Origin of the sequence: Novosphingobium sediminicola (assembly GCF_014196525.1) — a bacterium.
In the GTDB taxonomy this organism is placed as follows: Bacteria; Pseudomonadota; Alphaproteobacteria; order Sphingomonadales; family Sphingomonadaceae; genus Novosphingobium; species Novosphingobium sediminicola.
The window spans coordinates 1-115,343 of record NZ_JACIDX010000003.1 but is presented as its reverse complement, the minus strand read 5'-3'; the positions used below and the strand labels follow the sequence as shown (position 1 = coordinate 115,343).

Below are 115,343 nucleotides of genomic sequence, written 5' to 3'. Positions count from 1 at the left end.
CGCCGGGCCAACCGGCATTAGCCTTGCTCCATGGTCCATCTTCCGCTGTTTCTCGCCTTTGTCGCCGCCGCTGCCTTGCTGACCATCACGCCGGGTCTGGATACGGTAATGGTTCTGCGCACTGCCAGCGTCGAGGGGCGCAGACCGGCGGCAATGGCGGGGGCCGGAATCGCGGTGGGCTGCCTGATCTGGGGCGGGGCGGTGTCTCTGGGGCTGGGCGCGCTGCTTCAGGCTTCGCAAATGGCCTATACGGCGGTGAAGATGGCCGGGGCCGCCTATCTGCTCTGGCTGGGGGTCAAATTGCTGATCCATCCGCGCAAAGCCTTGGAAATGAACGCGGATGGCCCCCCGCAAAGCGAACAGGACGCCTTTCGCCGGGGCTTCCTGACCAATCTGCTCAATCCCAAGATGGGCGTGTTCTACATCACCTTCCTGCCGCAATTCGTGCCTGCGGGCGTGTCGGTGGCGGCCTATACTTTCTTTCTGGCCGGGGTGCATGTGCTGCTGGCCTTTATCTGGTTTGCGCTGCTGATCGCGGCGACAGTGCCGCTTTCGGGCTTTTTGCGTCGCCCCGGCGCGGTGCCGGTGCTCGACAGGCTGACGGGTGGCCTCTTCGTCGCCTTTGGCCTCAGACTGGCGACATCCACAAGCCGCTGAACCGGAAATTCCGCGCACCATCTTGTTCACCGCGCCAACATCCTGCACATAATGGCCGCCTATGTCCCGGCCCACCATCATCGACATCGCCAATCGCGCGGGCGTCTCATTCAAAACCGTTTCGCGGGTGCTCAACAAACACCCCAAGGTGGGCGAGGAATATCGCGTCAAAGTCGAACAGGCGATGGCCGAGCTGAACTTCAAGCCCAACCGTGCTGCGCAGCAATTGCGCGGTGGGCGCTCCTCGATTCTAGGCCTGATGGTCAGCAGCGGCGCGGAAATCCTCACGCTGGATGAAGGTAACCGCCTGCCCAGCTATATTGCTGATATCATCACCGGCATGTTGCAATCCTGCCAGGCGGCCGGTTTTCACCTCGTCACCGAGAATATCGACAACAGCAATGAGGCGGCGGGCAAGGCATGGCTGGCCGATTGCTTCGATGCGGTCAGTTTCGACGGGCTGCTGCTGATGCCTCCTCTGTGCGATACGGGGTGGTTACTCGATGAACTCGACGCGCGGCAGGTGCGCTACGCGCGGATGAACCCCGGCACGCAGTTGGGGCGCGGGCTGTGTCTGGTGATCGACAACCATTCGGCCGGGCGCGAAATCGGCGCCTATCTGCTGGATCAGGGACATCGGCGGTTGGGCTATATCACCGGGCCTTCATCGCATTTCGCGCATACCGGGCGGCTCGACGGATTGCGCGAGGCGATGGCGCAGGCGCCCGACGCGCAGTTGCAGGTCTGTCAGGGCGCCTTCACCTTCGCTTCGGGCCAGCGCGCCGGGGGCGAATTGCTCGATGGCCCCTCGCCTCCCAGTGCGATCTTTGCCGCCAATGACGAAATGGCCGCAGGCGTGCTGGCTGCTGCTTTCGAGCGGGGGCTCAATGTGCCGGGGCAATTGTCGATCTTCGGCTTTGGCGGCTTGCTGATCTCTCAATCAACATGGCCGCGCATTTCCACGGTCAGCCAGCCCACCATCACCATGGCGCGCATGGCCGCCGACACGCTGATCGCGGCGACGATGGAGGACCGGGAATTGGAGGGGCGGACCATTCCCATCGCCTATGAATTGAAGATTCGCCAGTCTGTGGCCCCGCTCGCCGCGCAATAATTCTGTTTCATCATCATCATATTTAGAATTTTCTCACCTCTCTTGACAGGCGAGCCTCGTTTGAGACAAGGTTGTCTCATTCAAGACAACCTTGTCATAACAGATTGTCGGGCCAAGGATGGCCACACATGAGGAGAGGGAAATGACGATAAGACCCCAGCTTTTGCTGGCCGGCGCCGTGTGCGCGATGGCCACGATGACGCAGGCTCATGCTCAAAGCGCCGAGCCCGCCCCCGGCGAAATCATCGTGACCGCGCAAAAGCGCGAACAGAATCTGCAAAACGTGCCCGTCTCGATCTCGGTGCTGAGCGGGGCCGCGCTGACCACCAACCGCGTGGCAGGGATCGAACAGCTCGCCCAGATCGCCCCTTCGGTCAATTTCACCAACAGCGCCAACACCCGCGGTCAGGGCGTTTCGGTGCGCGGCATCGGCACGCTCAATTTCTCGGACGGGGTGGAGCCTTCGGTTTCGACCGTGATCGACGGCGTGGTGATTGGCCGCTCGGCCGCCTCCTTCTTTGATTTCAGCGACATCAGCCGGGTCGAAGTGCTGCGCGGGCCGCAGGGCACTTTGTTCGGCAAAAACGCCAGCGCGGGCGCGATCAACCTCGTTACCGAAAAGCCCAGCCTGACGCACAACAGTGTGGATGGCACGATCAGCTATGGCACTTTCAACGATTTCCGCCTGAAGGGTTCGACCTCGCTGGTGCTCAAGGATGGCACGCTGGGTCTGCGCCTGTCGGGTTTCCGTTCGACCGCTGATGGCGTCATCACCAATCTGTATAACGGCCAAAACCTCAACAATATCAACACATGGGGCCTGCGCGGCAAGCTGCTGTGGGACATTGGCGAGAACACTTCGCTCTATATTATCGGCGATTATTCGGCCAATAACCGCCGATGCTGTGTTTCAACGATCCGCTCTATCCTCCCCGGCACCACCTATTACAACGGCCAGACCCGCGCCCAATTGACCGCCAATCAACAGCTCGGCCCGCTGAACCGCACGGTCAATGTCGATGGCGACACGTTCGGCAATCAGAGCGCAGGAGGCGTTTCGGCCGAATTCAACACCGAAATTCTCGGCCAGACGCTGACCAGCGTGACGGCCTATCGCGCCTTCAAGACCTTTGACAACAATGATGCCGATGGTGTGCAGGTCGATGTTTACAACGTCAACAATGCGCTCCAGCATCAAAAGCAATTCACGCAGGAAATCCGCATCACCTCGCCCGCCAAGCAGCGGCTTGAATATGTCTTGGGACTTTTCTATTTTTATCAAAATCTTGACACGGTAACTCAGGTCAAAGGCACCGGCTTTACCGCCCTCCCCGCTGGCCAATATCTGGGCAATCAGGTCGATCGTTCGATCCGCAACAACAATGGCGCCGCCTTTGGCCAGTTCACCTATCACCCCACCGATGCGCTCTCGCTGATCGGCGGTTTCCGCTATACGGCCGAAAACGCCACCGCCAATTTCGCGCGCAGCGTTCTGGCGGGCGCCAATGGTCCGGCCACCGGTCTTGGCGGGCCGGTCTATACCTCGCCCACGCTGCATTTCTCGAACACGGATTTCAGCTACAAGCTGGGCGCGGATTACAAAATCTCGCGCGATGTGATGGCCTATGCCACCTATACGCGCGGCTATAAGGGGCCGGCGGTCAATCTGCTCAACAATCTGACCTCGTCGATTGTGGATGCCGGGCAGGCGATCCTGAAACCGGAAATCGCGCGCAATCTGGAATTCGGCCTGCGCACCCAGATGCTGGACCGTAAGCTGACACTCAACGTCACCGGCTTCCACGAAACTTTCACCAATTTTCAGGCCCAGACCTTCAACGCCGCGCTCAGCACCTTCACGCTGGCCAATGCGGGCAAGTTGACCGCCAATGGCGTCGAGGTGGAAGCCATCGCGCGGGCAGCACCGGGGCTGAACCTGTCGGCCAACGTCGCCTATACCGACACCAAGGTCGAAGGTTTTGTGATCGCCTGCTATCCCGGCCAGACGCTGGCGCTGGGCTGCGCGGCCAACAGTACGCAGGACGTTTCGGGCCAGCCTTTGGCCAATGCGCCGAAATGGGCCTATACGCTTTCCGGCGACTATACCCATGAAATCAATGATAAAATGCGCGCCAAGGTCACGCTGTCCTATACCTATCGCTCCAATGTCTTTTTCGCCTATTCCGATCCGAACACCGTGCAGAAAGGCTATGGCCTGCTCAACGGATCGCTTGGTCTTGAGAGCGCCGACAAGCGCTATCGCCTGACGCTTTGGGCCAAGAACCTGACCAATCAGCATTTCGCCACCAGCATCGGCACCGGCTTTCGCGACACCTCCGCCACGGGCGCGGGCTATACGCAACTGCTGACTTCCGATGCCTTCCGCACTGTGGGCGTAGAGGCCGGTTTCCGCTTCTGACGCCTCCCCTCCTCCGGCGGGAAGGCCCCCTCTTCAAGCCTTCCCGTCGGAACCCCTGCTCCAAGGATGCCTTCATGCATATTTCCCGCAGACATTTCGTGGGGGGGCTGATGGCCGCCTCCGCGCTCAGTCAGGTTGCCGCAGCCAAAACCGGCAAACCGGTCCACCGCCCCAATATCATCACCATCGTTCTGGACGATGTGGGCTATTCCGATCTGGGCTGTTTCGGATCGGAAATCCGCACGCCGGCCATGGATTCCATCGCCCGGAGCGGTCTACGCTATGTCCGTTTCGACACCAAGGCAGTCTGCGCCGCCACCCGCGCCGCGCTTATGACCGGGCGCAACAGCCACAGCGTCAACATGCCCGATGTGCCCGATGTGGCGGGCGTGATGCGCGGCGATCCCGAGGCCGAGCGCCTCTATCGTATGCCGCAAAACGCCCAAACCGTGGCGCAGGCGCTGCACGATGGCGGCTATGCGACCTGGGCGATCGGCAAATGGCATCTGATCCCGATGGGCGATCTGCCCCCCGGCGCCTCGCGAGAACATTGGCCTTTGCAGCGCGGCTTTGACTATTTCTACGGCTTCCCGCGCGGCTGGACCGATCAATACAAGCCCGAACTGGTCGAAAATGACGGATATATCCATCCAGACCTGCCACAGGACTATCACCTCTCCGCAGATCTGGCCAATCGCGCCATTTCGCTGATCGAGCATCAGCCGCAAGGCAAACCCTTCTATCTCAACCTCGCCTTTGGCACAGCCCATGCCCCGCTTCAGGTGCCGCGCGAATGGTCGCGCCCTTATGACGCGCTCTACACCCAAGGCTGGGACGCGATCCGCAAGGCGCGCTATGAGCGGATGAAGAAAATGGGCATCATCCCGCAGGAAACCCTGCTTCCCCCGCGTGAGGCGCAGGATCGCGCATGGTCCAGCCTGTCGGATGACGAGCGTGAGGTTTTTGCCCGCTATATGGCGGTCTATGCCGGTTTCATCGAACATTGCGATCACCAGATCGGCCGGGTGCTGGATTCCCTGCGCCGCCTTGGGCAACTTGACAATACGCTGATCGTGCTGATTTCCGACAATGGCGCGGCGGCCGAAGCTGGACAGGAGGGCGAGTTCGACGGGCTCTATAAGCCCAATATGCTCACCCCCGCCCAGCAAAAGACGCGGATCGACGAACTGGGCACCGGCAAGACGCAGGCCGAATATCCACGTCCATGGGCCTATGCCGGAACCACCCCGCTGCGCCGCTACAAACTCTGGCCGTTTTCGGGCGGCACACGCACGCCGCTGATCGTGCATTGGCCCGCCATGGTGCGCGATCCGGGCCATATTCGGCGGCAATTCGTCGATGTGGTCGATATTGCCCCCACCCTGCTGGAGGCCGCAGGCGTCAGCTTTGCACCGCGCGTGGGCAATGTCGTGCAAATGCCGGTGGCGGGGCGCTCTTTCCTTGCCACGCTGGGCAATCCCGGAGCACCAGGGCGGCAGGTGCAATATTTCGAATTACGCGGCAATCGGGCGATCACCAACGGGCCATGGCGGGCGCTGGCGATCCACAATTGCGGCGCGCCCTACACTCAGGACAAGTGGCAGCTCTACAATATCGATCAGGACTTTTCCGAAAGCACCGATCTGGCCGCCCGCCATCCCGATATTGTGCGCAAAATGGCCACGCTATGGGACAGCGAATGGCAACGCCATGTCGGGCGTCCCCTGTCCCAGCCTGTACCCTTTACCTGCGCGCCGCACGATCAGTTCGACCGCGCCCATTAGCATACGTGGCGCCGGCATGTTTGAAGCATGTCGGCGCTGCTTCTGTGCCGGCTTTGGCATCATCGCCGCGCCCTGACTGCTCTTTTCGCTGTCCTTCGGCGTAGCTTCCGGCCGCCCCCAAGCGGTCAGGATAGCGCCCCTCTTGCCCAAAACAGACATAGACATTGCCTTTTACCACGGAGCGAAACAGGCGCCGGGGTTTGTCAGCGTGTGCGTCACACTTGGGCCAGTCCTCTTCGTTGAAGATATAGAAGATATATAAGCCGCAGATCAACGATGGCGATTATTCAAGCGCGCCGATGCCTGATCCTGTCGCCGGAGCGCCGGGTCATCTTTCATGCGAGACATGTCGCGCTTTCTTCTCCCCTCGGCCTGCCGCGCACCCGAAAGTGTTGCGACAGGACCGGGCAAAAGTTGGCAAGAAACCGTCGATCGATGAGGCTGCCCTGTTCATGGCACCAATCACGCGGTGGCTCACGCGAAAGCACAGATGCCCCTGAACCGACATCTTCTGGTGAACTGACGCAGGGCGATCTGGATATTGGTGCGGGCCAACGAAGATGTGAAGAGCCAAAGCTGGCTTTCCTTCCGATCGCGCCCCTCTGCCCGTTAAGCCGTGTAGCAGCATCGCAAGCGGAGCATGAAATTTTGCCAGCTTTGCGCTTCCGCCCACGCGCATAGGCCTGCGCAGCAGTGGAGCCCCTGTTCGAGCTGGTTCAAATCGATCTGGAAGTTTCTCGGTCCTGCAGGCGCCGGTAGCGCGCGGTCCGATATGTAGGCCCTTTTTAAAAAGGACGAGTCACACGCGGGGGCGTCAAGCGCAGGGGAGCCGCAGCCCCCCTGCGCTCTCAGAGTCTTTAGCCGTTCAGCTTGTCCTTGACCGCCTTGGCAGCGGTGAAGCCCAGCTTCTTGGAAGCGGCGATCTGAATGGTATCGCCGGTGGCCGGATTGCGGCCTTCGCGGGCCGGGCTTTCCTTGACCTTGAACTTGCCAAAGCCGTTGAGCGAAACTTCTTCGCCTTCCGCAGCAGCATCGGCGATGGCGGCGAAAACAGCATCCACATACTTGCGCGCGTCAGCTTTGGTGATGCCCTGCGAGGCAGCCAGCTTGTCGGCGAGATCGCTATTGTTCATGGTTTCAGTCCTTCAAGTGAAATGGATGGCCTCTGCTAATGCGTGTTGCCGCCGGGATCTATCGGAGATTTGGGGTTTTTGGGGCTATTTGCCCGATGCATCCACAGTTTTGCGCTCATTTGAAGCGAAATCGGGTCTTTGCGACAGGCTATCAGGTCGGGGCTCTTTGCTCCTAAGGTTGAAGTATCCAGCACCTGCGGCGTTCCGTCCGAAATTGCAGCCCTGCAATTTTTCCGTAAATTTCCGCCATTCTATTGAAAATAAACATTTTTACTAACGCACGGCGCCGCTTTTGCGGTGGCGTGATGATTCCAGATTCTAAAGATTCTAGATTCAGATCAGTTTCGTAACGTATTTTCAATAGGTTAGGCTATCATTCCTGACCGCTTGGGGGCGTTATCCTGTCTTTATGGGGGCCGATACCTGTCCTCTTGGGGGTGTTTGGCTGACCTCTTGGGGTATCCTGTCTTCTTGGGGGTATAAGGTCAAATTGGTGATCCGGATGATGGAAAGTCACATTTTCGGTTGTGTTTGTCTCATTCTTTGTTCTCGAATGCGAATCGGACAAGGCCTTTGTGAGCAGCATTTGCGGTCCTGAAACTCTATCCTGTCCTTTTGGGGGCTAAACTGACCTGACTTGACCCGACTGGTCAGGTCAGGCATCAATCGGTGAAACAAGGGCGCCGATTCATGGCTGAGGAAATGCAACTGGACATTGTCGAGGATCATCGCGTCGACGATCACCGTGCCGTGAATCGTGGTGCCGGGGATCAGGGCGTGGAGGACAATGGCGCGGCCGGGACCGCGCGGGCCATGCGCGTGGCTGCTACGCTGGCGCGCAAGGGCGGCGATGAATTCGCCAAGCCTGGCAAGCTGGTGGAGGTCCGCTTCGTCAAAGGCCAGTCGCTCAGCCTGACCGCCTCTCGCCTGCTGGCGCTGATGATCCTGACGGCCGGGGGAGACGCATGGCGCGACACATCGCACAAATTGCGCAAGGCTGACATCCGCCGCGGCCATAAGGGCAATGAGCGTATCGTTGATATGCTTGAGGAATTGCATCGGACCCTGTTTGCCGAGGATGACACATCATGGCGCGGGCGCAAGGCGACCAAGCGCTTCAGCCTGATCGAATCCTCGTGGGAAGAGGTCGAGGAGGGCGATAAGGAGACCGGCTGGATCGAGTGGCGCTTTACGCCCGATGCCCGCCGCCTCATTCAGGAATCGCAGACTTATTCGGTGATGAACCGTCAGGCGGTCTTGGGTTTCCGTTCGGCCTATGCGCTTAAACTCTATGAGGAAGGGGCCTTGCGGCTTCACCGGCGACAGCCGATCTGGCGTGTTGATATGCTGGGCCTGCGCGCGGCGCTGGGCATTGATCCTGATAAGTATGGCGATTTTGCCCAGTTGCGCCGCAAGGTGCTGACGGTTGCGCAATCCGAGATCGACCAGTTGGCGCATTACAATCTGGAATGGAAAGAGATCCGCCGGGGCAGGGCGGTGGCCGAGATCGAGTTCCGCTTCGTCCCCAAGGACGCGCCGGCCCAGATCCAGACCGTTGATGAGTTGGAGCGCCATTCCTCGGGCCGCAAGGCGCGGCGCGAGGGCGAAGTGGAAATGATCTCCGCCCCTGCGGCGATCCCCGCGCCTGCCCCGGCCCCTGCCCGGCCCAGGCGCGCTGCCGCTGCGCCTTCCTCCCCTTGGGAGAAATTTCCCGAAGGATCGCTGCGTTACGGCACGGCTGAGGGCGCCTTTCGCGATGTCGCGCTGCGCTATGGCGGCGGTTGGGACATGGATGTGATTGCCGACGCCTATCGTCAGCAGATGGGTGATCGTTTGGGCTCGCTGCGCGGGGCCAAGCTGGAAAAATCGTGGCGCGGGTTTTGCGAGGCCTTTTTCTCGCGCCGGGGCCGACCCTGAAATCGTAATTGCAGGGCTGCAATTGTCGCCCAAAGACGCCAAATCCGCCCCCACGAGGTCAGGATAGACCTCGCCACTTTCGCTTCACAAGCCGCAGATTTCCGCCTTTGCGAATTATGCAGGATGCTTGACGAAAAAGTGAAAATCGGGCAGGTGGCATTTAACTTTCGAAAGGAGCACACATGGCTTCCGCGCTTGACGAAGTTCGCATGGAAGAAGCGCTCGATGTTGCCTCATTGGCGGATCGCTCTTCCTCAGTTCTGGAAAAACTACGTTCCTCTGCGCGTGATATGCGGGCCGAGGAAAGGCGTGAGCCGTCCTTTCCTATCGGCAAGGCGGCCGAGTTGGTCGGACGCACCACGGCCGCGATTCGCGAGGCGGAAAGCGATGGCCGCCTTGAAGCACCTCCGCGCGGCGAAAACAACCGCCGTCTGGGCTATACGCTGGCCCAGCTTAACGACATGCGTGGCACTTTTGGCACTCGCCCCTGGCGAGCTCCTGAGGACCCATGCTCGATTCTGGCCGTCCAGAATTTCAAGGGCGGGGTAGGCAAATCGACGCTCTCGGTTCACCTGGCGCAATATCTGGCGATCCATGGCTACCGGGTTCTGCTGATCGACTGCGACAGCCAGGCCTCGGCCACCACGCTGTTTGGCTATGTACCCGATCTCGATCTGGGCGAGGAGGATACGCTCTATCCCTTCCTGCGCGAGGGCGAGCGCACGACGCTGGAATATGCGATCCGCAAGACGCATTTCGACGGGCTCGACCTGATCCCGGCCAACCTGCGCCTGTTCCAGTCCGAATATGAACTGGCGGCCCGTATGGCGCGCGGGCAGGGGGCATTGCTCAATCGCCTGTCGCAGGGCATTCAGTCGGTGCAGGATCTCTATGATGTGGTGATCCTTGATCCGCCGCCGGCGCTGGGCGCGATCTCGCTCTCGGTGCTGCGCGCGGCCAATGCGCTGGTGGTGCCGGTGCCGCCCACGGTCATGGACTTTTCCTCGACGGCGGCGTTTCTGGCGATGCTGGATGAAACGATCCAGGATCTTCAGCAGTATGATCTGGCGCCGCAACTGGCTTTCCTGCGTTTCGTCGCCTCCAAGGTGGATGAAAACAAATCGATGCAGCGCGGCCTGCTCGAACTGATGCGCCAGCTTTACGGCAATGCGATGATCCGCACGCCGCTCAAGGATTCGGCCGAAATCGATAATGCCACGGCGCGTCTGATGACGGTTTATGAGCTCTCGGGCCCCATGACCAGCAAGCAGGTGCGCGACCGCTGCCTGACCTATCTGGACGGGGTTTGCGGGGAAATCGAGGTGGATATTCGCCGCACATGGCCCAGCCATTTGGCCCGTTTGCGCAAGGAAGGACTGGCGTAATGCGCCAAAATTGCAGCCCTGCAATTTGTGAAGGGAAGGTATAAGATGAGCTCGAAAAACAAGAGCTTCATGGCCGATCTGGTCTCGGTTGTCGAACCGGCCGCTGATGCAAACAGCCGCCCCTCGCGCCTTGGCGTGGGCGTGCTTTCGGGGCGCAACAACCGGCTTGCCGAACTGGCCTCGGGCTCGGTGGTCAACAATCCGCAGGAGCTGGTCGATCCCGATCGGTGCCGGATCTGGATTCGACACAATCGCGATTATGCCGCGCTCAATGAAACGCGCTGCTCGGATCTGATCGAGAGCATTCTGGCGCAGGGCAAGCAGGAAGTGCCCGCTATTGTGCGCCGCGTCCATAATGACCCGAATTACGATTATGAGGTCATTTGCGGAGCGCGGCGGCATTGGTGCGTCAAATGGCTGCGGGCCAATAATCACCCGGAAATCCGCTATCTGGTGGAAATCCGTGATCTGACTGATGAGCAGGCTTTCCGTGTTTCGGATCTGGAAAACCGCGCGCGTGAGGATCTGAGCGATATCGAGCGCGCGCGCGATTATCTTCAGGCGCTGGGCCTCTATTATAACGGCCGCCAGAAGGACATGGCCAAGCGCCTGAACCAGTCCGAGGCGTGGCTGAGCCGCTATCTCGATCTGGCGCGCCTGCCGACCGACATTCTGGGCTCTTTTGCCGATCCGTTTGAGCTGAAAATCTCGCATATTGGCGCGATCAAGCCGCTGCTCAAGGAAGATGACTGTCGGGCAGCGGTGCTTTCCGAGGCGCGGCGCATCCGTGAAGGGCGTCGCATGGGCGAAGAGGACCTGCCCGCGACCGTGCCAGACATCATCCGCGCCTTTGGCGTTGTGGCCAATAAAGAGGCCGAAGCGCGCAAGAAAACCGCGCTGGTCAAGGCCCCCAAGAAGTCAGGATCGGATCAGATCGTCCTGCGCAACGGGTCTGGCGTGCCTTTGCTGCGCATTGAGGGCAAGGATCGCAAGAGTATCAGCCTGACGCTGTTTCCCAAGGATGGCGGCAGCAAGGAAGAGGTTGAAACGGCGCTGCGCGATCTGCTCGACCGTTACTGGGAAGATTAAGCGGTAGAACCCCGGAATGGCCGAAGGGCAGGGCATTCCGGGGAAAAACCTTGAAATTATAGCCCCGACGCGCTGGCCAACCCCACCATCCGCGCCGTTTCGATCAGGGCAGGGGCGATATTCGAGCGTAAATGCTCGACACTATGCTCCATCGCATTGACGCCGACATTGAGCGCTGCGATCACCTGATCCTTGGCATTGCGCACCGGCACCGCGACCGAGCGCAGCCCGACCTCAAGCTCCTGATCAACAATGGCCAGCCCATCACGGGCGATCCCGTCCAGAATTGCGCGCATATCCTCCAGAGAAGCCACCGTATGGGGTGTACGCAAGGGCAGGGGGGCAGGGGGAAGCAGGGCCTCGCGCTGCTCTAAAGGCAGGTTGGCGAGCAAAATGCGGCCCATGGACGTGCACCATGCCGGAAGACGGCTGCCGACATGCAGGCCGATCGCCATGATCCGGCTGCGCGAGGCGCGGGCGACATAAAGCACATCAGTCCCGTCCAGCACGCCAAGAGAACAGGATTCGCCCAGCCGGTCGCGCAGATTTTCCAGCAAAGGCTGGGCAATGGCCGAAAGCGAGCGGTCCGAAAGATAGGCCCGCGCAAGCCCCAAAACCTTGGGCCGCACCGAAAAAGAACGTTCATCCTGAGCCACATAGCCGGTTACCACCAGCGTATGCAGACAGCGCGCCACCACTCCGCGCGGCAGGCCGGTGTGGCGGGCAAGGCTGGCGATGGATTGATCTGGCCCCAGTTCGACAAAGGCCTCCATGACTATCAGGCCGCGGGCCAGAGATTGCATGAAATCGGGGTCTGACTGGCTCATGCGTCCATCTCCTTTAGGCGGGGGCCTATGACAGCCCCCGCCCAACCTGTCGAGGTCAGTCCCTGTCTCGGTTCAGACCCGCTCGACAATCGCGGCAATCCCTTGGCCCACACCCACGCACATGAAGGCAAGGGCATAGCGTCCGCCGATGCGCTGCAATTCCTCGACCGCAGAGAGCGTGATGCGCGCGCCCGACATGCCCAAAGGATGGCCCAGCGCAATCGCCCCGCCATTGGGATTGACGCGCGGATCACCCATATCGACGCCCAGATCGCGCAAAGTGGCGATGCCCTGCGCGGCAAAGGCTTCGTTCAGCTCGATCACGTCCATATCGGCCATGCTCAGGCCGGTGCGGGCGAACAGACGCCGCGCCGCCTCGATCGGGCCGATGCCCATGACGCGGGGGGCCACGCCCGCGCTGGCCATCGCCACCACCCGCGCTCGCGGGGTCAGGCCATGGGCCTTAGCGGCCTGTTCGTTGGCGATAATCATCGCCGCGGCGCCGTCGTTCAGCCCGCTGGCATTGCCCGCCGTGATCGTGCCATCGGCGCGCACCACTGGTTTCAACTTGGCCAAAGCCTCCAATGTGGTCGCGCGCGGGTGTTCATCCTGAGCAAAAACAAGGGGTTCTCCCTTTTTCTGCGGGATTTCGACCGGCACGATTTCCGCCGCCAGACGCCCATTGGCCTGCGCCGCCGCGCATTTCTGCTGGCTGAGCAGGGCGAAGGCGTCCTGATCTTCGCGCGAAATGCCCCATTCGGCGGCAACATTCTCCGCCGTCTGCGGCATCGTATCGACGCCCCAAGTGGCCCTCATCGCCGGGTTGATGAAGCGCCAGCCCAGAGTCGTGTCCTCGATCTTCTGATCGCGACCAAAGGCGCTGCCCGCCTTGCCCAATACATAGGGCGCACGGGTCATGCTTTCCGCGCCGCCTGCTATAATAAGGTCCGCATCGCCGCTGCGGATCGCCTGTGCGGCCATGCCCACCGCATTCAGCCCCGATCCGCACAGGCGGTTGACCGTCGTTCCCGGCACTTCCTTGGGCAGGCCCGAGAGCAACCCGGCCATGCGCGCCAGATTGCGATTGTCCTCGCCCGCCTGATTGGCGCAGCCCAGGATGATGTCATCCACCGCGCCCCAATCCACGCCCATGTTGCGCAGCATAAGCGCGCGCAATGGGATGGCGGCAAGGTCATCGGCGCGGATGGTGGAAAGCGAACCGTTCAGCCGCCCGATGGGCGTGCGGATCGCGTCACAGATAAAAGCCTGATTCATGATACGCTTACCTTCAAGGGCGCGCCGGTCTTGGCCACTACATCATCGACCGAGACCCCCGGCGCGCATTCGACCAGCGTCAGCCCGCCCGCCTTCTTATCTACCGCGATCACCGCCAGATCGGTGATGATCAGATCAACCACACCCCGCCCGGTCAGCGGCAACGTGCATTGCGGCAGGATCTTGGGGCTGCCGTTTTTCGCGCAGTGGTCCATCACCACCACGATGCGCTTGACCCCGGCGACAAGGTCCATCGCCCCGCCCATGCCCTTCACCATCTTGCCCGGAATGGTCCAGTTGGCCAGATCGCCATTGGCGGCCACTTCCATCGCGCCCAGCACGGCCATGTCGATATGCCCGCCCCGGATCATCGCGAAACTGTCGGCGCTTGAAAAAAAGCTGCTGGTGGGAAGCGCCGTCACGGTCTGCTTGCCCGCATTGATAAGGTCGGGGTCCGCCTCGCCCTCATAGGGGAAGGGGCCGATGCCCAGCATCCCGTTTTCCGATTGCAGCGTGACGGTGATGCCCTCGGGCACATAATTGGCCACCAGCGTCGGGATGCCGATGCCAAGGTTCACATAATAGCCATCGCGCAGTTCCTTTGCCGCGCGCGCGGCCATTTCATCGCGGGTCCAGCTCATTGCGTGATCTCCTTCGGGCGGGTGGTCAGTTTTTCGATGCGCTTTTCATTGATGGTGGACAGCACGATGCGGTCGACGAAGATGCCCGGCGTGTGGATGCAATCGGGGTCGAAGGTGCCCTCGGGCACGATCTCCTCTACCTCGACCACGGTGACGCGACCGGCGGTGGCCATGTTCGGGTTGAAATTGCGGGCGGTCTTGTTAAACATCAGATTGCCCGCCGGATCGGCCCGCCATGCCTTGATGATCGCAACGTCGGCGCGCAGCCATGTTTCGCGGACATATTCTTCGCCTTCGAAGAATTCGGTCGCCTTGCCCTCGGCCACCACAGTGCCGACACCGGTCTTGGTGTAGAAGGCCGGGATGCCCGCGCCGCCCGCCCGGATGCGTTCGGCCAGCGTGCCCTGCGGGGTCAGTTCCAGTTCCAGCTCACCGCTCAGATACTGCTGCTCGAACAATTTGTTCTCGCCGACATAGGAGGAGATCATTTTGCGGATCTGGCGGCTTTCCAGCAGCATCCATAGGCCAAAGCCATCGGCCCCGGCATTGTTCGAAATCACGGTCAGATCGCGCACGCCGCTGGCGCGGATCTGCGGGATCAGGCTCTCTGGATTGCCCGAGAGGCCAAAGCCCCCCGACATGATGGTCATCCCGTCAAACAGCAGGCCCTCCAGAGCCGCTGCGGGGGTGGGGAATATCTTTCCGGACACCTTGCTACCTTTCCCTTATGAACGATAATCGGACGATAAGAACAATAATCGTTTCATAATCGATTCGAGGCAGGCGGTCAAACCCCGCAACAAAGATGCGAGGCAGGCCGAAAGCCCCCCTGATGCGCTCAGGAGGCCGCAGAGGAGCAAAAATGGAGAGTGGGAGGGTTTACCTGCCCTCAGGAGGCAGGGGGCTCAACGGGCCCTTCAGGCGCTGTTTTGGCGCGCTCCACCGGCGGCGGGAAAGGAACTGGCTGCGCGCGAACTCTTGCCCGCATGCACTTCGACCAGCGGCATGGGTGCGCTGATCGGCCCGCTGGCGGCATGCTGGATTAACAGGCGGGCGGTTTCGGACCGATCGACGGCGGGAGAAAACAGATAGCCCTGACCAAAGGGACAGCCCATTTCGCTCAGTCTTGCGGCCTGTTGGGCATGTTCGATGCCTTCGGCCGTGACGGTTGCACCGCGCTTGTCGGCAATCGCCAACAGGGCGGCGATGATTGTGCTGCTCAGATCATCGATGATCAGCCGGTCGATGAAGGATTTGTCGATCTTGAGGCTGTCGAATGGAAAATCGAGCAGATGGGTCAGCGAAGCATAGCCGGTGCCGAAATCGTCAAGCGCGATGCCGATACCCTGTTCGCGCAGGGTCTCGATGGTCGCCGCCATATTGCGGTCGTGGCGGTCGAAATAGACGCTTTCGTTGACCTCCAGCACCAGTTGGCCGATCAGATCGCGATCGCCCGCAAAGGCTTGTGTGATAACCTGCAACAACCGCGATCCGCGCAGATCGGTCGCCGTGACATTGACCGCCATCGAAATGGGCGGAATGCCCGCGTCGCGCCACATGCGCAGATCGGCGGCCACGATTTCCAGCATGACGCGGGTCAATTGGCTGGCGATGCCAGGGGCGATGGTGGCTTCGGCAAAGGCGCCTGCGGGAATGATCGCGCCTTCGGGCGTGACCATGCGGCACAGCGCCTCCAGCCCGACGATGCGCCGGTCGCTCAGCCGCACAATGGGTTGATACCATGCGCGCAGGCGACCCTCGGCCATCGCGGCCTGCACCGTCGAGATTGAGGACAGGCGGGCGGCCACAGGATCGCTCATTTCGGGCGTAAAGCGCAGAAACGAGCCGCGATGGGCCGATTTTGCATGATAAAGCGCATGGTCAGCATTGCGCAGTGTATCGACCGAATTGCCATCCTGATCGCTTAACGCGGCAAAGCCGATGGTGGCCTCGGGCAGGATCGAGAAGGTTGCGAAATCGATTGTTCCGCCCATATGCGCCAGTATATGATCGGCAAAAGCCTCAAGCGCGCTCAACCTTTCGGGTGCCACGATCAGGATGGCGAATTCATCCCCGCCGATGCGAAAAGCGCGGTCGGGCGCGGCCAGATGCGCCAGTCGCCCGGCGGTTTCCTGAAGCAGCCTATCACCCGCCTCATGGCCGAATGTGTCATTGGTGGTCTTCAGATTGTCCAGATCGACCAGCATCAACGCCCATGATCCGGGCTGATCGCAATCGAGATGGGCCAGTGTCTGTTCAAAACTGCGCCGATTGGGCAGATTGGTCAGCGCATCCATATTCGCGCTGCGCTCGCGCTCGGTAACGCGCAAATGGCGCGCCATGGCCAGTTCACACAGATGGATGCAGATTTCGACCAATTGCCGCTCGCCCGGTGTCGGCCCCCGGCTTTGGCGGAAATAGAGCGCGAAAGTGGCCAGCACGAGGCCCGAAGGATCGAGAATGGGCGAGGACCAGCACGCCCGCAGCCCCAGCGGCAGCGCGGCATCGCGGAAATTGGCCCAGCGCGGATCGCTCGTAATATCGCGCACCTCGACCGGCGCGCGGATATAGGCGGCCGTGCCGCAAGAGCCGACATTGGGCCCGATGGCCAGATTGTCGAGCGCCGCGCTATAGGCATCAGGCAGGCTGGGCGCGGCCAGCGGATGAAGCATTCCGCCTCGGTCCACCATCAGCACCGAGCAGATCACCTCGGGAAAATTGGCCTCAAACGCCCGGCACAAATGGCCCATCACGCGTTCGAGCGAGTCGCCGCGGGCAATGTGTTCCAGCGTAGTAACCCTGAGATCGATCACTCGGGCATCCCCCGCAACAGTTCTTATTCTCTGGTGTTACCATATCGCCGGTAGGATTAATCAATCCCTTCCCGGCGGCGATGGATTCGACGGATTTGCCCCTCTATTAAGACTATCTTAGCCAAAATGGGGTTTTAGCCAATAGGGGTCGCTGGGAAAAACCCGGAGGGTTTCGGGGCCGGAACATTGTTGGAAGCTTCCGAAGTCAGTCGTTTATATCAGGCGCGGGGATTTGCGCTTGCGCTTCGAGAGGGTGATCATGGTCAAGTTTAATATTCGCACCCTGATTTTGGCGGGATTTACAGGGATTGTGGCGACGATCCTGATCGTTGGCATCTTTGCCCATTCACGCTTGGCGATGACCGAGGACCACGCCGTTGCGCTGAACAACGATGCTGTGGCCGGGCTTTATCAGAGCGCTCTGCTCAAGGATGCTCTGGTGGCCGATTTCCTTAAGGCGCGTGAGGCTGTCGGCCAAGGGAAAGGCGCCAACCGCGCGGACAGCCCGCCATCCTCGGTCGAACCGATGATCGCGGCCTATGAGCCGACGATCTTCACCGAAACCGACCGCGAAGCCTTTGCCCGCTTTAAGCGCGATTACGCCGCCTATCGCAGCGCCGAACAGAACGTTTATGCTGGCACAGGGCAGGCCGATGTCCTGCTCTCGCGCTATAAAATCGCTTATGACGATACTGGCACCCTGGCGCAGGGCAACCAGAAGCGCGCGGTGGAAAGAATCGGTGAGATCGGCGGGCAGATCGTGTCCTTGCAGAATTCGATGACGGTCGGCTTCCTGATTGCGCTGGCTGTGGCTTTGCTGGCCGGTTATATGCTGCTTTCCGCGATCATTCCGCCGCTCAAGCGCCTGACGGGCCTGATGGATACGATGCGTCAGGGCGATTTCACCCAGCGCATGCCGATCATGCGCGAGGATGAGCTGGGTGACCTGAGCGAAGGCTTTAACCGCATGGCCGAAGAGGTGATGGAGCTGGTCGGGCAGGTGCAGCGTTCGGGCATCCGCGTCAGCACCTCGATGACCGAGATTGCCGCCACATCGAAGCAGCAGCAGGCCACCGCCGCCGAAGTGGCCGCAACCACCACCCAGATCGGCGCGACATCGCGCGAAATCGCCGTTACCTCCAAGGAACTGGTGCGCACGATGACCGATGTGGCCGCCGTTTCGGAGGCCGCCGCCGCCCTTGCCTCGGGCGGGCGCAGCGGTCTGGCCGAGATGGAGGACACGATGGCACAGGTGATGGAAGCGGCCAATTCGATCAATGCCAAGCTGGCCGTTCTCAATGAAAAAGCTGGCGATATCAATCAGGTGGTGACCACGATCACCAAGGTTGCCGACCAGACCAACCTGCTCTCTCTCAATGCCGCGATCGAGGCGGAAAAGGCGGGCGAATATGGGCGCGGCTTTGCGGTCGTCTCCTCTGAAATCCGCCGTCTGGCCGATCAGACCGCCGTGGCCACCTATGACATCGAACAGATGGTCAAGGATATCCAGTCCGCCGTTTCGGCCAGCGTGATGGGCATGGACAAATTCTCCGAGGAAGTGCGCCGGGGGATGCATGACGTGCATGCCATCGGCGACAAGTTCTCCGACATCATCATGCAGGTTCAGGCGCTGGCCCCGCGTTTTGAAAGCGTGAACGAGGGGATGCAGACCCAGGCCACCGGCGCCGAGCAGATCAGCGAAGCGCTGGTGCAATTGAGCGAGGCGACCCAGCAGACGGTGGAATCCCTGCGTCAGTCGACCTCGGCCATCGAAGAACTCAACCATGTTTCGACCAATCTGCACGGCAGTATCGCTCGTTTCAAGCTGACATCGGCCTGATGAGGGGCGCGTAACGACAGGATTTGCGGCTCATGCTCTTTCTTCATTTCCGCATCGGTGAAGGCAGCTTCGCGCTGGCGGCTGAGCGGATTGTCGAGATCGTGCCGCTGGCGCCCCTGCGGACGATTCGTCAGGGGCCTGATACGGCCGACCTGCCCACGGATCAGACCTTTGAATATCGAGGACAATTTGTGCCGGTGGTCGATCTGTGCCAGCTCGATCTGGGGCGCCCTGCGCGGCGGAGGCTGTCCACGCGGATCATCGTGGTGCGCCATCACAATGCCCTGCTGGGCCTGATTGCGGAAAATGCCACGACGATGCTGCGGCTTGAACCGGAGGATTTTGCCCCCTTTGCCACTGGTCCCGACGGGTTGATCCAGCGGGTCGATCTGCCCGATCTGCTGCCGCCTGAAATGCTGGATGGGGCCTTGCGCATCGAGGCCTATCCATGACCGACACCCGCTTTGCCGACCTGCTCGAACGGGTGATGGGTCTGAGCGCGGCCACCATCGGGCCGGGCGCGATTGAGCGCGCGGTCGAGACGCGCCGCCGCGAGACCGCAAGCCGCGATACCGAAGCCTATTGGGCGCTGTTGCAGGCTTCCTCTGCCGAGGTTCAGCAACTGGTCGAGGCCGTTGTCGTCCCCGAAACATGGTTTTTCCGCAATCCTCAGGCCTTTCGCGCGATGGAGGGTGATGTGCTGGGCCCGCGCCTGCGCGCTGATCCGCTGGCCAGTGCGCGCCTGCTCAGCCTGCCCTGCTCGACGGGCGAAGAAGCCTATACGATGGCCATGGCGCTGATGGAGAGCGGCATTGCCCCGCATCGCTTCAGCATCGAGGCGGTCGATATCAGCCAACCTGCCATCGATATGGCGCGCGCGGGCGTCTATGGCCGCAATTCCTTTCGCGGCCACGAGCTGGGCTTTCGCGACCGCTATTTCGATCCTGTCCCTCATGGTTGGGCGCTGCGTGAAGAGGTTCGCGCCCCGGTCCGCTTCAGTCAGGGCAATATTTTCGCCCCTGGCTTTATGGCGCAGGCGGGGAGTTTCGATGTCATTTTTTGCCGCAATATGCTGATTTACTTCGATATACCTCGCCAGAAACAAGCGATTGCCGTGCTGCGGCGCCTGTTGGCCCCCGATGGCACCCTGTTTGTCGGCCATTCCGAGGCGGGATTGATGCGCGAGGAAGGCTTCGTCTCGGCGGGCATGGCCATGTCCTTTGCCTTTCGCCGCGCGCCGGAGGCGGCGATCGCTGCGCCAATCATCGCAGTCCCGGCCCGCGCCGCCATACGCCCCGTCGCGCCCAAACGAGCAGCCCCTGCGCGGATGATGGAGCGCGACAGGCCGGTTCGGCAAGCCATCGCCTATCCCGCCGCTGCCAAGGTGCCCGATCTGGCCACTTTGCGCCGGATGGCCGACGATGGCCGCGTTGAGGAAGCCGAACGCGGCGCGCAGGCCCATATCCGCGACAATGGCGCTTCGCCCGATGCGCTGCTGCTGCTGGGTCTGATCAGCGATGCGGGCGGGCAGGGCAAGGCGGCCGCCCATTATTACCGCAAGGTGCTCTATCTCGATCCGGGCAATGTCGAGGCGTTGGGCCATCTTGCGCTCCTGCTGCGCCGCGAGGGCGATCATGCCGGGGCGCGGCTGCTCGACGAGCGGATGCGCCGCCGCGATGAACGGAGTAGCTGATGGGACAGCATCGTTCCGCGACCGGGCCGCAGATCGACGCCTGCTGGAAAGTCATAGGGATTCAAGGGGATAAGTCATGTCCCGAATTGCCGCGCCATTCCCATTGCCGCAATTGCCCCCGCTTTTCGCAGGCGGCGGCCATGCTGCTCGACCGCGATCTGCCGGTGGATCACGATGCCTCGCCCGTCGCAAAGGCGGAGGGGCATGCCGACCACGGCGGCGGGGAATCGGTGATGGTCTTTCGGCTGGGCGCCGAATGGTTTGCCCTGCCGACGCTGGTGTTGGATGAGATTTTGCGCCTGCGCCCGGTTCATACTTTGCCGCATCGGGGGCATCCGGGCCTGATGGGACTGGTCAATGTGCGCGGCGAACTGGTGATCTGCGTCTCGATCGCCCAACTTCTGATCGGGCCGATGGCGGTGGGCGAACATGGGCGGCTGGTGGTGGTGCGCCATGATGGCCGCCGTCTGGCCTTTCCGGTCGATGAGGTGCAGCATTTACGCAACCATGACACGCGCCGGTTGCGCGCCGTTCCGGCCACTCTGGCCCGTTCGGCCTCGGCCTATACGCGCGGCCTGCTGAACTGGCAGGGGATGCAGGTGGGACGGCTGGACGAGGATCTGGTCTTTGCCGCTATGGAGCGTTTTCTGGCATGAAGCATCTGGACCCTTCATCGCTCTCGCTGCGCGATCTGTTCCGGATCGAGGCCGAGGAGCAGACCAAGGCTCTGACCGACGCCTTGCTGGCGCTGGAAAAGGACCCTTGCCAGGGCGATATGCTGGAATGCTGCATGCGCGCGGCCCATTCGCTGAAGGGCGCGGCGCGGATCGTGGGCGTTCATCCGGCGGTCACGGTGGCCCATGCGATGGAGGATCTCTTCGTTCTGGCGCAGGGTGGGCGGGTGCGTCTGGCTCCGGCCCAGATCGACCTGCTGCTCAGCGGGGTCGATCTGCTCTCGGCGCTGGCCGCGCAAGGCGAAGGCGAGAACGGGTTTGACGAGGATATCTGGCAGACTGATGCGGATCGCTTTGCCGCCGCACTGACGGCGACTCCTGCGGCCCCGGTCGATGAGGATCGTGTGCCGGAAGAGGTATCGGTGCCAGGCCAGGTCGCAATCGTGCCCGCCGTGCCTGAAATCCTGCCCGAAACGCCTGCTGCGGTTTCGCCCGAAAGGCTGCTGCCCGAAAGGGCGGGCGAGGCGGGGGACCGCGCTTTGCGGGTCAGCGCGGAAAATCTCAACCGCCTGCTTGATATGGCCGGGGAATCTCTGGTCGAAACCCGGCGTCTGGCCCCGCTCGAACAATCGCTCTTGCGGCTCAAACGGATGCATCATCAGGCCGCCGCTGCGCTGGACGCCTTGCAGGCGGCGCTGCCGGTCAACATGTTGGACGAACGCGCCGCATCGGCTCTGGAAGAAGCGCGGCGCAGGCTGTTCGATTGCCGGCGGCAATTGTCGGGCGGGCTCGACGAACTCGAAGCCTCGAACCATCGCACGACCAATCTGGCCCATCGCCTGTATAATCAGGCGCTTATGGTGCGGATGCGGCCCTTTGGCGATGGGATGGGCGCTTTTCCCCGCATGGTGCGCGATATTGCGCGCGAATTGGGCAAACAGGTCCGATTCGAAATTCTGGGCGAACGCACCCAGGTGGACCGCGACATTCTGGAAAAGCTGGACGCGCCGCTGGGCCATTTGCTGCGCAATGCGCTGGATCATGGCATGGAAAGCCCCGAGGAGCGCCGCGCCGCAGGAAAGCCTGCCGAAGGCTTCATCCGCGTCGAGGCCAGCCATCAGGCGGGCGCCTTGCAGATCAACGTGTCGGACGATGGGCGCGGCATCGATCTGGACGCGATCCGCCGCACGATCATCGCGCGCGGTCTGGCCGCACAGGACACCGTGGCCCGCCTGAGCGAGGCCGAATTGCTCGAATTCCTGTTCCTGCCCGGTTTTACCATGAAAAGCGATGTCACCGAGATTTCGGGGCGCGGCGTGGGGCTGGACATTGTTCAGGACATGATCCGTCAGGTGCGCGGGCGCGTGCGGATCATCTCGCGCCATGGCGAGGGTACGCGATTCCGGCTGGAATTGCCGCTGACGCTCTCGGTGGTGCGCGCGCTGCTGGTCGATATTGGCGGCGAGCCTTATGCCTTTCCCTTTGCGCATATTGCAGGCGCGATGAAAGTGCCTGCCAATCAGGTCCGCACGCTCGAAGGGCGTCAGCATATCCTGATAGATGGCGCTGCTGTAGGGCTGGTGGGCGCGCATCAGGTGCTGGGCTGCGCCGCGCCTGAAGGTGTGCCGGAGGAGCTTTGCGTGGTCCTGCTGGGGGCAGGGGAGCATATGTTCGCGCTGGTGGTTGATGGTTTTACCGGCGGGCGCGAACTGGTGGTGCAACCGCTCGATCCGCGTCTGGGCAAAATCAAGGATATCAGCGCAGCCTCGCTGACGGAGGATGGCGCGCCTTTGCTGATCATCGATGTCGAGGATATGCTGCGCTCGCTGGAAAAGCTGGCGGCGACGGACCGTCTGGCCCCGGTCGGGCGCGAGATTGGCGCCCAGAGCGGCGCGCGGCGCAAGCGGGTGCTGGTGGTCGACGATTCCTTCACCGTGCGCGAATTGCAGCGTAAACTGCTCGATCATCACGGTTATGATGTCGAAGTCGCGGTCGATGGCATGGATGGCTGGAACGCGCTGCGTCAGGGTGGTTTCGATCTGGTGGTCAGCGACATCGACATGCCGCGCATGGACGGGATCGAACTGGTGCGCCGCATCCGCCACGACCCCGTGCTCAAGGCCCTGCCGGTGATGATCCTGTCCTATAAGGATCGCGAGGAGGACCGGTTGCGCGGGCTGGAAGTGGGGGCAGATTATTACCTGACCAAAGGTAGTTTCCAGAATGATGCTCTGATTGATGCCGTGATAGACCTGATCGGGGAAGGTGCGGCATGAGAATAGGTATCGTCAATGACTTGCCGCTGGCGATTGAGGCATTGCGCCGGGTTTTGGCGCAGGCACCCCAGCATCAGGTGGCATGGACCGCCGCCGATGGGGTCGAGGCGGTAGAAATGGCGCTGCGCGACCGGCCCGACATCATCCTGATGGATCTGGTGATGCCCCGCATGAACGGGGTGGAGGCCACGCGCCGCATCATGGCCGAGGCGCCCTGCGCGATTCTGGTGGTGACATCCGATATCGAAAGCAATGCCGCGCAGGTCTTTGCCGCGATGGGCAAGGGCGCGCTCGATGCGGTGGATACGCCCTTGCTGCATGGCGCGCCGATGGCGGGCAAACATCCGCTGCTGACCAAGATCGAGGCGGTGGGCAGGTTGATTGATGCCGGAAGCAGCGCTCCTGCGCCCAAAGGCATCGAGCGCGGCGCCACCAGCCAATTGATCGCCATTGGCGCATCGGCGGGCGGCCCGGCGGCGCTGGCCGCGATCCTCAAAGCGCTGCCTGCCGGATTTCCCGCCGGGATCGTCATTGTCCAGCATGTCGACGCGCGTTTTGCCGAAGGGCTCGCCCGGTGGCTGGACGATCAATGTGCGCTGTCGGTGCGTCTGGCGCAGGAAGGCGACCGGGTGCGGCCCGGCGAGGTGCTGGTGGCGGGCACCGACGATCATCTGGTGTTCAAGTCACCGGAAAGGCTGGGCTATTCCAGAGAACCATCCGATCACACCTATCGCCCCTCCATCGACGTTTTCTTTCGCAGCGCGGGTCAGTTCTGGCCCGGCGCGCTGACCGGCCTGCTCCTCACCGGCATGGGCGCGGATGGGGCACGTGGATTGAAGGAGTTGCGCGACAAGGGGCATTTAACCATTGCGCAGGATAAGGCTTCCAGCGCGGTGTATGGTATGCCAAAGGCCGCGCTCCAGCTTGATGCGGCGCGCGAAGTGCTTCCCCTCGAACAGATCGCGCGCCGGTTGACCGACCTTCCCGGCCTGCGGCTTTCGACGAAAGGATTGTCAGAATGAACCCCCAGGTTTCGGTCGATCCCGATATGAGCGATCCCGAAGAACCGATACCCAATCAGTCGATCATGGTCCTGTTGGTCGATGATCAGATCATGGTGGGCGAGGCGGTGCGCCGCGCGCTGCTGGACGAGGCGGGGATCGAGTTTCACTATTGTTCGAATCCGCTCGATGCGATGGCTATTGCCCGCACGGTGCAGCCCACGGTGATCCTTCAGGATCTGGTGATGCCCTCGGTCAACGGGCTGGATCTGGTGCGTCAATATCGCGCCGATCCGTACACGCGCAACATTCCGATCATCGTTTTGTCCACCAAGGAAGAAGCCAGCGTCAAGAGCGATGCCTTTCGCGCAGGGGCCAATGATTATCTGGTCAAATTGCCCGACCGGATCGAGCTGATCGCGCGCATCCGCTATCATTCGGCGGCCTATCTCTCGCAGATTCAGCGCGATGAGGCCTATCGCGCGCTGCGCAAGAGCCAGCAGGAGCTGATGCAGGCCAATTTCGCGCTGCAAAGGTTAACCAATGTCGACGGACTGACGGGGCTGAGCAACCGGCGCTATTTCGACGAATATTTCGAGACCGAATGGCGTCAGGCCGCGCGCGAACGCCAGCCTTTGTCGCTGCTCATCATCGACATCGACCACTTCAAGCAGTTCAACGACACCTATGGCCATTTGGCCGGGGATGAGGTGCTGCGCAAGGTGGCGCAGTCCGTTCAGGCCGCATTCCGCCGCCCCAAGGATCTGGTGGTGCGGCTGGGCGGTGAGGAATTTGTCGTCGTGCTGCCCGCCACGCCGATGAGCCATCTGGCCATGCTGGGCCAGCGCGTCGTCGATGCGGTTGAGGCGCTGGATCTGGCCCATTCCACCTCGCCGGTGTCCGACCGGGTGACGATCAGCGTGGGGGGCGCGGGATGCCAGCCCGACCGCGAGGACCGCCGCCTCGCGCTGATGGAGGCGGCGGACAAGGCGCTTTATGAGGCCAAACGCTCCGGGCGCAACCGGGCGGTGATTGATCGCGGCCTATAGGCTGTCATCCGCGCCGATGGCGCCATACAAGGCCAGACGATTCGACAGATCGGTGGTCAGCGTGGCGATCCGGCTTTGCTGCGCCGCGTAATAGGTCCGCTGGGCGGTCAGGGCGGTTTGATAGGTGCCGATCCCGGCCTTGAACTGATCCTGCGCCAGCAGCCATGCCTTGCGGGCGGCGGCAACATAGCGCTCCTGCGCGGCGCGCTGGTCGCGGATGGTGCCGCGCTGGGCAAGGCCATTGGCGACATCACGGAACGCGGTCTGAACGACCTTTTCATAGGCGGCCAGATAGTAATCCTTGGTCGCCCGTGCATAAGCCAGATTGCCGCGATTGCTGCCGCCCAGCAAAGGCACGCTGGCGCTGGGGGCGAGGTTCCAGCTTGCCGCGCCGCCGGTGAACAGGCTGGAAAGTGCGGTGCTGGCAACGCCGATGGTTGAGGTCAGCGAGATGGTCGGGAAAAACGCCGCCCGCGCCGCGCCCACCGAGGCGTTCGCCCCGATCAACTGATGCTCGGCCTCGACCACATCGGGGCGGCGCAGCAACACGGCCGAGGACAGGCCCGCCGGCACATTGGCAATCGCGGGATCGAGATCCTCCAGCGCCTTGGGCAGCAGCGTATCGTCCACCTGTTTGCCCACCAGCAGGTCGAGCGCATTGCGATCCTGCGCCGTAGCGGTGGTATAGCTGGCGACATCGGATTTGGCGCTTTCCACCACGGTGCGTGCGCTTTCCACATCCGTTCCATTGGCAAGGCCGGATTGGAACAAAGATTGCGTCAGGGCCAATGTCCGCTCGCCGCTGCTCACCGTTTCGCGTGCGAGGGCGAGCAGATTGCTGTCCGAGGCATAGGTGACATAGGCGGTGGCGACCTCCTCCACCAAGGTCAGCCGGGCCGAGCGCAGGCCCGATTGCGAGGCGAGATAGGATTCAAAATCCGCCTTGCTCTGATTGCGCAGCCGTCCGAACAGGTCGATGGTAAAGGAACTCATCCCGGCGCTGGCGTCATAGCTGTTGCTGTTCAGGCCCTTGTTCGACAGACCCCGCGACAGGCTGGCGTCGGCGCCCGCGCTGATCGTAGGCAATTGGGCGGAACGTGCGATGCGATAGGTTGCCCGCGCCTGCGCAACGGCGGCCACCTGTTCGCGCAGGGAGCGGCTGTTTGACAGCGCCATTTCGACCACCTGCGTCAGCTTGGGGTCGGAAATGACTTTGCGCCATGGCATTCCGGCCTCGCCGTCCTGCGCGGGGGCATAGGCGGCGCCTTGGGGCCATTGCGGGGCCACTGGGGCGGCGGGGCGGACATAGGCGGGGGCCATGTTGCAGCCCCCCAGCGCCAGCGCCAGCAGGCTGGCCGCGACAAATTTACGCATGGTTTTCGCCCTTCTTGTGGGTCGCGCGTTCGGTCAGCCGTGTGACCGCGATGAAGAACATCGGCACATAGAAAATGGCCAGCACCGTGGCGGTGATCATCCCGCCCAGCACCGCCGTGCCGATGGCGATGCGGCTGTTGGCCCCGGCCCCGCTGGCGATGGCCAGCGGCACCACGCCCGCGATAAAGGCAAAGGAGGTCATCAGGATCGGGCGCAGGCGCAGGCGCGCGGCCTCGATCGCGGCGTCAAAGGCCGATGCGCCCTTGCGATAGGCGCCTTCGGCAAATTCGACGATCAGGATCGCATTTTTGGCCGAAAGGCCGATGGTTGTGAGCAGGCCGACCTGAAAATAGATATTGTTTTCAAGGCCCCGCAGCGACACCGCCAGCACCGCCCCGATCACCCCCAACGGCACCACCAGCAGCACCGCAAACGGCACGGACCAGCTTTCATACAGCGCGGCAAGGCTGAGGAAGACCACCAGCATCGAGATGGCATAGAGATAGACCGCCTGCCCGCTGGTCTTGTTTTCCTGATAGGACAGGCCCGACCAGGCATAGGTGGTGCCGGGCGCAAGCGTTTGCTGCAGCTTGACGATTTGCGCCATAGCATCGCCCGATGAATAGCCGTCACTGGCCTCGCCGCTGATTTCATAGGAGGACAGGCCGTTGAAACGTGCCAGCGAATTGGCGCCCTTTTCCCAGCCGATCGAGGTGAAGGCCGAGAAGGGGACCATGCCCGCAATCGTGCTGCTGCCAACGGCCGTGGTGCCGGTGCTGTTCTTCACGAACCATTTGGACAGGTCTTCGGGCTGCATGCGATAGGGCGCATCGCCCTGCATATAGACGCGCTTGACGCGGCCGCGATCGACGAAATCATTCACATAGGCGCCGCCCCACGCCTTGCTCAGCGTATCGGTGGCATCGCTCTCGCTCAGCCCCAGCATGGCCAGTTTGGCATCGTCAAAGGTGATCCGCATCTGCGGCGCATCGGGCAGGGCGGTGGCGCGCACGCGGGTCAGTACCTTGCTCTGCGCGGCGGCTTTGAGCAGCTTGTCGCGCTCGGCCTTGAACTGCTCGGCGCTCAGGTGGCCGCTGTTGAGCAATTCGAAGGTGAAGCCGTTCGATTGGCCCAGACCCGAAATGGCGGGCGGGTTCATCGGGATGATAGTGGCATCACGAAGCCCTGCAAAGAACTTGCCCGCGCGGTTGATGATCCCGGTCGAACTGTTTTCGCTGCCCTTGCGGTCATCCCACGGTTGCAGGCCGACAAAGGCCATGCCGGTGTTCTGGCCCGAACCGGAGAAGGAGAAGCCTGAGATGGCCATCACCAGCCGCGTGTTCTTCTGCTCCTGATTGAGGAAATATTTGCCGATCTGCGCGCGCACCGCGCTGGAACGCTCATCCGTGGCGCCGGCGGGCATGGTGAACATCACCATCGCCTGCCCCTGATCCTCCAGCGGCAGAAAGCCGGTGGGCAGGCGCATGAACAGCAGGCCCATGACCGCCACAATCCCGCCATAGACCAGGAAATGCAGCCCCCGGCGTCCCACTACCTTTCGCGTCATATCGACATAGCGGCCCGTGGCGCGATCAAACCATGCGTTGAATTTGCCCGCCCAGCCGGTCGTGTGGCTGTGCGGATCATCGCCCGCGCGCAGCAGCGTGGCACAAAGCGCGGGCGACAGCACCAGCGCGACGATCACCGAGAGCACCATGGCCGAAACGATGGTGATCGAGAACTGGCGATAGATCACCCCGCTCGACCCGCCGAAAAAGGCCATGGGCAGCAGCACTGCCGAGAGCACCAGCGCGATACCGATCAGCGCGGAGCCGATCTCGTCCATCGACTTGATCGTCGCCTCTTTGGGCGCCAGCCCTTCGTCCGACATCAGGCGTTCGACATTTTCCACCACGACGATGGCGTCATCGACCAGCAGGCCAATGGCCAGCACCATACCGAACAAAGTCAACGTGTTGATCGAATAGCCAAACAGCGCCAGCACGCCAAATGTGCCGAGCAGCACCACCGGCACCGCAATCGCGGGCACCAGCGTCGCGCGCCAGCTTTGCAGGAAAACATACATCACGATCACCACCAGCACGATGGCGATCAGCAGCGTTTCGACCACTTCCTTGATCGAGAGTTTGACGAAATCGGTGGTGTCGCGCGGATAGTCGATGGAATAGCCCTTGGGCATCGACTGGCTGAGTTCGGCCACCTTGGCCTTGACGGCGGCGGCGGTTTTCAGCGCATCGGCGCCCGGCGCCAATTGCAGCGCAAGCCCTGCGGCCGGATGGCCATTGAGGCGCGAGGTGGTGGTATAGCTTTCCTGACCCAGTTCCACCCGCGCCACATCCGACAGACGCACCACCGAGCCGTCGGTCGAGGATTTGATCACGATATTGGCGAATTGCTCGGGCGTTTGCAGCCGCGATTTGGCCAGCACCACCGCATTGAGCATCTGCCCCGGCACGGAAGGGCGCGCGCCCAATTGGCCTGCCGAGAGATCGACATTCTGCGATGTCAGCGCACTGGTCACATCCGAAGGCATCAATTGGCGCGAGGCCAGTTTGACCGGATCGAGCCAGACGCGCATCGCATATTGCGTGCCGAACACCGAGATCTGGCCCACGCCGTTCACGCGGGCGATGGCGTCCTGCATATTCGAGACAAGATAGTCGGCAATGTCGGAATCGCTGGCCCGGTTGGTCTTGTCATACAGAGCCACCAGCATCAGGAAATCGGCATTGGACTTGGTTACGGTCAGCCCCGCCTGCTGCACCGCGCTGGGCAGGCGCGTCAGGCCCTGATTGACCTTGTTCTGCACCTGCACCTGAGCAATGTCGGGGTCTGTGCCCTTCTCAAAGGTCACGGTGACGCGCGCGCTGCCCGAACTGTCCGAGGTGGAGGAGAAATAGCTCAGGTTGTCGATGCCGGTCAGTTGCTGCTCGATGATCTGTGTTACCGAGGATTCGAGCGTCTGCGCGTTCGCCCCCGGATAGGTGGCCGAGACGGAGACGGAAGGCGGCGCCACATCGGGATATTGCGCAATGGGCAGCGACATGACCGAACCGATCCCCGCCAGCATGATGACGATGGCGATCACCCAGGCAAAGACCGGGCGCTCGACGAAAAACTTGCTGATCCCCATGGCTTAGCCCTCGACCTTGACCGCAACGGGGTGGACGCTGGCGCCTTCCTGCGCCTTGTCCGTCCCCTCCACGATCAGACGATCCCCGGCCTTCAGTCCCTTGGTCACCAGCCAGCTATGGCCGACCGCTTGCGCCACGGTGACGTTGCGCAATTCGACCTTGTTCTGGCCATTGACCACCAGCGCGGTGGCATTGCCGCGCGCGTCGCGCGTGATGCCCTGCTGCGGGGCAAGGATGCCATTGGGCAGCGTGCCTTGCGGCGTGATGACTTTGACAAACATGCCAGGCAGCAACAGGTTCTGCGGATTGGGAAAACGCGCGCGTAGGGTCACGCTGCCGGTGGTGGCGTCGACATTGACCTCGCTGAATTCCACCGTGCCGGGCAGGGGATAGGCGGTGCCGTCCTCCAGTTGCAGCTTGACCTGCGCCTGTGTGGGCAAAACATCCTTCTTGGCCAGCGCCATGCGCAGGCGCAGCAGGTCGGTCGAGCTTTGCGTGATATCGACATAGATCGGATCAAGTTGCTGGATCGTGGCCAGAGCGGTGGTCTGCGCGGCGGAGACCAGCGCGCCCTTGGTCACGCTGGAGCGGCCTATGCGCCCTGAAATCGGCGCATAGACCTGCGTAAAGCCCATATTGACCCGCGCCGTGGCCAGCGTGGCGGCATAGAGATGGACATTGGCCCGCGCGGTGCGCGCGGCGGCCAGCGTGTCGTCCAGATCCTGACGGCTGACGGCGGTGGGATCGCTGAGCGATTGATAGCGTTTTGCCTTTGCCTCGGCATTGGCCAGCGTGGCCTGCGCGCTTTCCAATTGCGCGCCCGCCGAATTGACCGAGGCGCGATAGAGGCGGGCGTCGATCTGATACAAAGGCTGTCCGGCTTTCACCATCGAGCCTTCGGCAAACAGGCGGTTCTTGATGATGCCATCGACCTGTGGGCGCACGTCCGCCGTGGTGGTGGCGGCGGTCCGCCCGGTCAGTTGCGTTTCGATGGTCACAGGTTGAGTCGCCAGCGTCACCACCCCCACATCGACCACCGGCGGCGCCTTGTTCTTGTCCTGCGCCCCGCATGCCCCCAGCGCGAGGGAAAGCGAAAGCAAGGGAAAGACCAGGTTTTTTGCGCGGAAGGGCACAGGCACGGGGGCAACTCCTGAAGGCAATTGACGTAGGGGGCAATGCTCCAGATGGTAGATTGTGCTGCGGCGCACAAATTTTTTAAGGTCGCAAAATGCTGTCAAATGTAACAATTTGTGCGATGCAGCACCTAACGTCGGATTTCCCGTCTGATGGTTTCGACCAGCTCGCCCGCAGGCATGGCGCGGGCCAGCGGTGCGCCTTGCCCCGCCCATTGCGCGCCAAAGCCATGCTCGCCTTTCTGCTTGGCCGCCGCGTTCAGCGCTTTGCCCGCATCATAGGCGATGGGGTAGGCCGCCGGGCGCGCGTCGCCATCCAGCGTGGAAAAGCGATTGGCCAGACAGCGCGCCGGACGCCCTGAAATTGCCGAGGTAAAGCGCGTATGATGCGCCGCATCGCTCATCAACGCGGCGCGATAGGCAGCGTCAGCGCCGGATTCGGGACAGGCGATAAAGGCGGTGCCCAATTGCGCCGCCGCCGCGCCCAGTTCAAGCGCCGCGCGCACCCCCGCGCCATCCATGATACCGCCCGCTGCGATCACCGGCAGGCGGGTTTGCCTGACCAGCAGGCGGGTGAGGGCGAAGGTGCCCAGCGCGTCATCGGGCGCATCGGGGTCGAACATGCCGCGATGGCCGCCCGCCTCGATCCCCTGCGCGACGATCACATCGATCCCGGCGCGCTCGATGATCGCGGCTTCGGCAGGGCTGGTTGCGCTGGCCATCAGCAAACATCCCGCCCCGCGCAGCGCCGCCAGCATATCGGGCGCGGGCAGGCCGAAATGAAAGCTGACCACCGGGGGCCGCTCGGCCAGCAGCGTCGCGAGCATATCGGGATCGTCGGCAAAGCTGCGATAGATGATGCGCAGGCCGGAGGGCACCGGCGCGTCAAATTCGGCAAACAGCGGGGCCAGCGTATCGAGCCATGCCGCCTCACGCACGGGATCGGGCCGGGGCGTGGCATGGACGAAGAGATTGACGTTAAATGCTGCCTCGGTCTGCGCCCGCAAGGCATGGATCATCGCGCGTGCGCCCGCCGCATCGGTGGCCCCCACCCCAATCGAGCCCAACGCCCCGGCATTACACACCGCCGCCGCCATTTCCGGCGTGGAAACTCCCGCCATGGGCGCCTGAACAAGCGGGATCGACAGGCCAAGGCGAGAGAGCAGGTCCATGGCGCGATTATGGCCCTGTGGGGGGCGGGGGTAAAGGGGCGGTTGAGGGCGTCAAATATAAATAACAAATAAAATCATATTTCTATTAATCGACCCGGTTTAGCAATCCTCGTTAATGTAAATCATGGGTCTGGGTTACCCGCCATCACACGAAATACTGAAATTTTCGGAGTTGATATGGCGTTTCCTCGATTGACTGCCCATGCCCTGCTGCCCCTTGGCGGTATTATCGCTATGGCGCTTGCCTGCCCTGCATGGGCCGCCGAAACCGCCAATGAGGCCGATGGCGGCGGGGTAGGCGATATTGTCGTGACCGCGCAAAAACGCGCCGAGCCTTTGCAGCGCACACCGATTGCCGTGACCGCGATTGGCGGCGATTCCATTGAGCAGTTGAAAATCTCGACCTTCCGCGACCTGTCGGGCGGGCGCGTGCCGGGCCTTTTGGCGCCCAAGCGTTCGACCGCGCAGACCACCCAGCAATATTCGATCCGCGGCATTGGCGAGACCGACACTTATCCCGAACCGGCCGTGGCGGTCTATATTGACGATGTCTATCTGGCGCGCACGGTCGGTTCGCTTTACGATACGCCCGATCTGGAGCGGGTTGAGGTGCTGCGCGGGCCGCAGGGCACGCTCTATGGCCGCAATTCCAGCGCTGGCGCGATCCGCTTCATCACCAAAGACCCCACCGCCAAGCCCTCGGCCAGTTTCAGCGCCACGCTGGGCTCGTTCCGTAATGTCGATCTGAAAGCGCGGATCAATGGCGCGATCCTTGACGATGATAAGCTGAACGGCGCGCTGACCGTGATCCGCCATACGCGCCGTGGGTGGCAGCATTCGGTGCCGCTCAACCGCGATGTCAATGACACGGACCTGACCGTGCTGCGCGGCAAATTGCAGAGCAAACCCGCGCCGGGCCTGACGATCACGCTGGCGGGCGATGCGATGTTCGACCGCGCCACGCAGAGCTATTACACCCCGGTCAACCAGCCCGACGGCATCCCGAACACGGGCAATCCCATCAACCCGGACCTGACATGGTCCTCCACTCTGCCCTATAACCGCACCACCAGCTATGGTGGATCGGCCACGGTGCAGTGGGAGATCAACCAGCAGTTTACGGTCAAATCGGTGACCGCCTATCGCGGCCTGCACGGGCCGATCTATTATGACAATGACGGCGTGACCGCGATCAAGGGCGACAGTCTGGCCCAGTTCTGGCAGCACCAGTTCACGCAGGAATTGAACCTCAACGGCGAATTCGACCACTGGAATTTCGTCGCGGGCCTCTATTATTTCTCCGAAGAGTTTCACAACCACCGCCTCAGCCAATCGGCAGGCGCGGCGGTCGACAATGTCGGCACCGTTACCCACACCAACAACTGGCTTAACACCACCGCATGGGCCTTGTTCGGACAGGCCAACATCCATCTGACCGATCGGCTGACCGCGACCGTGGGCGGGCGCTGGACCACCGAATTGCGCAAATTCCGCAATATCGGCCAGACCGGGCGCAGTTGGGGCCTGCATGATCCGCAGGAGTGGAATTACGATCCCGACTATTTCTTCCTCAAATATCCCACCGGAACCAGCGCCGCCTCCTCGCTCACCTCCTTTGACGTGACGGCGACGCCTAAGCGTTTCAGTCGCTTCACCCCCAAGCTGGGGCTGCAATATGACTGGAATAAGGCGATCTTTCAGTATGTTTCATGGTCGCAGGGCTTCAAGAGCGGGGGCTATGACCTGCGCTCGGTGACGGCCATCGGGTCGGTCACGCCCTATTTGCCTCAGATCACCACGACCTATGAAACGGGCCTGAAAACCCGCCTGTTTGGCGGCAAGGCGACTTTCAATCTGGCCGCCTATTACAATGATATCTCCGATTTTCAGGTCCGCGCCACCAGCACGGCGGCGCTGGGCGTGGTGACCAACCAGCTTATCAACGCGGGCAAGGCGGCCAGTTGGGGCGGCGAGGCGGAATTGACGCTGGCCCCCACCGACAATCTGACCATCACCGGCAGCGCGGCCTATCTGAAAACAAAATACCGCACCTTTACCGCCACCTTGCCCGCCAATGTTGCGGGGCGGACCACGCTGGTCGGTCTGGACTTTCCCTATGCGCCGCGCTGGCAATTCGGGGCCTCGGTCAATTACCGTGTGCCGGTCGACCTGCCCGGCGCGCTGCGGATCGGGGGCGATGTGCAATATGAAAGCAGCCGCTATGCCGACCTCTATAACACCCCGCAATTGCAGGTCCGTTCGCAGACCTATGTGAACGGCACGATCAATTTCGCCGCGGATAAGGGCAATTGGAGCATAGGCGCCAATGTGCGCAACCTGTTCAACCTGCGCCGCGCGCAATTCGGCGGCTATTCGCCCACCAATGCCGGGCAATATCCCTATTACTATCTGGCCTATAACGAGCCGCGCACCTTCAACATCACTTTGAGCAAGAATTTCTGAAGCCAGCCCGCTCTGGCTTGAGAAATCCCCATTGGACGCCGCCTTGTTTGCGCGGCTTCCTTTGATCCCGATATCCAAGGAGTCCGTCACGATGAGCAGGAAACAACCCGCCCTCTGGTTGCTGGCGCTTTTGCTGCTGATCGGCGGCGGTTGGTGGTGGGGGCAGCATAGGGCGGGCGGCGCGCGGAACGCCACGCTGATCGTGGGGGATCAACGCGGCGGGAGAGCTGGATAATGTGCCCTATCGGATCGAATGGGCGCTGTTCCCCGCCGCCGCGCCCTTGCTGGAGGCGCTCAATTCAAGGGCGGTGGATCTGGGCGGCATCGGGGGGCAACCTTTCGCCTTTGCCTATGCCTCTGGCGCAAAGATTAAGGTGGTTTATGCCGGGCGGTCGATCACGGGGCGCAGTTCGCATGCCTCAGCCATTGTGGTAGCCGCCAATTCGCCGCTGCACCGGGTCGAGGATCTGAAAGGCCGCCGTTTGGCGACGATCCGGGGTTCGGCGGGGCATGATCTGGCGCTGCAATTGCTGGAAAGCCACGGATTGAGCGCCGGGGATGTCCAATGGGTCTTCCTCAACAATGCCGAGGCCAAGGCGGCGCTGGCCCATGGTTCGATCGATGCATGGTCCACATGGGGGGCCTATACCGGCTATGCTTTGTTGAAAGACCATCAGCGCGCGCTGGCCGATGGTTCGCAACTGCCCGCCGGGGCCGGTTTCTTTGCCGCCACCGATCATGCGATTGCCGACAAGCACGCCCAGATCGAGGATTTCACCCGGCGTCTGGCGCGCGCGCGGCTGTGGGTGGCGGGGCATCAGGATCAATATGCCGCCGTGCTGGCCAAGGAAACGGGGCTGCCGGGCGATGTAGCGAAATTCTCGATCGGCGATCTTATCACCGCGCCTGTGCCGGTGGATGACCGGTTGAAGGAGGAGCAATTAGCCATCCTCGGGCGTTACCAGCGCGCCGGGATCATCAAGACCCTGCCCGATCTGAACGGAGCCTTTGACAGCTCCTTCCCCGTGGATGGCAAGTGAGCGAACCACGGCTCCTGCTGCTGCGCGGCGATGATGATCGCTTTGCGCGGCGCTGGCTGCGCGACTGGCAATGGCGCTATCCTCAGGCGGAGCCTGTCGAACTGGGCCTATGGCACAGGCCCCATCGCAACACCTGGATCAACCGACTCAACCACGCGCTCAACGGCGGGCAGGGGCCTGCGGTGGTGGTGGCCGAAGGGCTGGCCTGTCTCGCGCTGGCATGGTGGGCAGCCTATGAGCCGGAGGCGGCGGGCGGCGCGGTCAAGGGCGCCTTGCTGATCGACCCGCCCGATATTGAGCAGCCCGAAAACGACCGCCGCCTTTTGTCCCTCATGCCGGTGCCGCGCGGGCCTTTGCCCTTTGCCGCGATCCTGCTGGCCACCCGCGCGCGTGATGAGCAGGAGTTGCGCACGCTCTGGCTGCTGGCGCGCGACTGGCGGTGCAATTTCGATACGGTGGGCGGGCCTGATGTGCTGCGCGTGCCATCGCCCAGCCCGGTGCAATCGCTGGGCCAGCATTTCCTGACGCGGTTTTTGCACGGCGATGGTTGAGCATTGCCAATAAGCAGATTGAGAAATCTAAATATCTGATTTCATCAATGAAAATTCCAAATCCTTGTTAAACACCGCCGCGCCTTCCCGCTATCGCTGAACCCCACAATCATTGGGGGTTTCCATGCGTAATATTTCTTGGCTGTCGGGCTTGCTGGCCGGCGCTTCTCTGGCCCTTCCGCTAGCCGCCCATGCTGAAGAGGCCGCCGATGCTCCTGAGGGCGCGCCGATCATCGTGACAGGCACACGCAGCGCCCCGCGCCGCACCGTGGCTGACAGCCCGGTGCCCATCGACGTGATCGGCCCGCAGGAGCTGAAGGCCACCGGCCGCACAGGCCTTAAGGAAATTCTGGGCAATCTCATCCCCTCGCTGACCATGCCCGCGCTGGGCGGGGGCGGCACGTCGGCCAGCGTGCGCCCGATCTCGATCCGGGGCCTGTCGGGCGATTATCTGCTGGTGCTGGTCAATGGCAAGCGCCGCCACACGACTTCGCTGATCAACAATCTCTCGCGCGTATCGGGCGGTTCGACGCCGGTCGATATTGACCTGATCTCCACCGCAGGCGTGGGCCGGATCGAGGTTTTGCGCGATGGCGCGGCGGCGCAATATGGCTCCGACGCGATTTCGGGCGTGATCAACATCATTCTGGACAGCAGCAAGCAGGGCGGCGAATTCACCCAGACCGCCGGGCAGCTTTATGAAAAGGGCGGCGCGCTGTTGCAGCAGACGCTCTCATGGGGCGCTGGGCTGGGCGATGGCGGCTTTGTCCACCTGTCCGCCGAGGGCAAATATCATGATGCGGCCAAAAGCTCGGCCTTGCCCGTTCCGTCCATCTATCCGCTGGTCAATGGCGCGCCCGATGCGCGTGAGGCCAGCGCCAACCATCTGATCGCGGGCGGCTATGGCCGGTCGAACCGCGACAAGATCATCAACACCTCGCTCAACGCCGAACTGCCGCTGGGGCGTGTCACGGCCTATACGTTCTCGACCCTGTCCTATCGCGACATCAAGGATGCGCGCGGATCGCTCTATCCCGCCGCCACCGGCTATGGCGGACAGACCAACACGCTTGGCCTTTCCTCGCTGCCCCAGATCTATCCTTCGGGTTTTCAGGCCTATCGCCGGATCTGGGAATGGGATTATCAGGCCACGCTGGGCGTAAAGGGCGAGTTGGCCGGATGGGCGGCGGATCTTTCGACCAGCTATGGCACTGACAATGTCCGGCTGGGCGCGGAAAACACGCTCAACCCCTCGCTGGGGCCGAGCAGCAAGACCAGCTTCTTCATGGGCCGCCAGAAACAGACGCTGTGGGTCAGCAACCTTGATCTCAGCCGCGATTTCGCCGTCGGTCTGGCCGCGCCTTTGTCGGTGGCGGTGGGCGTCGAACAGCGCTGGGAACGCTTCCAGAATCAGGCGGGCGAGCCGGACTCCTATCGCGATGGCGGCTATATCATCCCGGCCGACAGCACGCCTTTCGGCACGCTCTATGGTGGCCGTTCGCCCTCGCCGGGGCTGGTGTCCTTTAGCGGCACCTCGCCGGCGGACGCGCGCTCCATCAGCCGGGGCAATGTTGCGGCCTATGTCGATCTGTCCACCAATGTGGTCAAGGCATGGTATGTCGGTGTTGCGGGCCGGTTTGAACATTATACGGACAGCGCCGGGGATACGGTTTCGGGCAAATTCTCCACCCGTTACGAGATCCTGCCCGGCCTTGCTCTGCGCGGCGGGGTGAATTCCGGTTTCCGCGCCCCCTCGTTGGCCCAGACCGCCTTTTCCACCACGCAGATTACATCCACGGTCAGCGGAGGGCAGGTTTTGACCACCACCTCGAAATTCCTGCCCGTGGACAGCGCGGCGGCGATTGCCCTTGGCGCCACGCCTTTGAAGCCGGAAAAGTCGCTGAATTTTACCGCAGGCCTGACTTTTGAGCGGGGCGGGGCACGGTTGACGGTCGATGCCTATCAGATCGATGTCGACAATCGCATCGTCAAAACCGAATTCCTCGGCACGGCGGCCAATGGCGGCAGCGCGATCAAGGCGATCCTGGTTGCCAATGGCATCACCGGCGTGGACAGCGCGCAATTCTTCACCAACGCCATCGACACGCGCACGCGCGGGGTGGACGTGGTGGGCGAATATAACTGGCGCACCGCGGCCATCGGCAATTTCCGTCTGAGCGCGGCCTATAGCTATAACGAAACGCAGATCCGCCGCATTGCGGGCCAATCCCGCCGCGCTGTCGGGCCTGTCGGTCACGCTGTTCGGGCGTCAGGCCCAGCGCGATCTGCTGGTCGCCACCCCGCGCAGCAAAGTGGTGCTGACCGGCGACTGGAGTTTCTCGCGGCTTCATACGCTGCTGCGTCTGACGCGCTATGGTCAATATACCGAAAGCAGCAATGTCGCCTCGGGCGACCGCACTTTCGGCGCCAAGGTCATCACCGATCTGGAGGCCTCTTATGACCTCTCACGCCGCGTTTCGCTGGCGGTCGGGGCCAACAACCTGTTCGATGTCTATCCGGACAAGAACGGCATCGTCGCCTCGGATGGTTCGGGCCTTTACGGCAATTTCGCCCCCTTTGGCCTCAGCGGCGGCTTTTACTACGCCCGCCTCGGCGTCAAATTCTAAAAGGATCCGGCATGTCTCTTCTCGTCGATTTCGCCGCATGGCTGGGCACTACCTCGCTCTCGGCGCTGGTCATCGGCCATGACTGGCTGGTTCCGGCCATTCAGGTGGTGCATATTCTGGCCGTGGCGGGGGTGCTGATCGCCTCGCTGCATATCCATCTGCGCGCGCTGAACCTGCTGGAGCGCGATGTGGCGCAGGAGCAGGTGGCGGCGCGCTTCCTGCCGATCCTTTGGGGCGCGCTGGGCGTGCTGGCCATCACCGGCCTGCTGCTGATCGCCAGCGAGCCGACCCGCGCGATGTTCCGCACCATCTTCTGGGTCAAGCTGGTGCTGGCCTCGGCGGCTTCGCTGGGCACATGGGCGCAGGGGCCGCTGGCACTGCGGTTCAACACGGGCGGCGTGGCGGCTGCGCCTGCGCAAAGGGCGCTGGCGGTGGCCACGCTGCTGGTCTGGCTGGCGGTGATCTATGCGGGGCGCTGGATTGCCTATGCCGATGCCTGGGCCGGGGCGCCTGCCTGAAAATTCTGTTTTCGAAAGGTTATCCTGATGTCTCTTCAATCTGTGGCCCTGTGGCTTTCGGAAACCCCGCTGGCGCTGGAACTGGCGGATTCAAACTGGCTGTTCGGCACGGTCGAGGCGCTGCATGTCGCGGCGCTGACGCTGGTGATCGGCTCGATCGCGCTGGTCGATCTGCGGCTGATCGGGGTTGGCCCGGCGCGCGGTACGGCGCAGGAGGTGCTCGAACGGCTGGTGCCTTTCACGCTGGTCGGCTTCGGCTTTGCGTTGGCCAGCGGCAGCGTGCTGCTTTTCGCCAATCCGATTGGTTACTCGGAAAACTTCTGGTTCGCGGCCAAGTTCAGCCTGCTGGCGCTGGCCGGGATCAATGCGCTGGTGTTCCATCTGTTCGCCCAGCGCAAACTGGCCGAGCCGGGTTCGGTGATCCCGCGTATTTCGGGCGCGATCTCGCTGAGCCTGTGGCTGGGCATTGTGATCGCCGGCCGCTGGATCGGCTATACGCTGTGACGCAAAAAAGGGGCGGATGCCGGAGTGGCATCCGCCCCAAGCGGGACGCGGCGCGGGAAAGAGAAGAACCGCGCCGCGTGAGGGATTGCGTGTTTCAGCCTCCCGGCTTCTCGATCTCGACCAATCGCGCCTGCAGGACCTGCCCGGTGGACAGGATCGTCGCTTTACGAAAACCCCCGCCCAGCGCGCCATCGCGCAGCGGGTTGACCTCGATATCCACCTTGTCACCCACTTTCAGCGACTGGCGGCTCCAGCCCAGACGGGTCAGATTGCCCGGACTGGTCAGCTCCACTGCCCAGACGCCATGCTTGACCGGCCCCTCCTGCACCTCGACAAACAGCGAGACATGCGGGTTGACCCAACGATAGCTGCTGATCGTGCCGCGCAGATTGACCACTTTGGTCTGGTCAAACATGGCAAAGCTGTGATGCGCCAGCGAGGGGGCCGCGATTGCCAGCGTGGCGGCCAGCGCGCCTGGGGAGAGGATCTTCTTCAACATCGCCATTGCTCCTATTTCGTGGGGGCCACCACATTGCCGTCGGTCGATTGCGCCACCGGGCGCCATGCCGGATTGCCCCATTTGTCCGTGGTTTCTTCAAAATCGCCCTGACGGCACACGCCCTCGACGATCTCGAAACTGCGCGCGCGTTTGCGGGTGAACAGGCGGCGGGTCTGCCATGGCCGCGTCAACACGGCGGGCGCGGTGATGGTCAGATCGACCGCCAGCGTATCCGGCCCGATCAGATGGAATTTCTGATCGACATGTGCGCCCTCGCCAATCGCGATGCCCACCGCTTCGGACACGGCCAGCCATGTCTGGGGCAGGATCGCGGTGGTGGAGACCGCCAGCGTATCGCCCTGCCAGACGCCGATATTATAGCCGTGAAAACTGGGGTCGGGGTCGGTGGGAGCCTTGCGCCCGTCGGTCCAGATCCGCACCAGCCGGTTGCCGTCACTCTCGCCCAGAATGGTCACGCGGCCCGGCGTTTGCAGGATCTCGATGGAATTATGGGTGATGAGATAGAAGGTCGGCACGCCATGAGGCAGGCAATCGAGCAGCAGCCCGCGCGGGCGGCCCGCCTTTTCCTCGGCGTCCCAATGGTCGATCTGCTTTTGCACCTCGGGCTTCCACGGCGGCGGATTGGTGTTCACCTGCGCGAACTGATCCGAGATCACCGGGAACCACGAACCGCTCCAGTCCGGGCGATGGGCCAGCTCCAGCCAGTCGCGGGCCGTGGGGGCGGGCGTGATCGGATCATTATCCGGAGCGGCCAAAGCGGGTGCGCCCAGCGTCAGCGCCAGCGCAAAGAGGGGCGCGCGGATCATTTGGGCGGCTGCTGCGAGGCGCCGGGGATGTTGAGCGCTTCAAGCACCTGCCCCGTGGCGGCGATGGTCAGCTTTTTGAACTGGCCCGCGCGGCGCCCGTCGCGGATCGGGTTGATCGAAACGATCACTTTGTCTCCCGGCTTCACCACATTGCGGCTCCAGCCCATCTTGGCCAGATTGGCCGGGCTGGTCGGCAATTCGAGCGACCACAGGCCCGGAGCATAGGCGCCCACCTGTCCTGCCTGAACCCACAGCACGGCATGGGGCGCGGTCCATTGGAATGTTTGGACGGTGGCCTCGAATTGCATCGGCTTGGAAGGATCGAACATCGAAAAACTGTGATGCGCGATGGCCGGTGTCAATCCGGCGCCCAGCGCAAGACCAAGCGCGGCGATGCAGCCCAGAAGGCGGCGAGAACTCATCATTTCTTCTCCTTGGGGGCCGCCGGATTTGACGCCACCGGCGGGGCGGCCTGATCGGGCGGCAGCGTGGCCCCGCCTTCGTCCTTGGGCAGCGGGGCAAAGATGGCGAGGCCGTCCTTGTCGGTGCTTTCGATAAAATCGCCCTGGCGGCACGAGCTTTCGACCAGATCGAATTTGCGCTCACGATGTCGGTTGAGCAGGCGGGTGGCATGCCAGGGCTGGGCCAGCACATGGGGCGCATCGACCACCAGATCGACCCGCGCCGTTTCCGGCCCGGTCAGTGTGATGCGCTCGACCACATGCATGTCGCCATTGTTGGGTATGCCCACGCCTTGCCCGGTGGAAATGAATACCTGCGGCAGAAAGCCCACCGTGTCGATCACCAGCGTCCGCCCCTCCCAATGGCCGATCGAATGGCCCGAAAAGGTGGGGTCGGGATCGGCGGGATGGGGGCGGCCATCGGTCCACACCCGGCGCAGGCGGTTGCCGTCCAGCTCGCCCAGAATGGTGATGCGGCCGGGCGTTTGCAGGAATTCGACCGAATTGAGCGTCTGGGTCCAGCTAGAGGGCAGACCTTCGGGCAGGCAATTGACCCAGATGTTCTGGGGCGTGCCATCGGCATCGAGCTGTTTGAGCCGGGCATAGATGGGGGCGATTTCGGCTCGCCATTGCGGCTCGGTGCTGTTGCCCGGCGCGTATTTGTCCAGCGGCCCCGGCGTCCACACGCCTGACAGATCGGGCTGGTCGGCAATGGCGGCCAGAGCGGCGCGGGTTGGCGCCGGGTTGACCGGTTCGGGCGGCGCGGCGGCGGCCAAGGTCGCGGACAGCAGCGTGGGAAGAAGAGGGAGCATGGGCGGGCCTAAACTCTATCGTAATTATTGAGAATATGGCTTTAGCGATCTCACGCCCAAGGGGAATTCAGATTTTCATCGAAGCTAATGAGGAAAACTTGGTGGACGCGCCGGTCCAGCGCCCTAGCGTTCGGGGCAAAATTTCCAAAGCGATGAAAGAATTTGCGATGATGCGTTCTACCCGATCCCTGCTTGCCCTCGCCAGCCTTGCGGCTTTGGCCGCCTGCGGTGCGGATCGGCCCAGCGCGGCGCTGGAGGCGGCCTCGGCCAATGCGATCTGGGATAATCCGAAGCTGCGCGCCGAGGCGATCAGGCTGGCCCCGCCGCTGTTTGCCCTGCATTGCGCGTCATGCCACGGCGCGGATCTGAAAGGGGCGCCCGGCGCTCATGCGCCCGATCTGACCGATGATCGCTGGCTGTTTGGCGGCGAGGACATTGACACGTTCAACATGAAGGCCAGCGATGTCGAGCAGACCATCCTGCACGGCATCCGCGCGCCCGATCCGAACACGCGCAACTGGCCCACGATGCCTGCACGCGGCGTGGGGCAAAGCCTGGAGCCGGACGAGATCGCGGCCGTCACCGAATATGTCCTGAAGCTGTCGGGCCAGCCTTTTGACGCCAAACAGATCCCGCTCGGCAAGGAGACGTTCGAGGTCGAGGGCGGGTGCTATGATTGCCACACGTTGCAGGGCTGGGGCGATCCGGCGACCGGGGCGGCGGATCTGACACGGCCGCGCACATGGCTGTTCGGGCGGGACCGCGCCTCGGTGGCGCAGACTGTGCGTGAGGGTAGGGTCAATTCGTCGCCCGCCTTTGCCGGCAAGATCAGCGCGACGGATGCCAAGATTCTCTCAGCCTATGTGCTGTCGCGGGCCAAAACGCTGCATTACAATTGAAAAGGGGCGCGACATGGAATCGCGCCCCTTTTGTAATCAGGCCGCGTTGGCCGCCTGCGTTTCGGGCAGATGTTCGAGGATCGCCTCACTCTCGGGGCGGTCCAGCCAGTCGGGGCTGACGATCAGGCGGCGCACCGTGGCATCGCTGTTCAGGATCAGCACGGCGGGCTGGTCGATCTCATAGCTGTTGGTGCCAAGAGTCGCGCCGATCCAATTGTCGCCCGGCTTCACCGCCGGTTGATCGTCGGGCAGGAAGGTGATGCCCAGCGCCCGACCCAGCGCATAATCGGGATCGGCGGCCACCGGGAAACTCAGGCCATGACGGTTGATGATGCCGCGATCGACCGGGTTTTGCGCGCTGACCGCGATCAACGGAATGCCGGCGGCCTTGAGCGCGGGCCACAGCGTGCGGTTGTAGTGCGGCAGCGCCAGATTGCAGGCCGGACAGCCCGCAAAACGGAAGAACACCAGCACCGCCGGACCATGGGCGATCAGCTCGTCGCGGGTCAGTGGGTTGCCGTCCTGATCGATCAGCGTGAAGGGCGCCACCATATCGCCGGGCTGGGGATAGGCGGCGGGATCGAAACGCGCGACCAGCGAGCGGCGCTGCCCGGCGTTGCGCTCAAGCTGCTGCGGCGCCCATGTACGTTCGCGTTCGGCCTGAAGCTCGGCATAGAGTTGGTGAAGGGTGGGTTGGGCCATGCTGATCTGCCTCTTTTTGCGGGTTCGAGGCGCTCAGCGATAATCCCGCCCCGGCCCCTGCGGACAGTGAGAAGCGGGGCGCGAGGGTTTAAGATTTGTCATAAGCGGTTAGAGCGCGACGACGATCTCGCGGGCCAGTTGCGCGAGGCGCGCGGTGGCCGGGTCGAGGCTGGCGGCGGTCTGCAACACGCAGGAGACGCGGGGCAGGGGGGCCAGATGCTCGATCTGCAAGGGTTCCTCGCTCAGGAACAGATGCGTGCGGCAGGTGATGCCAAGGCCCGCATCCACCGCCGCGCGCAAGGTGGTGAGATTGGGCGTTTCGACCGTGATGCGATAGGGCACGCCCGCATCCTCCAGCGTGCGGATTGCCGCCTCGCGAAAGCGGCAGGGCGGTTCAAGGACCGCGAGGGGCAGCACGTTCTGGCGCAGCAGGTCGGATTTGCCGTACCATTCCATCGCGGCATAGGCGATGGCGTTGGGATCATTGGCGGCCGCAAAGCCCAGCACGATATCAAGCTGGCGGCGTTCAAGCTGGGCCAGCAATTCGGCGGTTCCGGCGATGCGTGAATAGATCTGGGCGTCGGGATGCAGTTCGGCAAATTGCGCCAGCAGGCCGGACAGGAGTGTTTCGGCAAAATCCTGCACCATACCGATGCGCGCGGGGCCGGAAAAATGGCCCGCCGTGATGGCCGAAACCGCCTCATCATGCAGGATCAACACCTTGCGCGCATAATCGAGCATCAGATCGCCCGCCTGCGTCAGGGACAGGCGGCGGCCTTCGCGGTGGAACAGATTTTGCTGCAGCAATTCCTCCAGCCGCTTGATCTGGAGCGAGAGCGCGCTTTGCGTGACGAACACCTTTTCCGAGGCGTTGAGCATCGAGCCCGTGTCCACAATGGCGACGAAGCTGCGCAGCAGGTTTGTGGGCAAATTGACGGGCATGGATGTCCTCGAAAAGATTGCGGGCGGGCGGGCCGCCGGGGGGAATTGAGGGATCTTATGCCTGATGGCTTATTGTCAATCAAAATAGTAGAGATAAGTCGTGTAAAAGCAAATCTATTTCACCCTTTGGACCGATTCAAAACATTGAAAAACAGTCATTAAATCCGAATGATTTGCGTCCGAAACGTCTCATATGAGCCATGCTTATAGGTCGCGCCAATAACTCAATTGATCGAGTAGAGTTTTAGGGTTCTGGTGAAGCTCTTCCCGCCACGACGAGCTTTATCATGCCCCAATCCACCCAGCTTCACAGGCGCCTTGCCTCTTTGTTTTCAGGCCATTGGGTCTCGCCCGTGGTCTTTCTCATCCTGTGGGAGGCCGGTTCGCGCCTTGGCCTGATTCCCAAGAGCACGCTGGCCGCGCCCTCGGCGGTGATTGGCACTCTGGTCGAGATGCTGACCACTGGAGAATTGCCGGATAATCTTTGGGTGTCCTTCCTGCGCGTGGCGGCGGGGCTGGTGATCGGCCTGTCCATCGGCATCGCGCTGGCGCTGGCCGCCGGGCTGTCGCGTCAGGGCGAGGCCGCCATCGACCCCATCATGCAGATCAAGCGCACGATCCCCACATTGGCGCTCACGCCTTTGTTCATCGTGTGGTTCGGCATTGGCGAGACGCCCAAAGTGGCGCTGATCGCCTTTGCATCGATCTTTCCGGTCTATCTCAACCTCTATTCGGGCATTCGCGGCGTCGATGTGCGCCTGATCGAAGGCGCGCGCAGCTTTGGCCTGAGCAAGGCTGAGGTGATCTGGCACGTGATCCTGCCCGGCGCCTTGCCCTCGCTGCTGGTGGGGCTGCGTTATTCGCTTTCGGTGTCGATTCTGGTGCTGGTTGTCGCCGAACAGATCAATGCCTCGGCTGGCCTTGGCTATCTGGTCAACAATGCCCGCGACTTCATGCGCACCGACATCATCGTGGTCTGCCTGCTGGTCTATGCGGCGCTGGGTCTTGGCGCGGACGGGCTGGTGCGGCTGATCGAACGCCGGGCTCTGGCCTGGCGCCCCTCTCTTGCGGAAGGCTGAAATCATGCTGGCCGAAACCAATTTTACCGCCGCTTTCCCGGTGGCCGAACCTGTCGTCCGCCTGCGCGATTTTACCCGTAGCTTTGGCGCCAACACGGTCATCGACGGGCTGAACCTGTCGATCGCGCCGGGCGAATTCGTCGCCCTGCTGGGCCGGTCGGGCGGGGGCAAGACGACCTTGCTGCGCACGCTGGCCGGGCTGGACAGCGTGGGCGGACAGGATGTGCGGATCCCCACCAGCCGCGCCGTGGTGTTTCAGGATTCGCGCCTGCTGCCGTGGAAGAAGGTGTGGCGCAATGTCGCGCTGGGCCTGAAAGGGCCGGGGGTGCGCGAGCGCGCCGAGGCAGCCCTGAACGAGGTCGGCCTTGGCCACCGCATCGACGCCTGGCCCCTGACGCTTTCGGGCGGCGAGGCCCAGCGAGTCGCCCTGGCCCGCGCGCTGGTGCGTGAGCCTAAGCTCCTGTTGCTCGACGAGCCGTTTGCCGCGCTCGATGCGCTGACGCGGATCAAGATGCATGCGCTGGTGCTGGAATTGTGGCGGGTGCATCGCCCGGCGATCCTGATGGTCACGCATGATGTGGACGAGGCCGTTGCTCTGGCCGACCGCATCCTTGTGCTGGACGCAGGACGCATCGTGGCCGAGGAGCATATCACGGTCCAACGCGGCGAACGCGGCGATGTGGGCCGCGTGCTGCGTCAGCGCCTGCTGGGCCATCTGGGCTGCGAAGTCACCTCCGAGCATGTCGTCTCGGCGGTCGATGTCGGCGCCAGCATCGTGCCTTTCCCGCAAGGGGCATCGGCATGAGCGCGGCGGTTCTGGACCACCCGGTCAACACGTCAGCCAACATTGGCCGCCTGCGCGATTTCGTAACCGCGCTGGCCGCTCTGCTCGACCGTACCTCGGATGAGGCCGAAATCCTCGACAAGGGCGGCGCGCTGCTGGGCGATCTGGTCGCCCATGACGACTGGCTGCCCGATGCTTTCGCCGCGCCTTCGCCCGAGCGTTATCAGCAATATCTGCTTCATTGCGACAGCGCCGAGCGCTTTTCGGTTGTCTCCTTCGTCTGGGGTCCGGGTCAAGGCACGCCGATCCACGATCACACTGTCTGGGGCCTTGTCGGCGTATTGCGCGGGCGTGAGGAATCCCAAGGTTTCCGCCGCCAGAGTGATGGCACGGTGGCCCCGGAGGGGCCTCCGCTCTCGTTAAATCCCGGCGAGGTGGAGGCCCTTAACCCGGCCCATGGCGACATCCATCAGGTGCGCAACGCTCTGGCCGATACGCCCTCGATTTCGATCCATGTTTACGGCGCCAATATCGGCGCGGTCCGCCGCTCGACCTTTGCGCCCGGTGGCGAGGCCAAATTGTTCATCTCGGGCTATGCCAATGCGCTGGTGCCCAATCTGTGGGACCGATCCAAATGAGTGTTACCGCGAAAGACATCCGCAAGGCCTTGATCGCGCGCGAGGAAATCGCGCTGATCGACCTGCGCGAAGAGGCCGAATTCGCGCTGGGCCATCCTTTGTTCGCCGCGCAAATCCCATTGCGCCGGATCGCCACAGAGGCGCCATGGCGCATCCCGCGCAAGGACACGCGCATCGTCGTCTATGACAATGGCGAGGATCTGACAGAGGCCGCGCTGGTCCATCTGCGCGCGCTGGGCTTTACTCATGTCGAAAAGCTGGCGGGGGGCCTCTCGGGCTGGAAAAGCGCCGGCTATGAGCTGTTCGAGGATGTGAACAGCTACTCCAAGGCCTTTGGCGAATTGGTCGAACACCGTCGGCACACGCCCTCGCTGCCCGCGCAGGATGTGCAGGCGCTGATCGAGGAAAAGGCCGATATTGCCATCCTCGACGCGCGCCGGTTCGATGAATATGCGACGATGAGCATTCCTGGCGGCATTTCCAGCCCCGGCGCCGAACTGGTGCTGCGCGCCCGCGCCGCCGCGCCCGATCCCGACACCACGATCATCGTCAATTGCGCGGGCCGCACGCGCAGCATTATCGGCGCGCAATCGCTGGTGAACGCTGGCCTGCCCAACCGGATCTATGCCTTGCGCAATGGCACGATCGGCTGGACGCTGGCTGGACAGGATCTGGAAACCGGGCAGCAGCGCCGCGCCCCCCTGCCCGATGCGCCGTTGTTGGACGAGGCCCGCCAGAAGGCGCGCGAGGTGGCCTATCGCGCGGGCGTCAAGCGGATCACGCCGGAGGAACTGGACCACCTGCGCGCCGACAAAACCCGCACGCTCTATCAATATGACGTGCGCCTGCCCGAGGATTATGCGGCGGGCCACATCCCCGGCTTTCGCAATGCGCAGGGCGGGCAGTTGGTGCAGGAAACCGACCATTTCGCGCCCGTGCGGGGTGCGCGCATCGTGCTGGCCGACGATCTAGGCCCCCGCGCCGACATGACCGCCAGTTGGCTCGCCCAGTTGGGCTGGGAGGTCTACGTGCTGGAAGGCGGCGCGCACACCGAAACCGGCCCCGACGCCGCCCCCGCCCCGCGCGGAGCAGAGGGTCGCTACAAGCGCCCCTATGAAGGCACCGACAACGCGGCCGCCGCCATGCAGGCCTATCTCGACTGGGAATACGGCCTTGTCGCCCAATTGGAGCGCGACGGCACCCACGGCTTTTTCGTCATTTGATTTTGCGGAGACACTCCATGTCCGAAAACCCTTCTGATGCCGTCAAGTTCATCGGCTATATCGGCTTTAACAATGCCTCGGAAATCCACGGGCCCGTGCAGAGCCGCGCGCTCGACCGCGCTTATGTCGATGCCGCCGCGCGGGGCCAGGAAGAGGTCGGCTTTGATCGCGTGCTGATCCCCTTCGGCTCGAACAGCCCGGAGAGCCAGATCGTGGCCGCCCATGCCGCCGCGATCACGAACAAGCTCGGTTTCCTTGTTGCCCATCGCCCCGGTTTTACCCAGCCCACGCTGGCCGCGCGGCAATTGGCGACGCTCGATCAATTGTCGGGCGGGCGCATCGCGGTGCATATCATCACCGGCGGGGCCGATGAGGAAATGGCCCGCGACGGCGATGTGAACTCGATCAAATCCGAACGTTACGCGCGCAGCGACGAATATATCGACATCCTGCGCCGCGAATGGACTGCCACCCAGCCCTTTGACCACAAGGGTCGCTTTTATGAGGCGCGCGGGGCCTTTTCCTCGATCAAGCCCGACAATCTGCCGGTCTTCTTCGGCGGCTCCTCGCCCGAGGCGATTGAGGTGGCCGGGCGTCATGCCGATGTCTATGCGCTGTGGGGCGAAACGCTGGAGCAGGTGCGCGAGAATGTGCTGGCCGTGCGCCATGCGGCTGCGAAACACGGGCGGCGTCCGGGCTTCTCGCTCTCGCTGCGCCCGGTCATCGCCGATACCGAGGAAGCGGCATGGAAGCGCGCCGCGGAGATCGAGGATCAGGTCCGCGCCCATCGCGAGGCCGCCGGTCTGCCCACCGCCGGCCACCGCCCGCCCAATGAAGGCTCGCTGCGCCTGCTGCAAACCGCGCAGGGCAACCGCCGCGATGGCCGTTTGTGGACGGGTGTCGCCGCGCTGACCGGGGCGCAGGGCAATTCGACCGGCCTTGTCGGCACGCCCGAACAGGTGGCCGACGCCATGCTCGACTATTTCGACATCGGCATCGACCATTTCCTCATTCGCGGCTTTGAACCGCTCGACGATGCGCTGCTCTATGGCCGCGAATTGCTGCCGCTGGTGCGCGCCAAGGTGGCGCAGCGCGTGGCAGAGCTCAAGGGCCAAACCGCCGCGTTGGCCGGCTGAAACCAATCCCCCGCATTCCCAAAGGAACCATCCTCATGTCAAAACGTCAACTTCGCCTTGGCTTCATCCTGCACGGCGTCGGCCCCGGCTGGGACGACTGGCGCCACCCCGATGCGCAGGTCGATGCCTCCACCAGCCTGTCCTTCTACAAGCGTCAGGCGCAGGCCGCCGAGCGCGGCAAGTTCGACTATCTCTTCGTGGCCGACAGCGTTTCGATCAACGCGCGTTCCTCGCCGCATTACCTCAACCGTTTTGAACCGCTGACCATCCTGTCGGCCATGGCGGTGGTGACCGAGCATATCGGTCTGGTCGGCACGGCGACCGTCACCTATACCGAGGCCTTCAATCTGGCCCGCCAGTTCGCTTCGCTGGACCATATCAGCGGCGGGCGCGCGGGCTGGAATGTCGTCACCTCCTGGCTGGAGGGCAGCGCCGCCAATTACGGCAAGTCCGAGCATCTGGCCCATGACACGCGCTATCGTCTGGCGGCCGAATATCTCGATGTGGTCAAGGGTCTGTGGGACAGTTGGGAAGACGATGCGCTGGTGCGCGACAAGGAGAGCGGCCAGTTCCTCGATCCCGACAAGCTGCATGAGCTGAACCACAAGGGCGAGTTCCTCTCGGTCAAAGGCCCGCTCAATATCTCGCGCAGCCCGCAGGGACAGCCGGTGATCTTTCAGGCCGGATCGTCCGAGGACGGGCGCAATTTTGCCGCCAAATCCGCCGAGGCGATTTTTACCCATCAGGAAAATATCGAGGAAGCCCAGAGCTTTTACGCCGACGTCAAGGCACGCGCGCGCGGCTTTGGCCGCGATCCCGATCAGCTCTTCATCGTACCCGGCGCCCGCGTGATCGTGGGCAGCACCGAAGAGGAGGCCCAGCGCCTGCATCAGGAACTGGCTGGTCTGGTCAGCCTTGAAAACGCCCTGCGCGCACTGGGCCGATCCTTCAATGACCATAATTTCAGCGTCTATGATCCCGATGGCGCTTTCCCGGTCGAGGTGGCGGTCGAAGGTTATAAATCGAACCAGTCGGCCTCCGAGCGCATTCTGGAACTGGCCAGGCAGGGCTTGACTCTGCGCGAGATCGCCCTGCGCGCGGCCACCCCGCGCAGCCAATTCACCGGCACGCCTGAACAGATCGCGGACCGTTTCCAGCAATGGCTGGAAACACGCGCCTCGGACGGGTTCAACCTGTTTGAATCTTTGCCGGGCCAATTGGACGTCTTTGTCGATCAGGTCGTGCCGATCCTGCAGGAGCGCGGGATTTATAAGACCGACTACACCGGCGCCACCTTCCGCGAGGGGCTGGGGCTGGACAAGCCGGTCAACCGCTACACCGCCGCGCGAGCCGAGCGCAGCGCGGCATGATCGAGGCGACATTGTGGAACCGGCGCGGCGCTCTGGCCGCGTTGGGATTTGGGGCGGGCGCTTTGGCGCTCGCCGGTTGTCGCGGTGGGGGCGAAAAGGTGCTGCGCGTCGGCTCGCAAAAGGGCGGGACCAAGGCGCTGGTGCTGGCCTCGGGCGTGCTGGAAGGCGCGCCCTATCGCGTCGAATGGTCCGAATTTCCCGCCGCCCAGCATTTGCTGGAGGCTTTGGGGTCGGATGCGGTCGATATCGGGCTGATTGGCGATGCGCCTTTCCTGTTTGCCTATCAAACCGGCAAGCCCTTGAAGGCTGTGGCCGCGCGGGTTTCGCATCCGCGCCCGGCGGGCATTCTCTCGATTCTGGTGCCGGGCGCATCGCCGGTGTACAAACCGGCTGATCTAAAGGGGCGCAAGATCGTGACGGGGCGGGGCAGCATCGGCCATTTCCTCGCGCTCAAAGTGTTTGAGAATGCCGGGATCAAGCCGGGCGAGGCTGAGCTGATCTTTATGACGCCATCGGATGCGGCGGCGGCCCTGCGCTCGGGCGCGGTGGATGCGTGGAGCACATGGGGTCCCTATGTGCCCACCGGACAGGCCGCGGGCGACCGAATTCTGGCCGATGGCAGCGATCTGTTCGACGCCTGCTCGTTCGATGTGGTCCATGAAAATGTACTGCGCGACAAGCCCGACCTGCTCGTCGATTTTCTGGCCCGCGAGGCGCGCGCGATGGAATGGCGCAAGGCTCATGTGGCCGATTATGCCAAGGTGCTGGCCAAGGAAACCGGCCTGCCTTTGCCGATTGCTCAGGCAACGGCAGAGCGTTCGCTGGTGGTGGATGGGCCGGTCACGCCTGAATTGGTGGCGCGGCAACAGGGCATTCTGGACACTTTCGTGCGCGCCGGGGCGCTGGAGGCCAAGCGGCCCGTGGCGGACGGCTATGTGCTGACGTCACAATTGCCCAAAGCCTAGGAAGTTTGTGGAGACGCCGGGCATTGGCGTCTCCACAAACGCCATCAGACGCCCCTGCGCTGCGCCTGATACCGCCTCGCGGCGATTTCCGCCCCCTCGCCCAGCAGGGGGCCAAGTTTGCGATATTCATCCAGATGGCCCGCCTCACCGGGCCGGTCCCAGCCATGATCACGCCAGATCACGCCCAGATGGGGCAGCGGATCGGCCCCCGGTTCGGGCGCAAACTGATCAGGCGCGACATAGATGGCTTGCCTGTCGCAATAGAGTTCGCACATATAGCAGGTCTGGCAGGCATCAAGGCGCGCAATGACGGGCACCTGCGGCCCATCGTCCAGCACAAATGTGGGGCATACGCTGACGCATTGCGCGCAATTGTTGCATTTGTCGGCAAGGATTTGGGCAATCATGCGAATTCGGCCTGTTGAGAGTGGATGCAGATCGTGTCCAGCCCGCTGACCCGTTGGCGCTGGGTGGGCCCGGTGGCCTCGGGATAATCGGCGCGCTGGTGCAGGCCCCGGCTCTCCTTGCGCCCGCGCGCGGCTGCGATGGTCCATCGCGCCCCGGCCACGAGAGCCGCCGTTTCGCGCAGAGACACCAGCGCGGGGCCTCTGGCCCGGCCATGGGCGGACAATTCGCTCCAGATGGCCTCCAGCCTTTCGCCTGAGGCGGCGTAGCTGGCCTCATCACGCGTAAAGACATGGGCATAGCCGTGGATTTCATGATCGACGGCGCGGTGGATCGCGGTGACATCGATGGTGCGCTCGGCATGATGCGGCGCAATGGCGATACGGCCAAGCCCATGGACGGGGGCCGAGGCGCCCTTGCGCGCTAAACTTTCGCGCGCCGCCGCCGTACCCGCAATCCGGCCAGAGGAAAGCGCCCATGCCGAATTGACCGCCCCGCCGCCGCTGTTCGCGCCTGCGACCAATTCGCGCGTGGCCGCATCGCCAATGGCGAACAGGCCCGGCGCGCTGGTTCGGCATTCGGCATCGGTCAGATCGAGGCCGCCCGTGCCCCGGATCGTGCCCTCGCCAAACAATTTGACCGGGAAGCGATCGCGAAACAGGTCGATCCCGCGCCGTTCAAAGGGGGCGGGGGTGAAGGGCTGGATCTGGCGCAGGATGGGGCGCAGGGCCTTTGGCGCATGGGACAGATCGGCCAGCACCGGCCCCGCCAGCATCGCATGGCCCAGCGCGCGATTATGCGCATGGCCCGCCGCGCGCGAGGGAGGAATGTCCAATTCGCGCCCATCGGCGTCATAATAGACCGCGCCCGTATAGGGCAGCGTGCGGGTCGAAGCCCATGCGGGCGAGATTGACCAGCTTGGCCCGAACTCCATACCCGACAGGGCCACGCCCGCTTCGGCGGCCATCAATTGGCCATCGCCGGTGTTGGTGTGGCTGCCGATCAGGCCGGAGCGGAAAGCATTGCCGCCGGTGGCCAGAATGGTGGCATGGCTGCGGATTTCCCAATCCAGCCGCGCGCGCAGGGCATGGCCGCGTGCGCCTGCGATCCGGCCTTCATCATCGCGCAGCAATTCGATGGCCGGATGATGGTCGAGCACCGTCACGCCAGCGTTCAGAGCAGCCAGGCGCAAGGCGCGCATATATTCCGACCCTCTCACACCCGAATAATAAGTGCCGCCCGCCCCATCGCTGCCAAAGGGATAGTGCGGCGCAAGGCTGGGGAGATAGCGCCATGTCAGGTCGAGGATGCGCGCCATCCATTCCGGATCGCCCAGCCCCTGCGCCTTGCCGCTCTGGCGGGCGATGGCCTCTTCGCGGCGGGCGGGATCGGGGGCCACCCACCAGTGGTTGGGGCCGCCCATCGCGGTGACGCCGCTGGTGCCCATATAGCCTTTGTCGGCGACCACCACCCGCGCCCCGGCCTGCGCGGCGGCGATGGCGGCCCATCCCGCCGCCATGCCGCCGCCGATAATCAGGACGTCCGTTTCCAGATGGATGCTCACTCGGCGGCCTCGGCCAGCGGCGAGGCGTTGCGGTTTTCCGGCACCGGAATGCCCAGATGACCGCGCAGCGTGTCGGCCTCATAACGGGTGCGGAACAGGCCGCGCTTTTGCAGGATCGGGACCACGCGCTCACGGAAGATCTGGAAATCGCGCGGGTTGGTGACGCGCAGGTTGAAGCCATCGGCGGCGCGGCCGGTGAACCAGCGCTCGATCTCGTCGGCCACGGTTTCCGGCCCGCCGATGAAGGGCGATTTCCAGCGGCCAAGGTGCCATGCCGCCTCGCGCAAGGTGTAACCCTTTTCGCGCGCCACGCGGATGATCTTTTCGGCATGGCCCTTATAGCTGTTGAGCGTGACGCCGGTCAGATCGGGGAAGGGGGCGTCGGGGTCATACTGGCGGAAATCGTGATAGTTGAAGGCGCGGCCCAGCCCGACCAGCAGCTTGTCGAGGCTGAGCGCTTCTTCCTGCGTGGCGTGGAGGCGCTGGGCTTCCTCGTCCGTGTCGGCCAGGGTGGGGAACAGGCCGGGCAGGACCACGACATGATCGGGATTGCGACCCAAAGCGGCGGCGCGGTTTTTCAGGTCGGCGTAATATTGCTGGCCCGCCTCGAAATCCTGCGCGGCGGCAAAGGCGCCATCAGCGATCTGGGCGCCAAGGTTGCGGCCTGCGTCGCTGTCGCCTGCCTGAAAGATCACCGGCTGACCCTGCGCGCTGCGTTGCAGGGCGAGGGGGCCATCGACGCGGAAGAATTTGCCTTTGTGGTTCAGCTTGTGCAGCTTGCTCTTGTCGAGGAACAGGCCCGCCGCCTTGTCGCGCACGAAGGCATCGTCTTCATAGGAATCCCACAATCCCTGCACCACGCGGACAAATTCCAGCGCGCGGTCATAGCGTTCGGCATGGTCGAAATGCTCGTCGCGCCCGTAATTGCGCGCCGCGCCCTCAAGCCCGGTGGTGACCACATTCCACCCCGCGCGGCCCCGGCTGATATGGTCGAGGCTGCCGAACTGGCGCGCGACATTATACGGTTCCCAATAGGATGTGGTCAGCGTGCCGACCAGACCGATCCGGCTGGTATGCGTGGCCAGCGCCGAGAGCAGCGTGAGCGGTTCGAGCCGGTTAAGGAAATGGGGCGCGGTGTCGGGCGTGATATAGGGGCTGTCGACGATGAACACGAGATCGAAGAGCGAGGCTTCGGCCTTCTTCGCATTCTCGATGTACCAGTCAATATTGACGCTGGCGTCCGAGGGCAGAGCCGGATCGCGCCAACTGTTCTGATCGGTGCCGACGCCTTCGAGAATGGCGCCCAAATGAAGTTGGCGGGTCTGGCTCATGGGTGGTTCTTTCGCGATTGCTGAATAGCGCCAAGGATAGATGCCGGGCGGGGCGCGTTAAAAACGAGAGCTGCTGATAGGCTTATGAGAAAGTGCCCGCGCGATTGGCCGACAGGCGGGATGAACACAGAAATCTCAATAGGAACGCAGGGCAGCATCATAAGACGGGCGAGCCGCCGGGCGCTATCCCATGGCGTGAAGGATCAATCTGTGGAGGTGCCCTATGGCGCTTGAAGACCCCGTTTCGCTGGCCGCCCATGCGGCGCTGGCCCGCCGCTATCGCTCCGCTGCGCCCGAGCGGATATTGTGGAACGACACGATCGCCGCCTTGCTCGATCATCGCACTGTGCGCGGGTTTCGCCCTGATCCGCTCTCGCCCGATCTGGTGCCGACGCTGGTCGCGGCGGCGCAGAGCGCTGCCACCTCGTCCAACCTGCAATTGTGGAGCGTGGTGGCGATTGAGGATGAGGAAAAGCGCAAGGAACTGGCCCGGCTGGCGGGCGGGCAGAAGCATATCGAACATGCTCCGCTGATCCTGCTGTTCGTGGCCGATTTGGCGCGGGCGGAGCTGGTGGCCGATGAGGCGCGCGCGCCCAAGGAAGGGTTTGAATATCTGGAGAGTTTTACCGTAGCGGCGGTGGATGCCGCGCTGGCCGCGCAAAATGCGGTGATCGCGGCGCAATCGCTGGGGCTGGGCACGGTCTATATCGGCGCGTTGCGCAATCATCCCGAAGAAGTGGCGAAGCTGGCCGGTCTGCCGCCGCGCGCGGCTGTGGTGTTCGGGCTGGTGGTGGGGTGGAGCGATGCCACGCGGCCTGCCGCGATCAAGCCGCGTTTGCCGCAATCGGTGGTTTTGCACCGCGAGGTCTATGATCTGGCCGGACAAAGCGCGGCGATTTCCGAGTATGACCGCGACGCACGCGCGTTTCAGGAAGAGCAGGGTCAAGACCCGGTGGGCTGGCGCGCGCTTGTGTTGGCGCGGGGCGCTTCGGCGGCCGCGCTGAACGGGCGTGACAGGTTGAAGGCGGCTTTGCGCGCGCTTGGTTTTGGTTTGAAGTAGAGACCGGATGATTTCTCGGCGAGGTCGTGCCGTTCGTCGAGAGCACAATTCGATTTAGCTGCTGCTTTATGGTCCACCACCGTACGCCGGAAAATATTCGACAGATATTCGGCGGTTTTGGGCTATGGCACGGGTTCTCAAGGAAGCTTCGCTAGGCGGTTTGGAAAAATTGGCGTTTGAGGTCAACCATGGCGAGCCGGGCCTGGAGTATCGAAGATAGAGATGCCGGGGACAGTATGGCCAAAAGCCGCCCGGCATGCCGTCAGCCATTGGCGGTGGCCGTAAAAGTCTTGCACGCAGGTGCGGACAAACGTTTCAGATCCGACACATAGAAAACTTGACATCCTGTTCAATTTTTTGTTGATCGAGTGTTGAGAGAGGCGGTCGCCCCGGAGTCGGCTTTGTGATTGCCGGCGATGGTGCGTCGTAATTCAAAATCAGAACATTCCGGCAGGCCGCAAAGGCCTTTCACTTTCCTTCCGGCTCAGGAGCCCGATGGTGATGCAGTGTGCTGATGCTCTTCTGTTGACAGTTCACGGCCGCAGGGGCGGCAGATGAAGCTTCATCGCATTCTGGCCGGGGCGGTCTTGCTGGCGCTGGCGGCGGGGGGCTATTGGGCATGGCACCATTTCATGCGCCGCGCCGAGCTTCCGGAATGGGTCTTGCGGAGCAATGGCCGGATCGAGATGACCCGGACCGATATTGCGGTGAAATATCCGGGGCGGCTGGCCTCCTTGATGGTTCGTGAAGGCGATGTGGTTCAGGCGGGCCAGATCCTGGCCGAACAGGACGAGAGTGATGTGCTGGCCCAGCTTGATGCGGCCAGAGCCTCGCGCGAGAGGGCATTGGGCGGCCTTGCCCGCGCGCGGGGCGAGCAGGCCGCGCACCGCAGTCAGGCCGAACTCGCCCGGCTCAACTGGTCGGAAACCGCGGGTCTTCATGCGCGCGATATGGTGTCGGATGTCGAACTGAAACAGCGCAATCTGGCGCTGGCGGGCGAGGCGGGCGGCGTCGAAGCTGCCGGCGGCGCCATTGGCGAGGCACGCGGCGCAATAGCGCAGGCCGATGCCCAGATCCGGCTGGTCTCGGCCATCCGCGCCGATCTGCATATCCGCTCGCCAGGGCCGGGCCGGGTAGAATATCGCATTGTGGAGCCGGGCACGATGATGGCGCCCGGCGGCAAGCTGTTATCGATCATCAACCCCGATGATGTCTATCTGACCATCTTCGTGCCCTCGGCCATTGTCTCGCGCATCCGGATCGGGGATGAAGCGCGCGTTCTGCCGCAGGGCTTTACAACCGCCTTGCCCGCCCGCGTCGGCTTTGTCTCGCCGGAGGCGCAGTTCACGCCCAAATTCGTGGAAACCGCCAATGAGCGGGACAACCTTTCCTATCGGGTGAAGCTTCAGATACCGGCGGAGGCGGCGCGGCGGTTTGCGGGCGTGCTGAAGGCCGGGATGACGGCCGATGGCTTTGTCCGCACCGATCCCGGCAAGCCATGGCCTGATTTGGGGCCTGATCGGGGAACAGCCGGGCGGTGAGCGAGGCGATGACCGGGGCGGCGGGAATGGGCGCCATGGCCATCATCCTTGAGGATGTTTCCCATCACTATGGTCCGGTTCAGTCCCTTGAAAAAGTGAGCCTGCAATTGCCGCGCGGCGGCGCGGTTGCGTTTGTCGGGCCCGACGGGGTGGGTAAATCCACGCTGCTGGGCCTGATTTCCGGGGTGAAGCGCGTTCAGCAGGGCAAGGTCGGCGTGCTCGGCTTCGACCTTGCGCGGCGCGGGGATCGCGCGGCTTTCCTCTCCCGCGTGGCCTATATGCCGCAAGGTCTGGGGCGCAATCTCTATCCCACGCTTTCCGTGGCCGAGAATATCGACTTTTTCGGCCGTCTGTTCGGTCTGGGCGGGGCCGAACGCGGTGCGCATATGAAGCGCCTGCTTGAGGCGACGGGACTTGCGCCCTTCCCCGACCGGCCTGCGGGCAAGCTTTCGGGCGGGATGAAGCAGAAGCTGGGTCTGTGCTGCGCGCTCGTGCACGATCCTGACCTGCTGATTCTGGACGAGCCTACCACGGGTGTTGATCCTCTGTCGCGGCGTCAGTTCTGGGAACTGGTCGATGCCATGCGGGCGGAGCGTCCCGAACTGACCGTGCTGGTTTCAACCGCCTATATGGAAGAGGCCGAGCGCTTCGATCATCTGGTGGCGATGGACGAAGGGCGCATCATCGCGCAGGGGCCGACGCGCGACATTCTGGCGCAAACCGGGGCCTCGACGCTGGAGCAGGCCTATATCAGCCTGCTGCCCGAGGCGAAGCGGCCTGCGGGCGAATTGCTCAATGTCGCGCCATGGCAGGACAAGGGCGAGGCGCCCGCGATAGAAGCGCAGCATCTGGTGCGCCGTTTCGGCGATTTCGTGGCGGTCGATGACGTCAGCTTTCGGATCGGCCGGGGCGAGATTTTCGGCTTTCTGGGTTCCAATGGTTGCGGCAAGACCACGACCATGAAAATGCTGACCGGGCTGCTCGATGCGAGCAGCGGGACCGCAACCCTGTTCGGGCGGCCGATCACCGCCGGAGATATGCAGACGCGCATGCGTGTCGGCTATATGTCGCAGGCTTTCTCGCTTTATGAAGAATTGACCGTCGAGCAGAATCTGGCCCTGCATGCCCGCCTTTATCGCGTGCCGCAGGCTGAGGCGGGGGCTCTGGTGAACGATGTCATGGCGCAATATGCGCTGCTCGATCATGCCCGTGCCCTGCCCGCCGCGCTGCCGCTGGGCATACGTCAGCGGCTGCAACTGGCGGCGGCCTGTCTGCACAAGCCCGAAATCCTGATCCTCGACGAGCCGACCTCGGGCGTTGATCCGGCGGCGCGCGACATGTTCTGGGGCCATTTGCTGCGCCTCTCGCGCGAGGACCGCGTGACGATCTTTGTCTCAACCCATTTCATGAACGAGGCCGAGCGGTGCGACCGGATTTCGCTGATGGATCGCGGGCGGGTGCTGGCGGTCGGAACACCGGCCGAACTGACGCGCCAATACCATGCGCAGCGTTTGGAAGATGCGTTCATCGCGGTGCTGGAGGATAATTCGACCGAAGCGGCGATGGTTGCGCCCCCGGCCGTTGCGGACCCGGCCGAGCAGAAACAGGTTGAGGCCGCCAACAGGCATGGCGGATGGGCGGGTTGGCTGGGCTTTGCATGGGCCTTTGCCCGGCGCGAGGCGACCGAACTGGCGCGGGACCGCATCCGCATGGGCTTTGCATTGGCAGGCCCGATCATCCTGCTTTGCATTTGCGCCTTCAGCATCTCCTTTGACGTGCAGAACATCCGCATGGCGGTGCTCGATCATGATCAGAGCGCGACCAGCCGCGATCTGATCCGCCGCTTTGAGGGTTCCCGCTATTTTGTGGAAACCCGCCCCATCGGCAGCGAGGAAGACGCGCATGACCGCTTGCGCGAGGGGGGCGTCCAGATGGTGCTGGATATTCCGCCGGGCTTTGGCCGCGATCTGGCTGCGGGGCGCAAGCCGGATCTGGGGGTTTTCATTGATGGCGCCAGCCCCTTTCTGGCCGCGAACATTCAGGGCTATGCCGATGCGATCATTCTGGCCTATTCGCTCGACAGGCTGGGGGGAGCCTCAACCGCCGTCGCGCTGCCTGCCTTGATCGAACCCCGTTTCATCTACAATCAGGATTTTCGCAGCATCTACGCGATCACGCCGGGCGTGCTGATGCTGACGATGATCCTGATCCCCGCGATGCTGACCGCGCTTGGCATCGTGCGCGAAAAAGAGATCGGCTCGATCATCAACCTCTATGCCTCGCCCGCCGGGGCGGGGGCTTTCCTGATCGGCAAGCAGGCGCCCTATGTCGTTCTGGCCATGGTAAGTTATTGCAGCCTGGTGGCGCTGATCGTGACGGTTCTGGGGGTGCCGCTCAAGGGGTCCCTGTTGGCGCTGACGATGGGCGCGCTGCTGTTCGTGCTGGCGTCCACCGGCCTTGGCATGATGATCTCGACCTTCGTTCGCACCCAGGTCGCCGCGATTTTCGCCACGGCGCTGATCTGCCTCATCCCTTCCGTGAATTTTTCGGGCCTGCTCTATCCGGTCTCGACGCTGCTGGACGGCAGCTATTGGATTGGCATCATCTTTCCCTCCTCGTGGTTTCAGATCATCAGTCTGGGAACCTTCACCAAGGGCCTTGGTCCGGCCAGCTTCGGCACGGCCTATCTGGCGCTGGGGCTGTTTGCCCTCATCGTCATCATGGCCTCGCGGCTGATGCTGGGAAAGCAGGAGGTATGAAACGCTGGGCGATCAACGTCTGGTTGCTCGGCGTCAAGGAATTGCGCAGCGTTCTGAAGGATGTGACGCTGATGGCGCTGATCCTGTTTGCCTTTACCATCGCCATCCAACTGGTGGCCACCGGGCTCAAGGCCGAGGTATCCAATGCCTCGGTGGCCATTGTTGATGATGACCACAGCGAACTCTCACGGCGCCTGCGCGATGCGGTGCAGCCGCCCTATTTCAAACCGCCGGTGGATATTGCGCGTGAGGATGTCTCCGCCGCGATGGACGGGGGACGCTATATTTTCGTGATCGAGATCCCGCCGCGATTTCAGGCCGATGTTCTGGCCGGACGCAGCCCGGCGGTTCAGATTCTGGTCGATGCCACGGCCATGACGCAGGCGGGGCTGGGGGCTGTCGATTTCCAGCGGATCTTTGCCGCAGAGACGCTCGATTTCCTGCATGCGCGCGGCCTGGTGGCGGCTCTGCCCGTCACGGTGACCAGCCAGATCTTCTTCAACCCCAATTCGGAATCGGCCTGGTACAGTTCGGTGATGCAGATCGTGACGAATGTGACGGTCCTCTCGATCATCCTTGTGGGCGCGGCGGTGATCCGTGAGCGCGAGCATGGCACGATCGAACATCTGCTGGTCATGCCCGTGCGCGCCAGTGAAATCGCCTTTTCCAAAATTCTGGCCAATGGTCTGGTCATCTTTCTGGCCTCGATCGCGTCCCTGTGGTTCGTGGTCCATGGATTGCTGGCGGTGCCGCTTGCGGGCTCTCTGGCGCTTTTTGCCGCCGCGATGGTGCTCTATCTCTTTTCGGTGACCTCGTTGGGCATGTGGATGGCGACGCTGGCGCCCAGTATGCCGCAATTCGGCCTGTTTGCCGTGCCGGTCTATGCCATCGCCTATCTGCTGTCCGGGGCCGCCACGCCGCTTGAGAGCATGCCGCCCGCCATCCAGATGGTGGCAAGGCTGCTGCCCACGACCCAATTTGTCAGCCTTTCGCAGGCGGTGCTCTATCGCGGCGCGAAAACCGCCACCGTATGGCCCGAACTGGCCATGATCTGCGGCTGGGGCGTGCTGTTCGTTGCCCTTGCGGTGCAGCGCTTCCGCTCGATGCTGGAGCGTCAGGGATGAAAGCAAAAATCATGCATAAAGGCCCAAAGATGACCCTGCGTGCTCTGGCGTCGGCGGGCGCGGCGCTTGGTCTGGCGGCTTGCGCATCGGCGCCCCCGCCGGCTGCTCCGCAGGCGATGGTTTCCGCGCCCGCGCGCTTTGCCGCGCCGGAGGCCTTGCGGCCTTCGGCGGTGGCGCCTGATCGGTGGTGGACCCTTTGGGGCGATCCGGGGCTGGACGCGCTGGTCGAAAAGGCGTTGGCCGCCAATGCCGATATTCGCGTGGCGCAGGCCCATGTCAGGGCCGCAAGGGCGCTGGTGTCCGTGTCCGAGGCCGCGCTCTATCCTTCCGTGGCGGCCAATGGCGCGGCATGGGGCACGGTGGCCGATACGGGCGCCGATGGCGCTCTGGGGTCGCTTCTCACGCCTTTGTCCGAGGGCGCGACCGGCGGGGGCTATCTCGTGGGGCTTGGCGCGCAATGGGAGCCTGACGTGTTCGGGGGGCGCCACGCCGATGCCGATGCGGCCAGAGCCCTTGCCGACAGCGCGCAATGGCTGGCCCATGGCGTTGCGCTGACCGTGATCGGCGATGTCGTTGAAAATTATCAGCAATGGCAGGGGCTGCGCCGCCGCCTGATCATCCTCGATCAGAGCATAGCATCGGCGCGGCTGTTGGCCGATTATCTGGCTGCCCGGCAAGGGATGGGGCAGGCCAAGGCGCTGGACGTGACCAGAGCGAGGGCGGCGCTCGCCTCATTGGAGGCGGGCCGAGCGCCAATTCTGTCGCTGATCGACGCGCGGCGCAGGCGGCTTGCCGTGCTGGGCGGAGAATTGCCCGAAACGCTGCCTCCGGAGGCGGCTCAAGCGGACATGCTTGTGCCGCCGCCGCCTGCCGGTCAGCTTCCTTCGACCTTGCTGGAGCGCCGCCCCGATGTGCGCGCCAGAATGCTGATCGTTGCCGCGCGTGCGGCAAGGCTCAAAAGTCTGAAGGCAGATCTGATGCCTCGCTTCGGGATTACCTTCACGGGGCAGGATGGGCACATCGCCCTTTCCGGCCTGCCCGGTTTCGGCGGTCCGCTTGGTCTGGTGGGGGTGAAGGCCAGCGTTCCCATCTTTACCGGCGGATTGCTGCGCGGCCGGATTGCGGCCGGCCATGCCGAACTGGAGGCGGCGCTGGCCGGTCAGGATCGCGCCATTCTGCTGGCCCTTGAAGAGGTGGAGATCGCTTATGCCCTGCGCAGCGGCCTGGATGCGCGTCTGCGCGGGCTTGAGCAGGCGCGCGACCTGTCCGCCCGCCGCGTCGATCAGGCGCAAGCCTTCTATCGCGCGGGGCGCATGACCTTGGGCGACGTGTTGCAGGCGCAACTGGATGCTTTTTCCGATGCCGACAAGGCTGAGCAGGCAAGGGTGGCGCAAGGCAGTGCAACCGTGCAGCTCTATCGAGCCATGGCCGGTGGCTGGGGGGACAAGGCGTCCGCGCCTTCGGCCGCCACCATCCGGCCTCTACGCCAGAATGCGCAAAAGGGAGTCCAGCCATGACCGACACGTCATCCGCCCAAGCCGACGCAGATCCGCTTGATGGAATAGCCCAAACCCTCGACCATGCTTCCTTTGCCGCCATTGCCGGCGTCACGGGCGGACTGTCGCCCTTTACCGTGGCGCAGGCCATGTCCGATTGGGCGCTGCATCTTGCGGCATCTCCGGGGCGGCGGCTGGAACTGCTGGCCAAAGGAATGCGTAAAAGCCTGAGGCTGATCGATTATGTCGCGCATGGCGCTGATGGGGAACACCCCGCGATTGAGCCCTTGCCGCAGGATCGCCGCTTTGACGATTCGGCGTGGAAAATGCCGCCCTACAATCTGATCGCCCAATCCTTTTTGATGACGCAGCAATGGTGGCACGCGGCCACCACCGGCATTTCGGGTGTCGGCGCCCGCCATGAAGCGGTGACATCCTTCACCCTGCGGCAAATCCTCGATATGTTCGCGCCCAGCAATTTTATCCCGACCAATCCTGTGTTGCAGAGGCGGATCGTGGACACGGGCGGCATGTGTCTGGTCGAGGGCGCAAGATTGCTGATGGCGGACATCGAGGCGCTGGCCCGCGGCACCGCCGGGTCCGGCGATCAGCCCTTTCAGATCGGGCGCGACATTGCTGCGACCAAGGGCAAGGTGATTTATCGCAATCGCCTGATGGAATTGATCCAGTATGAGCCGACCACCGCAAAGGTCCGGCCGGAGCCGGTGCTGATCGTTCCGGCCTGGATCATGAAATATTATATTCTCGATCTGTCGGCGCACAATTCCCTGATCGGCTGGCTGGTGGGGCAGGGTTATACGGTTTTTGCGATGTCATGGCACAATCCGGTCAGCGCGGATCGCGATCTGGATATGGAGGACTATCGTTTGCTGGGCCCGATGGCCGCGCTGGATGCGATAACCGCCATCACCGGAGCGCCGAAAATCCATGCCCTTGGCTATTGCCTTGGCGGCACGCTGTTGGCCATTGCGGCCGCGGCAATGGCGCGCGATGGAGATGAACGGCTGGCCGGCATGACCCTGCTGGCCGCGCAAACCGAATTCAGCGAGCCGGGGGAACTGGGCCTTTTCATCGACGAGGCACAACTTAACCTGCTCGACAGCATGATGTGGGAACGCGGCTATCTCGACAGTGGCCAGATGGGCGGCGCTTTCCAGATGCTGCGCTCCAATGATTTGGTCTGGTCGCGCATTCTGAACGAATATCTGATGGGCGAGCGGCCAATCGCCAATGACCTGATGGTATGGAACGCGGATGGCACGCGTATGCCTTTTGCGATGCACAGTGAATATCTGCACAAGCTGTTCCTTAAGAACGATCTGGCCGAGGGGCGTTTTGTGGCGGGCGGTATGCCGGTCAGTCTGTCGGCGCTGAAAACGCCGATGTTTGTGGTGGGCACGCAAACCGATCATGTCGCGCCGTGGCGCTCGGTGCACAAGATCCACATGCTGACCGATGCAGAGATATGTTTCACGCTGACCAATGGCGGGCATAATGCGGGCATTGTTTCGGAGCCGGGACATAAAAACCGCCATTATCAACTTCTCACGCGCCCGGCCTGCGGTCCGGCCATGGCGCCGGATCTGTGGCTGGCGCAGGCCCCGGATCATCCCGGCTCGTGGTGGGAGGCGTGGGGCGAATGGCTCAGCGCCCGTTCCGGCAAGGCGGGTCCCCCGCCGCCCATGGGCGCGCCGGACAAAGGCTATGCCCCGCTGGCCGATGCGCCGGGCAGCTATATTCTGGAGAAGTAGTCATGACGCCTCCCGCAATGATCGAGAACCGTACCTTTGACGAGATCGCGATTGGCGACACCGCGAGCCTGTCGCGCAAGCTGAGCCAGCGAGACATTCAACTTTTCGCGTTGGTGTCGGGCGATGTGAACCCGGCCCATCTGGACCCCGAATATGCGGCTGGTGACATGTTTCACCATGTCATTGCGCATGGCATGTGGGGCGGAGGGTTGATTTCGGCGGTGCTGGGCACGGAACTGCCCGGTCCGGGCACCATCTATCTGGAACAGAGCCTGCGCTTTTTGCGGCCAGTGGCTCTTGGCGACACGATTACGGCGCGCCTCACCGTTTCGTCCAAGGCAGAAAAACACCATATCATCACGTTCGATTGCCTTTGCATCAATCAGGCGGGGGAAGAGGTCATCACCGGCGTGGCGACGGTTAAGGCTCCTACCGAAAAGGTGCGCCGGGCGCGAGCCACACTGCCCGATGTCAGCCTGTCCGACCACAGCGCGTATCGTCGCCTGATGGCGGCCGCCAGAGCCAGTACTGCGGTGAGCACCGCGATCGCCCATCCCTGCAGCGCCGCTGCCATCACGGCGGTTGCCGAGGCGGTGCAGGCCGGACTTATCATTCCCATCCTGGTCGGCCCCGAAGCCCGCATTCGCGCTGCGGCGCAGGAGGCCGGGGTGGATATCGCCCCCTTCCGCATCGTCAATGCGCCCCACAGTCATGCGGCCGCAGCGGCGGCGGTGGAACTGGTTCGCAATGGAGAGGCGGAGCTGTTGATGAAGGGCTCGCTTCATACCGACGAACTGATGGCAGCGGTGGTTTCGCGTGAGGCGGGGTTGCGCACCGAGCGGCGGGTCAGCCACGTCTATCTCATGGATGTGCCGGGCCACCCCACGCCCCTGATGATTACCGATGCGGCCGTCAACATCGCGCCGGGTCTGGAAGAAAAGGCCGATATCATCCGCAACGCCATCGACCTTGCGCATGTGATCGGTATTGCCCAGCCCAAGGTTGCCATCCTCTCGGCGGTGGAAATGGTGAACCCGGCGATTGCTTCGACAATTGACGCGGCGGCGCTGTGCAAGATGGCGGATCGGGGGCAATTTCCCGGCGCGCTGCTCGATGGCCCTCTGGCCTTTGACAATGCCATCAACGAGGCCGCGGCAAAGGAGAAGGGTATCGTCTCACCAGTCGCGGGCAAGGCGGAAATTCTCGTGGTTCCCAACCTTGAGGCGGGCAATATGCTGGCCAAGCAACTCACGTTTCTGGGCGGGGCGGATGCTGCGGGCATCGTATTGGGCGCGCGGGTGCCGATCATCCTGACCAGCCGGGCCGATAGTCTGAGCACGCGCCTTGCCTCTTGCGCCGTGGCTGTTCTGCTCGCCCATGCCGGGACGAAAGCGGCGCCCGGATTGTTTAGGCCAGCCTTATGAGCCGCGCCCTCATCAGCCTCAATTCAGGTTCATCCAGCATCAAGTTCGGCCTTTATACGCTGGATCAGGACGGGCCGCGCCATGCCGCCGGCGGCAAATTGGAGGGCATCGGCAGCGATCCGCGCATCCGCATTCGCCAGGATGACGGCGTGGTTCTGCTCGAAAAATCCTGGCCCGATGGGGCCGGGCTGACGCATGAGGAACTGCTGGGCGAATTGTTTGGCTGGGCGCAGGATCATCTGCGCGAGCATGAGATCGTCGCGGTGGGGCACCGGGTCGTGCATGGCGGCGGGATCTTCCGGGCGCCGCAAAGGATCGATGCGGCGCTGATCGCAAGGCTGGAGGCTTTCTGCCCGCTCGCGCCGCTGCATCAGCCCCACAATCTGGCCGCGATCCGCGAAATCGCCCGTATGGCGCCTCATCTGCATCAGGTCGCCTGTTTCGACACCGCGTTTCATCATGCCATGCCTGCTGTTGCCACGCGACTGGCCTTGCCGCGTCGGTTCGCGGAAAAAGGGCTTCGGCGTTACGGCTTCCATGGCCTGTCCTATGAATATATCGCCCGGCGGCTGGGCGAAATCGATCCCGGATTGGCCGCAGGGCGGGTGATCGTCGCCCATCTGGGCAATGGGGCCAGCCTTTGTGCGATGCGCGATGGGGCCGGCATCGACACGACCATGGGGTTTACTGCCCTCGACGGGCTGATGATGGGCACGCGCAGCGGCGCGCTCGACCCCGGGGCGGTGCTGCATCTGCAGCTTCAGGAGGGGATAAGCGCGCGGCAGGTTGAAGCCATGCTCTATGGCCAGTCGGGGCTGTTGGGCGTGTCCGGCGTTTCGGGCGATATGCGGGTGCTCCATGCCAGCGCGGACCCTCATGCGAAGGAGGCGATAGAGCTGTTCGTCTGGACCGTCGCGCGCCACATGGCCGCTCTGATCGGCTCGCTCGAAGGGCTGGACGGCATCGTCTTTACCGCCGGAATTGGCGAGAATGATGCGGCCATCCGCTCTGCCATCTGCGCGCGCATGGCATGGGCCGGGGTTGTTCTGGACGAGGCGGCCAATGCCGCGAACGCCCCGGTTATCACACGATCGGACAGCCGCATCGCGGTACGGGTCATGCCCACCGACGAGGAAAGCATGATTGCCTTCCACACTTTCAACAAGTTGCGCGATCAGCACGGAGCAATGGCATGAAACCTTTGGTAGATCTTTCGGGCAAGCGCGGCCTTGTGGTCGGGATCGCCAATGAGCACAGCATTGCTGCAGGATGCGCGGCAGCCTTCGCGCAATGCGGGGCCACGCTGGCCGCGACCTATCTCAACGATAAGGCAAAACCTTTTGTCGAGCCGGTAGCCGAACGATTGGGCGTGGAATGGTTGGCGCCTTGCGATGTGCGCGAACCGGGGCAACTTGAAGCGCTGTTCGATCAGGTGAAGGCGCGATGGGGAAAGCTGGATTTCCTGCTGCATTCCATTGCCTTTGCGCCGAAAGACGATCTTCAGGGCCGGGTGGTCGACTGCTCGGCAGAAGGCTTTGCTTTGGCCATGGATGTGTCATGCCACAGCTTTTTGCGGATGGCGCGTTTGGCCGAACCGCTGATGCAGGATGGGGGCTGCCTTTTGTGCGTCACCTTCTATGGCTCGGAGCGGGTGGTTGCGCATTACAACATGATGGGGCCGGTCAAGGCCGCATTGGAAAGCGCGACCCGTTATATTGCAGCCGAACTCGGCCCCAAAGGCATCCGCGCCCACGCCATCTCGCCCGGCCCCATCGCCACGCGCGCGGCGAGCGGGATCGCTCGTTTCGACGCATTGCTGGAGCGCGCTGCAGCCACCGCGCCGGAAGGCACGCTGGTTTCGATCGAAGATGTCGGCGCTTTGGCCGCTTTTCTGGCGAGCGATGCCGCGCGGCATATCACAGGCACTGTCGTTCCTATTGACGCCGGACAGCAATTGATGGCCTAAACGCGCCTCAAAATCCTTGCCGAACCCAAGAGTGCCCAGATGCCAAACCAGAGAAAGGCGCCCTACGGCCTGTCCGAGAAGCGCGAAATGACCCGCGCGCAAAATATGGAAAAGATTGATGCCGCAGCGTGGAAAGTCTTTTCGAATCTAGGGCTTGATGGCGCCACGGTGCGCGACATTGTGAGCGAGAGCGAGGTTTCGGCGGGAAGTTTCTATAATTATTATCGGACGAAAGAGGCAGTGTTTGACAAGTTGGTCGCCCAACTCATCGAACGGATCCGTCTTGAGATCGCGGCGGCAAGAGATGGCGCCAAAGACATCGAGACGATGTTGTGTCAGGGCTATGGCGCTTTCATGCACATGCTGCTTTCCGTGCCGGGCGGCGCTGAATTTTTTGAACGCAACCAGCATCATATAAGGTCGAGATTGTTCGGGTCTGCGCAAATCAGGGCCTTGCTGGCGGATATTGAAATGGACGTTGCAGAACTGGGGGCTCTCGACAGGCTTTCGGAAAGCGAGCGCAAACTTCTGGTCTCGATCATGTTTGCAAGCGGTACGGAAGCCATATTTGGCGCATTGAAAACCCGCAACGCCGATATCCAGGGCTTAGCCCGGTTTCTCGCCAGACTTCTGGCTCACGGCATTAACGCAAGCCATAAGGATTGAGGCGGCCCCACTTTTTGACCCTGTCCCTGAAAACGCCTCCAGAAAGAATGAGAGAAATCCGGCCGATCCGGGACAGGGCCATTTTGAGCCTTGAGATTCGGTCAGGACGCCTTGCGAGATGAGCGTATTACTTCATGGCGTACGAGGATTTTAACTTTGTTCCCGCCGAGATAACCTCTCAATCCATAGGCGGATTGGACGCAGCGAGCGGCGAAGCCGGCGGCAAAGGGGGCGGAACAGTCAAGCCGCCTTTGCGCCGGTCGGGATATCTGGTCCACGGCGAACGCATGTAATAAGGCACTTGGATGAAGGTGGCCTCGATCGCCGTGATCTGACCGTCCTTTATCTTGAAAAGTTCCAGCACGCTCCAGCTTTGCGGTTCGCGAAAGATCGAGCGCGTTTTTGTGCCGTCGGTCAGTTCGAAATTGTCCAGCACGCCCTTGTGGTCAATAAACGCCCGCGACATGACGATACCGCGTGCCTCATCAACAAGGAAATATTCCCTGTCGCGTACCCTTTCATTGAAGCGATAGCGTCCGGCACGGAAGTTCTTTTCGATTTCCGGAAATTCCATCCCGTTTTCAAATCGTTTGGCATCCGGGGCAAAGCGCGTGCTGCGGATCGTGCCGTCGTTGTTCTCCAGCGTGGTGAAATATCCGTCGGCAAGGGCGACCATCGCGCGTCGGCCGGACTTTTCCGCCAAAGCGACAGGCTGGGCCAGATCCGGATTATGCACAAAGCCCTCGACCTGTCCTATCGGTGTAGGCGGCGCGGACAGATTGCGTTTGGTCGAGATGATATGCTCCACCTCTGTGATCCTGCGCCCGATCACTTTGAGACGGATTGCCAGAAATCCGGGCACGTCGTGCTGCTGGATCGAGGTGTAGATGCCCACCTGGCCCGTTAGCGGATCGGACACCGTCAGCGCCGGGCCGATTTCCCGCGCAACCGTGTGCCATGTTCCGTCCGGCAGCGGCATTTCCACGTTGTTTTCGGTAAAACGCACATGTTTTGCCAGCGGGGCGAGCGCAGGATCATGGGCCAGATACGCCTTGCGATAGGTTGCAGCAATTTGTTCCAGACATGTCTTGTTGCATGCTGGTGGCGAGGCCGCCGACGCCTGAACCGGAAGCAGCAGGCAAATCCCGCCAAGCAGTCCGGCAAGCGATTTTTTCGTCACCATGGTCATCCCCGTTTGCTGTTATGTCCCGTTCAGGTAAGCAGGCGGACGACGACAGGTCTTTGCCCAGAGCGAACGCGCATCATGCCCTCAACTCGCATGGATAGCCTGTGCGGCGCGATAGGCCCTGGGACTGGCGCCGAAATGGGCCTTGAACACGCGGCTGAAATGGGCCGAATTACTGAAACCATTGGCGAAGGCGATCTCGGTGATCGAGCGGGCAGCATAGGCAGGCGAGGCCAGTTCATCGCCACATCGCCGCACCCGCATCGCCCATATACATTCGCTGATCGTCTGATCGGCGCAAAACAGCTTGTGCAAATAGCGCTTGGTGCAGCGCATCGCCTGCGCCACGCCATCGAGCGAGAGATCGGGATCGCGGTAATTGTGACGGATATAGGCCAGCACCCTTTCGCGCATCGTGTCCTGCATCGAACTGCGTTCCAGCGCATCGTAGCAGGTGCCAAGGGCAAGCCTTAGCAGATCCATCATCGTTGCGCCCAGATCATCGTCAAGCACGGCATTCTCGCCCTCGTCCAGATCATCAAGCATGCCCTGCGTGCAGCGCTGGAGCAGTTTGAACACGCCGCTCACCGGGCGCGGCTGCATGGCAATCCGCCGGGCGGTATCGGCAAATCCCGCATAGGCGTTGCGCGGGATCATGATGGCGCATTGCTCGGTGGGCCCTTCGTTGGTCAGGCGATAGAAGCGCGCCATGTCATACATCAGCCATTGGCCGGGGCGCAGTATGGCCTGCTGTGCGCCTTGCTCGACAATCGTCTGCCCTGATATTTGCACCACCAGTTTGAGCAGATCGCCCGCCTTGTCATGGGGCGCGGCGCGCTCCCGCTCGATTTGATGGGCGCTGACGGCGATGCGGCCAAACCCCAGCGAGGACAGGTTGCGCGTATGAAGATCGGCGCGAAGCCCTGTCTCGCCAAGGCTGCGTACGCGCAAGGGCACCAGCGCCCGCCAGTGGTTGGCCCAGATCTCGGCTGCCTCGGTTTGCGGCAGGCCGGAGATGGAAAAATGCTTGCTAGCGGCCATGGTTCTCTCCCCGCCGACTCGTTGTGCTTTTGTTGCGATGCCTGCGCACCGATAATTTAGTTCTGTCACATAACTAAATTATCGGTCAAGCCCTGCTTCTGTTCACCAAGGGAAAACAGCCTGGTTCCCTGCCAAGAAAGCTCTGCCCGCCCGGCTTACGCTAAATATGGCCAATAGATCGGGAAGGATGACGAGAGAGCATGGTAGATTACAGCGGCATGCCGGCAATGCGCGGTTTCTTTGCGCCACAGCGCTTTGAGGCCGATGTGTTCGATTGCGAGGTGGAGGGCGCCATTCCCCCCGCCTTGAACGGCGCCTTTGTTCGCGTCGGCAGCGACTGGAATTATCCGCCCAAACATGCCGATGACGCCCCCTTCAATCAGGACGGCTATATCAGCATGTTCCGCATCAAGGATGGCCGCGCCAGCTATAAGGGCCGCTGGGTCAAGACGCCGCGCTTCCTGAATTGCCAGAAGGCCGGGCGCCAGCTCTATGGCTATTACCGCAACCCTTTCGACAATGAGCCGGGTTTTCAGAATATCGACAAGCCATGGCTGAACACGGTGATGAACACGGCGGTTTTGGCCCATGCGGGCAAATTGCTGGTGCTGAAGGAAGACAGCAGGCCCTACGCGGTTGACCCGGTCACGCTGGAGACACTGGGCGAATGGGATTTCCATGGCGGGTATAAAAGCCAGACCTTTACCGCCCATCCCAAGATTGACCCCCGCAATGGCGACCTGCTGGCCTATGGTTTCGAGGCGACCGGGCTGGCGAGCGATGACCTGTTCTATTACGTGATTGACGCCGGGGGCCGCGTGAAGCGCGAGGTGCGCCTCAAAGTGCCTTATGTCAGCATGATCCACGACTGGGCCGTGACCGACAGTCATGTGATCTTCCCGGTCTTTCCTTATTGCACCAGCATGGAACAGCTCAAGGCGGGCCAGACCCATTGGAAATGGGATGGCGTGCGGCCAACCTATTTCGGCATCATGCCCCGCGATGGTTCGGCCAAAGACATTCGCTGGTTCAAAGGTCCGGCGCGCGCCGTCGTGCATACGTTCAATGCACGCACGGAGGGTAACAGAGTTATCCTTGAGGCGCCCACTTTCGAGGGCAATCCTTTCCCCTTCTTTCCTGCCGCCGACGGTTCGAAATGGGACCCGGCCAAGGGCCGCGCGATGATCCGGCGGATGACTTTCGATCTTGCCTCATCGGGCGATGGCTATAGCGAGGAGGTGATCGTGCCGGACCTGCCGGTGGTTGATCTTGCGCGGATCGACGATCGCTATGCCGGGCGCGACAACCGCTATGGCTTTGCCCCGTTTCGCGACGAAGGCAAACCCTTTGACGCGGCCCGCGCCGGACAGGCGGGCGGGCGCGTCAGCAACAGCTATGGCATGTTTGACCTGAAGGATGGCACATGGCGCTCCTTCTTCGCGGGGCCGGTGCATAGTTTGCAGGAGCCTGAATTCATCCCCCGTGCGTCCGACGCGCCCGAGGGCGATGGCTGGCTGATCGGGGTGGCGAACAATTATGCGGACAATCGCTCCGAGATGATTATCGCCGATACGCGCGATCTGGCGGCAGGCGCGGTGGCTCGGATCATCCTGCCGTTCCGTTCCAATGTTCAGGTGCATGGCCGCTGGTTTGGCGATCATCAACTGGCTCTGGCAGGGGGCAGGAGCGCGTGAAGATGGAAATCACCCGCCGAAATCTGCTGCAAGGCGCTGCGCTGCTGGCGATGACTCCCCGATTGCCCGCGCCGGTGCAGGCCCGTGCCATCGCGTTGGTGGGCGCGACCTATAATGAACAGGTCTATTTCGATGCCACGGGTCAGGCTTCCGGCTGGCTGGCGCCCGAGGGGATGCGCGGGCTTGCGGCCACCGCGTATCTGGATGAAACGCGGTTTCGCATGGCCCACCCCTATTGTTGAGCTAAATGTAGCGACGGACCAGCTTTTCGCGAAAGTCCGCCTCGGGATCGTCCAGCATGGCGCTCTGATTGTTGAGCGCCATGATCCGGCGATGGTCGTCATAGGCCTGCCATTCCGGCAGACCATCGGCGGCGGGGCGCCCGGTGGCGGCAAATTCCACCCATGCGCTGCTCATCCGATGGGCCAACAGGCGGGCCTGCGCTGATCCGCCGATCAACGGGTTTGGTGCATCGGTGGTATCGAAGACAAATCCAGCCTCCAGCGTGTGCAGCGCGCCCAGCTTGCCCTCCAGCGCCGGGCTTTGCCAGTCGAAGCGATAGGCAAAGACCGGCGCGCCATGTTGCGCCGCCTTGCGATCCGCCATCAACAGGGTGGGGGCCATCACCTGCTGGTCGGAAAAGGACTGGATATAGCGCCTGGCGGGCGAGGCATCGGGATAGCGCTGGCGGTATAGGGGCACAAGATCCTCGGTATTCGAGGCGGCGGCGCGGGCCGCCAGACCGGCTTCGTCCAGTTCGAACCCGGCCTCGTCATTGCCCATGAAAAAGCTCATTTCCTGCGCGTTCCAGCCGATCAGCAGGGGCACATCGCGCGACTGCTTGGGCGCGGCGGGCGAAAAGGGATGAGCAGGCAAAAGCGCCGGGTCGAGGACCGGCGCGAAACAGGCCAGATCGGTAAAACCTCGCGCCGGATTATTCGCAGCCACCGCAAAATAGCCCGCCATCAGCCGTTCCAGCGGCATCCGGCGCAATTCTCCGGCCTCCTGCGCGCGCAGGTCCAGCGCATGCAGCAACTGGTCGGTGACGAGCGCGGCCCGCTCCCGCTCCATCATGCGCAACCCCGGCCCGCTTTGCACCGCCGCGCGATGCAGGCGGCCCTTTGCCGCGGGCGAGGCCAGCAGCCAGCTTGTCTTCATCCCGCCGCCCGATTGGCCAAAGACCATGATGCGCGAGGGATCGCCGCCGAAATCTTCGATATTCTCGCACAACCAATCGAGCGCCGCGACAATATCGAGCATGCCCAGATTGCCCGTGCCGGAAAATTCCCCGCCCGGCAAATCGTCGAGATGGGCAAAACCCAGCACATTGAGCCTGTGGTTGAGGCTGACCACCACCACGTCGCCGCGCCGGGCCAGTGCCGCGCCATCAACAGTGGCGCCCGACCCAACCGCAAAGAACCCGCCATGCAACCAGACCATCACCGGTCGCTTGCGCCCATCGCGCAGCCCACTCGTCCAGATGTTGAGCATCTGGCATGCCTCATCCTCGCGCAAGGGGGCGGGGGGCAGCGCATTGGCGGGGCGGGGCAGGCGAGTGATGATAAGCGGCGAAGGGCCGCCCGCGCGCGGATTTACCTGCGGCGAGGCGGGCCCGAAACCCAGAGCTTCACGCAACCCCGTCCATGGGGCGACCGGGCGTGGCCTTTCGAAACGCGGCGCCTGCGCGTAGGGAATGCCGCGAAACGCCAGCACGTCACCCAGCCTTGCCCCCAACACTTTGCCGCTGGTGGTCTGCGCAATCGGTTCATCGGTTCGCGCCGATGCGCCCGAATTCAATGTCATGGCCAATCCTCCCGCGCTCATCAATCCCAAAACCTGCCGCCGGTCCGCGCCCTTCACGGTGTTTCTATCCGGCGGAGCACCGCGATCAGACCGGCCTGCTCAACCTCGTCCAGCGCGGCAAAGAAGCGCTGTTCATGGCGCAGCACCCGTTGATGGATATCATCCAGCATCGCCTGCCCCGCATCGGTCAGCGAAAAGCGCACCGACCGGCGATCCGCCTCATCCACGGCCCGCCGCACCAACCCGCGCTTTTCAAGCTGATCGAGCAGCGGAACGAGATTGCCGGGGCGTATTCTTGCCTCGCCCGCGATTTCGCGCTGCCTGCCGCCCGGACTGACCTCGATCGCGGCCATCACGGCATAGTGGATGGTGCGCAGGTCGAGATCGGCCAGCACGTCTTCCAGTTCGATTTGCGATTGGGCAGACACTCGCCGCAGATGGAAACCGACAAGGCCCGACAGGCGCGAAGAGGAGGAGGAATGACGCATCATCACGCCATTTATCGTTTTGCCCGCCAAGGCAAGACGCGCCGTGCCATAGGCATGGCATGGCGACGTGGCCGTTTGGAGATTATCCTTTATCCTTAAGCAGATCATGCCCCGGGCCAATTCCTCTTGCCTGATGACGCCCACTCTTGCCCAGATTGCCCGGCGTCACCTTGCCACGAAGGAACGGGCAAATTCTCCCTCAGGGAACAGGCGGGCTTGAGGCTGGACGAGGGGTCCACCTTGCTCTCAAACATGGGGCGAGAGCCGCTTGGTGGCCGCAGTCTGAGAGGAGAGAACCCTTGCACAATCGCACAATCGCAATGCTTGCCATGCTGGCCGCATCTTTGGGCAACGCTCCGGCCAAGGCGCAAAAGTCGGTTTGCGACCGAGCCTGCCTGTCGGGCTTCATCACCGGCTATGTCGATGCTTTGGCCCATCATCGGCCCGCCGCGTTGCCGCTGGCCAAATCGGCGCGCTTTACGGAAAATGGCGTGGCCATCCCGCTTGGCGAAGGGCTGTGGACCGGCGTGAGCGCGGTGGGCGAGCGCTATCGCTATGATTATATCGATACGGCGGCGGGGCAGGTGGCAGCTCATCTCGATTTTGTCGAAAATGGCAAGCCGGGGCTGATGTCGCTGCGCCTGAAGGTTGAGGGGGGGCGGATTTCTGAGATCGAAACCGTGGTCAATCGCGGCGCTGCCAATGCGGAACGCATGGTGCCGCCCGAACCCCTCTGGGAAGCGCCCGAGCCGTCTGCCACTCGCCTGACCCGCGCGCAACTGGCGGCGGTGGCCCAGAGCTATCTGGCCGCCGTTGCCGCCGGCGACGGCAGCAAGGCGCCCTTTGATCCCGACACTTGCGTCAGGCTGGAAAATGGCGGGGTGATGGCGCAGACCGCCAATGATCATCCCCCGCAACCGGGCCCCAATGCGCAATCGCCGGTGGCATGGATCCGCCTTGTCGCCTCAACGCTGGGGATGGGGTGTGCCAAACAGCTCGACACCGGGATCTACGGCTTCATTACCAGCTATAACAATGCCCGCTTTCCGGTGATTGATGTCGAGCGGCAGATCGTTTTTGGCCAGTGGAATTTCCGTCGCCGGGGCGATGTGAAGGGCGTGACCTATAATGGCGCCTTCGTGCCGTTTATGGAAAGCACCCAGTTCCCCAACGAGAACCTGTTGGGCCAGGCTTTCAAGATCCGCCATGGCAAGATCATCCGGGTGCAGGGCGTGTTTCTCAACGCCAATGTCTACAAGTCGGGCACCGGATGGACGGGCGGGCATGACGGGCCGGTAGCTGGTCCCCGTTAATCGGTTTCGGGTGGCAGGCGGAACTGGCCCGGCGTGGCACCGGTCCGCCTGCGAAACATGCGCACGAAATAGGACGGTTCGGAAAAGCCCAGCGAGAGCGCGATGTCCGCCGCGTTCTCGCCCGAAAACAGCAGGCGCCGCCGCGCTTCGTCGATCAGGCGGTCCATCACCACCTGTTTGGCGTTGCGATGGGCAAACCTGTGGCACAGCGCATTGAGCCGGGCCGGGGTGGTGCCCAGCGCATCGGCATAGTCGGCAATCCGGCGGGTACGGGTAAAACGTCGTTCGACCAGCGCGCGAAATTCGAGAAACAGCGCGTGATCTCCATGGCGGCGCGGATCGCGCGCATCGCCATGGTCCATCATGCGCGCCAGATGGACCAGCAGCAGGCGCAGCAAGGCATCAAGGCACAGCGCCTGCCCATCCAGACGCTCGCCCCGGCTCTCCTTCATCAGCAGGGCCAGCAGCGGGGACAGATCCTGCACCTGATCGGGCATCTCGCTCAGGTCGATGATGCAGGGCGCGGCCAGCAGCGAGCCCACGCCCACCTGCAAGGTCATGACCACCTCCAGCACGCGATCATGGCGGATCAGCACATTCCAGCCTTGTGCATCAGGCATGATCTCAAAGCCATGCATCGTGCCCCCCGGAATGGCGATCAGGCATGGCGCGCTGACCGGGCGCCGGACGCCATCCAGATCGACAAGGCATGAGCCGCCCGTCGCCACAATCAGCTGGAGCAGGTCGCAGTGGCTGTGCGGCCGGATGCTGGCCCTGTTTTCGCTTCTATCGGGCGCGCGCATCGCCTCGATCCACACATCATCGCGCGCGCCGGGTTCCCGCATCGGGGCCAGAGAAGGGGGCGTGTCGATTTTTGTCATCGCCTTACGAAAAGTGCCATTGGCGGCCATGGTTAGTCCATTTTTTCGGGATTTCCATCTGATAAGTATCATCGCAGGGCCAGACATGACATCGGCCCGCGAGAGGAGCCGAAACCATGGCCAAATTCCCCGACACCAAGAATTTCCGCTATTCGCTGCGCCCCCTGCGGCTGGAGGGCGACCTGCTCGATCTTGAGGTGGAAGGCACAGTGCCGCCCGAACTTCATGGTGCGTTCTATCGCGTGCAGCCCGATGCGCAATTCGCGCCGATCTTTGAAAATGATCAGTTCTTCAACGGCGATGGGTTGATTTCCCAATTCATCTTTCGCGATGGCCGGGTCGATCTCAAACAACGCTATGCGCTGACCGACAAGCTCAAGGCCGAGCGAAAGGCAGGCCGGGCGCTGTTTGGTGCCTATCGCAACCCGCTGACCGATGATGACAGCGTCAGGGGGATGATCCGGGGCACGGCCAACACCACCCCGATTGTTCATGCAGGCAAACTCTATGCGCTGAAGGAAGACAGCCCGCCGCTGATAATGGACCCGGTGACGCTGGAGACACAGGGCTATGGCGATTTCGCGGGCAAAATGCGCAACAAGACATTCAGCGCCCACCCCAAGATCGACCCTTTGACGGGCAATATGTGCAATTTCGGCTATGCCGCCACCGGCCTGCTGACGCGCGATGTGTCCTATATGGAAATCAGCCCGGATGGCGAACTGCTGTTCGAAACCTTTTTCGAGGTGCCCTATTACTGCATGATGCATGATTTCGCGGTGACGCGGGACTATGCGCTGTTTCACCTGTGCCCGATCACGTCGAACTGGGATCGGCTGCGCGCCAACAAGCCGCATTTCGGGTTTGATCCCTCGCTGCCGGTCTATCTGGCGGTGCTGCCGCGCGGCGGGCGGGCGCAGGATATGCGCTATTTCAAGGCGCCCCGCACGGTCTTTGCCAGCCATGTGATGAATGCCTATAACGAAGGCACGCGGATTACTTTCGACATTCCGCAATCGGAAGGCAATGCGTTTCCCTTCTTTCCCGACATCAACGATGCGCCCTTTGATCCGGTGGCGGCGCGCCCGTTCCTGCATCGCTGGGCGGTGGATATGGCGTCCAATTCCGACGAGTTCGAACAATTCGAGCGTGTGTCTGACCTGATCGCCGAATTCCCCAAGATCGACGAACGTTATCTGGGGCAGCCTTATACACATGGCTGGATGCTGGTGATGGACCCGGACATGCCGTTTGAAGGTGAGGGAGTTCGGGCATCGGGCTTTCGGATGAACCGGATCGGCCATTTCAACCGCGTCACCGGCGAGGAAAGCACTTGGCATTGCGGGCCGCAGAGCCTCATTCAGGAGCCGCAATTCGTCCCCCGTCACAAGGATGCGGCCGAGGGTGACGGCTATCTGCTGGCGCTGGTGGATAATCAGGTCACCAATTATTCCGATCTTGTCATCCTTGATGCGCTCAACATTGCGGCGGGGCCGGTGGCGCGGATCCATGTGCCGTTCCGGATGCGCAACGGGCTGCATGGTTCGTGGGCGGATTCTTCGGCGCTGGCCTTCTGAAGACAGGCGGGCGGCGCCATGGGGGGCCGCCCGCCCATCGCCGCCTATTTCCTGTCGCAGGGATTGCGGGCAAAGAAGTCAAAGATCGCGGGCATGGCGCGGTGCCATGAATCGCTGTGCCCGCCGCCCGGTATCACCATCAGCCTTGTCGGGATGCCCACCCGTTCAAACCCGCTGGCCATGGCCAGCATGCTTTCGATGGGCGCCACATTGTCGCGGTCGCCATGCACGAACAACGCTGCGCGCGTGCCCCTGGCGCGGGCATAGGGATAGGATGCGGGATCGAACGGACCGTCGCTGGGCGAAATCGCGCACCATGTCCGGGGCTGGTCCTGCGCCAGATGCAAAGTGCCTTGTCCGCCCATCGAATTGCCCATCAGATAGGGATGGGCCAGCACGCCATAGGCCGCCTTGACCCGCGCGATGGTGGCAATGACGTCCTGCTGGGCCAGCGCATCGTCTTGCGCGCTGCGGGGTGCGACCTTGGGCGGCGGGCCGGTCAGCGCGCCGGGCGCGGGCCAGCGATAGGTGCCGCGCGGGGGCAGGCCCGTGCCCTCGACCAGCAATTTCGCGCCCCAGCCGCCCTTGTGCCCGCGCGGCGAGAGCAGGATGAAATGATGCGCGCGCGCCGCATCAAACAATTGCGGGCGAAAGGCCGGATCGCGGTCGAACGGGCCGTCCTCATTCGCGCCGCCGCCATGCAGCATCACCACCAGCGGCCAGTGATCGCCCGGTTTCCAGTCCTCGGGGACGAAGAGCCGGTATCGGCTCTCCACCCCCGGCGCCGGCGAATAGGTCTGTGCGCTGTCCCCCACCGGCGGCGGAGGGACAGCGGCGGCGGCCAGCAAAAGGGAAAGCAGCATTTTCAGGCTCCCATCAATATTTGAACCGGACACCAACGCGCAAGGCCCGGCCCGCCGTATCGTAAATGGTCGGGTTGGTCGGGCTTGCGCTAACGGGGAACAGCGGCGGGGCCTTGTCAAACACATTGTTGACCACGCCGAAGAATTGCAACTTGCGCCGCCCGTCATTGACCACATCGACCGAGGCATTGAGGTTGAGATAGGCCACAGCCGGAACATGGTTGTTGTTGATGGTGAAACCGATGCCGGGCCTTGGCGTGGCGCTGACCCCTTCGACGGCCAGCACGCTGTAAACGCCCTCGCCGATATAGCGAACCTCGGCCCCGACGCCGACCGGACCTTTGCGATAGCCCATGTAGAGGCTGCCGTTCCATTTGGGGCGGCTCAGGCCATAGGTGCCCACCGCGCCGCCATCAATGGCGCCCGCATAGTCGATGGGGCCGTTGATCGCATCGTCGATGATCGTGTGGATCGTCTTGCTGGCCAGAGCGGACAGCGTTACCCGCCCGCCGCCCAGATCAAAGCCATAGGACAGTTCGAAATCCAGCCCGCGAAATGCCCAGCGCGACAGATTGAGCTGTTTGATGGCGATATTGGTGATCGTCTTGCCATCGCTGCCAAAGGTCAGCAGGCCGCACAGGGCCTGATTGCCGGTGTAGCAGCCATTGATGATGTTCTGGCTGGTTTGCGTGCTGATCACGCCGCGCACATCAATGTTGAAATAATCAACCGAGAAGGCCAGCCCCGGAATCAGGCGCGGTTTGAGAACCAGCCCGACGGTTTCGGTATTGGCGACTTCGGGCTTCAGCGCCGGATTGCCCGATGTGACCGAGGTGACGCCAAGGCCGATACCCGTCCCGCCCAGAAACGGATTGCTCAGGCCCGAGGGATTGCCGCCCACCGCGCCGGAGAACAATTCGCTGATATTGGGCGCGCGAATGTCGCGCGAACGGGTGGCGCGGAAAGAGATCCCGTCGATCAGGCGATAGACCCCACTTACCTTCCATGTCGTCACCGGACCGCTGGTGCTGTAATCGGTGCGACGCACCGCGCCGTTCAGATCCAGCCCCGCGCCAAGAATGCTGTTCTTGAACACCGGTGCCTGAACTTCGCCAAACACTTCCTTGACGTTGTATGATCCGGCCAGCGGCTGCTGGTTGGTGGTGTTGTTGATGAAACCATTGGCCGCGGAAATCGCATCGACGGTCTGGTTGACGCTGGTGGTGCGATATTCCGCGCCCGCCGCCACCGACAGCGTGCCTGCGGGCAATTGCAGCAGATCGCCGCGCAGCAGCCCGTTGACCGTGGTCTGGCTGACCACCTGACGGAAGGTGGCGGTGCTGGTGGCATAGGCCGTTGCCGCCGCCGAGGGAGAACCGCTGCCGAAAGGATTGATCGCCACGCAACCGGGATCGTCATTGGTGCTGATCGCATCGGCATTGATCCGACATACCACCTGGCCGCCCGCAACCACGCTGTCGACGGCATTGTTGAAGCGCGAGCGGACAAGCTGATAGGGGCTTGACTGGTTATAGACATTGCGGCCGGTCTGCGCGGTCACTTCCCATGACCATGTCTTGCCGATTTTGCCGTTCAATCCGCCCACGATGTTATAGGTCTCGTTCTTGCCCGAACTGGTGGCAAAACCGGAGGGGCCGATGTCATCCCATTCGCGCCCCAGCGAGAATGTGTTGGTCGAGAGCGCGGGAATCTGGGCCGCGATGGAGGCCAGCGCGGGAACCGTGCGCAAAAAGCCATTGTCGCCGCGAATGGTCAGCGGCAGCGAGCGTTGCGGGAAAGAGCGGGTGGTGTTGCTGCTGGCTGCGTAAAGCGCCGAGGCCCAGAGTTTGAGCCTGTCGCTGACCTCAAATTCGGTGCGCGCCATCACGTTATAGCGCTCGATGGGCTGGGACAGCGCAATATTGTCGGCAAGGTTGAGCGCATTGATCGCGCCGTTGGTCAGCGTCTGCGATGTCGTGGTCAGGCTGCCGAAGGGAAAGCTGTAGGGTGTGCCGCCGGTGCCAAAACCCGTGCCGCGCAGCGAGGCCGGAGTGCCGCCGCCCACCGCGGTAATCAGGCCGCCTTGTGTATAGTTCGAGAAATAGACATTGGGCGCGATGATCCGTTGGGGCTGTCCATTGGCGACATTGCCGGGACAGCCAAGACTGGCCGCAATCGCCGTGCCCGCCACCCCGGCGCAGGGGTTGGAATAGATGGCATAGGCATTTTGGCCCCATGGACGGCTGCGTGCGTCATAGATCTCGCCGATCTTGTGATATTCGCCGCCGATCACGAAATGGCCGCGCCCTTGCGCGTAATCCGTGCCCGCCATCAGGCCCAGCTTGGTTTCCGCGCGATCACCATAGGAGGTGATGCCCTTGAAGACTTCACCCTCGATCCCCTTCATCCGCTTTTTGAGGATCAGGTTGACCACGCCCGCCACCGCGTCCGAGCCATAGCCCGCCGAGGCACCGCCCGTGACGACCTCCACCCGGTCGATCATCAGCGATGGGATCAGGCTGAGATCGGACACGCCGGTCTGGGTGGTTGGCACAGCGCGTTGGGAATCGATCAGCAGCAGCGTGCGCACCGTGCCAAGGCCGCGCAGGTCGACATTCTGGCTGCCCGCGCGCTGGGCCGGGGTGGCATTGGCGATGCTGGCGCTGGCGCGGACCGAGGGCAGGCTGTTGAGGATTTCGGTGGTCGATGTCTGGCCCTTGGCCTGAATCAGATCCTTGCCGATGACCGAGGTGGGGGTGGGGGCGTTAAAGCCCGCCTTGGCGATGCGCGACCCGGTGACGATGATTTCAGTGGCCGGGGCCTGTTCCTGCGCCTGTGCAACCGGGGCAAGGATGGTCAGACCCAATGTCGTCAGCACGATCTGCGAGGCTTCCCAAAGGCGCCCCGGTGTTTGCAGAGTTTTGCGGCGATGTCTGTTCAATGTAACGGTCATATTCCCTCCCGTTTTTGCGGAATTGCACCCGCTTTGTCTTTCAGCGTCCGGTATTGCCGAGATCGGGAACATCGGCATTTCCTGAAAGGAACATGCGAGTTCTCTCTTAGCGAACGATCGGATCGCTCTCGTGCCACAGGGATAGGCAGGCTTTGCAATGGCCGGAATTGACCAAAATTCGCGGGTAGCTATAAAAATAGCTTATAGGAAAACCTGAGGCCGGAGGGGGATGCCGTGGAAATCAAACAACTGTCCGACTTTGTGGCCGTATGCCGTGCGGGCAGCTTTGCCGCGGCCAGCAGGCGCATCAACACCTCGCAGCCCGGTCTGGGTTATCAGATCAAGCAATTGGAGGCCGAGCTTGATGTCATCCTGCTTCATCGCCATTCGCGTGGCGTGTCCTTGACCGAGGCAGGCACGGCCTTTCTGCAAAAGGCGGAGAAGATCCTTGATGCCGTCACCGAGGCGCGCGCGACCATGGTTCCGTTTCGCGTGGGGCGGCGTATTGTGATCCGGGTGGGCCTCTCGCCAACGCCCGCGCGCCTTGTGGGGCGGGCCATTGCTGCCCTGTCGGCCACCCTGCCCAATGTCGAATTTACGTTGAGAGAGGGCTATTCGGAGGATCTGATCGACCTTGCCATGCGCGGCGATCTCGACATGGCCATCACGCTGAGCCACGATTCACGCCCCGGCTTTCGGCAGCGTCCGCTCTATCGCGAAAAATTGTGCCTGATCGGCAAGCCCGGTGCGCAGGATCTTCCCATCGGGCCGATCAGCCTGCACAAACTGGCTGATATTCCGATTGTCGCGGGACCGCGCGGGCATGTGGTGCGCGAAAGGCTGATTGCGGCCACCAAGGCGGCAGGCGTTGCGCTCAACATCGTTCAGGAACTTGACCCCAGCGGGCTGCGCCGCTCTCTGGTGGTCTATGGCGACCAGCGCACTGTGGCGGCGCCGGGCGTGTTCATCGACGAATATGAGCGCGATCTGCTCAGTGTCTGGCCGATCGAACCGGCCATCACGCTGGAGGTTTCGTTGCTGGCCGCAGCCACGGTCCCGACCGATCTGGAAGAAGCGATCAGCCTGGCGGTGACGGAGGCGATGGCGCCCTTTGGCGGGCTGATGGACCCGGTGTGAGGGCGCGAGGCTGCTATAAAATCATTTTATAGCAGCCTGCAAATTTTACCGCCTTCCCGATTTTCCCCGTTGGGTTAGCCATGGGCCGCAGGAGGAGATGCCCTGCGCCATCAGGAGCGCTGCGGAAAAATTGCGCCCGTAACCGGGCGTGCCCGACGACCATCCGTTCCAGACAGGATTTGCCACGTGATCGAAACTTCCCACTATCCGCCTCTGGCGCTGTTTATCGACGGCGCGTGGATCGGCGCCAAAGGGCGGCGCACGCATGAGGTCATCAACCCGGCAACGGGCGCGCCCTTTGCCCATTTGCCGCTGGCCGAGGCCGCCGATCTCGATCTGGCGCTGGCCAGCGCCGACCGGGCCTTTCGCCTGTGGCGCCATGCGGGCGCCGATCAGCGCGCCGGCGTGCTGCGCGGGGCCGCTTCTTTGCTGCGCGCCCGGATTGATGCCATTGCCACCTGCGCGGTGCTGGAACAGGGCAAGACATTGGCCGAGGCGAAGACCGAAGTGCTGATGAGCGCGGCGCTGTTCGACTTCTATGCGGAGGAAACCAGGCGGCTCTATGGCCGCGTGTTGGTGCGCCCCACGGGCCAGCGCTCGATGGTGACCAGCGAGCCGATCGGGCCGGTGGCGGCCTTTGCGCCGTGGAATTTCCCCATCAACAATCCCGCCCGCAAATTGGGCGGACCCATCGCGGCGGGTTGCAGCGTGATCCTCAAACCCGCCGAAGAAGCCCCGGCCTCGGCCATGGCGGTGGTGCAGGCGCTGGTCGATGCGGGCCTGCCCTCGGGCGTGGTGCAATTGGTTTTCGGCGTGCCCGATGAGGTTTCGCGCCACCTGCTGGCCAGCCCGATCATCCGCAAGATGAGCTTTACCGGATCGACCGTCGTGGGCCGCCATCTGGCGCGGCTGGCCGCAGATCGCACCATTCGCACGACGCTGGAATTGGGCGGCCATGCGCCGGTCATCCTCTTTGACGATGCCGATCTGGATCGCGCGGTGCCTTTGCTGGCGGCGTCCAAATTCCGCAATGCCGGACAGGTCTGCGTCTCGCCCACGCGATTTTATGTGCAGGATGCGATCCATGATCGCTTCGTTGCGGCCATGTCCGAACGGATCGGCGCGATCCGGCCGGGCGACGGCCTTGATCCGCAAAGCACCATGGGGCCGATGGCCAATATCCGGCGTCCGGCGGCGGTTTCCGCGCTGGTGGCCGATGCGGTGGCGCAGGGCGCGCGTCTGGCGCAGGGCGGTGAGCCGATTGGGCAGGGCGGCTATTTCTGGCAACCCACAATGTTGACCGATGTGCCCGCTACCGCGCGGATCATGCAGGAGGAACCCTTCGGCCCGGTCATCATGACCGCGCGCTTTTCCAGTTTTGACGAGGTGGTGGAACAGGCCAATCGCCTGCCCTTCGGTCTTGCCGCCTATGCCTTTACCGAGAATGGCCGCCGCGCCAATCTGATTGCGGACGCCATCGAGGCAGGCATGGTCGCGGTCAACACCACCGCTATCGGAGCTGCCGATGCGCCCTTCGGCGGGGTCAAGGAAAGCGGCCATGGTTCAGAAGACGGGCCCGAAGGCGTCATGGCCTGTCGCATTACGAAAGCGATCCATATAGCATGACAGATACACTCTCCCCGCTTCGTACCGGCGGCGCGCAAGGCTATTTGCGCATCGCGACCGAGGAAGCCTTTGCCATTCCCGAAATGGTCGAGATCTATCGCGACATGCTGGCCGGCCCTGATGTGGACCCCGGCGTACGCAGTCTTCTGGGCTTTTACTTCACCCATGAATCGGAAAGGGCGCGCTGGGTGCGCGACAGGCTGCTTGATCTGGGCGATCAGCGCATCGCCGATATGGATGAGCGCGGCATAGACATTCAGGTGCTGGGCCTGACCTCGCCGGGGGTGCAGATGCTGGCGCCGGATCGGGCGACGGCGCTGGCGGAACTGGCCAATGACCGATTGGCACAGGCCTGCGCCGATCATCCCGATCGCTTCGTCGGTCTGGCCGCCTGCGCCTTGCAGGAACCGGGCAAGGCGGCGCGCGAAGTGGAGCGCGCGGTGGGGCGGTTGGGCATGAAAGGGGTGATCGTCAATTCGCACACTTTGGGTGAATATCTCTCTGACCCCAAATTCTGGCCCGTGCTGGAGGCGGTCGAAGCATTGGATGTTCCGCTCTATCTTCATCCGCAAACCCCGCCTGCCTCTATGATCGGCCCGATGATCGAGGCGGGGCTGGATGGCGCAGTGTTTGGCTTTGGCGTTGAAACCGGATTTCACGCGCTGCGCATGATTACGGCTGGCGTGTTCGACCGCTTTCCCCGGCTCAAACTGGTGCTGGGCCATATGGGCGAGGCTTTGCCTTTCTGGCTCTATCGCCTCGATTTCATGCATGGCGCGCAGGTGCGTTCGGGGCGCTACGATGTGCTCAAACCCCTGCAGCGCGGCCCGGTTTCGGCCTATCTGCGCGAAAATGTCTGGGTGACCTGTTCGGGCATGGCATGGGAACCGGCGATCCGCTTCTCTCAGGATGTGCTGGGCATGGACCGCGTACTTTATGCGATGGACTATCCCTATCAATGCCCGGCCGATGAAGTGCGCGCGCTCGATGCGATGGGGCTTGCCGATGCTGACAAGAAGCGCTTCTTTCAAACCAACGCAGAAAACCTGTTCAAGATCGCCGGAGAGGCCGCCGTATGACCGAGCAACATCCGTTTTTTCCGCAGATGGAATACGCCTTTACCATCGCGATCAAGCTGTCGGGGCCGCCGGTGCGTGTGCAACCCAGTGTGACCGGACAGAACCGGGCGATCATCCATATCACCGAAGGCACGATAACCGGCCCCATGCTGCAAGGCCGTGTGGTGCCCATGTCGGGCGCGGACTGGGCGCAGATTCGCCCGGACGGGACGCTGGATTTCGATGCGCGCTATACGCTCGAACTGGATGATGGCACGCCGGTCTATATGCAGAACCGGGGCTTTCGCTGGGGCTCGCCAGAGGTGATGGCAGCGCAGGCGCGGCGCGAGCCTGTGCCTTTCGACGCCTATTACATGCGCGTCACGCCCCGGTTCGAGGTGGCGGCAGGGCCCCATGAATGGTTGGCCAAACATGTGTTCGTAGGGGTCGCGGAAAAGCTGCCTGAGGGGAATGCCATCCATTATTTCGTGGTGCGCTGATATGGCCGACTTTGATGTGCAACGCTTTATTGATGAGCATCGCTGGGCGCCCGTGCAATATGGCTTGCTGGCGGTTTGCCTGTTGCTGCTGTTCACCGATGGCTTTGACATCTTTATGTTCGGCAAGGTCGCGCCAGTCATCGCCCGCGATTACGCCACTACGCCCGCCGGGCTGAGCATGGTCGTGGTGGCGCAGCAGGTCGGTCTGGCCATTGGCGCATTTCTGATCAGTCCCTTTGCAGACCGGATCGGGCGCAAAAGGGTGCTGGAATTTTGCGCGCTGGGGTTTGGTCTGTTGACCATCATCAGCGCGCAGGCTCCCTCGGTTCCCGCCTTTGCGGTCCTGCGCGGTCTGGCCGGGGCGATGCTGGCGCCGGTGGTGCCGATCACTTTGGCGCTGCTGGCCGAATTTACCCCGCGCCAGCGCCGCACGACGATTCTGGCCGTGGGGCTGGTCGGCTATGGCCTTGGCAATGCGGGCAGCGCGTTTTTTACCGCTCGCCTGCTGCCTGCCTATGGCTGGACCGGCCTGTTTTGGTTCTGCGGCGGGGTTGGGCTGCTCTGTATGATCTTGCTGAAATTTCTGCCCGAGAGCCTCCAATTTCGCGTGGCGCAGAACGCCGCCGATCCATCCATCGCCGGGATTTTGCGCCGGATTGACCCGGCCATTGCCCTTAACGGGCAAGAGCGCTTTGTGCTGACCGACAAGGCCGACAATCGTCTGGCCCCGCTCAGCGAGCTTTGGCGTGAGCGCCGCCACGTCACGGCGGTGTTCTGGGCGGCCTCCTTTGCCAGCATGGGCATGATCGCACTTTTCGCCTCCTGGATGCCCAGCTTCTTTCATCAGATCGCGGCGGTGCCGGTCGAACGTTTCGCCGCTGTGGCCAGTTTCGGTCTGCTGGGCGGTTCGCTTGGCACGCTTATCGCGGGGGGATTGATTGACCGATTTGCGGGGCGGCCAGTGATGATCGGCTTTTACCTGCTGCAGGCTTCGGCGCTGGTCGGACTTGGGCTCATTCCCTTTGTCGCGGCCGGGTTCCCTGCGGTGCTGTTCCTTTGGAGTCTGGCGCAAGGCGGCGGGCAGGCGGCGCTCAACCTTTGCATTGTGCGCTCCTATCCGGTGGGGTTGCGGAGCTCCGGTCTGGGCTGGGCGGGCGGAGCAGGGCGTGTAGGCGGGGTGGTTATTCCGCTGCTCGGTGGTTTTCTGCTGGCGCATCAATGGACGCTGCCGGCGGTCATGGGCCTGCTTGCCGCCGGGCCGTTGCTGATCGCGCTGATGCTTTTGCTGGCGGGCCGTGATCTGGCCGTGGACGCCTAGGCCTGCGCGGGTGTCGCGCGACCGGATCGGGAAGGATACCAATCCGGTCGCGGCCGATCAAAAGGCGACGGGCTGGCCGACCGCGCCGTTGGAAGCAATGTCCCAGGCCCCCACGCGGACCCATTTCACGCCCTTGGCCGGAATATCGGTGGTAAAGGTAAACTTGCTCTCCGCCACCTGATCGTCGGCATTGATCCGCTTGGTATAAGTCTTTTGCCCATCGCCATAAACCACCTCGACGAATTCGAGCGGGAAAGTCCATTCCACATCCGCGGCGATACGGATCACCTTGCCGTCGCGCGCCAGCCTGACATCGCGCAGCAGCACTTCGCCGGTTGTCCAGAAGGAGGAATCGGCCTTGAGCGCTGTGATAATTGTCGAGAAATCGCCAAATTTGGGCAATCTGTCCATCTTGATATAGGTAACAGGCTGGCTGCCATAGACGTCATCGCCCGGTCCCATATGGCGAACTTCACTGATCGAAATGGAGCGCTTCAGCGGCAGCTTTTTGGCGGACATCCAGTTGCTCATGTCATCCATCAACGGCCAGCAGCGAAATTCGCACAGCCGTTCTTCCGAGCCATCAAGCCCCATGCCCCAGCGCAGCCCCACCCCGGCAAATTGGGGATCAAGGAAATAGTCCCGGTCCTTCATCGCATCGGGAAAGCCCGTTGATCCCTTGGTGCGGGGATGGGGCATGGTGAACATGATGCCCTCGGCCTTTGCCATATCGGTAAGGTCGGTCGCGCTGGCGATTTGATAGACCTTGTCGGTAACGCCCGCTTTCGGGGCGGGATCGGAAGGTTTGCGCCAAAGGACCTTGTGGGCAAACAACAGGTCGGTATGTCCGCCCAACGGACTGCCAAACACTTCCTGATTGGGCCAGACCAGAAAGCCATCATCCGATTGCGCCGCCGCACCGGCAAAGGCGGCGTTGATCAGATCGACAGGATCGGCCTGTGCGCGCCGGGGCGGGCCGCCGGCGCCGGGCGCGGTGAACATCACCGAATCCACCAGACTGACAATATTGATGCCCGTTGCCTTCATCGCCACAAGGTCGGGAATGCGGACATCGGGCGTGCCATGGGCCAGCACCCGTTCGGCCAGATCGGTATGATAATGGTGATTGAGCACCTTGTAGCCGGGAAGCGGTTTGTAAGTATCGTCGCGGGTGAAGCGCAGGGCATTGGCCACCGCATCGCGCCCATTGCCAAGCGTTGGCAAAAGGAACATCGGCATACGCTGAACGGTGCCCGGACGCGCATTGTAAAGCGCCCAGTTAGCGGGATCTTCGCTATCGTCCTCGGTATCGTTTTGGCGGATGCCAAAGCCGATTTGGCCATCGCCTTTGGCAATCCATTGATAGCCCATGTTGATGGCTACTTCGCGCGCCCAGAAGAACTTGTGCGGTTCGGGAAAGAAAGCCAGAGCACCATAGCCCTGTTGATACGCGGCCACCCGGTTGCGGGCCACCAGCGGCACTTCGGTCGTATCGGCGGCGGAGGCGAAGCGGTCGGCCTGCCAATTGCCGCCATTGTCGCGCCATGCCACCGCCGCATCCGGTTCCTTGGCCATCCGCAGTCCGGCGGTGAATTTGTAGGCCAGCCATTTGCGACTGGTGGTGGCCAGAATTTCCTGTCGGATCAGATGGCTTCCGGCATAGATGGTAAAACGCAGCTTGCCTTCGAAGGCGCCCATTTTGACACCCGCCAGATCGACGGTGATCCTGCTGCCTTCACGACGGGCAACACAGGCCATGGGGACAAAGCGCGCGGTGGCCTCTGCAACCTCGGCCTTGTCGCGGGGCAGGCCGGTCTGGTCCGTGCCCGGAACACCGGCCGCCGGGGGAGGATTGCCGCCAAAGCGGCTGCGTTCACCGGGCTTGTGCATATCGAGCGGGGCATCCCAGAATGGCTCCCAGCGATATTTGTCGAGCACGGCCTGATCGATCGGAACGCCCAGTTCGCGCAGGGGCTGCATCTGCTGATTGCTCATGCGCCGCAGGCCGGTCTTGACCGAGAAAGTGGGCTCGGCATTGCGGATAACCGTTTGCCAGCCATCCTGCCACAGATCGAGCGAGCGGATTACCGGCCGGTCGCCCTCGGCCCCGACGCCTGCCAGCGCGAGACGCAGCTTCTGGTTGCCGCTGCCGGTCCATTCCAGCATCAGCCCATCTTGTGTGCTGGCAGCGCTCAATCGGGCATCGCCCGTGCTTGCGGAAACATCACAACCAGCGGCCAGCGCGCTATGGCCAAGCAGTGCCAGCGGCGAGGCGGCGAGAAGATATTTGCTGATCGACATCACATCGTCCCTTGTTTGTTGACAGGCAGTATCGCGGCCGTTCCCAGTTCCCCGCCCAGCGCCTGGGCGAGTTTTTCCCGATCAAGCACGCCTTCCCAGCGCGCCACGACAATGGCGGCCACCGCATTGCCGATGAAATTCGTCAGGCTGCGGCATTCGGACATGAAACGGTCAACGCCCAGCACCAGCGCCATCGCCGCGATCGGTATGGACGGCACGATAGAAAGGGTCGCCGCCAGCGTGATAAAGCCCGCGCCTGTGACGCCTGCTGCGCCCTTCGAGCTGATCATCGCCACGCCCAGCAGCAGCAATTGGTCCGCCAGCGAGAGATGCACGCCCACCGCCTGGGCAAGAAACAGCGCGGTCAGCGTCATGTAGATATTGGTGCCGTCCAGATTGAATGAATAGCCCATCGGGACCACCAGACCCGTGACCGATTTGGCCGCGCCTGCATCTTCCAGCTTGCTGATCAAGCTGGGCAAGGCTGCTTCTGATGAAGACGTGCCAAGCACCAGCAGCAGTTCACTTTGCAGATAACGGAGCAGCGCCAGTATCGAAAAGCCATGAAGCCGCGCGATCAGGCCCAGCACCACCACCACGAAAAACAGCGATGTGGCATAGAAGGTCGCCAAAATGGCTGCCAGATTGGACAGCGAGGCAATGCCAAACTTGCCGATGGTGAAGGCCATCGCGCCAAAAGCCCCGATGGGCGCGAATTTCATCAGGATCGCCACCAGACGGAACACCACGACCGAGGCGGTTTCCATCATCTGCAGCAGCGGGCGGGCCGGTTCGCCGACCAGCACCATGGCAATGGCAAAAAGCACCGCCGCCATCAGCGTTTGCAGGATATTGCCGTTGAGCAGGCCGCTCAACAGCGAATCCGGAATGATCCCCATCAGAAATCCGACGGTGGTTTGTTCATGCGCCTTGGCCGCATAATCGGCCACGCTGCTGGCCTGAAGCGAAGCGGGGTTGATGTGCATTGCGGCGCCGGGCTGGACGATATTGGCCACCACCATTCCCAGTATCAGGGCAAAAGAGGAGACCACCAGAAAGTACAGCATACTTTTCCAGACGACCCGCCCGACTGCTGCCAGTTCATGCATTCCGGCAATCCCGGTCGCCACCGTCAGGAAGATCACCGGGGCGATCACCATCTTCACCAGTTTGATGAAGCCGTCTCCCAAAGGTTTGAGCGAGGCGCCGAAATCAGGGTAAAAATAGCCCAACAACGTTCCCAGCGTGATCGCGACAAGCACTTGCACATAAAGCTGCTTGTAAAGAGGCGCCTTGTGCAAAGGCGTGTTTTGCGGTTGGGCCTGCATCATAAACTCCATGTTTGTGGCCAGCCACAGGATCGGCCACGCACTTGCGATCAGAATTGGAAACGGACACCCGCCGTGAAGTAGCGCCCGATCGAGTCATAGGCGCCGGTGGTGGGGCTGGAAAAAGTGGTCGGATTGCGGGTGGCGATGGGCGGGTCCTGATTGAACAGGTTGTTCACCGACAGGAAAAGCTGCTGCTTTGCGCCGCCAAGGCCCAGATTATAGGTGAATGTCGCGTTGGTATAAAGAATGGCGGGCGTATGGTTGAGGTTCGTATCAACCCCTTCCACCTTGGTCGCGTCAAACAAAGAGGGAGAGATATACTGCTCTTGAACGAAGAGCGACCATTTGTCCGTGGCATAGCGGACTGAAAGATTGCCGGTCCAGCGGGGTGTGGTGGTCTCGCCCAAACTGCTGATTGGTGCGGAACCGTTCAGGATGATATAGGCCGAGGTGCGGTTGGTCGCCAGCGCACGCAGGGTCAGCGTGCCCGGACCGATGCGCCGATTATAGGCCGCCTCGAAGTCGATGCCGCTCACCTGCTGCACCGCAAGATTGAGACTGGGCGTGCGGGTAATCAGCGTGCCCGCCGTGGTCAGCGTCAACTGGCTGCAAAGGAAGCTGCTGCCCGCCGCGCAGCCGTCAATCGTCTGCTGAGCGGTCAGGGCGCCGATGGCATCCTTGATCTTGATGACATAGCGATCGACCGAAATTTGCAGACCGGGGATAAAGGCCGGGCGCAGAACCACGCCAAACGTGGTCGTATCGGCCTTTTCCGGGACCAGATCGGGATTGCCGAGGCTGATCGTCAGGTTCTGGATATTGCGCCCCTGATAGAGCTGGGTGTTGCTGCTCTGGGTCGAGGGGTTGAACAGTTCCAGAATGCTGGCCCCGCGAATGTCGCGCGAACGTACCGCGCGCAGGCGGATGCCATCGACGGGTTCATATTCCGCGCCCAGCTTCCATGTCGTCACCCCGCCGGTGCGGCTGTAATAAGCATAGCGGGCGGCGGTGGACAGGCTGAGCGATTTGCCGACCGGGCTGTCCTTGAGCACCGGGATGCCCAGTTCGAGATAGCCTTCCTTCACCGTATAGCTGCCGGTGAAGGGCAGGGGATTGAAGAAATTGAAGCCGCCGGGCCGGTTGTTCTGCGAGGAAGGCGCCCCGCGCAGCCCGGCGGTGGAGGTGGTGATCGGCGAGAGGGCATCGGTCGTCTGGACCGCCGTTTCCTTGCGATATTCCACCCCGGTCGCCACCGAGATCGGCCCCGCCCCCAGTGAGAACCGTTCCCCCAGCTTCCCCGAGATGTTGGCCGATGCCACATATTGTTCCATCGTCAGGAACTTCTGGCTGTTGCCGGTGACATAGCGGATCGCATCGGCGCCGGGTGAACCCACGCCAAAGATGTTGAGCGGCTTGCACCCGACATCAAGACCCGAAAGCGTTGAACGGCAGACGATATTGCCGCTGGAATCGCGCACAGCATCGGCCGCAGCATAGAGATTGCGGTTGATCGTCAGGTTGTTTTCGAACAGATTCTGGACCGATCGGCCATAATTGAAGGTAGTGTCGAATTTCCAGTCATGGCCAAGATCTGCCTTGGCTCCGATTGCTCCGCGATAGATCTTGCCCACGGATTCGATCTCGACCAGCGGAAAATCGGGCGAATAGCGACCCACCGTCACCGCAGTCAGGTGGTTGGCATCCATGAGCGTGGCCAGAGCGCCGGGCAGGTAGGCATTGTCACGGAAAATCGTGAACTGGTTAGCCGACCCGGTTTCGGAATTGACGAAAGCGCCCTGATTGGTGTGGCTGTAGGCATGCAGACCTTCGGCAAAGATCTGGATCTTGTCCGTCACATCAAAGGCCGCGCGCAGGAACATGTTGTATCGTTCCTGAGATGGCGAAAAGCCGATGTTCAGCCGAGGCCCGTCACCCCCGCTCTGAAAGGTCGATGATGTCAGCGTGCCATAGTTGAAAGTGCCAAGCTGACCATTGGGCAGAAACGTGATGCCCTTGAGCGCGCCCGCCGTAATCAGCCCGCCATAGGCGCCCGCCGAACTGCGAATATCGGGAACGACCGATACCGTGGTGGCCGCCCCAGGCACGGCATATTGCCCTGCGGCTTTATCGAACCAGGCGCGGCCGGTTGATTGATCGGCGCGAATGCCGTCCTGCTGGAAATATTCGGCGCTGGCCAGAATATGCAGGCGGTCGTCGATGAAGCTTTTGCCATAGGCCAGCGAGGCCGCTTTCGATCCCATATCGCCATAGGTCGACAGGCCGCCGCGAATTTCACCCTTGAGCCCATTGAGATTTTCGTCGAGCACGAAATTGACCACGCCCGAAACCGCATCCGAACCATAGGCCGCCGAGGCGCCGCCCGTGACTACATCAACCCGCTTGATCAGCGCCTGCGGGAGGATATTGACGTCCACCGAGCCGAGAAAGTTGGTGGCGACCATGCGGTTGCCGTTCAGCAAAATCAGCGTTCGGTTGGGACCAAGGCCGCGCAGGTTAAGCAGGTTCTGGCCATTGTTGCCCGTTGCCGCCGCAGTGCCCGGACTGGTGGTGCGCGTGCTGCTGTTAAAGGCCGGCAGTTGGTTCAGACCATCGGCTATATTCGTGGGGGCGGCCTGTTTGAGGTCTTCGACCGAGGCTACCGTCACCGGTGTCGGCGCGTTAAATCCCCCCTGAATGCGTGTGCCGGTGACGATAATGGCCTGATCCCCGGCCTTTTCCTCGCTTGCGGACGGTTGCGTCGCGGCGGTCTCGGTTGATGCAGGTCCGCTGGTCTGCGCGCCTGCCATGGTGGGCATAAGTGCTGCTGCCAAAGCGATGAGACCTGCGTCATGAAATCGCGCGCTGCTGCGGCGTAAATGAATGCCTCTCACGATGTTCCCCTCCGGTTTTGTATTCTTGATGTTGCGAACTTTGTCCGTCTAGAATGCAGGTATATCGAGGCTTTGGTTGAGCGGCTAAGTGCTTGCCTAAATGCCACTAAAGTAATGAAATATAAAAATTATGCTGGTCTGGGGGAGGTGAGAAATTGCGGATTTTCGCACGGGCACTGCCGCTTCCCTGGCGGAATTCTGCACAAGTCGGGATTACCGCATTCGTTCCGGGCCGATGGATATTGTGGAGTGCCTTTGGCTTTGCGGTGTCTCTGGCAATCTTTTGGGTGATTGGCGTGTGGTGGACCAACGGTCTGGCCAGAGCCGAGGCCAGCGCTGATGCCAATCGCGGCGTCAGCGCCAATGGTTCACTGTTAAAGAGCGAGATGCAGAAATTCCGCCTCATCCCCATTCTGGTGACCGAACATCCCGATGTGTTCGAGGTGATCAACCGTCCGGATCCAAAGCATATTCAGAAACTCAATCACACTTTGCAATTGATCGCGGAACGGACTCATGCCTCCGACATCTATGTGATGAATCAGAACGGCGATACTTTTGCGGCCAGTAACTGGCAGCAGCCTGACACGTTTGTCGGGCATAATTACCGCTTCCGTTCCTATTTCATCGACGCCTTGCGAACCGGCTCGGGCTCTTATTTCGCGCTGGGCACGGTCAGCCATCGCCCCGGCCTTTATCTGGCGCGCCGGATAGAGCGGGCGGGCAAGGCGATTGGCGTGCTGGCGCTCAAGATCGAATTCTTTGAAGTCGAGCGCAACTGGGCCTTTCTGCCCGGATACACGCTGGCTTTCGATCAGCAAGGCATGGCCCTGATCGCGAGCCAACCGGCATTGCGGCTTCACTCGCTCACCCCGCTTTCCGCCGAGGAGCGCAAGCAGAACGAGACAGCAGCCCGTTTTCCCGGTCTTGGCATTGATCCGCTGCCGGTTGAACGGCTGGCGAATGGCGATTTTGAATGGACCATCGGCAATCGCCATGTGCGACAGGTGGTGGCCCGCCTCCCCCTGCGCGAGGAGGGGCTGACGTTGTGCTATTTTTTGCCGCTCAACCCCTTCATTGCCGAACAGCGCAGCCGGCTGGTCATTGCCACGATTGCGCTCGGGCTGGTGGAATTGATTCTGTTTGGTCTTTGGGCGCGGGTGCGCATCCGCCGGGGGATACAGCGCCGCTATCTGATCGATCTGGAGCGTCAGGTACAATTGCGCACCCGCGAGCTTGAGGCCAGCAATGCCTCCATCCGCGCCGAATCCGCCGCTCGCGAGGAAGCCTTGCGTTCTTTCCGCGAGGCGCGCGAGGCCTTGGCGCGTGCCAACCGACTGACCATTCTGGGCGCGGTGGCCGCAGAGGTTGCCCATGAAATCAACCAGCCGGTCGCCGCCATCCGTAGCTATGCCGAAAATGGCTTAGCCTTGCAGGACAGGGGCAGACATGGCGTGGCCAGAGACAATATGGCGAAAATCATCAGTCTGACCGAAAGGATCGGCAAAATATCGGATCAGTTGCGCAGCTTTTCGATCAAGCGACAAAGCGAGATCGACCGATATTCCATATGGGACATCCTCCAGGGCGCGCTGCTGATTATCGGTGAGTCCCTGCGTCACAGCAGCACGCGTCTGGATTATGACGAGAGCGAACTGGCGCAGGTCCATATCAAGGCGGTGCGGGTGCAGATGGAGCAGGTTTTAATCAACCTCTTGCAAAACAGCCTCGAAGCGCTGGGCGATCGGGCGGAAGGGGTGATTTCCATCTCGGCGCACTGCGATGCGGGCAAGGCGATCATCACTCTGGCCGACAATGGTCCGGGTATCGAGGAGCAGGCGCTGCCCTCGATCTTTGCCCCCTTCATCACCACAAAACCCACCGGAATGGGTTTGGGGCTGGGCATATCGCGCGACATTATTTCATCCTTTGGCGGCACCATTCAGTATCGCGCCACACCGGGCGGGGGCGCCACTTTCGACATCACGCTGGAGGCGGTATAATAACCATGGATAAAGAGCCTCTCATTCTGCTGGTCGATGACGATCAGGAATTGCGTCTGGCCTGTCAGCAAGGACTGGATCTTGCCGGTTTTCGCGTCGAAGCCCATGCCGTCGCGCAAAGCGCCCTCGACCGACTTACGCCCAATCTTCATATTGTGATCGTCTCGGATATCCGCATGCCCGGTATGGATGGCTTTGCCTTTGTCCAGCAGGTGCGCAACATGGACCCTGAAATACCGATAGTTTTTATCACCGGCCATGCCAATGCGCCGATGGCGGTGGCCGCGCTCAAGGGTGGGGCCTTCGATTTCCTGACCAAGCCCTTTGCGATGAGCGATCTGGCCGCCACCGTGGGGCAGGCCGTCGGTCAGCGCAAAAAGGCGCTGGAAAACCGTTGGTTGCAGCAATTGGCCAATGATTATGGCGATCATCCGCTTGTGGGCCATTCGCAATGCGTCGAACAGTTGCGCCGCGACATTGATGCTCTGGCCCATGCCGGTCTGGATACGGTTGTGGTCGGCGAAACGGGCGTGGGCAAGGAACTGGTGGCGCGACTGTTGCAAAGGCGCGGGCCGCGTCGACAAAAGGCGCTGGTCACGATCAATTGCGCGTCCCTTAACGATGGCAATGTGGACGAAGTCCTGTTTGGCAGTCCCGTTCGCCCCGGCAAGCTCGAACAGGCACAGGGGGGCGTGCTGCTGCTGGACGAAATGGACAGTATGCCGATTTCGGTGCAACCGCATTTTCTGCGCTTGCTCGAAGACCGTGTGCTTGCCCGGCCGGGCGCCCGCCATGTCGAACCGCTCGATATTCAGTTCGTGGCATCGGCAAAAGTGGACCTGAAAGAGGCCGCCGAGCGTAGGCTGTTTCGCTCCGACCTCTATTATCGCCTTGCCGGTGCGACCATCATTATCCCGCCGCTGCGCGAACGGCCTGAGGATATCCTGCCCATTTTCGCGACCTTCTGCGGATTGGCCGCTGATGAGTTCAACCGCGAGATCCCGATCACCTCTGATGATGTTCTGGCCTATCTTTTGACCCATCATTGGCCTGGAAACGCCCATGAATTGCGGCATTTCGCATTTCGACATGTGCTGTGCATCAACAAGTCTGGCAGCGAATTTGAAACCAGTTGTTTCAACGACAAGGTTGCGCTCTTTGAGAAAGCGCTGATCGAGAAATACCTGCGCGAACATGGCGGCGATGTCAGTCTGGTTGCCGAGATTTTTGCCATGCCGCGCAAAACGCTCTATGATAAATTGAAGAAATATAATTTTGATTCAAAATCTTACAGAAATACGTAGCAAGAAATCCCGTTCATTTTGTCCCGATTATGGCGGCCAAGGCCCTCATGCCCAATCGCCATGGGATGCCGACCGGGGCGTCGAAAGACCCATGGCAGGGCCGGTTTTCTGCGTGTGGGAATATAATTGAGTATAGCAATCCTGATTGCTATTTCCTTCCCGCATAATCCCGGCCTATGATGGAAATCGGCCCAGCAGATCGACCGGCGACCAAAACGCAAGAGTCGGCACTGATCCGGGAGAGGAGATCACCAAAACCCATGGATGACGGCGTCATCGCCTGGATCGGGGCGAACCTCTTGCCCTTTGAAGGCGAGGTACGCCGCTGGTTGCGCCGCGTCGGCAAGTTGCGGGATCAGGAGGATGACATCATTCAGGACGCCTATTGCCGGATCGGCGCGGCGCAGGATCTCTCCCATATCCGCAACGGTCGTGCCTATTTCTACACGGTCCTGCGCAATATCATGATCGAGCGGTTCCGGCGCGAAAAGATCGTAAAATTCGAAAGTCTGGCGGAATTTGAATCCCTGCACGTCATAGATGAGAGTCCATCCGCCGAGCGCGTGCTTAGCGGGCAACAGCAATATGAAATGGTGTGCAGGCTGATCGAAAGTCTGCCTGACCGATGCCGGGAGGTGTTCACCATGCGCAAGGTGCATCAGTTGAGCCAGAGAGAAACCGCCGAGCGATTGGGTATTTCGGAAAACGTGGTTGAAAAGGATGTGGCGCGGGGGATGAAATTGCTGATGCAGGCCATAGCCGAGATGGATGCCGATGGGCAGCAACAGGAAGGCGCCGCGTGATGACTCCTGATCCCGCAATGACGATTGACGAGATCGCCGCCGAATGGCTGGCTCGCATGGTGTCGGGCAATGCCAGTCCGGAGGATCGCGCCAATCTTGCCGCATGGCTTGAAGCTGACAGTCGCCACAAGGGCGCCTATATGCGGGCGATGGCCTTGTGGCAGATGCTCAATGGTGCGGCGCAGAACCCGGCTGTGGCCCCGCCATTGCCGCGTGGCTGGGCGCATCAACGCTTTACCCGGCGCTGGATGATCGGCGGCGGCGCCGCCATCGCGGCCTCGGCGGCGGCGGTCTTGCTGTTGCGGCCCTATGTTCTGGATGAGCCGCAGATTTTCCAGACCGGCAGGGGGGAAGTGCGCGAATTCACTCTGGCCGATGGATCGCATATCGTTCTGGACAGCCAGTCGCGCGTCGACGTGACCATGCGGCGCGATGCGCGCAATGTGGCGCTGGTCGAGGGCATGGGCTGGTTCCATGTGGCCAAGGACAAGACGCGGCCCTTTACAGTTTCGGCCAATGGTGCCCGTTTTGTTGCCGTCGGCACGGCCTTCTCTGTCAGCAGGGAAGGTGGGACGAAAATCGTGGTCAGCGAGGGTATCGTCAGGATGACGGCGGCCGATCATGATCGCGCCATTGATCTGCATCGCAATGAAACGGCCACCATTGACCCCGCCGGAGGGTTGAAACTGGCGCGTCTGTCCGATGATGCCATGAGCCGCCAGATGGCGTGGCGCGAAGGTTCGGTCGGGCTGGACGGTGAAACGCTGCGCGAGGCGGCGGAGAGTTTCAACCGCTATAACCGGATGCAGATCGTTGTGGCCGATCAGGCCCTGGCGGACAAACGGGTCGTCGGCTGGTTTTCGCGCAACGATCCGCTTGGCTTTTCGACGGCGGCGGCCACGATGCTGGATGCCAAAGTGGAGCGGCAAGGTGAAACGATCCGCTTGACGAAAAAGTAAAATTCTCAATCTTTTCTGGAGTTTTCAAAAGATCTGAAGTTTTTTTAAAAAAATATGAGGAAGCGCGGCGGAATATTTTTCCGTGATCGTCATCTGTCCTGAAGACCAAAAACGCCCTGGATAACAAAGGGTGAGGTAAGGAGAGAGTGATGAGAGGGAGCCTTTGTCGGGCGGCCTTGATGGCTAGTGCTGCCGTCTTTGCCCATTCTGCCACAGCCGCAGCACAGACCCGGAATTTCGATGTTCCTGCACAATCGGTGCGTACCGGATTGCCGTTGTTCGCCAAACAGGCAGGGCTTCAGATCATCTTCCCGCTGGAGGATGCCAACGCTTCGCGGATACAGCCCTTGCACGGGGCCTATGATATCAGACAGGCGCTCCGGACGGTTCTTGCCGGAACCGGGCTGAGCGTGATCAGCGACAATGGGCATACTGTTGTTTTGCGCAAATCCGGCGACCCGGTTCGCCCCCGGTCAACCCCGGTGGCGATGACGCAACCTGTCAGTTCGCCCCCGGCTGCTTCGGTCCCCAGCGATCCGCGCCCGCCTGCGCCCACAGTGCAGGAAATCATCGTCACCGGCAGCAACATCCGGCGCGCCGACAGCGGCGCTCTGCCTCTGTCGGTGGTGGATCAAAGCGTGATGGCCACCCGCAACGCCAGCACGCCGGTGGCGCTGCTGACCAGCCTGCCGCAGGTGACGGGCGCGCCGCTCAATGAAGGGGCCAATGGCTCCTTTTCCGCACGCGGCGATTTTGCCGCGATCAACCTGCGCGGCATCGGCAGCGGCAACACGCTGGTCCTGCTTGATGGGCGACGATTGGCGCCCCATGCGATCAGCACCACCGACGAAGGCGGCCTGCCATCTGCCTCGGTCAATGTGAACCAATTGCCGACACAGGGCGTCAATCACATCGAATTGCTGCGCGACGGTGCGTCATCCATTTATGGTTCGGATGCGGTGGCGGGGGTCATCAACTATATCATCGACAAGAAATTCAACGGGCTGGAGGCCAAAGTCCGCTCCACCGCGAATGAATATGGCGATGGCAAGGAATTTGGCGCCTCGCTGCTGGCGGGCATGAAATTCGCGCAGGGGCGTGGGCATATCACCGCCACCGTCGATTTCTATCACCGCGACGCTATTTTCCTCAAAGATCGTCCCTACACCGCTGCGGGCAATTTCGTGTCGCAGGCGCCAGCGCCGTGGAATGCGGTCAGCACGTTGATCCCGCTGTCGGCCAATCCCTTCTATCGCCTTCAGGCCGCCGGGGCCTATCCCAGCTTTACCATCGGTTCGGGCAGCACGACCAATTATGTTGTTCCGCAGACCGGCGGCACCTATTCCCTCAGCACCACCGCGCCCGCGCGCAGCGTCGATACCGCTCCCGGCTATTACTTCAACAACAACGCCTATCAGGCCATTGTCCCGCAAAGCGACCGGATCAATGTGTTCGCGGCGATCGACTATGAAATTTCGCCCAATCTCACCGCCTTTGGCGAGGCGTCCTATTACCGCGCGCATTCGGTACTGGTTCGTCAGCCGATCAGCTATAATGGCGGCAGCTTTGCCGATCAGAAGCTGATCGTACCGGCCAGCAGCCCGTTCAATCCTTATGGCCAATCGGTCACCCTGCTGACCAAGGTGTTTACCGATCTGCCCAATGAACGCGACGAGATTTCCGATACGGTCTATCGCGTGCTGGGCGGATTGCGCGGTACGCTGGGCGGGAAATGGCGCTGGGAAACGGCGGCCTATTACACGGCCAGCGAAGTCACCGACATCGGCCATAATGCCGTGCGCGAAAGCCTGCTGCAACAGGCGGTGCAGAACGGGACGTATAATCCTTTTGGCTTTACCTTTAGGCAGGTGGGCGGGGCGATTGTGGTCGATCAGCCCTACAGCAATCCGGCCAGCGCCTATACGCCGTTTCTGGCCGATTTTGTTCGCCGCGGCCGGTCCTCGCTGGCCGGTGTCGATGCCAAGATCAGTGGCAAGCTGATCGATCTGTGGGCGGGCCCGCTGTCCGTGGCGGCGGGCGCGGAACATCGGCGCGAAAGTTTCAGCTTCTCCATGCCGCCCTACGCCGGGCTCAATCCGGCCGGATCGGGTCTGGCCACCGACAACAATGACTTCATCCTGTTTGGCCCCGCCGCAAGTTGGGCGGCAAGCCGCAACATCAGCAGCGTTTATGGCGAGGCGGTGTTGCCGGTGATTTCGCCCGACAATCATGTGCCGCTGATCCGCTCGCTCGAACTGACCGGATCGTTCCGGTTTGAAAATTACAGCGACTTTGGCTCGGTGGTGAAACCCAAATTTGGAGTGACGCTGCACCCGACCAGTTGGCTGTTGTTCCGCGGCTCTTACAATCAGGGCTTTCGCGCCCCCAATCTGCCCACGCTGAATGGCGGAGAGCGCAAGAACCTTTCGGTATTCCTTGACCCGATGACCAATGTCAGCGGGCCGCACTGGACGATCTTTGCGGGCAATTCCGCACTTCGGCCCGAGGAATCGACGGGCCGCTCGCTGGGCGCCGTGGTTGATGTGCCCTTTATGCGCGGCCTGCGCTTTTCGGTCGATTACTGGGAAATCAGCCAGCGTAACCTGATCACCACCGTTGCCGTGTCCGACATTCTGCAGAATGATGCGGCCTTGCTCAGCAAGATCGTCGCGGCCAATCCCGGCATTGCCTATGGCGCACAGCCCTTTGGCAGCGGGACCGATGCCTATAAGGGCGATCCGCGCGTCATCCGCAACAGCGATAATACCATCTATGGCGTGCGCACCCCGCCGTTCAATTCGGCCAGTTCGTTTATCTCCGGCCTTGATTTCAGCGCCACCTATCGTTCGCCGGAATGGACAGTGGGCCGCTTTGTGCTTCAGGCCGATGCGGCCAATCTGCGCCGTTATGAAGTGACGCCCACCGTCGGCTCTTTGCCGGATGTGCGGCTGGGCCGTGACGGGGCCAGCAAATGGCGGGGCAATCTCAGCCTGACATGGCTCAAGGGCGGCTTTTCGGCTTCGATGGGGGCCTATTACATCGGCTCCTATCAATCGAGCAGCGTGGCCTTGCCCGTTGGCACCGCCACGCAGCAGGCCCAGTCCGAAGCGCTGTATCAGCAACTGGGCGCGCCATCCTATATCGCCAAGGGCACCAATCTGGGCACGGTTTACTATCGTTATGTCGTGCCCGCGACCACCACCTACAACCTGTCGGTCGGCTATGAATTCCATGATCGCACCGATGCTCTCAAGGGGCTGGGGATACGGCTGGGCGTGGTCAATCTGCTGGACCAGCACCCTCCGCTCGACGGCACGCCGCAGGGCTACAACACCGGGGTCTATGGCCAGTTGTTGCCGGGCCGGACCTGGACGCTTGATATTTCCAAGAAGTTTTGAGGAACCCGAGGATGAGACATTTTAAACTGCGGGAAGCCATGCTCATACCGCTACTGGCAATCATCGCGACGCCGGTCTGCGCCTCTGATGTCGAACAGGCCGTGCTGCTGCGGATCGAGCACCAGAGGCTGGATGCAACGGTCTCGCGCGATCTGCCCACCCTTGACCGGATGACGACCGGGGATCTCAATTATGTCCATGCCAGCGGATTGCGCCAGAACAAGGCGCAATATCTGGCCTATATCGCCAAGGGTGAGGTCACGCTGGCCTCCTATGACATGACGCAGGAAAAGGTGCGCGTGATGGGCGACGTGGCGGTGACCCATGGCCTCTACACCTATGCCACCAATGCATCATCGCCCCCGGTCCGCACAGGCAAGACGCTGTTTACCGGCGTTTATGTCCAGGAGCACGGCCAATGGCGCCTTCAGGCATGGGAGGCAACGAAAGTCCCATGATCATGCATCTATCTCAATTCGCCCGCACGATGATCGGCATGGCCGGTCTGATGTGCGCTTCTCTTGCTCCCGCCCATGCGGCCCCGGTCCGCGATGGTCACGTGGTGGCCGAACTGGTTGCGCGTGAAAGCGCCTTTGTGCCGGGCCAACCGGTCATGGTGGGCGTGCATCTGACCATGGACCCGACTTGGCACACCTATTGGCGCAATTCCGGGGATTCGGGGCTGGCCACCACGATCAAATGGACGCTGCCCAAGGGATTTGAGGCCGGGCCCATCGACTGGCCGACGCCCACGCGGCTGCCGCTCTCCACGATCATGAATTATGGCTATGAGGGTGATGTCCTGCTGGCCAGCCCGATCCGCACGGCGGCGCTGAATGGTGCGCGCGCGCAGATCAAGGCACGCGTTGACTGGCTGGTATGCAGCGCCGAGGAATGCATCCCGGGCGGGGCGGATCTGGTGCTCAGCCTGCCGGTGGGCGCATCGGCATTGCCCGATCCGGCCCATGCGGCGCTGTTTGAAAAGGCGCGGGCGCAATTGCCGCAACCGGCCCCCAAGTGGGAATTTGCCACGCAAAGGCTGGGCGATGGCAGCTATCGCCTGACCGCGCGTCCGCTCTCGGGGCAACCGCTGCCCGGTGGCGCTTATTTCTTCGCCGATGATGCGGGCGTTACCCAATCGGGCGCGCCGCAAAATCCGACCCTCGATAATGGCGTGCTGTCGGTCACGCTCAAACCATCGCAATATGCGCAAGGCACGCCCACGGCATTGAACGGGGTCTGGGTGGCGCAGGGTTGGGGCGATGGCGTCACGGCGGCGCGGGTCACGGCCCGGATAGGAGCCGGGGGCGGGGCGGTGCATGATCCTTTGGTCCCGGCCCCTGCATCCGGCGCGGATCTGGCGACGCTGGGCGGCATGCTGCTGACCGCTTTTATTGGCGGCATGATCCTCAATCTGATGCCCTGTGTCTTTCCGGTGCTCTCGCTCAAGATCATGGGTTTTGTGCAAAGCGCGGGCGATGACAGGCGCAAGATTGCGCTGCATGGCTGGATCTATGTGCTGGGGGTGTTGGTGTCCTTCTGGGTGCTGGCGGGCACGCTGATGGGGCTGCGTGCCGCCGGGGCGCAACTGGCATGGGGGTTTCAGTTGCAGTCGCCGATCATTGTGGTGATGCTGTGCCTGTTGCTGCTGACGCTGGCGTTCAGCCTGCTGGGTATCTTTGAAATGGGCGCGGGACTGGTTGGCGCGGCGGGCCGGGTACGGACCAAGGGCGGCATAAGCGGCTCCTTTATGAGCGGCGTTCTGGCCACGGTTCTGGCCACACCCTGCACCGCGCCCTTTATGGGCACCGCGCTTGCCTTTGCGCTGACGCAATCGACCTTTATCGGCTTTGTGGTGTTCACGGCCCTCGCGCTGGGCATGGCGTCGCCCTATCTGGTGCTGTCGCTGCGCCCGCAATGGCTGGCCTTTTTGCCCAAGCCGGGGGCGTGGATGGACACGCTGAAACAGGCGATGGCTTTCCCCCTGCTGGGCACGATCATCTGGTTGCTCTGGGTATTCGGGCAACAGACGGGCATGAACGGCCTGTTGCAGGCGATGGTGGCGATGCTGCTGCTTTCCATCGGTCTTTGGGCATGGGGCCGCTGGGGCACGATGTTTCAGGAAGCCCCGGTACGCCGCTTTGCATTGGGCTTGCTGACACTGTGCGGTGGAGCAGCGCTGTGGTTCGCTTATGCCGGATCGCTGCTGCTGCCGCCTGCCGCCGCCAGCGACGCATCGGGCGAATGGCAGGCCTTTACCCCCGAAAAGCTGGCGCAGATGCGCAGCGAGGGCAAGCCGGTCTTCGTTGATTTCAGCGCCGCATGGTGCGCCACCTGCATCGTCAACAAACAGATGGTGCTGAGCCGTCCCGATGTCAGCCGCTCCTTTCGCAACCATGGCGTGGTCCTGATGGAAGCCGACTGGACCCGCCGCGATGCCACCATCACCAAAATCCTGGCGGCTAACGGACGCAGCGGCGTGCCCTTGCACATCCTCTATGCGCCCGGCGCTGGCGAGCCGCTGCTGGTGCGCGATCTGGTGACCACGGATGAAATCCTCAAGGCGCTGGACGGTCTTCCGACGGCATCGCCGCAAGCATGATCCCCTTTCCTTCCGATTGCTTCAAGGAGCTGTTTATGAAACGAAATTTTCTGTCCACCGCTCTGTTCCTTGGCCTTGCTGCGGGGCCCGTCACGGCTCTTGCCGATGTGCATGTGGGCGATGTCGCGCCCAATTTCACGCTGACGGACATGCATGGCAAGGAGGTCTCGCTCAATAGGTTCAAGGGCAAGTTCATCGTTCTGGAATGGACCAATCCGGAATGCCCCTTTGTCCGCAAACATTATGGCAGCGGCCATATGCAGGCGCTTCAGCGGACCTATACGAAACGCGGCGTGACCTGGTTGTCGATCAATTCGGGTGCGCCGGGGCGTGAAGGTTATCGCACCCCCGAAACCGCCCTTGCAACCGCCGCCCAGCAGAAAGCCGCGCCCAGCGATGTGTTGCTCGACCCCAAGGGCGTGGTGGGGCATCTGTATGGCGCCACAACCACCCCGCATATGTTCCTGATCGGGCGCGACGGGAAATTGCTCTATATGGGCGGTATTGACAGTATCCCTACCAACCGTGTGGAGGATCTGCCCCAGGCGAAGAACTATATCGCCGCTGCGCTGGATGAGGCGCTGGCCGGTAAGCCGATTACCACCAAGGCGGCCATGCCCTATGGTTGTTCGGTCAAATATGCCCTGAAATAGGCATCTTTCCCAACTCGCCTTGTCCGCTTTCCCATTCCGTTTTCCGTTACGGTCGCCCCTTGGAGTCGGCCGTGGCGGAGCCATGCGAGATTTCCGCTCATGACCAGATTTTTGCTCGGCCCTCTGGCCTGCCTTTTGGCGATAGGGCCTGTTGCCGCTTTGGCCGCGCCCGTTTCGAACGCCGCCACTGACGCTCTGATCGCCTTTGAACATGCCCGTCGCGATGCGGTGGCCCATGTCGATCTGGCCGCTATTGACGCCATGACCGGCGCCGATCTCATCTATGTCGATGCGTCAGGTTTCGAGAGGGACAAGAAGGCCTATCTCGACCATCTGGCCACCGAGGGGGTCGTCTATAAAAGCTACAGTCTTGATGACCTTCATGCCTCGGTGCGAGGCGATGTGGGGGTTCTTACGGGCCTCTTTCGATTTGATGTCACGGTCAATGGGCGGGGCAATGCGGGCGCGCAATATTTCACCGCAGTTTATCGGCGTGAGGAGGGGCGGTGGAAGCTGATCGTGTGGCACCCGACGCGCTCGGCGACCCAACCTTGAACTTTCCCTACAGGATCATTTTATGACCACTCGCATTCTTGCCAGCGTTGGGCTGTTCATTCTTGCTGCTGCTGTGCCTTTGCACGCCGAGCCCGGCATCACCTCGCACGATCCGGTCGATATGCCCGCCGGGGTGTGGATGATCGATCCAACCCATGCCAGCGTCACCGTCAGGCTGAGCCACCTTGGCTTTTCGTTTTACACCATGCGTTTCGACAAGATCGCAGCGCAATTTGATTATGATCCGGCCCATCCTGAACATGCCCATGTCTCCGCCCGGATCGATCCCGCTTCGGCCAGCACCGGGCAACCGGCATTGGACAAGGAACTGGCGCAAGAGGCGTGGTTCGACGCTGTGCACGGCAAGGCCATCACCTTTACCTCGCGCTCGATTGATCCGGGCGATGGGCATCACGGCATGATGGCGGGCGATCTGACCATGCGGGGCGTGACTCGGCCGGTGACCTTTGCCGTTACCTTTAACGGCACGGGCACGGGGTTTGGTCTGCCCACCCCGCGCGCCGGATTTTCGGCCAGTACGGTGATCCGCAAATCGGAGTTCGGTATGACCAAATATGCGGCTTTGCTGGGCGATGAAGTGACATTGCAGATTGAGGCGGAATTCCTGCGCGGTCCGGTCGCAACGTCGGCAGGAGGGAAAGGTCAATGAGCGAGCAGATCACGGCCCGCGTCATTATTTTGGGCTCCGGCCCTGCGGGGCTCAGCGCCGCGATTTATGCCGCGCGGGCAGGGCTCAACCCCATCGTCCTTCAGGGCATGCAGCCGGGCGGGCAATTGACCATCACCACCGATGTCGAAAACTACCCCGGCTTTCGCGATGTGGTGCAAGGTCCATGGTTGATGGAACAGATGCAGGCGCAGGCCGAGCATGTGGGCGCGCGGATGATGTGGGACACGATTGTCGATGTCGAACTGTCCGCGCCCCCCTTTTGTCTGACGGGCGACAGCGGCGTTACCTATCTGTGCGACGCGCTGATCATCGCCACGGGCGCACAGGCGCGATGGCTGGGGGTGGATGGCGAAGCGGCGCTGTCCGGCAAGGGGGTATCGGCCTGTGCCACCTGTGACGGATTTTTCTATCGCGGACGTCCGGTCTGCGTGATCGGCGGCGGCAATACGGCGGTGGAGGAAGCGCTATATCTGACCAATCACAGCCCGGATGTGACGTTGATCCACCGCCGGGACACGTTGCGCGCGGAGAAGATGCTTCAGGATCGCTTGTTCGCTCATCCCCGCATCCATGTGCTGTGGAACAAGGCAGTGGCGCGCTTTGTCGGCGAGGGGCCGGGTGGGGCGCTGAGCGGGTTGGACCTGATCGATACAATCCGTGGCCAAAGCAGCCGGCATCCGACGCAGGGCGCTTTCGTGGCCATCGGTCACAAGCCAGCGACCGACCTGTTCGTTGGCAAAATGCCGCTTGATGAGGATCGCTATTTGCAGGTGCGTCCCGGCACCTCGCTGACGGCCATTCCCGGCGTTTTTGCCGCCGGCGATGTGGCGGACAAGGTCTATCGTCAGGCGGTGACGGCGGCGGGCATGGGCTGCATGGCAGCGCTCGATGCGGAGCGCTTTCTTCAGGCCAGCTATGGCTGATGCCGATTGAGGGGCGGGGCGTGTCACATATGGCGGTCGGAGTATCTCCGGCCGCCGTTTTTATGCCCGGCGGCACGGGGAAGGGACCAACGGTTTTTAACTGTGACACACGCCATGGTTATTCTCGAAGCTTTTCAGCCTTTGGCAAAGGGTGTCGCGAGTTCAAGGCGGATGCCGCCGGGAATAAACACCAGAAAATGCCGTGTTGCCGATCCCGGGCGCATCGGTTCAGGCGCAACATCGATGATGACTTCGGGATGCGCGCTTATCTTTTCCCACGCCTCGTCCAGAGCATCATCGTTGGCCACAGCCAGTGACAGATGATGCAGGCCGATATTGGCGCGACGATCAAAAGCGCGAGCGGTGATCGGATCGGCCGCGCGCCAGAGCGTCAGAAGCACCGTGCCGTCTGAGACGAAGATCGAGGGATAGTCCGGTTTGCCGCCCACGACATCGAAGCCGAGCACGTCGCAGAAGAATGCGCGCGCCTGATCGAGATCGGGGACGGTGAGGCCCACATGGTGGACACCGCAAGTCAGCTTTCCAGCCATCATTATGTTCCTTCCAGTTCGGCAATGCGGGCGCGCAACCGATCAATCTCAGCCAGCAGCGGCTGGGTGGTTTGGGCGATCTGCGCTTCTGTGAAACGGGGCGTAATATGCTGGGGGCAGTTCCAATCGAACCCGACAATGTTGATCACGAAGGCACGCTCTGCGACGGCATCGTAACCGGGCACCATCAATGCGGCGACCTTTTCGGGGTCGTCGCTGGTATAGGCATGGCCGATCAATTTGAGGCGACGACGGGCGGGGTAGTCCATCAGGAACAAACACACCCGATTATCGGCCGCCAGGTTCGCGGTCGAAAGATACTGCCGGTTGCCGCGATAGTCGGCAAACCCAATGCAGTTCCCGGAAATCCGGCGCAAAAACCCGGCCGGGCCGCCGCGATGCTGCATATAGGGCCAGCCATCTTCGCTGAGGCTGGCCAGATAGAAGCTGTCTCGCGAGGCGATGAAATCCAGCTCCCGATCGGTGAGAATGTCGATTTCACCAGCCTGCGCTTCCATCCGCGCATAGGCGGCCCGCGAACCGTCGATGTCCTGCAATGCGCGTGACCTTGGGCCGAACATGGTCTTCAAGAATGTGTGTGACATGGATCATTGTCCTCGTGTCAGAATGTCGATCTGGTAGCGCCGAGCAGCTTGGCGTGTTTCAGCCGTAGCGGACGATGGCATCGAGCAAGGACGACTGAAGGCGCTGAACGATCCGGAGAAAGCTGGCTTCCTCACCAAGCGCTCGTGCCAGCACGATGGCGCCCTGTATCCCGGAAACCGCCTCTTCAGCGAGGTTGGCGGCCAGCGCTGGCGGCACCTTCCCCGCCTCAAGGCAATGGGCCAGGGCCGAGATCCAGCGCGCGAAGTAGCCCTTCACTTTGGCCGCGAAGGCCTCGCCGGCGGAGTTCAGCCCAAGGCAGCCAACGACGCATACCCGCTGTCCAGAGCGGAAATAGGCGGTTACGTCGTCAAACATGCCCGTGATGGCCGCCGCCGGATCAAGGGCCTGCTCCAATGGCGAGAAAATAGCGTTGGCAAACCAGCCATCGATATTCTCCAGAACAGCGTCCATCATCTCTTCCTTCCCGCCGGGAAAGAAGTTGTAGAGGCTGCCTTTGCCAAGGCCGGTTGCCTTCGACAGAGTGGCCAGAGTCGCGCCCTCGAACCCGTGTTCGCGGAAGGCTTCGGCCAAGGCGGGCAAAGCACTTGCACGATCGGTGAGGACGCGCTTGGAGCTCACAGGCCGAGATCGCTCAGCGAAGCATGGTCATCCGGGCGGCGGCCGAGCGGCCAGTGAAACAGGCGATCCGCTTCCTTGATCGGCATTTCGTTGATGCTGGCGTGGCGGTTCGACATCAATCCGTCTTCTGCAAATTGCCAATTTTCGTTGCCGTAGGCGCGGAACCACTGGCCGTTGTCGTCGTGATACTCATAGGCATAACGCACAGCAATACGGTTGCCGGTAAAAGCCCAGAGTTCCTTGATCAGGCGATATTCGTGTTCCTTGTTCCACTTGCGCTCAAGGAAAGCCTGCGCCTCCTGACGATTGGTCGCGAATTCCACGCGGTTACGCCAGCGGGTGTCGAGCGTGTAGGCCAGCGCGACCTTGGCCGCATCGCGGGTGTTCCAGCCATCTTCGGCCAGACGGACCTTTTCGACGGCGCTATCGTGAGTGAACGGGGGCAGCGGGGGACGGGACATGTGATTTCCTTTCGTGATGGTCGTGGCCTTGGCAAGCGCGGGAACCGTGAGGGCCGCAGCAGGGAGGGCAGCAATGAAAGTGCGGCGTTTCATCCGAGTCTCCTCGAAGGGTCTACCGCATGTACCTATCGGTACAATCTTTTACCGATAGGTACAAGTAATTTTTTGCGCAAGGAAGCCAGAGGGTGGCCTGCGCTTCCTTGCGCCAGCCCCAGCGTTAAAAGGGCTTGGTCGGAAGATACTTGCCGTCGAGCGTGATGACGCAGCGGTGGCCACCTTCGGGATCTTCGCGCTTCTCAAGCTTGAGCTTGAAGTTGATGGCGCTGATGATGCCGTCGCCGAAATCCTCATGAACAAGAGATTTCAGGGTGGTGGCGTAGACCTGGATGATCTCATAAAAACGATACATGGTCGGGTCGGTGGGCACGCCATCCGGGAAGCTGCCGCGGATCGGGATCGCCTGAAGCAGCTCGATTTGGTCGGCGCTCAGGCCCAGCGTCTCGCCAACGGCCTCGGCAGCGCTCGTCGGCAGCGGATGCTGTCCGAGCAGCGCAGCGGTGACGAATTCGCGCGAAAGGCCGCTGTTTGCAGCAATGGCGGTCCAACTGAGCTGTTTCTCGGCCTTCGTCTGAATGACGGCTTCGGTCAGTGCCTTGCGGGCGGTCTGGGTCACTTGAACTTGGGTCATGCATTTACCTTTCATCAGTATCGATATTTTGGGAAATGACGGGCGCGGAAATCCGGCGCCCTGCGCATCAGGAAACGAGGTTGAGGGCGGTGGCGTCGGTTTCGGGATAGTCGATCAGATCGACGAACCGGCCGCTCGAAGCGTCGTAAGCCTCGATCGATCCTTCGCCGATATCATAGACCCAACCGTGAAGGCGGACGCGACCTTCGGAGAGCGCAAGCGCGACGGACGGGTGCGTGCGAAGATTTGCGAGCTGGGCGATGACGTTTTCGCGCACCATGCCCGCAACCTTCCCGGACTTGCAGCTATGAACATGCGCGTCGTTGATCGCTTTTGCCGCGTCCGCGTGGTGCAGCCAGCTTGAAACCGCCGGCAAGGTGCTGAGGTCAGCCCCGTCGGCAATGGCCGTCATCGCGCCGCAGTCGGAGTGACCGCATACGACAATATCGGCTACGCCCAGGACCGCGACAGCATACTCAACCGTCGCAGAAACGCCGCCATGATGAGGACCGAAAGAGGGGATGATGTTACCCGCATTGCGAATAACAAACATGTCCCCCGGCTCGCTCTGAGTGATAAATTCAGGAACAACCCTGCTATCGGAACACGTAACAAACAGCGTGCCCGGCTCCTGCTTTGTCGCGAGTTCTTGAAAGAGCGGTATACGTTCGGGATATTCTCCATCCCTGAACCGCTTGAAGCCTTCGATAAGCCTCTGCATTGTGTCGATCTCCATGCTTGATGCGGCAGGTATCGACTTTCGGCTTATAATTGTCCAAGACCAGTTTGAGATGGTCTCTATAAGCAGGCGTTATACTGATGCTCCTCCGACACCTACGTTACCTTTCAGCTGTCGTGGAGCACGGCAGCTTCACCCGCGCCGCGCAGGCGCTTCATGTATCCCAACCGGCGCTATCGCAGCAGATAAGACAGTTGGAACAGGAACTGGGCGTGCAACTGCTCGACCGTACAGGGAAAGCCGTTCGCGCCACCGATGCCGGCGCAACCTATCTAAGCCATGTTCACCGCGCCTTTCGCGAGATCGACGCGGCGCGCCGCGCCGCGCGTGACGTCAATGACCTAAGTTCCGGTATGCTGCGGCTTGGATTTACCCCCAGCTTCAGCGGCTATCTGATTGCCCCGCTCGCCCGGCGCTTTCGCGAGAAATATCCCAGGATATTTCTCGAACTGACCGCCTTGTCTCAAGACGAAATCGAAACCAACCTTGCCGATGACAAGCTCGATTGCGCTATCGCCTTCTGGGCGTCGAGCGTTACCGGTATCGCGGCACAACCTCTGCACACTGAGCGATTATCATTGGTCGGCCGATACGATCACGCGGCAATGACGCACGAATCCATCGATGTTGCGGGCATCGAGAAAGAAGAGATGGTCCTGCTGAACCGGACTTTCGCCACCCGACAAACCATCGACAAACATTTCAAGCGGCACGGGATCAAGCCGAATATCGTCATAGAAACAAGCTCGATGACAACACTCATCGAACTTGTGAGATCGAGTTCACTCGTGACGATTCTTCCTGATGCCGTCGCATTTGAAAGAGACGACCTGCGATTTCGGCCCCTTCTTCCGGCGATAGATGAGCGCCGGGTAGTGTTGCTGCAGCGAGAGGGCGGCTATCGCTCCGCTGCCGCGCGGGCATTTATCGCCACGCTTGAACTCTTCGTAGAGGAGCTTAACGCGGCGTCGTTGACATGACATACTTGTGCGTTGAGGGCTGGTTTCCGGCAACCTGCCCGACAGCCGCCGCCTGCCAACCGCAATAAGGACGTCTGATGTTCAGGGTTGGATCGCGTAGACCACCTGTATCTTCACCTGCGTTTCGATTGCGCGGGGCTTCAGCCCGACCACGACCGGCGGCGGGGGTGGAGGCGGGAGCGGCGCGCCGACCCGCTGCGCCGTGGCAACGATCTCATCATACGGGCCGGGGCCATTAAAGCTGAGATTGGAAACGCTGAGGATGCCGCCCAGCCTGACGCCTGAGGCGCGTGCTATGACTTCCGCCTGAAGCTTGGCTTCAGCCAGCGCCTCAGCGACCCCGCGCCGCCGGATTTCCTTGTCCTCGGCGAGGAAGAAGCGGTCGATGCGGGGATTGGTCGCGCCCAGACGGCCGGCGAGCGAGACCATCGTGCCGGCCTCGTTTACCGCCGCCGTGCGAACCTCCATCTGGAGGTCGGCGGTATAGCCCACAATCGCGCATTCGCCAGTTGATAGACGCGGATTTCCGTAACTGTTACGGTTACAGTCACGCCCGCGCACCTCGGCGATCCCGATCTGCGCAGCGCGTATGTCGGGCCCGGCGGAGATCCCCGCCAGTCCCTTCTCGATAGCGTCCCGTTTCGCCACCATGGCGCGCACGGCTTCGTCACTGGTTGTGCCCTCGCCATGAACGGAGAAGCTGACAACGGCGCGGTCGGGAGGGCTGGGAATCGTCGCGGCGCTGGTGACGACAATCCGGGGATGCGCCTCCTCGCCGGTTTGCGCCATCGCCGCGCATGACATCAGCATCGGAAGAACAGCAGCAAAGCGGCGCATAAAACATCTCCAGTCATCGAACACCGTCGTCCAAGCATTGACGACGTGATGTGTCGACGATCGGCAGGACTTTAACGCAATTTGCGAATCAATCGCAAGAAATTCAGATGGCGCCCATAATATATCGGCGAGTTATGACAAAAGCCGACAGCCACACCTCAATCACTCCATGGCGGCAGTTGCTCGGCATTTGTCGGCTCCCGAACAAAGCGTTCTATCGCTGGAAGCGCCGCCTGAGTTGACGTTTGGCGACCCGATAGGATTTGCCATAACGGCCCATGGTTCAGAAAAGTTGGGGCTAATTTCTGCCTGGGTGTAGACCCAAGTGAGGTGCTGCCGGTTTGATGGACACCGAGATAAGGTGTTTTCATCGAACGGAGAGCATCGATGCAACGAAGGAAGTTTAGCCGTGAGTTCAAGC

Annotated in this window: 96 protein-coding genes; 60 read left to right on the top strand and 36 right to left on the bottom strand. The window is 62.1% G+C overall.

The window, feature by feature from the left end:
• Positions 1-30 precede the first annotated feature (30 nt).
• The 4 genes from GGR38_RS04740 (at position 31) to GGR38_RS04725 (ending at position 5,974) form a co-directional block, all read left to right on the top strand.
• Positions 31-657: a LysE family translocator gene (locus tag GGR38_RS04740; protein WP_183623224.1), complete on the top strand. Its 627-nt coding sequence runs from the start codon at positions 31-33 to the stop codon at positions 655-657.
• A 61-nt stretch (positions 658-718) separates the two neighbouring features.
• Positions 719-1,771 carry a LacI family DNA-binding transcriptional regulator gene (locus GGR38_RS04735; protein ID WP_183623222.1) on the top strand — a complete coding sequence of 351 codons (1,053 nt, stop codon included), beginning with the start codon at positions 719-721 and terminating at the stop codon, positions 1,769-1,771.
• Positions 1,772-1,913: 142 nt separating this feature from the next.
• On the top strand, positions 1,914-4,190 hold the full coding sequence (locus GGR38_RS04730) for a TonB-dependent receptor (protein ID WP_183623219.1): 2,277 nt from the start codon (positions 1,914-1,916) through the stop codon (positions 4,188-4,190).
• Between the two features lie 74 nt (positions 4,191-4,264).
• Positions 4,265-5,974, top strand: a complete 1,710-nt coding sequence (locus tag GGR38_RS04725; protein ID WP_183623217.1) for an arylsulfatase — start codon at positions 4,265-4,267, stop codon at positions 5,972-5,974.
• Between the two features lie 857 nt (positions 5,975-6,831).
• Here GGR38_RS04725 and GGR38_RS04720 read toward each other — a convergent pair.
• Positions 6,832-7,107, bottom strand: a complete 276-nt coding sequence (locus GGR38_RS04720; RefSeq protein WP_172340324.1) for an HU family DNA-binding protein — start codon at positions 7,105-7,107, stop codon at positions 6,832-6,834.
• A gap of 813 nt (positions 7,108-7,920) precedes the next feature.
• On the opposite strand from GGR38_RS04720, the gene GGR38_RS04715 reads away from it, so the two are divergent.
• From GGR38_RS04715 to GGR38_RS04705, 3 genes are all read left to right on the top strand, one after another.
• Positions 7,921-9,024, top strand: coding sequence for a replication initiation protein (locus GGR38_RS04715; protein WP_183623625.1), 1,104 nt, complete (start codon positions 7,921-7,923; stop codon positions 9,022-9,024).
• Positions 9,025-9,206: 182 nt separating this feature from the next.
• Entirely contained in the window at positions 9,207-10,409 is a 1,203-nt protein-coding gene (locus GGR38_RS04710) for an AAA family ATPase (protein ID WP_183623215.1), read from the top strand.
• Positions 10,410-10,454: 45 nt separating this feature from the next.
• The gene (locus GGR38_RS04705; protein WP_183623213.1) at positions 10,455-11,498 is read left to right on the top strand and encodes a ParB/RepB/Spo0J family partition protein; all 1,044 of its coding nucleotides are present in this window, start codon (positions 10,455-10,457) and stop codon (positions 11,496-11,498) included.
• 56 nt (positions 11,499-11,554) lie between these two features.
• Here the strand turns inward: GGR38_RS04705 and GGR38_RS04700 are convergent, their stop codons facing one another.
• From GGR38_RS04700 to GGR38_RS04680, 5 genes are all read right to left on the bottom strand, one after another.
• Entirely contained in the window at positions 11,555-12,325 is a 771-nt protein-coding gene (locus tag GGR38_RS04700; protein WP_183623211.1) for an IclR family transcriptional regulator domain-containing protein, read from the bottom strand.
• 72 nt (positions 12,326-12,397) lie between these two features.
• A complete protein-coding gene (pcaF, locus tag GGR38_RS04695; RefSeq protein ID WP_183623209.1) occupies positions 12,398-13,600 on the bottom strand; it encodes a 3-oxoadipyl-CoA thiolase in 1,203 nt (400 codons plus the stop codon).
• Entirely contained in the window at positions 13,597-14,241 is a 645-nt protein-coding gene (locus GGR38_RS04690; RefSeq protein ID WP_183623207.1) for a 3-oxoacid CoA-transferase subunit B, read from the bottom strand. Before GGR38_RS04690 ends, pcaF begins: the two co-directional genes overlap by 4 nt.
• Positions 14,238-14,951, bottom strand: a complete 714-nt coding sequence (locus GGR38_RS04685) for a 3-oxoacid CoA-transferase subunit A (RefSeq protein WP_183623205.1) — start codon at positions 14,949-14,951, stop codon at positions 14,238-14,240. Before GGR38_RS04685 ends, GGR38_RS04690 begins: the two co-directional genes overlap by 4 nt.
• A gap of 207 nt (positions 14,952-15,158) precedes the next feature.
• On the bottom strand, positions 15,159-17,054 hold the full coding sequence (locus tag GGR38_RS04680; protein WP_183623203.1) for an EAL domain-containing protein: 1,896 nt from the start codon (positions 17,052-17,054) through the stop codon (positions 15,159-15,161).
• 259 nt (positions 17,055-17,313) lie between these two features.
• Between GGR38_RS04680 and GGR38_RS04675 the strand changes: the two genes are divergently transcribed.
• The 7 genes from GGR38_RS04675 to GGR38_RS04645 are packed head-to-tail and all read left to right on the top strand — an operon-like array spanning position 17,314 to position 25,587.
• The gene (locus tag GGR38_RS04675) at positions 17,314-18,894 is read left to right on the top strand and encodes a methyl-accepting chemotaxis protein (RefSeq protein WP_183623201.1); all 1,581 of its coding nucleotides are present in this window, start codon (positions 17,314-17,316) and stop codon (positions 18,892-18,894) included.
• 32 nt (positions 18,895-18,926) lie between these two features.
• Positions 18,927-19,346, top strand: a complete 420-nt coding sequence (locus tag GGR38_RS04670; protein WP_183623199.1) for a chemotaxis protein CheW — start codon at positions 18,927-18,929, stop codon at positions 19,344-19,346.
• Positions 19,343-20,587, top strand: a complete 1,245-nt coding sequence (locus GGR38_RS04665; protein WP_183623197.1) for a CheR family methyltransferase — start codon at positions 19,343-19,345, stop codon at positions 20,585-20,587. Before GGR38_RS04670 ends, GGR38_RS04665 begins: the two co-directional genes overlap by 4 nt.
• A complete protein-coding gene (locus GGR38_RS04660; RefSeq protein ID WP_183623195.1) occupies positions 20,587-21,243 on the top strand; it encodes a chemotaxis protein CheW in 657 nt (218 codons plus the stop codon). Before GGR38_RS04665 ends, GGR38_RS04660 begins: the two co-directional genes overlap by 1 nt.
• Positions 21,240-23,537, top strand: a complete 2,298-nt coding sequence (locus GGR38_RS04655; protein WP_183623193.1) for a hybrid sensor histidine kinase/response regulator — start codon at positions 21,240-21,242, stop codon at positions 23,535-23,537. The genes GGR38_RS04660 and GGR38_RS04655 overlap by 4 nt, the downstream gene beginning before the upstream one ends.
• Positions 23,534-24,559, top strand: coding sequence for a chemotaxis response regulator protein-glutamate methylesterase (cheB, locus tag GGR38_RS04650; RefSeq protein ID WP_183623191.1), 1,026 nt, complete (start codon positions 23,534-23,536; stop codon positions 24,557-24,559). The genes GGR38_RS04655 and cheB overlap by 4 nt, the downstream gene beginning before the upstream one ends.
• The gene (locus GGR38_RS04645; protein ID WP_183623189.1) at positions 24,556-25,587 is read left to right on the top strand and encodes a diguanylate cyclase domain-containing protein; all 1,032 of its coding nucleotides are present in this window, start codon (positions 24,556-24,558) and stop codon (positions 25,585-25,587) included. The genes cheB and GGR38_RS04645 overlap by 4 nt, the downstream gene beginning before the upstream one ends.
• On the opposite strand, the gene GGR38_RS04640 is transcribed toward GGR38_RS04645, so the two are convergent.
• From GGR38_RS04640 to GGR38_RS04625, 4 genes are all read right to left on the bottom strand, one after another.
• Positions 25,582-26,961: an efflux transporter outer membrane subunit gene (locus tag GGR38_RS04640; protein ID WP_183623185.1), complete on the bottom strand. Its 1,380-nt coding sequence runs from the start codon at positions 26,959-26,961 to the stop codon at positions 25,582-25,584. The genes GGR38_RS04645 and GGR38_RS04640 overlap by 6 nt on opposite strands.
• Positions 26,954-30,115 carry an efflux RND transporter permease subunit gene (locus GGR38_RS04635; RefSeq protein ID WP_221227006.1) on the bottom strand — a complete coding sequence of 1,054 codons (3,162 nt, stop codon included), beginning with the start codon at positions 30,113-30,115 and terminating at the stop codon, positions 26,954-26,956. Before GGR38_RS04635 ends, GGR38_RS04640 begins: the two co-directional genes overlap by 8 nt.
• A 3-nt stretch (positions 30,116-30,118) precedes the next feature.
• Positions 30,119-31,255, bottom strand: coding sequence for an efflux RND transporter periplasmic adaptor subunit (locus GGR38_RS04630; protein ID WP_343058982.1), 1,137 nt, complete (start codon positions 31,253-31,255; stop codon positions 30,119-30,121).
• 125 nt (positions 31,256-31,380) lie between these two features.
• The gene (locus GGR38_RS04625; protein WP_183623183.1) at positions 31,381-32,421 is read right to left on the bottom strand and encodes an NAD(P)H-dependent flavin oxidoreductase; all 1,041 of its coding nucleotides are present in this window, start codon (positions 32,419-32,421) and stop codon (positions 31,381-31,383) included.
• Positions 32,422-32,613: 192 nt separating this feature from the next.
• Here GGR38_RS04625 and GGR38_RS04620 point away from each other — a divergent pair, with 192 nt between their 5' ends.
• From GGR38_RS04620 to GGR38_RS04590, 7 genes are all read left to right on the top strand, one after another.
• Positions 32,614-34,884: a TonB-dependent receptor gene (locus GGR38_RS04620; protein WP_183623182.1), complete on the top strand. Its 2,271-nt coding sequence runs from the start codon at positions 32,614-32,616 to the stop codon at positions 34,882-34,884.
• Positions 34,885-34,975: 91 nt separating this feature from the next.
• Complete coding sequence (locus GGR38_RS04615; protein WP_183623180.1) at positions 34,976-35,119, top strand: hypothetical protein; 144 nt, start codon at positions 34,976-34,978, stop codon at positions 35,117-35,119.
• A 1-nt stretch (position 35,120) separates the two neighbouring features.
• Positions 35,121-35,924 carry an aliphatic sulfonate ABC transporter substrate-binding protein gene (locus GGR38_RS04610; RefSeq protein ID WP_183623178.1) on the top strand — a complete coding sequence of 268 codons (804 nt, stop codon included), beginning with the start codon at positions 35,121-35,123 and terminating at the stop codon, positions 35,922-35,924.
• Entirely contained in the window at positions 35,921-36,475 is a 555-nt protein-coding gene (locus GGR38_RS04605; RefSeq protein ID WP_183623176.1) for an alpha/beta hydrolase, read from the top strand. Before GGR38_RS04610 ends, GGR38_RS04605 begins: the two co-directional genes overlap by 4 nt.
• Positions 36,476-36,599: 124 nt before the next feature.
• Complete coding sequence (locus GGR38_RS04600; protein WP_343058981.1) at positions 36,600-38,936, top strand: TonB-dependent receptor plug domain-containing protein; 2,337 nt, start codon at positions 36,600-36,602, stop codon at positions 38,934-38,936.
• A gap of 177 nt (positions 38,937-39,113) precedes the next feature.
• A complete protein-coding gene (locus tag GGR38_RS04595; RefSeq protein WP_183623174.1) occupies positions 39,114-39,620 on the top strand; it encodes a DUF6644 family protein in 507 nt (168 codons plus the stop codon).
• A gap of 27 nt (positions 39,621-39,647) precedes the next feature.
• The gene (locus tag GGR38_RS04590; RefSeq protein WP_183623172.1) at positions 39,648-40,124 is read left to right on the top strand and encodes a hypothetical protein; all 477 of its coding nucleotides are present in this window, start codon (positions 39,648-39,650) and stop codon (positions 40,122-40,124) included.
• A gap of 94 nt (positions 40,125-40,218) precedes the next feature.
• On the opposite strand, the gene GGR38_RS04585 is transcribed toward GGR38_RS04590, so the two are convergent.
• The 4 genes from GGR38_RS04585 to GGR38_RS04570 are packed head-to-tail and all read right to left on the bottom strand — an operon-like array spanning position 40,219 to position 42,723.
• Complete coding sequence (locus GGR38_RS04585; protein ID WP_183623170.1) at positions 40,219-40,623, bottom strand: DUF6152 family protein; 405 nt, start codon at positions 40,621-40,623, stop codon at positions 40,219-40,221.
• Between the two features lie 11 nt (positions 40,624-40,634).
• Entirely contained in the window at positions 40,635-41,450 is an 816-nt protein-coding gene (locus GGR38_RS04580; RefSeq protein WP_183623168.1) for a hypothetical protein, read from the bottom strand.
• The gene (locus GGR38_RS04575) at positions 41,447-41,872 is read right to left on the bottom strand and encodes a DUF6152 family protein (RefSeq protein ID WP_183623166.1); all 426 of its coding nucleotides are present in this window, start codon (positions 41,870-41,872) and stop codon (positions 41,447-41,449) included. The genes GGR38_RS04580 and GGR38_RS04575 overlap by 4 nt, the downstream gene beginning before the upstream one ends.
• Positions 41,872-42,723, bottom strand: coding sequence for a hypothetical protein (locus GGR38_RS04570; protein ID WP_183623164.1), 852 nt, complete (start codon positions 42,721-42,723; stop codon positions 41,872-41,874). Before GGR38_RS04570 ends, GGR38_RS04575 begins: the two co-directional genes overlap by 1 nt.
• A 167-nt stretch (positions 42,724-42,890) precedes the next feature.
• On the opposite strand from GGR38_RS04570, the gene GGR38_RS04565 reads away from it, so the two are divergent.
• Positions 42,891-43,622: a c-type cytochrome gene (locus GGR38_RS04565; RefSeq protein WP_183623162.1), complete on the top strand. Its 732-nt coding sequence runs from the start codon at positions 42,891-42,893 to the stop codon at positions 43,620-43,622.
• A gap of 36 nt (positions 43,623-43,658) precedes the next feature.
• Here GGR38_RS04565 and GGR38_RS04560 read toward each other — a convergent pair whose 3' ends face one another.
• A complete protein-coding gene (locus GGR38_RS04560; protein WP_183623160.1) occupies positions 43,659-44,324 on the bottom strand; it encodes a peroxiredoxin-like family protein in 666 nt (221 codons plus the stop codon).
• Between the two features lie 108 nt (positions 44,325-44,432).
• Positions 44,433-45,266: a LysR substrate-binding domain-containing protein gene (locus tag GGR38_RS04555; RefSeq protein WP_183623158.1), complete on the bottom strand. Its 834-nt coding sequence runs from the start codon at positions 45,264-45,266 to the stop codon at positions 44,433-44,435.
• A 287-nt stretch (positions 45,267-45,553) separates the two neighbouring features.
• On the opposite strand from GGR38_RS04555, the gene GGR38_RS04550 reads away from it, so the two are divergent.
• From GGR38_RS04550 to GGR38_RS04520, 7 genes are read left to right on the top strand one after another with little or no spacing between them, the layout of a single operon-like run.
• On the top strand, positions 45,554-46,345 hold the full coding sequence (locus GGR38_RS04550; protein ID WP_183623156.1) for an ABC transporter permease: 792 nt from the start codon (positions 45,554-45,556) through the stop codon (positions 46,343-46,345).
• 4 nt (positions 46,346-46,349) lie between these two features.
• Complete coding sequence (locus tag GGR38_RS04545) at positions 46,350-47,150, top strand: ABC transporter ATP-binding protein (protein WP_183623154.1); 801 nt, start codon at positions 46,350-46,352, stop codon at positions 47,148-47,150.
• Positions 47,147-47,767, top strand: a complete 621-nt coding sequence (locus tag GGR38_RS04540) for a cysteine dioxygenase family protein (RefSeq protein ID WP_183623152.1) — start codon at positions 47,147-47,149, stop codon at positions 47,765-47,767. Before GGR38_RS04545 ends, GGR38_RS04540 begins: the two co-directional genes overlap by 4 nt.
• The gene (locus GGR38_RS04535; protein WP_183623150.1) at positions 47,764-48,990 is read left to right on the top strand and encodes a rhodanese-like domain-containing protein; all 1,227 of its coding nucleotides are present in this window, start codon (positions 47,764-47,766) and stop codon (positions 48,988-48,990) included. The genes GGR38_RS04540 and GGR38_RS04535 overlap by 4 nt, the downstream gene beginning before the upstream one ends.
• A 17-nt stretch (positions 48,991-49,007) precedes the next feature.
• Positions 49,008-50,126 (top strand): LLM class flavin-dependent oxidoreductase, encoded by a 1,119-nt coding sequence (locus GGR38_RS04530; RefSeq protein ID WP_183623148.1) that lies wholly within the window; start codon positions 49,008-49,010, stop codon positions 50,124-50,126.
• A gap of 35 nt (positions 50,127-50,161) precedes the next feature.
• Positions 50,162-51,496 (top strand): LLM class flavin-dependent oxidoreductase, encoded by a 1,335-nt coding sequence (locus GGR38_RS04525; RefSeq protein ID WP_183623146.1) that lies wholly within the window; start codon positions 50,162-50,164, stop codon positions 51,494-51,496.
• Positions 51,493-52,461 carry an ABC transporter substrate-binding protein gene (locus GGR38_RS04520; RefSeq protein ID WP_183623144.1) on the top strand — a complete coding sequence of 323 codons (969 nt, stop codon included), beginning with the start codon at positions 51,493-51,495 and terminating at the stop codon, positions 52,459-52,461. The genes GGR38_RS04525 and GGR38_RS04520 overlap by 4 nt, the downstream gene beginning before the upstream one ends.
• 44 nt (positions 52,462-52,505) lie before the next feature.
• On the opposite strand, the gene GGR38_RS04515 is transcribed toward GGR38_RS04520, so the two are convergent.
• Genes GGR38_RS04515 through GGR38_RS04505 form a run of 3 tightly spaced genes read right to left on the bottom strand, consistent with a single transcriptional unit; the run spans position 52,506 to position 55,761 of the window.
• Positions 52,506-52,868: a 4Fe-4S dicluster domain-containing protein gene (locus GGR38_RS04515; protein ID WP_183623142.1), complete on the bottom strand. Its 363-nt coding sequence runs from the start codon at positions 52,866-52,868 to the stop codon at positions 52,506-52,508.
• Entirely contained in the window at positions 52,865-54,430 is a 1,566-nt protein-coding gene (locus GGR38_RS04510; protein WP_343058980.1) for an FAD-binding protein, read from the bottom strand. The genes GGR38_RS04515 and GGR38_RS04510 overlap by 4 nt, the downstream gene beginning before the upstream one ends.
• Positions 54,427-55,761, bottom strand: a complete 1,335-nt coding sequence (locus GGR38_RS04505) for an LLM class flavin-dependent oxidoreductase (protein ID WP_183623140.1) — start codon at positions 55,759-55,761, stop codon at positions 54,427-54,429. Before GGR38_RS04505 ends, GGR38_RS04510 begins: the two co-directional genes overlap by 4 nt.
• A 223-nt stretch (positions 55,762-55,984) precedes the next feature.
• On the opposite strand from GGR38_RS04505, the gene GGR38_RS04500 reads away from it, so the two are divergent.
• From GGR38_RS04500 to GGR38_RS04455, 10 genes are all read left to right on the top strand, one after another.
• Positions 55,985-56,821: a nitroreductase family protein gene (locus GGR38_RS04500; RefSeq protein WP_183623138.1), complete on the top strand. Its 837-nt coding sequence runs from the start codon at positions 55,985-55,987 to the stop codon at positions 56,819-56,821.
• 554 nt (positions 56,822-57,375) lie between these two features.
• Positions 57,376-58,362 (top strand): HlyD family secretion protein, encoded by a 987-nt coding sequence (locus GGR38_RS04495; RefSeq protein WP_183623136.1) that lies wholly within the window; start codon positions 57,376-57,378, stop codon positions 58,360-58,362.
• Positions 58,363-58,370: 8 nt separating this feature from the next.
• Complete coding sequence (gene rbbA / locus GGR38_RS04490; protein WP_221227017.1) at positions 58,371-61,121, top strand: ribosome-associated ATPase/putative transporter RbbA; 2,751 nt, start codon at positions 58,371-58,373, stop codon at positions 61,119-61,121.
• Positions 61,118-62,245 carry an ABC transporter permease gene (locus GGR38_RS04485; protein WP_183623134.1) on the top strand — a complete coding sequence of 376 codons (1,128 nt, stop codon included), beginning with the start codon at positions 61,118-61,120 and terminating at the stop codon, positions 62,243-62,245. Before rbbA ends, GGR38_RS04485 begins: the two co-directional genes overlap by 4 nt.
• A 29-nt stretch (positions 62,246-62,274) precedes the next feature.
• Positions 62,275-63,762 (top strand): TolC family protein, encoded by a 1,488-nt coding sequence (locus GGR38_RS04480; RefSeq protein WP_183623132.1) that lies wholly within the window; start codon positions 62,275-62,277, stop codon positions 63,760-63,762.
• Complete coding sequence (locus tag GGR38_RS04475; protein WP_183623130.1) at positions 63,759-65,513, top strand: PHA/PHB synthase family protein; 1,755 nt, start codon at positions 63,759-63,761, stop codon at positions 65,511-65,513. Before GGR38_RS04480 ends, GGR38_RS04475 begins: the two co-directional genes overlap by 4 nt.
• 2 nt (positions 65,514-65,515) lie before the next feature.
• The gene (locus tag GGR38_RS04470) at positions 65,516-66,937 is read left to right on the top strand and encodes a bifunctional enoyl-CoA hydratase/phosphate acetyltransferase (RefSeq protein ID WP_183623128.1); all 1,422 of its coding nucleotides are present in this window, start codon (positions 65,516-65,518) and stop codon (positions 66,935-66,937) included.
• Positions 66,934-68,133, top strand: coding sequence for an acetate/propionate family kinase (locus GGR38_RS04465; protein WP_183623126.1), 1,200 nt, complete (start codon positions 66,934-66,936; stop codon positions 68,131-68,133). Before GGR38_RS04470 ends, GGR38_RS04465 begins: the two co-directional genes overlap by 4 nt.
• Positions 68,130-68,903 (top strand): enoyl-ACP reductase FabI, encoded by a 774-nt coding sequence (gene fabI / locus GGR38_RS04460; protein ID WP_183623124.1) that lies wholly within the window; start codon positions 68,130-68,132, stop codon positions 68,901-68,903. The genes GGR38_RS04465 and fabI overlap by 4 nt, the downstream gene beginning before the upstream one ends.
• Positions 68,904-68,942: 39 nt before the next feature.
• Positions 68,943-69,569 (top strand): TetR/AcrR family transcriptional regulator, encoded by a 627-nt coding sequence (locus GGR38_RS04455; protein ID WP_183623122.1) that lies wholly within the window; start codon positions 68,943-68,945, stop codon positions 69,567-69,569.
• Between the two features lie 178 nt (positions 69,570-69,747).
• Here the strand turns inward: GGR38_RS04455 and GGR38_RS04450 are convergent, their stop codons facing one another.
• Both GGR38_RS04450 and GGR38_RS04445 read right to left on the bottom strand, forming a co-directional pair.
• Positions 69,748-70,758 (bottom strand): DUF8021 domain-containing protein, encoded by a 1,011-nt coding sequence (locus GGR38_RS04450; RefSeq protein ID WP_183623120.1) that lies wholly within the window; start codon positions 70,756-70,758, stop codon positions 69,748-69,750.
• Between the two features lie 81 nt (positions 70,759-70,839).
• Positions 70,840-71,796 carry an AraC-like ligand-binding domain-containing protein gene (locus GGR38_RS04445; protein WP_183623118.1) on the bottom strand — a complete coding sequence of 319 codons (957 nt, stop codon included), beginning with the start codon at positions 71,794-71,796 and terminating at the stop codon, positions 70,840-70,842.
• Positions 71,797-71,996: 200 nt separating this feature from the next.
• Here GGR38_RS04445 and GGR38_RS04440 point away from each other — a divergent pair, with 200 nt between their 5' ends.
• Positions 71,997-73,490 (top strand): carotenoid oxygenase family protein, encoded by a 1,494-nt coding sequence (locus GGR38_RS04440; RefSeq protein WP_246404237.1) that lies wholly within the window; start codon positions 71,997-71,999, stop codon positions 73,488-73,490.
• Positions 73,491-73,492: 2 nt separating this feature from the next.
• Entirely contained in the window at positions 73,493-73,732 is a 240-nt protein-coding gene (locus tag GGR38_RS04435) for a hypothetical protein (RefSeq protein WP_183623116.1), read from the top strand.
• A 1-nt stretch (position 73,733) separates the two neighbouring features.
• On the opposite strand, the gene GGR38_RS04430 is transcribed toward GGR38_RS04435, so the two are convergent.
• Positions 73,734-75,293: a carboxylesterase/lipase family protein gene (locus GGR38_RS04430; RefSeq protein ID WP_183623114.1), complete on the bottom strand. Its 1,560-nt coding sequence runs from the start codon at positions 75,291-75,293 to the stop codon at positions 73,734-73,736.
• Between the two features lie 53 nt (positions 75,294-75,346).
• Entirely contained in the window at positions 75,347-75,781 is a 435-nt protein-coding gene (locus GGR38_RS04425; protein ID WP_221227005.1) for a MarR family winged helix-turn-helix transcriptional regulator, read from the bottom strand.
• Positions 75,782-76,080: 299 nt separating this feature from the next.
• Here GGR38_RS04425 and GGR38_RS04420 point away from each other — a divergent pair, with 299 nt between their 5' ends.
• Positions 76,081-77,094: a DUF8021 domain-containing protein gene (locus GGR38_RS04420; protein ID WP_183623110.1), complete on the top strand. Its 1,014-nt coding sequence runs from the start codon at positions 76,081-76,083 to the stop codon at positions 77,092-77,094.
• Here the strand turns inward: GGR38_RS04420 and GGR38_RS04415 are convergent.
• On the bottom strand, positions 77,091-77,975 hold the full coding sequence (locus GGR38_RS04415; protein ID WP_183623108.1) for an AraC family transcriptional regulator: 885 nt from the start codon (positions 77,973-77,975) through the stop codon (positions 77,091-77,093). The genes GGR38_RS04420 and GGR38_RS04415 overlap by 4 nt on opposite strands.
• A gap of 116 nt (positions 77,976-78,091) precedes the next feature.
• On the opposite strand from GGR38_RS04415, the gene GGR38_RS04410 reads away from it, so the two are divergent.
• Complete coding sequence (locus GGR38_RS04410; protein WP_183623106.1) at positions 78,092-79,552, top strand: lignostilbene-alpha,beta-dioxygenase; 1,461 nt, start codon at positions 78,092-78,094, stop codon at positions 79,550-79,552.
• A 44-nt stretch (positions 79,553-79,596) separates the two neighbouring features.
• On the opposite strand, the gene GGR38_RS04405 is transcribed toward GGR38_RS04410, so the two are convergent.
• Both GGR38_RS04405 and GGR38_RS04400 read right to left on the bottom strand, forming a co-directional pair.
• The gene (locus GGR38_RS04405; protein WP_183623104.1) at positions 79,597-80,415 is read right to left on the bottom strand and encodes a hypothetical protein; all 819 of its coding nucleotides are present in this window, start codon (positions 80,413-80,415) and stop codon (positions 79,597-79,599) included.
• Positions 80,416-80,428: 13 nt separating this feature from the next.
• Entirely contained in the window at positions 80,429-83,368 is a 2,940-nt protein-coding gene (locus GGR38_RS04400) for a TonB-dependent receptor plug domain-containing protein (RefSeq protein ID WP_183623102.1), read from the bottom strand.
• A gap of 234 nt (positions 83,369-83,602) precedes the next feature.
• On the opposite strand from GGR38_RS04400, the gene GGR38_RS04395 reads away from it, so the two are divergent.
• The 5 genes from GGR38_RS04395 to GGR38_RS04375 all read left to right on the top strand — a co-directional run bounded on the left by GGR38_RS04395 (position 83,603) and on the right by GGR38_RS04375 (position 89,007).
• Complete coding sequence (locus tag GGR38_RS04395; RefSeq protein WP_183623100.1) at positions 83,603-84,505, top strand: LysR substrate-binding domain-containing protein; 903 nt, start codon at positions 83,603-83,605, stop codon at positions 84,503-84,505.
• A 189-nt stretch (positions 84,506-84,694) separates the two neighbouring features.
• Positions 84,695-86,131: an NAD-dependent succinate-semialdehyde dehydrogenase gene (locus GGR38_RS04390; RefSeq protein ID WP_425497040.1), complete on the top strand. Its 1,437-nt coding sequence runs from the start codon at positions 84,695-84,697 to the stop codon at positions 86,129-86,131.
• A complete protein-coding gene (locus tag GGR38_RS04385) occupies positions 86,128-87,210 on the top strand; it encodes an amidohydrolase family protein (RefSeq protein WP_183623096.1) in 1,083 nt (360 codons plus the stop codon). Before GGR38_RS04390 ends, GGR38_RS04385 begins: the two co-directional genes overlap by 4 nt.
• Positions 87,207-87,689 (top strand): DUF3237 domain-containing protein, encoded by a 483-nt coding sequence (locus GGR38_RS04380; protein ID WP_183623094.1) that lies wholly within the window; start codon positions 87,207-87,209, stop codon positions 87,687-87,689. Before GGR38_RS04385 ends, GGR38_RS04380 begins: the two co-directional genes overlap by 4 nt.
• A gap of 1 nt (position 87,690) precedes the next feature.
• Positions 87,691-89,007, top strand: coding sequence for an MFS transporter (locus GGR38_RS04375; protein WP_183623092.1), 1,317 nt, complete (start codon positions 87,691-87,693; stop codon positions 89,005-89,007).
• A gap of 57 nt (positions 89,008-89,064) precedes the next feature.
• Here GGR38_RS04375 and GGR38_RS04370 read toward each other — a convergent pair whose 3' ends face one another.
• From GGR38_RS04370 to GGR38_RS04360, 3 genes are read right to left on the bottom strand one after another with little or no spacing between them, the layout of a single operon-like run.
• Positions 89,065-91,308: a CehA/McbA family metallohydrolase domain-containing protein gene (locus GGR38_RS04370; protein WP_183623090.1), complete on the bottom strand. Its 2,244-nt coding sequence runs from the start codon at positions 91,306-91,308 to the stop codon at positions 89,065-89,067.
• Entirely contained in the window at positions 91,308-92,636 is a 1,329-nt protein-coding gene (gene dctA / locus GGR38_RS04365) for a C4-dicarboxylate transporter DctA (RefSeq protein ID WP_425497039.1), read from the bottom strand. The genes GGR38_RS04370 and dctA overlap by 1 nt, the downstream gene beginning before the upstream one ends.
• Before the next feature lie 50 nt (positions 92,637-92,686).
• On the bottom strand, positions 92,687-95,455 hold the full coding sequence (locus GGR38_RS04360) for a TonB-dependent receptor plug domain-containing protein (RefSeq protein ID WP_183623087.1): 2,769 nt from the start codon (positions 95,453-95,455) through the stop codon (positions 92,687-92,689).
• Positions 95,456-95,796: 341 nt separating this feature from the next.
• Here GGR38_RS04360 and GGR38_RS04355 point away from each other — a divergent pair, with 341 nt between their 5' ends.
• The 11 genes from GGR38_RS04355 (at position 95,797) to trxB (ending at position 109,421) form a co-directional block, all read left to right on the top strand.
• Positions 95,797-97,533 (top strand): ATP-binding protein, encoded by a 1,737-nt coding sequence (locus tag GGR38_RS04355; RefSeq protein WP_183623085.1) that lies wholly within the window; start codon positions 95,797-95,799, stop codon positions 97,531-97,533.
• A gap of 5 nt (positions 97,534-97,538) precedes the next feature.
• Positions 97,539-98,837: a sigma-54-dependent transcriptional regulator gene (locus GGR38_RS04350; RefSeq protein ID WP_183623083.1), complete on the top strand. Its 1,299-nt coding sequence runs from the start codon at positions 97,539-97,541 to the stop codon at positions 98,835-98,837.
• 176 nt (positions 98,838-99,013) lie between these two features.
• Positions 99,014-99,640, top strand: a complete 627-nt coding sequence (locus tag GGR38_RS04345) for an RNA polymerase sigma factor (protein ID WP_183623081.1) — start codon at positions 99,014-99,016, stop codon at positions 99,638-99,640.
• The gene (locus tag GGR38_RS04340; protein ID WP_183623078.1) at positions 99,640-100,599 is read left to right on the top strand and encodes a FecR family protein; all 960 of its coding nucleotides are present in this window, start codon (positions 99,640-99,642) and stop codon (positions 100,597-100,599) included. The genes GGR38_RS04345 and GGR38_RS04340 overlap by 1 nt, the downstream gene beginning before the upstream one ends.
• A 179-nt stretch (positions 100,600-100,778) precedes the next feature.
• Positions 100,779-103,997, top strand: a complete 3,219-nt coding sequence (locus GGR38_RS04335; protein WP_183623076.1) for a TonB-dependent receptor — start codon at positions 100,779-100,781, stop codon at positions 103,995-103,997.
• A gap of 38 nt (positions 103,998-104,035) precedes the next feature.
• Positions 104,036-104,455 carry a nuclear transport factor 2 family protein gene (locus GGR38_RS04330; protein WP_183623074.1) on the top strand — a complete coding sequence of 140 codons (420 nt, stop codon included), beginning with the start codon at positions 104,036-104,038 and terminating at the stop codon, positions 104,453-104,455.
• Entirely contained in the window at positions 104,452-106,599 is a 2,148-nt protein-coding gene (locus tag GGR38_RS04325) for a protein-disulfide reductase DsbD family protein (protein WP_183623072.1), read from the top strand. Before GGR38_RS04330 ends, GGR38_RS04325 begins: the two co-directional genes overlap by 4 nt.
• Positions 106,600-106,634: 35 nt before the next feature.
• Positions 106,635-107,252 carry a redoxin domain-containing protein gene (locus GGR38_RS04320; protein ID WP_183623070.1) on the top strand — a complete coding sequence of 206 codons (618 nt, stop codon included), beginning with the start codon at positions 106,635-106,637 and terminating at the stop codon, positions 107,250-107,252.
• 99 nt (positions 107,253-107,351) lie between these two features.
• Positions 107,352-107,807 carry a nuclear transport factor 2 family protein gene (locus GGR38_RS04315; RefSeq protein WP_183623068.1) on the top strand — a complete coding sequence of 152 codons (456 nt, stop codon included), beginning with the start codon at positions 107,352-107,354 and terminating at the stop codon, positions 107,805-107,807.
• A 22-nt stretch (positions 107,808-107,829) separates the two neighbouring features.
• Positions 107,830-108,477 (top strand): YceI family protein, encoded by a 648-nt coding sequence (locus tag GGR38_RS04310; RefSeq protein WP_183623066.1) that lies wholly within the window; start codon positions 107,830-107,832, stop codon positions 108,475-108,477.
• Positions 108,474-109,421, top strand: a complete 948-nt coding sequence (gene trxB, locus GGR38_RS04305; protein ID WP_183623064.1) for a thioredoxin-disulfide reductase — start codon at positions 108,474-108,476, stop codon at positions 109,419-109,421. Before GGR38_RS04310 ends, trxB begins: the two co-directional genes overlap by 4 nt.
• A 134-nt stretch (positions 109,422-109,555) precedes the next feature.
• On the opposite strand, the gene GGR38_RS04300 is transcribed toward trxB, so the two are convergent.
• The 6 genes from GGR38_RS04300 to GGR38_RS04275 all read right to left on the bottom strand — a co-directional run bounded on the left by GGR38_RS04300 (position 109,556) and on the right by GGR38_RS04275 (position 113,102).
• Entirely contained in the window at positions 109,556-109,972 is a 417-nt protein-coding gene (locus tag GGR38_RS04300) for a VOC family protein (RefSeq protein WP_183623062.1), read from the bottom strand.
• A 2-nt stretch (positions 109,973-109,974) separates the two neighbouring features.
• Entirely contained in the window at positions 109,975-110,529 is a 555-nt protein-coding gene (locus tag GGR38_RS04295; protein ID WP_246404236.1) for a pyridoxamine 5'-phosphate oxidase family protein, read from the bottom strand.
• Between the two features lie 106 nt (positions 110,530-110,635).
• Positions 110,636-111,169, bottom strand: coding sequence for a TetR/AcrR family transcriptional regulator (locus GGR38_RS04290; RefSeq protein WP_246404235.1), 534 nt, complete (start codon positions 111,167-111,169; stop codon positions 110,636-110,638).
• A gap of 44 nt (positions 111,170-111,213) precedes the next feature.
• The gene (locus GGR38_RS04285) at positions 111,214-111,678 is read right to left on the bottom strand and encodes a nuclear transport factor 2 family protein (protein WP_183623615.1); all 465 of its coding nucleotides are present in this window, start codon (positions 111,676-111,678) and stop codon (positions 111,214-111,216) included.
• Positions 111,679-111,895: 217 nt separating this feature from the next.
• Positions 111,896-112,366, bottom strand: coding sequence for a cyanase (gene cynS / locus GGR38_RS04280; RefSeq protein WP_183623052.1), 471 nt, complete (start codon positions 112,364-112,366; stop codon positions 111,896-111,898).
• Positions 112,367-112,433: 67 nt separating this feature from the next.
• Entirely contained in the window at positions 112,434-113,102 is a 669-nt protein-coding gene (locus GGR38_RS04275; protein ID WP_281379358.1) for a carbonic anhydrase, read from the bottom strand.
• Positions 113,103-113,185: 83 nt separating this feature from the next.
• On the opposite strand from GGR38_RS04275, the gene cynR reads away from it, so the two are divergent.
• Positions 113,186-114,085: a transcriptional regulator CynR gene (cynR, locus tag GGR38_RS04270; RefSeq protein ID WP_183623050.1), complete on the top strand. Its 900-nt coding sequence runs from the start codon at positions 113,186-113,188 to the stop codon at positions 114,083-114,085.
• Between the two features lie 81 nt (positions 114,086-114,166).
• On the opposite strand, the gene GGR38_RS04265 is transcribed toward cynR, so the two are convergent.
• Positions 114,167-114,922 carry an SIMPL domain-containing protein gene (locus GGR38_RS04265; protein WP_183623048.1) on the bottom strand — a complete coding sequence of 252 codons (756 nt, stop codon included), beginning with the start codon at positions 114,920-114,922 and terminating at the stop codon, positions 114,167-114,169.
• Positions 114,923-115,343: the final 421 nt, after the last annotated feature.

Bases quoted from the DNA above. Each gene is read 5' to 3' on its own strand.
- GGR38_RS04710 (WP_183623215.1), top strand. From the start codon at position 9,207: ATGGCTTCCGCGCTTGACGAAGTTCGCATGGAAGAAGCGCTCGATGTT.
- GGR38_RS04275 (WP_281379358.1), bottom strand. From the start codon at position 113,102: ATGGAGATCGACACAATGCAGAGGCTTATCGAAGGCTTCAAGCGGTTC.
- GGR38_RS04445 (WP_183623118.1), bottom strand. From the start codon at position 71,796: ATGGCCGCTAGCAAGCATTTTTCCATCTCCGGCCTGCCGCAAACCGAG.
- GGR38_RS04535 (WP_183623150.1), top strand. From the start codon at position 47,764: ATGAGTGTTACCGCGAAAGACATCCGCAAGGCCTTGATCGCGCGCGAG.
- GGR38_RS04700 (WP_183623211.1), bottom strand. From the start codon at position 12,325: ATGAGCCAGTCAGACCCCGATTTCATGCAATCTCTGGCCCGCGGCCTG.
- GGR38_RS04725 (WP_183623217.1), top strand. From the start codon at position 4,265: ATGCATATTTCCCGCAGACATTTCGTGGGGGGGCTGATGGCCGCCTCC.
- GGR38_RS04330 (WP_183623074.1), top strand. From the start codon at position 104,036: ATGCTCATACCGCTACTGGCAATCATCGCGACGCCGGTCTGCGCCTCT.
- GGR38_RS04560 (WP_183623160.1), bottom strand. From the start codon at position 44,324: ATGGCCCAACCCACCCTTCACCAACTCTATGCCGAGCTTCAGGCCGAA.
- GGR38_RS04740 (WP_183623224.1), top strand. From the start codon at position 31: ATGGTCCATCTTCCGCTGTTTCTCGCCTTTGTCGCCGCCGCTGCCTTG.
- GGR38_RS04370 (WP_183623090.1), bottom strand. From the start codon at position 91,308: ATGTCGATCAGCAAATATCTTCTCGCCGCCTCGCCGCTGGCACTGCTT.
- GGR38_RS04580 (WP_183623168.1), bottom strand. From the start codon at position 41,450: ATGATCCGCGCGCCCCTCTTTGCGCTGGCGCTGACGCTGGGCGCACCC.
- GGR38_RS04655 (WP_183623193.1), top strand. From the start codon at position 21,240: ATGAAGCATCTGGACCCTTCATCGCTCTCGCTGCGCGATCTGTTCCGG.
- GGR38_RS04360 (WP_183623087.1), bottom strand. From the start codon at position 95,455: ATGCCCACCATGGCAGGCGCGCAGACCAGCGGACCTGCATCAACCGAG.
- GGR38_RS04615 (WP_183623180.1), top strand. From the start codon at position 34,976: ATGAGCAGGAAACAACCCGCCCTCTGGTTGCTGGCGCTTTTGCTGCTG.
- GGR38_RS04455 (WP_183623122.1), top strand. From the start codon at position 68,943: ATGCCAAACCAGAGAAAGGCGCCCTACGGCCTGTCCGAGAAGCGCGAA.
- GGR38_RS04540 (WP_183623152.1), top strand. From the start codon at position 47,147: ATGAGCGCGGCGGTTCTGGACCACCCGGTCAACACGTCAGCCAACATT.
- GGR38_RS04480 (WP_183623132.1), top strand. From the start codon at position 62,275: ATGACCCTGCGTGCTCTGGCGTCGGCGGGCGCGGCGCTTGGTCTGGCG.
- GGR38_RS04345 (WP_183623081.1), top strand. From the start codon at position 99,014: ATGATGGAAATCGGCCCAGCAGATCGACCGGCGACCAAAACGCAAGAG.
- GGR38_RS04335 (WP_183623076.1), top strand. From the start codon at position 100,779: ATGGCTAGTGCTGCCGTCTTTGCCCATTCTGCCACAGCCGCAGCACAG.
- GGR38_RS04430 (WP_183623114.1), bottom strand. From the start codon at position 75,293: ATGACATTGAATTCGGGCGCATCGGCGCGAACCGATGAACCGATTGCG.
- cheB (WP_183623191.1), top strand. From the start codon at position 23,534: ATGAGAATAGGTATCGTCAATGACTTGCCGCTGGCGATTGAGGCATTG.
- GGR38_RS04640 (WP_183623185.1), bottom strand. From the start codon at position 26,961: ATGCGTAAATTTGTCGCGGCCAGCCTGCTGGCGCTGGCGCTGGGGGGC.
- GGR38_RS04670 (WP_183623199.1), top strand. From the start codon at position 18,927: ATGCTCTTTCTTCATTTCCGCATCGGTGAAGGCAGCTTCGCGCTGGCG.
- GGR38_RS04375 (WP_183623092.1), top strand. From the start codon at position 87,691: ATGGCCGACTTTGATGTGCAACGCTTTATTGATGAGCATCGCTGGGCG.
- GGR38_RS04440 (WP_246404237.1), top strand. From the start codon at position 71,997: ATGGTAGATTACAGCGGCATGCCGGCAATGCGCGGTTTCTTTGCGCCA.
- GGR38_RS04545 (WP_183623154.1), top strand. From the start codon at position 46,350: ATGCTGGCCGAAACCAATTTTACCGCCGCTTTCCCGGTGGCCGAACCT.
- GGR38_RS04660 (WP_183623195.1), top strand. From the start codon at position 20,587: ATGGGACAGCATCGTTCCGCGACCGGGCCGCAGATCGACGCCTGCTGG.
- GGR38_RS04515 (WP_183623142.1), bottom strand. From the start codon at position 52,868: ATGATTGCCCAAATCCTTGCCGACAAATGCAACAATTGCGCGCAATGC.
- GGR38_RS04450 (WP_183623120.1), bottom strand. From the start codon at position 70,758: ATGACCATGGTGACGAAAAAATCGCTTGCCGGACTGCTTGGCGGGATT.
- GGR38_RS04310 (WP_183623066.1), top strand. From the start codon at position 107,830: ATGACCACTCGCATTCTTGCCAGCGTTGGGCTGTTCATTCTTGCTGCT.
- GGR38_RS04715 (WP_183623625.1), top strand. From the start codon at position 7,921: ATGCGCGTGGCTGCTACGCTGGCGCGCAAGGGCGGCGATGAATTCGCC.
- GGR38_RS04320 (WP_183623070.1), top strand. From the start codon at position 106,635: ATGAAACGAAATTTTCTGTCCACCGCTCTGTTCCTTGGCCTTGCTGCG.
- GGR38_RS04400 (WP_183623102.1), bottom strand. From the start codon at position 83,368: ATGACCGTTACATTGAACAGACATCGCCGCAAAACTCTGCAAACACCG.
- GGR38_RS04595 (WP_183623174.1), top strand. From the start codon at position 39,114: ATGTCTCTTCTCGTCGATTTCGCCGCATGGCTGGGCACTACCTCGCTC.
- GGR38_RS04435 (WP_183623116.1), top strand. From the start codon at position 73,493: ATGGAAATCACCCGCCGAAATCTGCTGCAAGGCGCTGCGCTGCTGGCG.
- GGR38_RS04705 (WP_183623213.1), top strand. From the start codon at position 10,455: ATGAGCTCGAAAAACAAGAGCTTCATGGCCGATCTGGTCTCGGTTGTC.
- GGR38_RS04665 (WP_183623197.1), top strand. From the start codon at position 19,343: ATGACCGACACCCGCTTTGCCGACCTGCTCGAACGGGTGATGGGTCTG.
- GGR38_RS04530 (WP_183623148.1), top strand. From the start codon at position 49,008: ATGTCCGAAAACCCTTCTGATGCCGTCAAGTTCATCGGCTATATCGGC.
- GGR38_RS04720 (WP_172340324.1), bottom strand. From the start codon at position 7,107: ATGAACAATAGCGATCTCGCCGACAAGCTGGCTGCCTCGCAGGGCATC.
- GGR38_RS04730 (WP_183623219.1), top strand. From the start codon at position 1,914: ATGACGATAAGACCCCAGCTTTTGCTGGCCGGCGCCGTGTGCGCGATG.
- GGR38_RS04485 (WP_183623134.1), top strand. From the start codon at position 61,118: ATGAAACGCTGGGCGATCAACGTCTGGTTGCTCGGCGTCAAGGAATTG.
- GGR38_RS04350 (WP_183623083.1), top strand. From the start codon at position 97,539: ATGGATAAAGAGCCTCTCATTCTGCTGGTCGATGACGATCAGGAATTG.
- cynS (WP_183623052.1), bottom strand. From the start codon at position 112,366: ATGACCCAAGTTCAAGTGACCCAGACCGCCCGCAAGGCACTGACCGAA.
- GGR38_RS04380 (WP_183623094.1), top strand. From the start codon at position 87,207: ATGACCGAGCAACATCCGTTTTTTCCGCAGATGGAATACGCCTTTACC.
- GGR38_RS04590 (WP_183623172.1), top strand. From the start codon at position 39,648: ATGTCTCTTCAATCTGTGGCCCTGTGGCTTTCGGAAACCCCGCTGGCG.
- GGR38_RS04495 (WP_183623136.1), top strand. From the start codon at position 57,376: ATGAAGCTTCATCGCATTCTGGCCGGGGCGGTCTTGCTGGCGCTGGCG.
- GGR38_RS04385 (WP_183623096.1), top strand. From the start codon at position 86,128: ATGACAGATACACTCTCCCCGCTTCGTACCGGCGGCGCGCAAGGCTAT.
- GGR38_RS04415 (WP_183623108.1), bottom strand. From the start codon at position 77,975: ATGACAAAAATCGACACGCCCCCTTCTCTGGCCCCGATGCGGGAACCC.
- GGR38_RS04465 (WP_183623126.1), top strand. From the start codon at position 66,934: ATGAGCCGCGCCCTCATCAGCCTCAATTCAGGTTCATCCAGCATCAAG.
- GGR38_RS04735 (WP_183623222.1), top strand. From the start codon at position 719: ATGTCCCGGCCCACCATCATCGACATCGCCAATCGCGCGGGCGTCTCA.
- GGR38_RS04525 (WP_183623146.1), top strand. From the start codon at position 50,162: ATGTCAAAACGTCAACTTCGCCTTGGCTTCATCCTGCACGGCGTCGGC.
- GGR38_RS04675 (WP_183623201.1), top strand. From the start codon at position 17,314: ATGGTCAAGTTTAATATTCGCACCCTGATTTTGGCGGGATTTACAGGG.
- GGR38_RS04550 (WP_183623156.1), top strand. From the start codon at position 45,554: ATGCCCCAATCCACCCAGCTTCACAGGCGCCTTGCCTCTTTGTTTTCA.
- GGR38_RS04520 (WP_183623144.1), top strand. From the start codon at position 51,493: ATGATCGAGGCGACATTGTGGAACCGGCGCGGCGCTCTGGCCGCGTTG.
- GGR38_RS04340 (WP_183623078.1), top strand. From the start codon at position 99,640: ATGACTCCTGATCCCGCAATGACGATTGACGAGATCGCCGCCGAATGG.
- GGR38_RS04570 (WP_183623164.1), bottom strand. From the start codon at position 42,723: ATGCTCCCTCTTCTTCCCACGCTGCTGTCCGCGACCTTGGCCGCCGCC.
- GGR38_RS04470 (WP_183623128.1), top strand. From the start codon at position 65,516: ATGACGCCTCCCGCAATGATCGAGAACCGTACCTTTGACGAGATCGCG.
- dctA (WP_425497039.1), bottom strand. From the start codon at position 92,636: ATGCAGGCCCAACCGCAAAACACGCCTTTGCACAAGGCGCCTCTTTAC.
- GGR38_RS04265 (WP_183623048.1), bottom strand. From the start codon at position 114,922: ATGCGCCGCTTTGCTGCTGTTCTTCCGATGCTGATGTCATGCGCGGCG.
- GGR38_RS04325 (WP_183623072.1), top strand. From the start codon at position 104,452: ATGATCATGCATCTATCTCAATTCGCCCGCACGATGATCGGCATGGCC.
- GGR38_RS04600 (WP_343058981.1), top strand. From the start codon at position 36,600: ATGCGTAATATTTCTTGGCTGTCGGGCTTGCTGGCCGGCGCTTCTCTG.
- GGR38_RS04505 (WP_183623140.1), bottom strand. From the start codon at position 55,761: ATGAGCCAGACCCGCCAACTTCATTTGGGCGCCATTCTCGAAGGCGTC.
- GGR38_RS04315 (WP_183623068.1), top strand. From the start codon at position 107,352: ATGACCAGATTTTTGCTCGGCCCTCTGGCCTGCCTTTTGGCGATAGGG.
- GGR38_RS04475 (WP_183623130.1), top strand. From the start codon at position 63,759: ATGACCGACACGTCATCCGCCCAAGCCGACGCAGATCCGCTTGATGGA.
- GGR38_RS04625 (WP_183623183.1), bottom strand. From the start codon at position 32,421: ATGGACCTGCTCTCTCGCCTTGGCCTGTCGATCCCGCTTGTTCAGGCG.
- GGR38_RS04565 (WP_183623162.1), top strand. From the start codon at position 42,891: ATGATGCGTTCTACCCGATCCCTGCTTGCCCTCGCCAGCCTTGCGGCT.
- rbbA (WP_221227017.1), top strand. From the start codon at position 58,371: ATGACCGGGGCGGCGGGAATGGGCGCCATGGCCATCATCCTTGAGGAT.
- GGR38_RS04500 (WP_183623138.1), top strand. From the start codon at position 55,985: ATGGCGCTTGAAGACCCCGTTTCGCTGGCCGCCCATGCGGCGCTGGCC.
- GGR38_RS04585 (WP_183623170.1), bottom strand. From the start codon at position 40,623: ATGTTGAAGAAGATCCTCTCCCCAGGCGCGCTGGCCGCCACGCTGGCA.
- GGR38_RS04410 (WP_183623106.1), top strand. From the start codon at position 78,092: ATGGCCAAATTCCCCGACACCAAGAATTTCCGCTATTCGCTGCGCCCC.
- GGR38_RS04575 (WP_183623166.1), bottom strand. From the start codon at position 41,872: ATGAGTTCTCGCCGCCTTCTGGGCTGCATCGCCGCGCTTGGTCTTGCG.
- trxB (WP_183623064.1), top strand. From the start codon at position 108,474: ATGAGCGAGCAGATCACGGCCCGCGTCATTATTTTGGGCTCCGGCCCT.
- GGR38_RS04300 (WP_183623062.1), bottom strand. From the start codon at position 109,972: ATGGCTGGAAAGCTGACTTGCGGTGTCCACCATGTGGGCCTCACCGTC.
- GGR38_RS04635 (WP_221227006.1), bottom strand. From the start codon at position 30,115: ATGGGGATCAGCAAGTTTTTCGTCGAGCGCCCGGTCTTTGCCTGGGTG.
- pcaF (WP_183623209.1), bottom strand. From the start codon at position 13,600: ATGAATCAGGCTTTTATCTGTGACGCGATCCGCACGCCCATCGGGCGG.
- GGR38_RS04425 (WP_221227005.1), bottom strand. From the start codon at position 75,781: ATGCGTCATTCCTCCTCCTCTTCGCGCCTGTCGGGCCTTGTCGGTTTC.
- GGR38_RS04405 (WP_183623104.1), bottom strand. From the start codon at position 80,415: ATGCTGCTTTCCCTTTTGCTGGCCGCCGCCGCTGTCCCTCCGCCGCCG.
- fabI (WP_183623124.1), top strand. From the start codon at position 68,130: ATGAAACCTTTGGTAGATCTTTCGGGCAAGCGCGGCCTTGTGGTCGGG.
- GGR38_RS04285 (WP_183623615.1), bottom strand. From the start codon at position 111,678: ATGTCCCGTCCCCCGCTGCCCCCGTTCACTCACGATAGCGCCGTCGAA.
- GGR38_RS04690 (WP_183623207.1), bottom strand. From the start codon at position 14,241: ATGAGCTGGACCCGCGATGAAATGGCCGCGCGCGCGGCAAAGGAACTG.
- GGR38_RS04645 (WP_183623189.1), top strand. From the start codon at position 24,556: ATGAACCCCCAGGTTTCGGTCGATCCCGATATGAGCGATCCCGAAGAA.
- cynR (WP_183623050.1), top strand. From the start codon at position 113,186: ATGCTCCTCCGACACCTACGTTACCTTTCAGCTGTCGTGGAGCACGGC.
- GGR38_RS04555 (WP_183623158.1), bottom strand. From the start codon at position 45,266: ATGCCCGTCAATTTGCCCACAAACCTGCTGCGCAGCTTCGTCGCCATT.